Origin of the sequence: Ewingella americana ATCC 33852 (assembly GCF_000735345.1) — a bacterium.
GTDB classification, from domain to species: Bacteria; Pseudomonadota; Gammaproteobacteria; order Enterobacterales; family Enterobacteriaceae; genus Ewingella; species Ewingella americana.
This window is the reverse complement of record NZ_JMPJ01000064.1, coordinates 56423-171765: the sequence shown is the minus strand read 5'-3', so window position 1 is coordinate 171765 and position 115343 is coordinate 56423. Positions and strand designations below refer to the sequence as shown.

At 53.5% G+C, this 115343-nt stretch carries 107 protein-coding genes (2 of these 107 running past the window's edge); 66 read left to right on the top strand and 41 right to left on the bottom strand.

The annotated features are described in order from the left end of the window. Positions 1-118: the beginning of a uracil-DNA glycosylase gene (ung, locus tag GEAM_RS14135; RefSeq protein ID WP_034792568.1), read on the bottom strand. The gene continues 563 nt to the left of window position 1, outside the view; 118 of the gene's 681 nt are visible here — the first part of the coding sequence; the start codon lies at positions 116-118; its stop codon lies off the left edge, out of view. Between the two features lie 339 nt (positions 119-457). Here ung and grcA point away from each other — a divergent pair, with 339 nt between their 5' ends. Then, entirely contained in the window at positions 458-841 is a 384-nt protein-coding gene (grcA, locus tag GEAM_RS14130; protein ID WP_034792566.1) for an autonomous glycyl radical cofactor GrcA, read from the top strand. Positions 842-923: 82 nt separating this feature from the next. On the opposite strand, the gene srmB is transcribed toward grcA, so the two are convergent. Next, positions 924-2255 (bottom strand): ATP-dependent RNA helicase SrmB, encoded by a 1332-nt coding sequence (gene srmB, locus GEAM_RS14125; protein WP_034792563.1) that lies wholly within the window; start codon positions 2253-2255, stop codon positions 924-926. Positions 2256-2414: 159 nt separating this feature from the next. On the opposite strand from srmB, the gene trmN reads away from it, so the two are divergent. Next, positions 2415-3158, top strand: a complete 744-nt coding sequence (gene trmN, locus GEAM_RS14120; protein ID WP_419471246.1) for a tRNA(1)(Val) (adenine(37)-N(6))-methyltransferase TrmN — start codon at positions 2415-2417, stop codon at positions 3156-3158. A 45-nt stretch (positions 3159-3203) separates the two neighbouring features. Here the strand turns inward: trmN and nadB are convergent, their stop codons facing one another. Next, positions 3204-4805: an L-aspartate oxidase gene (gene nadB, locus GEAM_RS14115; RefSeq protein WP_172468443.1), complete on the bottom strand. Its 1602-nt coding sequence runs from the start codon at positions 4803-4805 to the stop codon at positions 3204-3206. 214 nt (positions 4806-5019) lie between these two features. On the opposite strand from nadB, the gene rpoE reads away from it, so the two are divergent. The 4 genes from rpoE to rseC are packed head-to-tail and all read left to right on the top strand — an operon-like array spanning position 5020 to position 7722. After that, entirely contained in the window at positions 5020-5595 is a 576-nt protein-coding gene (gene rpoE, locus GEAM_RS14110; RefSeq protein WP_034792729.1) for an RNA polymerase sigma factor RpoE, read from the top strand. A 29-nt stretch (positions 5596-5624) separates the two neighbouring features. After that, positions 5625-6275, top strand: a complete 651-nt coding sequence (rseA, locus tag GEAM_RS14105) for an anti-sigma-E factor RseA (protein ID WP_034792556.1) — start codon at positions 5625-5627, stop codon at positions 6273-6275. Further along, the gene (gene rseB, locus GEAM_RS14100) at positions 6275-7225 is read left to right on the top strand and encodes a sigma-E factor regulatory protein RseB (protein ID WP_034792555.1); all 951 of its coding nucleotides are present in this window, start codon (positions 6275-6277) and stop codon (positions 7223-7225) included. Before rseA ends, rseB begins: the two co-directional genes overlap by 1 nt. Positions 7226-7242: 17 nt before the next feature. Next, positions 7243-7722 carry a SoxR-reducing system protein RseC gene (rseC, locus tag GEAM_RS14095; protein ID WP_034792553.1) on the top strand — a complete coding sequence of 160 codons (480 nt, stop codon included), beginning with the start codon at positions 7243-7245 and terminating at the stop codon, positions 7720-7722. A gap of 96 nt (positions 7723-7818) precedes the next feature. Here rseC and GEAM_RS14090 read toward each other — a convergent pair whose 3' ends face one another. Further along, complete coding sequence (locus tag GEAM_RS14090) at positions 7819-8640, bottom strand: DUF308 domain-containing protein (RefSeq protein WP_034792552.1); 822 nt, start codon at positions 8638-8640, stop codon at positions 7819-7821. Positions 8641-9029: 389 nt separating this feature from the next. Between GEAM_RS14090 and lepA the strand changes: the two genes are divergently transcribed. The 7 genes from lepA (at position 9030) to acpS (ending at position 15622) form a co-directional block, all read left to right on the top strand. After that, a complete protein-coding gene (lepA, locus tag GEAM_RS14085; RefSeq protein WP_034792551.1) occupies positions 9030-10829 on the top strand; it encodes a translation elongation factor 4 in 1800 nt (599 codons plus the stop codon). A 26-nt stretch (positions 10830-10855) separates the two neighbouring features. Then, the gene (lepB, locus tag GEAM_RS14080; RefSeq protein ID WP_034792550.1) at positions 10856-11833 is read left to right on the top strand and encodes a signal peptidase I; all 978 of its coding nucleotides are present in this window, start codon (positions 10856-10858) and stop codon (positions 11831-11833) included. Between the two features lie 225 nt (positions 11834-12058). Beyond that, positions 12059-12739: a ribonuclease III gene (gene rnc / locus GEAM_RS14075; protein ID WP_034792549.1), complete on the top strand. Its 681-nt coding sequence runs from the start codon at positions 12059-12061 to the stop codon at positions 12737-12739. Further along, positions 12736-13641 (top strand): GTPase Era, encoded by a 906-nt coding sequence (gene era / locus GEAM_RS14070; RefSeq protein ID WP_034792547.1) that lies wholly within the window; start codon positions 12736-12738, stop codon positions 13639-13641. The genes rnc and era overlap by 4 nt, the downstream gene beginning before the upstream one ends. Positions 13642-13652: 11 nt before the next feature. Continuing rightward, positions 13653-14390, top strand: a complete 738-nt coding sequence (recO, locus tag GEAM_RS14065; RefSeq protein ID WP_034792545.1) for a DNA repair protein RecO — start codon at positions 13653-13655, stop codon at positions 14388-14390. 120 nt (positions 14391-14510) lie between these two features. Beyond that, complete coding sequence (gene pdxJ, locus GEAM_RS14060) at positions 14511-15242, top strand: pyridoxine 5'-phosphate synthase (RefSeq protein WP_034792542.1); 732 nt, start codon at positions 14511-14513, stop codon at positions 15240-15242. Further along, on the top strand, positions 15242-15622 hold the full coding sequence (gene acpS, locus GEAM_RS14055) for a holo-ACP synthase (RefSeq protein ID WP_034792539.1): 381 nt from the start codon (positions 15242-15244) through the stop codon (positions 15620-15622). The genes pdxJ and acpS overlap by 1 nt, the downstream gene beginning before the upstream one ends. A gap of 25 nt (positions 15623-15647) precedes the next feature. On the opposite strand, the gene GEAM_RS14050 is transcribed toward acpS, so the two are convergent. Next, positions 15648-15908: a YfhL family 4Fe-4S dicluster ferredoxin gene (locus GEAM_RS14050; protein ID WP_034792536.1), complete on the bottom strand. Its 261-nt coding sequence runs from the start codon at positions 15906-15908 to the stop codon at positions 15648-15650. Between the two features lie 100 nt (positions 15909-16008). Continuing rightward, positions 16009-16857 carry a MurR/RpiR family transcriptional regulator gene (locus tag GEAM_RS14045; RefSeq protein ID WP_034792533.1) on the bottom strand — a complete coding sequence of 283 codons (849 nt, stop codon included), beginning with the start codon at positions 16855-16857 and terminating at the stop codon, positions 16009-16011. Between the two features lie 139 nt (positions 16858-16996). Here GEAM_RS14045 and murQ point away from each other — a divergent pair, with 139 nt between their 5' ends. From murQ to tadA, 8 genes are all read left to right on the top strand, one after another. After that, positions 16997-17890 carry an N-acetylmuramic acid 6-phosphate etherase gene (gene murQ, locus GEAM_RS14040; protein ID WP_034792530.1) on the top strand — a complete coding sequence of 298 codons (894 nt, stop codon included), beginning with the start codon at positions 16997-16999 and terminating at the stop codon, positions 17888-17890. 38 nt (positions 17891-17928) lie between these two features. Continuing rightward, entirely contained in the window at positions 17929-19296 is a 1368-nt protein-coding gene (locus tag GEAM_RS14035; RefSeq protein ID WP_034792527.1) for a PTS transporter subunit EIIC, read from the top strand. Positions 19297-19300: 4 nt separating this feature from the next. Continuing rightward, positions 19301-19939 (top strand): phosphatidylglycerophosphatase C, encoded by a 639-nt coding sequence (yfhb, locus tag GEAM_RS14030; protein ID WP_034792525.1) that lies wholly within the window; start codon positions 19301-19303, stop codon positions 19937-19939. Positions 19940-20337: 398 nt separating this feature from the next. Next, the gene (locus GEAM_RS14025) at positions 20338-21375 is read left to right on the top strand and encodes a LacI family DNA-binding transcriptional regulator (RefSeq protein WP_034792523.1); all 1038 of its coding nucleotides are present in this window, start codon (positions 20338-20340) and stop codon (positions 21373-21375) included. A gap of 131 nt (positions 21376-21506) precedes the next feature. Further along, on the top strand, positions 21507-22814 hold the full coding sequence (locus GEAM_RS14020; RefSeq protein ID WP_034792521.1) for an MFS transporter: 1308 nt from the start codon (positions 21507-21509) through the stop codon (positions 22812-22814). Between the two features lie 39 nt (positions 22815-22853). Continuing rightward, a complete protein-coding gene (locus tag GEAM_RS14015; RefSeq protein WP_034792519.1) occupies positions 22854-23618 on the top strand; it encodes an SDR family NAD(P)-dependent oxidoreductase in 765 nt (254 codons plus the stop codon). Positions 23619-23669: 51 nt separating this feature from the next. Continuing rightward, positions 23670-24086, top strand: coding sequence for an RbsD/FucU domain-containing protein (locus GEAM_RS14010; protein WP_034792517.1), 417 nt, complete (start codon positions 23670-23672; stop codon positions 24084-24086). Between the two features lie 184 nt (positions 24087-24270). After that, positions 24271-24792, top strand: a complete 522-nt coding sequence (gene tadA / locus GEAM_RS14005) for a tRNA adenosine(34) deaminase TadA (protein WP_256594477.1) — start codon at positions 24271-24273, stop codon at positions 24790-24792. A 1-nt stretch (position 24793) separates the two neighbouring features. Here the strand turns inward: tadA and mltF are convergent, their stop codons facing one another. Then, on the bottom strand, positions 24794-26260 hold the full coding sequence (gene mltF, locus GEAM_RS14000; protein WP_034792513.1) for a membrane-bound lytic murein transglycosylase MltF: 1467 nt from the start codon (positions 26258-26260) through the stop codon (positions 24794-24796). Positions 26261-26536: 276 nt separating this feature from the next. On the opposite strand from mltF, the gene purL reads away from it, so the two are divergent. The 3 genes from purL to agp all read left to right on the top strand — a co-directional run bounded on the left by purL (position 26537) and on the right by agp (position 32866). Beyond that, positions 26537-30430, top strand: a complete 3894-nt coding sequence (gene purL / locus GEAM_RS13995; protein WP_172468502.1) for a phosphoribosylformylglycinamidine synthase — start codon at positions 26537-26539, stop codon at positions 30428-30430. A 376-nt stretch (positions 30431-30806) separates the two neighbouring features. Continuing rightward, on the top strand, positions 30807-31406 hold the full coding sequence (pagP, locus tag GEAM_RS13990) for a lipid IV(A) palmitoyltransferase PagP (protein ID WP_034792509.1): 600 nt from the start codon (positions 30807-30809) through the stop codon (positions 31404-31406). A 164-nt stretch (positions 31407-31570) separates the two neighbouring features. After that, on the top strand, positions 31571-32866 hold the full coding sequence (gene agp / locus GEAM_RS13985) for a bifunctional glucose-1-phosphatase/inositol phosphatase (RefSeq protein ID WP_034792726.1): 1296 nt from the start codon (positions 31571-31573) through the stop codon (positions 32864-32866). 106 nt (positions 32867-32972) lie between these two features. Here agp and GEAM_RS13980 read toward each other — a convergent pair whose 3' ends face one another. Continuing rightward, complete coding sequence (locus GEAM_RS13980) at positions 32973-33125, bottom strand: Hok/Gef family protein (protein ID WP_210435888.1); 153 nt, start codon at positions 33123-33125, stop codon at positions 32973-32975. Positions 33126-33439: 314 nt separating this feature from the next. Here GEAM_RS13980 and GEAM_RS13975 point away from each other — a divergent pair, with 314 nt between their 5' ends. Further along, on the top strand, positions 33440-34456 hold the full coding sequence (locus tag GEAM_RS13975; protein ID WP_034792505.1) for a fatty acid desaturase: 1017 nt from the start codon (positions 33440-33442) through the stop codon (positions 34454-34456). Positions 34457-34471: 15 nt separating this feature from the next. After that, the gene (locus GEAM_RS13970; protein WP_244956664.1) at positions 34472-35263 is read left to right on the top strand and encodes a phosphate/phosphite/phosphonate ABC transporter substrate-binding protein; all 792 of its coding nucleotides are present in this window, start codon (positions 34472-34474) and stop codon (positions 35261-35263) included. Positions 35264-35327: 64 nt separating this feature from the next. On the opposite strand, the gene sseA is transcribed toward GEAM_RS13970, so the two are convergent. The 3 genes from sseA to GEAM_RS13955 all read right to left on the bottom strand — a co-directional run bounded on the left by sseA (position 35328) and on the right by GEAM_RS13955 (position 37655). After that, complete coding sequence (gene sseA / locus GEAM_RS13965) at positions 35328-36173, bottom strand: 3-mercaptopyruvate sulfurtransferase (protein WP_034792503.1); 846 nt, start codon at positions 36171-36173, stop codon at positions 35328-35330. Positions 36174-36227: 54 nt separating this feature from the next. Continuing rightward, a complete protein-coding gene (locus tag GEAM_RS13960) occupies positions 36228-36782 on the bottom strand; it encodes a GNAT family N-acetyltransferase (protein ID WP_034792501.1) in 555 nt (184 codons plus the stop codon). An 84-nt stretch (positions 36783-36866) separates the two neighbouring features. Continuing rightward, positions 36867-37655, bottom strand: a complete 789-nt coding sequence (locus tag GEAM_RS13955; protein WP_034792499.1) for a helix-turn-helix transcriptional regulator — start codon at positions 37653-37655, stop codon at positions 36867-36869. 163 nt (positions 37656-37818) lie between these two features. On the opposite strand from GEAM_RS13955, the gene GEAM_RS13950 reads away from it, so the two are divergent. After that, complete coding sequence (locus GEAM_RS13950) at positions 37819-38589, top strand: class I SAM-dependent methyltransferase (protein WP_034792497.1); 771 nt, start codon at positions 37819-37821, stop codon at positions 38587-38589. 86 nt (positions 38590-38675) lie between these two features. Here GEAM_RS13950 and GEAM_RS13945 read toward each other — a convergent pair whose 3' ends face one another. After that, positions 38676-39596, bottom strand: a complete 921-nt coding sequence (locus GEAM_RS13945; protein WP_034792495.1) for a DUF808 domain-containing protein — start codon at positions 39594-39596, stop codon at positions 38676-38678. Between the two features lie 310 nt (positions 39597-39906). Here GEAM_RS13945 and GEAM_RS13940 point away from each other — a divergent pair, with 310 nt between their 5' ends. From GEAM_RS13940 to GEAM_RS13905, 8 genes are all read left to right on the top strand, one after another. Further along, complete coding sequence (locus tag GEAM_RS13940) at positions 39907-40182, top strand: YdgH/BhsA/McbA family protein (protein ID WP_034792493.1); 276 nt, start codon at positions 39907-39909, stop codon at positions 40180-40182. Positions 40183-40473: 291 nt separating this feature from the next. Beyond that, positions 40474-41052, top strand: coding sequence for a class I SAM-dependent methyltransferase (locus GEAM_RS13935; protein WP_034792492.1), 579 nt, complete (start codon positions 40474-40476; stop codon positions 41050-41052). A gap of 274 nt (positions 41053-41326) precedes the next feature. Beyond that, on the top strand, positions 41327-41851 hold the full coding sequence (aroL, locus tag GEAM_RS13930) for a shikimate kinase AroL (protein ID WP_034792489.1): 525 nt from the start codon (positions 41327-41329) through the stop codon (positions 41849-41851). 154 nt (positions 41852-42005) lie between these two features. Next, positions 42006-42197 carry a YaiA family protein gene (locus GEAM_RS13925; protein ID WP_034792488.1) on the top strand — a complete coding sequence of 64 codons (192 nt, stop codon included), beginning with the start codon at positions 42006-42008 and terminating at the stop codon, positions 42195-42197. A 232-nt stretch (positions 42198-42429) separates the two neighbouring features. Further along, positions 42430-43194: an IclR family transcriptional regulator gene (locus tag GEAM_RS13920; RefSeq protein WP_034792486.1), complete on the top strand. Its 765-nt coding sequence runs from the start codon at positions 42430-42432 to the stop codon at positions 43192-43194. Between the two features lie 159 nt (positions 43195-43353). Further along, positions 43354-44868, top strand: a complete 1515-nt coding sequence (locus tag GEAM_RS13915) for an OPT/YSL family transporter (protein ID WP_411267858.1) — start codon at positions 43354-43356, stop codon at positions 44866-44868. A gap of 210 nt (positions 44869-45078) precedes the next feature. Continuing rightward, entirely contained in the window at positions 45079-46008 is a 930-nt protein-coding gene (locus GEAM_RS13910; protein WP_034792482.1) for a DUF1177 domain-containing protein, read from the top strand. 5 nt (positions 46009-46013) lie between these two features. Further along, positions 46014-46691, top strand: coding sequence for an AroM family protein (locus GEAM_RS13905; RefSeq protein ID WP_034792481.1), 678 nt, complete (start codon positions 46014-46016; stop codon positions 46689-46691). 68 nt (positions 46692-46759) lie between these two features. Here GEAM_RS13905 and GEAM_RS13900 read toward each other — a convergent pair whose 3' ends face one another. After that, positions 46760-47653, bottom strand: a complete 894-nt coding sequence (locus GEAM_RS13900; RefSeq protein WP_034792480.1) for a LysR family transcriptional regulator — start codon at positions 47651-47653, stop codon at positions 46760-46762. A 201-nt stretch (positions 47654-47854) separates the two neighbouring features. On the opposite strand from GEAM_RS13900, the gene ppnP reads away from it, so the two are divergent. Continuing rightward, positions 47855-48148, top strand: a complete 294-nt coding sequence (gene ppnP, locus GEAM_RS13895; protein ID WP_034792479.1) for a pyrimidine/purine nucleoside phosphorylase — start codon at positions 47855-47857, stop codon at positions 48146-48148. Positions 48149-48220: 72 nt separating this feature from the next. On the opposite strand, the gene rdgC is transcribed toward ppnP, so the two are convergent. Further along, positions 48221-49135 carry a recombination-associated protein RdgC gene (gene rdgC / locus GEAM_RS13890; protein ID WP_034792478.1) on the bottom strand — a complete coding sequence of 305 codons (915 nt, stop codon included), beginning with the start codon at positions 49133-49135 and terminating at the stop codon, positions 48221-48223. A gap of 175 nt (positions 49136-49310) precedes the next feature. Between rdgC and mak the strand changes: the two genes are divergently transcribed. Then, positions 49311-50231 carry a fructokinase gene (gene mak / locus GEAM_RS13885; protein WP_034792477.1) on the top strand — a complete coding sequence of 307 codons (921 nt, stop codon included), beginning with the start codon at positions 49311-49313 and terminating at the stop codon, positions 50229-50231. A 253-nt stretch (positions 50232-50484) separates the two neighbouring features. Here the strand turns inward: mak and eat are convergent, their stop codons facing one another. Next, entirely contained in the window at positions 50485-51849 is a 1365-nt protein-coding gene (eat, locus tag GEAM_RS13880) for an ethanolamine permease (RefSeq protein ID WP_034792476.1), read from the bottom strand. Positions 51850-51880: 31 nt separating this feature from the next. Further along, positions 51881-53194 (bottom strand): aspartate aminotransferase family protein, encoded by a 1314-nt coding sequence (locus GEAM_RS13875; protein WP_051899525.1) that lies wholly within the window; start codon positions 53192-53194, stop codon positions 51881-51883. 263 nt (positions 53195-53457) lie between these two features. On the opposite strand from GEAM_RS13875, the gene GEAM_RS13870 reads away from it, so the two are divergent. Next, positions 53458-54468, top strand: a complete 1011-nt coding sequence (locus tag GEAM_RS13870; RefSeq protein ID WP_034792475.1) for a phosphotransferase enzyme family protein — start codon at positions 53458-53460, stop codon at positions 54466-54468. Positions 54469-54617: 149 nt separating this feature from the next. Beyond that, positions 54618-55742, top strand: coding sequence for an AraC-like transcriptional regulator QhpR (gene qhpR / locus GEAM_RS13865; RefSeq protein ID WP_084674125.1), 1125 nt, complete (start codon positions 54618-54620; stop codon positions 55740-55742). Here the strand turns inward: qhpR and GEAM_RS13860 are convergent. The 5 genes from GEAM_RS13860 to sbcD form a co-directional block, all read right to left on the bottom strand. After that, positions 55720-56541 (bottom strand): ABC transporter ATP-binding protein, encoded by an 822-nt coding sequence (locus GEAM_RS13860; RefSeq protein ID WP_034792474.1) that lies wholly within the window; start codon positions 56539-56541, stop codon positions 55720-55722. The genes qhpR and GEAM_RS13860 overlap by 23 nt on opposite strands. Further along, positions 56538-57302, bottom strand: a complete 765-nt coding sequence (locus GEAM_RS13855; protein WP_034792472.1) for an ABC transporter permease — start codon at positions 57300-57302, stop codon at positions 56538-56540. The genes GEAM_RS13860 and GEAM_RS13855 overlap by 4 nt, the downstream gene beginning before the upstream one ends. A gap of 15 nt (positions 57303-57317) precedes the next feature. Continuing rightward, the gene (locus GEAM_RS13850; RefSeq protein WP_034792470.1) at positions 57318-58340 is read right to left on the bottom strand and encodes an ABC transporter substrate-binding protein; all 1023 of its coding nucleotides are present in this window, start codon (positions 58338-58340) and stop codon (positions 57318-57320) included. A 231-nt stretch (positions 58341-58571) separates the two neighbouring features. Next, positions 58572-61820, bottom strand: a complete 3249-nt coding sequence (sbcC, locus tag GEAM_RS13845; protein WP_034792468.1) for an exonuclease subunit SbcC — start codon at positions 61818-61820, stop codon at positions 58572-58574. Next, the gene (sbcD, locus tag GEAM_RS13840) at positions 61817-63055 is read right to left on the bottom strand and encodes an exonuclease subunit SbcD (protein ID WP_034792466.1); all 1239 of its coding nucleotides are present in this window, start codon (positions 63053-63055) and stop codon (positions 61817-61819) included. The genes sbcC and sbcD overlap by 4 nt, the downstream gene beginning before the upstream one ends. 226 nt (positions 63056-63281) lie before the next feature. Between sbcD and phoB the strand changes: the two genes are divergently transcribed. The 4 genes from phoB (at position 63282) to proY (ending at position 68805) form a co-directional block, all read left to right on the top strand. Next, positions 63282-63971, top strand: a complete 690-nt coding sequence (gene phoB, locus GEAM_RS13835; protein ID WP_034792463.1) for a phosphate response regulator transcription factor PhoB — start codon at positions 63282-63284, stop codon at positions 63969-63971. Positions 63972-64086: 115 nt separating this feature from the next. Next, on the top strand, positions 64087-65412 hold the full coding sequence (gene phoR / locus GEAM_RS13830; protein WP_034792456.1) for a phosphate regulon sensor histidine kinase PhoR: 1326 nt from the start codon (positions 64087-64089) through the stop codon (positions 65410-65412). 521 nt (positions 65413-65933) lie between these two features. Next, positions 65934-67253, top strand: a complete 1320-nt coding sequence (brnQ, locus tag GEAM_RS13825; protein ID WP_034792453.1) for a branched-chain amino acid transport system II carrier protein — start codon at positions 65934-65936, stop codon at positions 67251-67253. 154 nt (positions 67254-67407) lie between these two features. Continuing rightward, complete coding sequence (gene proY, locus GEAM_RS13820; protein WP_051899524.1) at positions 67408-68805, top strand: proline-specific permease ProY; 1398 nt, start codon at positions 67408-67410, stop codon at positions 68803-68805. A gap of 197 nt (positions 68806-69002) precedes the next feature. On the opposite strand, the gene ggt is transcribed toward proY, so the two are convergent. From ggt to GEAM_RS13805, 3 genes are all read right to left on the bottom strand, one after another. Further along, positions 69003-70763 (bottom strand): gamma-glutamyltransferase, encoded by a 1761-nt coding sequence (gene ggt / locus GEAM_RS13815; RefSeq protein ID WP_034792451.1) that lies wholly within the window; start codon positions 70761-70763, stop codon positions 69003-69005. A gap of 319 nt (positions 70764-71082) precedes the next feature. After that, positions 71083-71685 (bottom strand): peroxiredoxin C, encoded by a 603-nt coding sequence (locus tag GEAM_RS13810; protein WP_034792450.1) that lies wholly within the window; start codon positions 71683-71685, stop codon positions 71083-71085. A 209-nt stretch (positions 71686-71894) separates the two neighbouring features. Continuing rightward, positions 71895-72476: an ACP phosphodiesterase gene (locus GEAM_RS13805; protein ID WP_034792448.1), complete on the bottom strand. Its 582-nt coding sequence runs from the start codon at positions 72474-72476 to the stop codon at positions 71895-71897. A gap of 135 nt (positions 72477-72611) precedes the next feature. Between GEAM_RS13805 and queA the strand changes: the two genes are divergently transcribed. The 5 genes from queA to secF all read left to right on the top strand — a co-directional run bounded on the left by queA (position 72612) and on the right by secF (position 78231). After that, entirely contained in the window at positions 72612-73682 is a 1071-nt protein-coding gene (gene queA / locus GEAM_RS13800; protein ID WP_034792445.1) for a tRNA preQ1(34) S-adenosylmethionine ribosyltransferase-isomerase QueA, read from the top strand. A gap of 100 nt (positions 73683-73782) precedes the next feature. Further along, positions 73783-74907, top strand: a complete 1125-nt coding sequence (tgt, locus tag GEAM_RS13795; RefSeq protein WP_034792442.1) for a tRNA guanosine(34) transglycosylase Tgt — start codon at positions 73783-73785, stop codon at positions 74905-74907. Between the two features lie 134 nt (positions 74908-75041). Continuing rightward, positions 75042-75374: a preprotein translocase subunit YajC gene (gene yajC / locus GEAM_RS13790; protein WP_034792440.1), complete on the top strand. Its 333-nt coding sequence runs from the start codon at positions 75042-75044 to the stop codon at positions 75372-75374. Positions 75375-75401: 27 nt separating this feature from the next. After that, positions 75402-77249, top strand: a complete 1848-nt coding sequence (gene secD / locus GEAM_RS13785; RefSeq protein ID WP_072009905.1) for a protein translocase subunit SecD — start codon at positions 75402-75404, stop codon at positions 77247-77249. Positions 77250-77319: 70 nt separating this feature from the next. Then, positions 77320-78231 (top strand): protein translocase subunit SecF, encoded by a 912-nt coding sequence (gene secF / locus GEAM_RS13780; protein WP_051899533.1) that lies wholly within the window; start codon positions 77320-77322, stop codon positions 78229-78231. Positions 78232-78298: 67 nt separating this feature from the next. On the opposite strand, the gene GEAM_RS13775 is transcribed toward secF, so the two are convergent. After that, on the bottom strand, positions 78299-78868 hold the full coding sequence (locus GEAM_RS13775; RefSeq protein ID WP_034792436.1) for a DUF3251 domain-containing protein: 570 nt from the start codon (positions 78866-78868) through the stop codon (positions 78299-78301). Between the two features lie 204 nt (positions 78869-79072). On the opposite strand from GEAM_RS13775, the gene nrdR reads away from it, so the two are divergent. From nrdR to pgpA, 6 genes are all read left to right on the top strand, one after another. Beyond that, entirely contained in the window at positions 79073-79522 is a 450-nt protein-coding gene (nrdR, locus tag GEAM_RS13770; protein ID WP_034792434.1) for a transcriptional regulator NrdR, read from the top strand. Positions 79523-79545: 23 nt separating this feature from the next. Next, positions 79546-80655, top strand: coding sequence for a bifunctional diaminohydroxyphosphoribosylaminopyrimidine deaminase/5-amino-6-(5-phosphoribosylamino)uracil reductase RibD (ribD, locus tag GEAM_RS13765; protein WP_128124620.1), 1110 nt, complete (start codon positions 79546-79548; stop codon positions 80653-80655). 203 nt (positions 80656-80858) lie between these two features. Then, entirely contained in the window at positions 80859-81329 is a 471-nt protein-coding gene (gene ribH, locus GEAM_RS13760; protein WP_034792430.1) for a 6,7-dimethyl-8-ribityllumazine synthase, read from the top strand. 20 nt (positions 81330-81349) lie between these two features. Further along, on the top strand, positions 81350-81763 hold the full coding sequence (gene nusB, locus GEAM_RS13755) for a transcription antitermination factor NusB (RefSeq protein WP_034792428.1): 414 nt from the start codon (positions 81350-81352) through the stop codon (positions 81761-81763). Positions 81764-82001: 238 nt separating this feature from the next. Then, positions 82002-82988, top strand: a complete 987-nt coding sequence (gene thiL, locus GEAM_RS13750; RefSeq protein ID WP_034792426.1) for a thiamine-phosphate kinase — start codon at positions 82002-82004, stop codon at positions 82986-82988. A gap of 62 nt (positions 82989-83050) precedes the next feature. After that, entirely contained in the window at positions 83051-83545 is a 495-nt protein-coding gene (gene pgpA / locus GEAM_RS13745) for a phosphatidylglycerophosphatase A (RefSeq protein ID WP_034792712.1), read from the top strand. 73 nt (positions 83546-83618) lie between these two features. Here pgpA and GEAM_RS13740 read toward each other — a convergent pair whose 3' ends face one another. The 4 genes from GEAM_RS13740 to xseB all read right to left on the bottom strand — a co-directional run bounded on the left by GEAM_RS13740 (position 83619) and on the right by xseB (position 87877). Further along, positions 83619-84593, bottom strand: a complete 975-nt coding sequence (locus tag GEAM_RS13740) for an aldo/keto reductase (RefSeq protein ID WP_034792424.1) — start codon at positions 84591-84593, stop codon at positions 83619-83621. A gap of 156 nt (positions 84594-84749) precedes the next feature. Beyond that, positions 84750-86612, bottom strand: coding sequence for a 1-deoxy-D-xylulose-5-phosphate synthase (gene dxs, locus GEAM_RS13735; protein ID WP_034792422.1), 1863 nt, complete (start codon positions 86610-86612; stop codon positions 84750-84752). An 86-nt stretch (positions 86613-86698) separates the two neighbouring features. Further along, positions 86699-87628 carry a (2E,6E)-farnesyl diphosphate synthase gene (ispA, locus tag GEAM_RS13730; protein ID WP_034792421.1) on the bottom strand — a complete coding sequence of 310 codons (930 nt, stop codon included), beginning with the start codon at positions 87626-87628 and terminating at the stop codon, positions 86699-86701. 6 nt (positions 87629-87634) lie between these two features. Beyond that, a complete protein-coding gene (xseB, locus tag GEAM_RS13725; protein ID WP_034792420.1) occupies positions 87635-87877 on the bottom strand; it encodes an exodeoxyribonuclease VII small subunit in 243 nt (80 codons plus the stop codon). 324 nt (positions 87878-88201) lie between these two features. Between xseB and thiI the strand changes: the two genes are divergently transcribed. Continuing rightward, a complete protein-coding gene (gene thiI, locus GEAM_RS13720) occupies positions 88202-89650 on the top strand; it encodes a tRNA uracil 4-sulfurtransferase ThiI (RefSeq protein ID WP_034792417.1) in 1449 nt (482 codons plus the stop codon). Between the two features lie 85 nt (positions 89651-89735). Here thiI and yajL read toward each other — a convergent pair whose 3' ends face one another. Then, positions 89736-90341, bottom strand: a complete 606-nt coding sequence (gene yajL, locus GEAM_RS13715; protein WP_034792414.1) for a protein deglycase YajL — start codon at positions 90339-90341, stop codon at positions 89736-89738. Next, positions 90301-91215: a 2-dehydropantoate 2-reductase gene (panE, locus tag GEAM_RS13710; RefSeq protein ID WP_034792412.1), complete on the bottom strand. Its 915-nt coding sequence runs from the start codon at positions 91213-91215 to the stop codon at positions 90301-90303. The genes yajL and panE overlap by 41 nt, the downstream gene beginning before the upstream one ends. A gap of 259 nt (positions 91216-91474) precedes the next feature. On the opposite strand from panE, the gene GEAM_RS13705 reads away from it, so the two are divergent. After that, positions 91475-91966 carry a YajQ family cyclic di-GMP-binding protein gene (locus GEAM_RS13705; protein ID WP_034792410.1) on the top strand — a complete coding sequence of 164 codons (492 nt, stop codon included), beginning with the start codon at positions 91475-91477 and terminating at the stop codon, positions 91964-91966. 63 nt (positions 91967-92029) lie between these two features. On the opposite strand, the gene GEAM_RS13700 is transcribed toward GEAM_RS13705, so the two are convergent. The 8 genes from GEAM_RS13700 to GEAM_RS13665 form a co-directional block, all read right to left on the bottom strand. Further along, positions 92030-93394, bottom strand: a complete 1365-nt coding sequence (locus tag GEAM_RS13700) for an MFS transporter (RefSeq protein ID WP_034792409.1) — start codon at positions 93392-93394, stop codon at positions 92030-92032. Positions 93395-93611: 217 nt separating this feature from the next. Continuing rightward, positions 93612-94499, bottom strand: a complete 888-nt coding sequence (gene cyoE / locus GEAM_RS13695; protein WP_034792408.1) for a heme o synthase — start codon at positions 94497-94499, stop codon at positions 93612-93614. Between the two features lie 18 nt (positions 94500-94517). Next, positions 94518-94850, bottom strand: coding sequence for a cytochrome o ubiquinol oxidase subunit IV (locus tag GEAM_RS13690; RefSeq protein WP_034792406.1), 333 nt, complete (start codon positions 94848-94850; stop codon positions 94518-94520). Next, complete coding sequence (locus GEAM_RS13685; RefSeq protein ID WP_034792403.1) at positions 94847-95464, bottom strand: cytochrome o ubiquinol oxidase subunit III; 618 nt, start codon at positions 95462-95464, stop codon at positions 94847-94849. The genes GEAM_RS13690 and GEAM_RS13685 overlap by 4 nt, the downstream gene beginning before the upstream one ends. Then, positions 95454-97445 (bottom strand): cytochrome o ubiquinol oxidase subunit I, encoded by a 1992-nt coding sequence (gene cyoB / locus GEAM_RS13680; RefSeq protein WP_034792400.1) that lies wholly within the window; start codon positions 97443-97445, stop codon positions 95454-95456. The genes GEAM_RS13685 and cyoB overlap by 11 nt, the downstream gene beginning before the upstream one ends. Before the next feature lie 3 nt (positions 97446-97448). Further along, positions 97449-98402, bottom strand: a complete 954-nt coding sequence (gene cyoA, locus GEAM_RS13675; protein ID WP_034792398.1) for a cytochrome o ubiquinol oxidase subunit II — start codon at positions 98400-98402, stop codon at positions 97449-97451. 538 nt (positions 98403-98940) lie between these two features. Continuing rightward, entirely contained in the window at positions 98941-100419 is a 1479-nt protein-coding gene (gene ampG / locus GEAM_RS13670; RefSeq protein WP_034792394.1) for a muropeptide MFS transporter AmpG, read from the bottom strand. A 130-nt stretch (positions 100420-100549) separates the two neighbouring features. After that, a complete protein-coding gene (locus tag GEAM_RS13665; RefSeq protein ID WP_034792392.1) occupies positions 100550-101128 on the bottom strand; it encodes a lipoprotein in 579 nt (192 codons plus the stop codon). 351 nt (positions 101129-101479) lie between these two features. Between GEAM_RS13665 and bolA the strand changes: the two genes are divergently transcribed. From bolA to GEAM_RS13620, 9 genes are all read left to right on the top strand, one after another. Beyond that, positions 101480-101794: a transcriptional regulator BolA gene (gene bolA / locus GEAM_RS13660; RefSeq protein ID WP_034792389.1), complete on the top strand. Its 315-nt coding sequence runs from the start codon at positions 101480-101482 to the stop codon at positions 101792-101794. A gap of 458 nt (positions 101795-102252) precedes the next feature. After that, positions 102253-103557, top strand: coding sequence for a trigger factor (gene tig, locus GEAM_RS13655; protein ID WP_034792387.1), 1305 nt, complete (start codon positions 102253-102255; stop codon positions 103555-103557). Positions 103558-104001: 444 nt separating this feature from the next. Then, positions 104002-104625: an ATP-dependent Clp endopeptidase proteolytic subunit ClpP gene (gene clpP / locus GEAM_RS13650; RefSeq protein ID WP_034792385.1), complete on the top strand. Its 624-nt coding sequence runs from the start codon at positions 104002-104004 to the stop codon at positions 104623-104625. A gap of 190 nt (positions 104626-104815) precedes the next feature. After that, a complete protein-coding gene (gene clpX / locus GEAM_RS13645) occupies positions 104816-106090 on the top strand; it encodes an ATP-dependent protease ATP-binding subunit ClpX (RefSeq protein WP_034792384.1) in 1275 nt (424 codons plus the stop codon). 192 nt (positions 106091-106282) lie between these two features. Continuing rightward, on the top strand, positions 106283-108637 hold the full coding sequence (lon, locus tag GEAM_RS13640; RefSeq protein ID WP_034792382.1) for an endopeptidase La: 2355 nt from the start codon (positions 106283-106285) through the stop codon (positions 108635-108637). 216 nt (positions 108638-108853) lie between these two features. Then, complete coding sequence (gene hupB, locus GEAM_RS13635; RefSeq protein ID WP_034792380.1) at positions 108854-109129, top strand: nucleoid-associated protein HU-beta; 276 nt, start codon at positions 108854-108856, stop codon at positions 109127-109129. Between the two features lie 168 nt (positions 109130-109297). Then, positions 109298-111178: a peptidylprolyl isomerase gene (ppiD, locus tag GEAM_RS13630; protein ID WP_034792377.1), complete on the top strand. Its 1881-nt coding sequence runs from the start codon at positions 109298-109300 to the stop codon at positions 111176-111178. 137 nt (positions 111179-111315) lie between these two features. Next, positions 111316-111702 (top strand): ComEA family DNA-binding protein, encoded by a 387-nt coding sequence (locus GEAM_RS13625; RefSeq protein WP_034792375.1) that lies wholly within the window; start codon positions 111316-111318, stop codon positions 111700-111702. 117 nt (positions 111703-111819) lie between these two features. Then, positions 111820-112221, top strand: coding sequence for a YbgC/FadM family acyl-CoA thioesterase (locus tag GEAM_RS13620; protein WP_034792373.1), 402 nt, complete (start codon positions 111820-111822; stop codon positions 112219-112221). Between the two features lie 66 nt (positions 112222-112287). Here the strand turns inward: GEAM_RS13620 and queC are convergent, their stop codons facing one another. Both queC and GEAM_RS13610 read right to left on the bottom strand, forming a co-directional pair. Further along, complete coding sequence (queC, locus tag GEAM_RS13615; RefSeq protein WP_034792371.1) at positions 112288-112986, bottom strand: 7-cyano-7-deazaguanine synthase QueC; 699 nt, start codon at positions 112984-112986, stop codon at positions 112288-112290. Positions 112987-113091: 105 nt separating this feature from the next. Next, positions 113092-114792, bottom strand: a complete 1701-nt coding sequence (locus GEAM_RS13610) for an SgrR family transcriptional regulator (protein ID WP_034792369.1) — start codon at positions 114790-114792, stop codon at positions 113092-113094. Between the two features lie 224 nt (positions 114793-115016). Between GEAM_RS13610 and cof the strand changes: the two genes are divergently transcribed. Next, positions 115017-115343, top strand: the start of a protein-coding gene (gene cof / locus GEAM_RS13605) for an HMP-PP phosphatase (RefSeq protein ID WP_034792367.1). The gene runs 495 nt beyond the window's last position; only the first 327 of its 822 coding nucleotides appear in the window; it begins with the start codon at positions 115017-115019; its stop codon lies off the right edge, out of view.

The following is a 115343-nucleotide window of genomic DNA, read 5'->3' as shown; positions in this document are numbered from 1 at the left end:
GAGGATAAATCGTTTTTCCCGCCGCGCGTTCGCTGGCGACATACTTCAGGGTATCTAGGAAGTAGGGTTGTTCTTTTTCGGCACCGATGACGTCATGCCATGTCAGGGTCGTGGACATTAACGCGCTCCTTTTCTTTGTAATTTCAATCGCGTTAGCTTACCTGCAAGCGGATTTGAGTGAAACCTTACCCTGTTAGCAAAACGCAAAGATTCGAGTTCGTCAGGCTCAATCAAATTTAATTGATATTTAACAATATTAATTGAAGGGAGGAGCTGGAAAAAATTGATATAAAACATAAATTTGCCGCAGGGCGCCTCACACCCCGAGGTTAAAGTTGATATTTATCAAGGAACGCGGGGTGTTCAACTGTTATACAGGTCATCAGGAGCAAGGTATTGCTGTCATTCCTTGGCGGCAGCTTGTTTACAGTATCGTAGCCATTAATGGAGGCAACACATGATCACCGGTATTCAAATCACTAAAGCCAATAATGAAGCACTGAAAAACTCTTTCTGGCTGCTCGACGACGAGAAAGCAGAAGCGCGCTGCGTATGTGCGAAAGCGGGCTATGAAGAAGATCAGATTGTCGCAATCAGCGAACTGGGCCAAATCGAGTATCGCGAAGTGCCGATGGAGTTCCAGCCAACGGTTCGCGTTGAGGGCGGTCAGCATCTTAACGTTAACGTGATGCGCCGTGAGACTCTGGAAGATGCCGTGAAGCACCCTGAGAAGTACCCACAGCTGACTATTCGGGTTTCAGGCTATGCGGTGCGTTTCAACTCACTGACGCCAGAACAGCAGCGCGACGTGATCACCCGTACTTTCACTGAAAGTCTGTAAGTTTGAGACGTTAAATTGCTGAGATAATAAAAAACCGCCTTAAGTGGCGGTTTTTTTTGGCTTTAGAGCAAGGTCAGAGTGCTTATTTCGCGCTGCCTTTGGTGTCAGCTTCAGCTTTCACGCGGCGTTTACCGACGTTTTTACTGTCGCGGTGGCGCACTTTCACTTTAACTTTTGATTTTGCCTGTGCTTCTTTCTGCTTCTCTTTACGCTTCGCCAGCACCTTCTTCGACGGCTTGCCGGTGGTTTTCTCACTTGGCGCTTTGGTCTTCGGACGCAGCTCATCAATCACGCGCGGCTTCAATGGCTCATTCAGGTAACGGCCAATTTTGCCCAGCAGCAGATGGTCATGCGCTTCAACGAAGGAGATTGCAGTCCCTTTGCGGCCCATACGGCCAGTACGGCCAATACGGTGCAGGTAGGTGTCTGCGGTCAGCGGCAGGTCGAAGTTGAACACGTGGCTGATGTCGTTGATATCCAGACCGCGCGCGGCGATATCGGTGGCAACCAGCACGTTAACGCGGTCTTCAACCATGCGTTTTACTGCTTCAGTACGTTTAACCTGAACCATTTCCCCTTCGAGATAGCAGGAGTTGATCCCTGCTTCACGCAGCCAGGCTACCAGCTCGTGCACGCGCTCGCGTTTACGCACGAAGATCACGGACTTGGTCACATCTTCTTGATTCAGAAGGTGGATCAGCATCTGGGTCTTGTGCGCGACGTCATCGGCGCGGTAGTACCACTGCAAAATCTTTTTGCGTTCGCGGCGAGAAGGATCGGCTTCGATCTCAACTGGCTCGGACAGAATGCGTTCTGCGAATTCGCGAATCGCTTCGCCTTCCAGCGTTGCGGAGAACAGCAACGTCTGTTTGCGCCAGCGCGCTTCGGCGGAAATGGTTTCGATATCTTGCGCGAAGCCCATGTCCAGCATGCGGTCAGCTTCGTCAAGGATCAGCGTTTCAATGGCGCGGCAGTCAAAGTTTTCTTCTTTGATGTATTGCAGCAAGCGGCCCGTGGTGGCGACCACGATGTCCTGATTTTCGCTGAACACTTCGGCGTGGTTCATGTACGCTACGCCGCCAGTGATAGTGGCGATGTCTAAATCAGTGTGCTTGGCGAGTTCGCGTGCCTGTTCAGCAACCTGCATCGCAAGTTCGCGGGTTGGCGTCAGAATAAGAATACGTGGCGGACCAGATTTCTTACGCGGGAAATCCAGCAAATGCTGCAATGCAGGCAGCAAGAACGCTGCTGTTTTGCCGGTGCCGGTAGGAGCCGAACCCAACACATCGCGTCCGTCCATCGCTGGCGGAATGGCCTCTGCCTGAATGACAGTCGGGCGGCTATAGCCTTTTTCGCTCAGGGCGTCTATTAGGCGTTCATCGAGTTCGAGTTCGGAAAAATTGGTTACAGTCATGGTCTACCTCTACTTGGGGCGCCGATTATAGACGTGTTAGGCGCGATCTTCACCTATTTAAGCGGCTAGCGTGGCTTTTCCTTGCCGAATGTTTCCCCTATGCTACGTCAGTTCTGGATATCAGGCCGTCTTGCTGATGGTTTAACGGTGAAAAATGTGGTGAAAGAAGTCAGTGCCAGTCAGCCAATGCGGCGTAATGGATTTACATTCAAACAGTTTTTTGTTGCACACGATCGCTGTGCAATGAAAGTCGGTACCGATGGCGTGCTGCTCGGGGCATGGGCGCCGGTGGCGGGGGCCACTCGCGTGCTGGACATCGGCTCAGGCAGTGGCCTTATCGCGCTGATGCTGGCGCAAAGAACCGATGACGCCGTCATGATTGACGCCGTGGAGCTGGATATTCCCGCAGCCGAACAGGCGGCCGAGAATTTCCAAGGTTCGCCGTGGGCGGCGAGACTTCAGGTTTTCGCGCAAGATATTCATGTCGTTGCCCAATCGCACCCGGCTCATTATGACCTGATCGTCAGCAATCCGCCTTATTTCGAGGCCGCCGTGGCCTGCCGCGATGAGGCGCGCAATACCGCCCGTTATACTGAAACCCTGACTCACGCCGCCTTGCTCGACTGTGCCGATAAGCTTTTGCAGCCCAATGGCAAGTTCTGCGTGGTGCTGCCTTATGACCTTGGATTGCAGCTCGAAGCCAAAGCGCAGCAAGCAGGGTGGTTCACATTCAGCCGCCTCGCCGTGCGCGATCGCCCCGGCAAGCCGCTCAATCGCCTGCTGTTAGTGCTCAGTAAACAACCTACCGAAGCTCGTCTTCAAGAGATGGATTTGCGTGAGCGCGAAGGGGTTTATAGCCCGGAGTTCCGCGCTTTAATCGCTGATTTCTATCTGAATTATTGAGTTAAGGGGCGACCAGTGCGATCCGTCGCACTGGTCGCCACTCTATTAAGGCTGAAGAATGGTTGGCTGAGGCTCGTCGAGCAGGTCAGGGTAGTCGAGTGTGAAGTGCAAACCACGGCTCTCTTTTCGCTTCATGGCGCTGCGAACGATCAGTTCTGCTACCTGAACCAAGTTACGAAGTTCCAGCAAGTTGTTGGAAATTCTAAAGTTGGCGTAATACTCATCAATCTCCTGCTGAAGCGTCATGATGCGGCGCAGCGCACGCTCGAGGCGTTTGGTGGTACGCACAATTCCCACGTAGTCCCACATAAACAGACGCAATTCGTGCCAGTTATGCTGAATAACCACCTGCTCATCCGAGTTATCAACTCGGCTCTCATCCCAAGGCGGTAACTGCTTGGCCAGCTTGGCATGAGGCAGGCGCTTGATAATGTCTTCCGCCGCCGACCAGCCGTAAACCACGCATTCGAGCAGGGAGTTTGACGCCAGACGATTCGCGCCGTGCAGGCCGGTATAGCTCACTTCGCCAATCGCATACAAGCCATCAAGGTCGGTGCGCCCGTGTTGGTCGACCATCACGCCGCCGCAGGTGTAGTGGGCAGCGGGAACAATCGGGATGGCTTCTTTCGTCAGATCAATACCCAGCGACAGCAGCTTTTCATAGATCATCGGGAAGTGCTGCATGATGAATTCCGGCGGGCGATGGCTGATGTCGAGATACATGCAGTCGGCGCCGAGGCGTTTCATCTCGTGGTCAATGGCGCGCGCCACCACGTCACGCGGCGCAAGTTCGCCACGCGAGTCGAAATCTGGCATGAAGCGGCTGCCGTCCGGGCGCTTGAGATAAGCCCCTTCGCCGCGCAGGGCTTCAGTTAGCAGGAAGTTTCTTGCCTGCGGGTGGTATAAGCAGGTCGGGTGGAACTGGTTGAATTCGAGGTTAGCGACCCGGCAGCCCGCGCGCCACGCCATCGCAATGCCATCACCCGAGGAGATATCTGGGTTGGTGGTGTATTGGTAGACTTTAGCTGCGCCGCCGGTGGCTAGGATCACGGCTTTCGCGCGGAAGGTTTCGACCTGTTCTTTTTGGCGATTCCATACATAAGCCCCGACCACGCGCTGAGTACCCGGCAAACCAATCTTGCTCGAAGTGATAAGATCGACCGCGTTATAGCGCTCTTTTACGCAAATATTCGGGTGATTTCTTGCTTTACCTACCAGCGTAGTCTCTACTTCTTTACCAGTAGCATCAGCACTATGCAGAATTCGGCGGTGGCTATGGCCGCCCTCGCGAGTGAGGTGATATCGCTCTTCGGAGCTGGCGTTGGTTTCGGTGTCAAACAGCACGCCTTGGTCTATCAGCCACTGCACGCAATGGCGCGCATTACCGGCGATAAATTCCACGGCTTCTTTGTCACATAAACCGGCACCGGCAATCAGCGTGTCATCTACGTGCGAGCTAATGCTGTCAGTTTCATCGAATACCGCCGCGATGCCACCTTGAGCATAAAAGGTTGAACCTTCGTTTAAAGGTCCCTTGCTAAGGACGGTGACGCTGCAATGGTCGGCAAGCCGTAAGGCTAATGACAGACCGGCAGCGCCGCTTCCGATGATCAAGACATCGCTGACAAATTCAGATGAAGGTTGCATAGCGTATGATGTTTGCAGAAGAAGAGTGAAATTCATGTTAGCCTAAACATCCTGGCAAAAGCCACGGACTTGAGACTTTAATAGAAAAAACAACAGCGATGTGGAACTTAACGTTTCATGTGAACTCCAAGCAGTACTTGCTCAGGAATATAATGATGATAGCTGGCAGTACTACTTTATGCGCGGAGATAGTTTTGGGGAGACTTTACCTCGGATGAGCGAGCAGTTAGCAGATCAGGTTCTGGTCGAGCGGGTCCAGAAGGGTGATCAGAAATCGTTCAATTTACTGGTAGTCCGTTACCAGCATAAAGTAGCGAGCCTTGTTTCCCGCTACGTACCACAAGGCGATGTGCCTGATGTGGTTCAAGAATCATTCATTAAAGCCTATCGCGCGTTAGAGTCATTCCGCGGCGACAGTGCTTTTTATACGTGGTTGTACCGTATCGCGGTCAACACGGCGAAGAATTATCTGGTGGCTCAGGGCCGCCGACCGCCTTCTAGCGATGTAGATGCAAATGATGCTGAAAACTTCGAAAGTGGCGGTGCATTAAAAGAAATTTCGAACCCTGAGAATTTGATGTTGTCAGAAGAGTTACGGCAGATAGTTTTCCGTACTATTGAAGCACTTCCTGAAGATCTCCGCATGGCGATCACCTTAAGGGAGTTAGATGGATTGAGCTACGAAGAAATAGCCGCCATCATGGACTGCCCCGTGGGTACGGTAAGATCCCGTATTTTCCGTGCCCGGGAAGCTATTGATAATAAAGTTCAACCGCTGATTCAGCGTTAACGATGGCGGACACTGGAAGGGTACTAGGCATGCAGAAAGAAAAGCTTTCCGCTCTAATGGATGGTGAAGCATTAGATTCCGAACTGCTGAATTCGCTGTCGGATGATAAAACGCTTCAACAAAGCTGGCAGAGTTATCATCTGATCCGCGACACCATGCGCGGTGATATGGGAAATGTCGTGCATCTTGATATTGCAGACCGTGTTGCTGCTGCGTTGGCGAATGAGCCAGCTAAGCTAGTTCCTGGTGCTGTGCGTGAATCGCAACCGCAGCCTCATTCATGGGAGAAAATGCCTTTCTGGCATAAAGTTCGTCCATGGGCGAGCCAACTGACGCAAGTTGGCGTGGCGGCGTGCGTTTCTCTGGCGGTCATCGCTGGCGTTCAATATTACAACCAGCCTGACGCTTCTGGTGCTTCTCCAGAAACGCCTGCATTCAACACCGTGCCTATCATTGGCAAAGCTTCTCCAGTTAGTTTTGGCGTGCCAACGAGTGAAAGCACTTCGTTAGATGGCAAGCAAAACGTGCAGGAACAGCGTAAACGCATTAATGCTCTTTTGCAGGATTATGAGCTGCAACGTAGATTGCATTCTGATCAGCTTCAGTTGGAAACTGCCACGCCACAACAGGCAGCGGTTCAAGTACCCGGAACTCAGTCTTTAGGAATGCAAACGCAGTAATGAAGCAAATTTGGTTTGCCGTTTGTTTACTGACCGGTAGCCTGTTAACTCCTGCAATCGCCTCGGCAGAACCTACTCCCGAGGCGTTATTGCAAGAGATGAGCAAGGCGAGCCAGTCACTAAATTATGAAATCGCCTTCATTAGCATCACGAAGCAGGGAATTGATTCCTATCGCTATCGTCATGCTATCTCCGATCATATCCCTCTCGCGCAGCTTGTCCTGATGGACGGCCCTCGACGCGAAATCGTCCAGCGTGGCAAAGAGATCAGTTACTTCGAGACCGGGCTTCAGCCTTTCACCCTCGACGGTGACCATATCGTTGATTCGCTGCCGACCGTGGTGTTCAGTGATTTTTCTCGCCTGGCGAAATACTACGATTTTATCCCCGTTGGCCGTGGGCGCGCTGTAGACCGTCTAAGCCAAGTGGTTCGCGTGGTGTCCCGTGATGGTACGCGCTTTAGCTATGTTATCTGGGTTGATGAAGATACCAAGCTGCCGCTGCGCGTCGATCTGCTGGATCGCGATGGTGAAACCTTAGAGCAGTTCCGCGTGATCTCCTTTGTAGACGATGATGAAGTCAAAGGGGCACTCACCGGGCTGGAAAAAGCGACCTTGCCGCCAGTTCTCTCTGTACCCGAAGGCGAAAAAGCCACCTTTACTTGGCAGCCGAAATGGTTACCTGACGGTGTGACTGAAGTTGCGCGTAGCCGCAGAAACTTGCCAAATGTCCCTGTCGCGGTAGAATCGCGCTTATATTCCGACGGGCTTTTCAGTTTCTCAGTTAACGTCAATGCCACCACCAGCGGCCCTTCAGAGCAGCTTGTCCGGCAGGGGCGTCGCACAGTGCAGACAGAAGTCCGTAACGCCAATGAAATTACGGTCGTAGGCGAATTGCCGCCTGCAACAGCGAAACGCATTGCTGATAGCATCGTGTTCGCGACACCCTAAAAGGTTAGGTACTTGATATGTTGAAAGAATGGGCCACAGTCGTTTCGTGGCAGGACGGTATCGCTAAGCTGCGTTGTGAGACGCAGGCGGGTTGTAGCAGCTGCCATTCACGTTCTGGCTGCGGTGCGCGCGTGCTCAACGAGCTAGGCCCGCAAACGGAACATAACCTTCAAGTACGCATTGCCGAACAGCTTCAGCCGGGTCAAAAAGTTGAGTTGGGTATCACCGAAGGTAACCTGCTGCGTTCCGCGCTGTTGGTTTACATGACACCTCTGCTCGGCGTGATCCTGGGCGGCGGGTTGTTGCAGTGGCTGACGCAAAGTGATCTTTACTCGGTGGTGGGCGCGGTGACTGGCGGCGTTGCGGGTTTCTTGGTGGCCCGAGCCTTAGCGACCAGCCTTGAGAAGCAGGCTGGGTATCAGCCGGTTATTTTGCAGATAGGCTTACCGCCAGATGCATTCCGCTTCCAGACGGACAACGCGCATATCGCGCCATAATCTCGGCTTGATTCGAAGCTAAAGAATAAAAAAATCGCTGCCCAAGGGCGGCGATTTTTGTTTCTAGCGTCATTGTCAGGCTTCAGCCGGTTCATGCTAATTGCGGATTGGGATCCGATTCTGGATCATATGTTCAATCAGCGCGATGAACAGGTCGGCATTGAACAGCGATGTATATAACACTGAGAAAAGAATGCGCCGGTTGCCGTCCATCAGGTGGATCATCTGGCTGTTCGAGCCGCCGCTGATATATTGAATTTCCTCAACGGGAATGCAAATTCCATCGTCCGAGGTGAGGAAACGCGCACTCAGCCGCAATTTCTTCTCATTTAACCCCATGAGATTATTAGCAAATAAATGGCGAAGGCCACATCTTGCCGCCGCGTGATAAGTGAAAACTACGCTGCCATCGTTAGCCAGAATATTTAACGCCTGCGGCCCTTTGGTCATCAACTGCTCATTCTTGATCACTTCAACCAGTCTTTCGGCATGGGCAATATTGGGCGTTATTTTGTGCCAATGAGGACTGTTGCCTTCGCGGAAAGCCATAGTGTTGAGTATTTTTCTGGAGTATTTCCCGGTCCTGAATCTATATATCTCAGTGATCCTTTCAAAGGGAATAAAACGGTTTTTGTGCTCCCGTTCATTAATCGCCAGAATTCCATTTTCATGCAGCTGATAGATTTGTTTCGGCTTAAGAATATGGCGGAAAATAAATAAAGCGATGCCTAACCCGATGCTGAAAATAGCGGTGAGGGTGATGACATACAAACCACCGTCGCTTGACCTTCCCAGAGCAAGCAGAAATACCACCTGGACCGCGCCGCCAACGATTAATAATGTGGCGAGAACCATGGTGATCCAGGAATTGACTCTGGCAAAGCCATGCTGACTTAGCAAACGCCCTTCATTGATCATGATGCTAACCTTAGTGACCGGATTGAAAAATAAAGCAAAAAAGTTAAAAAAGTGAAAAATAAAATGCTAATAAATTCTTTTATAACAGTTATTTAAAGGCTTTTCGGCTGGTGAGTATATGAGCATTTTCCTAAAGTCCCAGCGTCCCTGTGCCTATCAAAAAGGGCTGCCTGACTAAGTGCGCTAACTGCTTACAACTTATTGCATTTGCGGGGGGATTTACTGACAGGAATCAGTGCATAATCCAGAGTTCCGTGGCGGTGAGACTAGGTTTTCAGGCCCCTGACATGTAGAATGCTGCGACTCAGGCGAAAGACAGCCAACTTACAAACCGTCGCTGTGTTTTTATGGCGAATGATTCAGAAATACCAAGGTAGAAACTCTTTATAATGAAGAACATAAGAAACTTTTCCATCATCGCTCATATTGACCACGGTAAGTCGACGCTGTCCGATCGTATTATTCAAATCTGCGGTGGCCTGTCAGATCGTGAAATGGAAGCGCAAGTTCTTGACTCAATGGACCTGGAACGCGAGCGCGGGATCACCATCAAAGCGCAAAGCGTCACCCTCGATTACAAAGCTCAGGATGGCGAAACCTACCACCTGAACTTCATCGATACCCCAGGGCACGTTGACTTCTCCTACGAAGTATCCCGCTCCCTTGCTGCCTGTGAAGGCGCATTGCTGGTGGTGGATGCCGGGCAGGGCGTAGAAGCCCAGACGCTGGCGAACTGCTACACGGCGATGGAAATGGATCTGGAAGTGGTTCCGGTTCTGAACAAAATCGACCTGCCTGCGGCAGATCCTGAGCGCGCTGCTCAAGAGATCGAAGACATCGTGGGTATCGATGCCACCGACGCGGTGCGCTGCTCTGCGAAAACCGGCTTGGGTGTTCCAGACGTGCTGGAACGCTTAGTGCGTGATATTCCGCCGCCGGAAGGTGATCCAGAAGCTCCTCTTCAGGCGCTGATCATCGACTCATGGTTCGATAACTATCTGGGCGTTGTGTCCCTGATTCGAATCAAAAACGGTACCCTGAGAAAGGGTGACAAAATTAAAGTGATGAGTACCGGGCAGATTTATAACGCTGACCGTCTGGGTATTTTCACACCAAAACGTGTTGACCGTGACTCACTGGGTTGCGGGGAAGTTGGCTGGTTGGTTTGCGCCATTAAAGACATCCTCGGCGCGCCGGTAGGCGATACCTTGACTCTGTCACGTAATCCTGCGGATAAAGCCCTTCCAGGCTTTAAGAAGGTGAAACCACAGGTTTACGCAGGTCTGTTCCCGGTAAGCTCCGACGACTATGAAAACTTCCGCGACGCTTTAGGCAAACTTAGCCTGAATGACGCCTCACTGTTCTATGAGCCAGAAAGCTCTACCGCGCTGGGCTTCGGCTTCCGCTGTGGCTTCCTTGGCCTGCTGCACATGGAGATCATTCAAGAGCGTCTGGAGCGTGAATACGATCTGGACCTGATCACCACGGCGCCAACGGTAGTCTACGAAGTAGAAACCACCGGCGGCGAAGTGATTTATGTTGATAGCCCGTCAAAACTGCCGGCGCTGAACAACATTCAAGAACTGCGTGAGCCAATTGCTGAGTGTCACATGCTGATGCCGCAAGAGTATCTGGGCAGCGTGATCACCCTGTGTATTGAAAAGCGCGGCGTGCAGACCAACATGGTTTACCACGGTAACCAAGTTGCTCTGACCTATGAAATCCCGATGGCGGAAGTGGTTCTCGACTTCTTCGACCGTCTGAAATCAACCTCTCGCGGCTACGCTTCACTGGATTACAACTTTAAGCGTTTCCAGGCGTCTGACATGGTGCGTGTTGATGTTCTGATCAACGGCGACCGCGTGGATGCGCTGGCGCTGATCACCCACCGTGGTAACTCACAGTTCCGTGGTCGTCAGCTGGTTGAAAAGATGCAGGAACTTATCCCGCGTCAACAGTTCGATATTGCGATTCAGGCAGCGATTGGCGCACATATTATTGCGCGCTCTACTGTTAAACAGTTGCGTAAAAACGTCTTGGCTAAGTGCTACGGCGGTGACGTGAGCCGTAAGAAGAAACTGCTACAGAAACAGAAAGATGGTAAGAAGCGCATGAAACAAGTGGGTAACGTTGAGTTACCTCAGGAAGCATTCCTGGCGATTCTCCATGTTGGTAAAGACGGCAAATAAGCCCCCAATGAGTGGTAGGAGTATGCATGGCTAACATGTTTGCCTTGATTCTGGCGATTGCAACGCTGGTGTCGGGGATTATCTGGTGTCTTGATCGTTTCAAATTTGCCCCGGCTCGCCGGGCAAAGATTGCCGCTCTCAAGGTAGAAACTGCTGGCGCCGTCGATGAGAAGACGCTGAGCAAAGCCGCAAAACAGCCGGGCTGGGTGGAAACCTGCGCCTCTGTTTTCCCGGTGCTTCTGGTGGTATTTGTGGTGCGTTCATTTATCTATGAACCTTTCCAAATTCCGTCAGGTTCAATGATGCCAACGCTGTTAATCGGCGATTTCATCGTGGTTGAAAAATATGCCTATGGCCTGAAAGATCCTATCACTCAGACCAAACTGATCCCAACCGGCGAGCCAAAACGCGGTGATGTGGTGGTATTCAAATACCCATTAAATCCAAGTGTGGATTACATCAAACGTTTAGTGGGTTTGCCGGGCGATCGCGTGACTTATGATCCCTTCAGCAAGCAGGTGACCGTTCAGCCTGCTTGTAACAGTGGTCAGAATTGCAGCACCGCGCTGGCTGTGACTTATGATGAAGGTAAGGCGAGTGGTTTCGTCCAGACTTTCGGTCAGGCTAGCGGCAGTGAAGCCACCAGCGGCTTCTTTGAAATTCCTCCAACTGATAGCGTGCCACAAGACGGTATTCGCCTGTTAGCACGTCAGGAAACCTTGGGCAATGTGACCCATAATATTCTGACCGTGCCTGGCGCGCGTGACCAACTGGGTGCTTATTATCAGCAACCGGGCCAGCCTATGGGGACTTGGGTTGTTCCAGCCGGTCATTATTTCATGATGGGTGATAACCGCGACAATAGCGCCGACAGCCGTTATTGGGGCTTTGTACCAGAGAAAAATCTGGTGGGCCGTGCGTCGGGTATCTGGATGAGTTTTAAAAAGCAGGAAGGTGAGTGGCCAACAGGTGTTCGCCTGAGCCGCATCGGTGGAATTCATTAATTTGTTGCGGTCTATTTCCGCAGCAATATATTTCCACACGTTGTAGAATACACTTTCGAGCGATAAAAGTTGGCTCCCCGGTTTTTAAATTGGTCTTTAAATGACGAGATTTAAAAAGAATAGAGGGAGCCACTGCAAACGAAACAGCTTTGGATTGGCTTAAGGCGAAGCAGGCCTGTTCCGTATGCTGAAGTTTTTGACGCATTCTTGATCTATTGGTAACTCATGAATCCCATCGTAATAAACAGGCTACAGCGAAAGCTGGGCTACACTTTTCAACAGCAGGAGCTCTTATTGCAGGCACTGACTCACCGCAGCGCCAGCAGCAAACATAACGAGCGTTTAGAATTCCTGGGTGACTCAATCCTTAGTTTTGTTATCGCCAACGCTCTTTATCACCGTTTTCCTCGCGTTGATGAAGGCGATATGAGTCGCATGCGTGCCACTTTGGTTCGCGGAAATACATTGGCAGAAATGGCGCGTGAATTTGATCTCGGCGAGTGCTTGCGTTTAGGGCCGGGAGAATTGAAAAGTGGTGGTTTCCGCCGCGAGTCTATTCTCGCGGATACGGTGGAGGCACTCATCGGCGGCGTGTTCTTGGACAGTGATATCCAGAATGTCGAAAGATTGATTCTTGACTGGTACCGTAGTCGTCTTGACGAAATCAGTCCCGGTGATAAGCAGAAAGACCCAAAAACCCGTTTGCAGGAGTTTTTACAAGGTCGCCATCTGCCATTGCCTTCTTATCTGGTTGTGCAGGTTCGCGGTGAAGCACACGATCAGGAGTTTACCATCCACTGCCAGGTCAGTGGCTTGAGCCAGCCGGTTGTAGGAACCGGTTCAAGTCGCAGAAAAGCCGAGCAGGCGGCAGCGGAACAAGCGCTGATACAGCTGGAGCTTGAATGAGCGAAGAAAAAAATTACTGTGGTTTTGTTGCCATCGTAGGCCGGCCTAACGTCGGCAAATCGACGTTGTTGAATGAATTACTGGGGCAGAAGATCTCCATTACTTCACGCAAACCACAAACCACCCGTCACCGTATTATGGGTATCCATACTGAAGGCCCTTATCAGGCTATCTACGTTGACACCCCTGGGTTACACATTGAAGAAAAGCGGGCCATTAACCGCCTGATGAACCGTGCTGCCAGCAGCTCAATCGGTGATGTTGAATTGGTTATTTTCGTGGTTGAAGGCACCCACTGGACGCCGGATGACGAAATGGTAGTGAACAAGCTGCGTGACCTGAAGTCACCTGTCTTGCTGGCTATCAACAAAATCGACAACGTGACCGACAAGTCCAAGCTGCTGCCACACTTGCAGTTCCTCAGCGAGCAGATGAACTTCATCGACATCGTGCCAATGTCTGCCGAGAAAGGTATCAACGTTGATACCATCGCCAGCATTGTGCGTAAGCGTCTGCCGGAAGCGATTCATCACTTCCCTGAAGATTACATTACTGACCGTTCACAGCGCTTTATGGCGTCAGAAATCATCCGTGAAAAGCTGATGCGTTTCTTGGGTGAAGAGCTGCCTTACTCGGTAACCGTTGAAATTGAACGCTTTGTGACCAACGAGCGCGGCGGTTATGACATCAACGGCTTGATTTTAGTTGAGCGCGAAGGCCAGAAGAAAATGGTCATCGGCAACAAAGGCTCGAAAATCAAAACCATTGGTATCGAAGCGCGTCAGGACATGGAAGAGATGTTCGAAGCGAAAGTTCACCTTGAGCTGTGGGTCAAGGTTAAATCCGGTTGGGCAGATGACGAACGTGCGCTGCGCAGCTTGGGTTATGTAGACGACTTATAAGGTCCCCGCCTATGGAAGGCTGGCAACGCGCATTTGTTTTACATGGGCGACCTTACAGTGAAACCAGCCTGATGCTGGATCTCTTCACTGAAGGACAGGGGCGCGTGCGCATTCTGGCAAAGGGTGCGCGCGGACGTCGGTCAAACTTAAAAGGCTGCTTGCAGCCTTTTACACCTTTATTGGTTCGCTGGAGCGGCCGGGGAGAAGTCAAAACCCTGCGCAACGCTGAGCCAGTCTCCCTCGCACTCCCTCTCTCTGGCTTGATGCTCTACAGCGGCCTGTATGTTAATGAGCTGGTGGCCCGCGTCCTCGAGCAAGAAACTAACTATTCCTCGCTATTTTTCGACTACCTCAACTGCCTGCAAAATCTGGCGGGAGCCACCGGCTCTCCGGAACAGTCGCTGCGCCAGTTCGAGCTGGCTTTGCTGCATAACCTCGGCTATGGCGTTGATTTCCTGCACTGCGCCGGTAGCGGCGAGGAAGTGAGCGACACCATGACCTATCGCTATCGCGAAGAAAAAGGTTTTATTGCCAGTCTGGTGGTCGACAACCTGAGCTTCACCGGCCGCGACCTCAAGGCCTTGGCGAATCGCGAATTCCCAGACGTCGCCACACTGCGCGCCGCCAAACGATTTACCCGCATGGCGCTCAAGCCCTATCTTGGTGGTAAGCCGTTGAAAAGCCGCGAGCTATTCCGCCAGTTCTTAGTCAAAAAGCCCGCAACCACACCCGAAACGCCCGCCGAATAAATTGCCCGCTGGGGTACCCGACACGCCTGATACAGGTGTAAACTGCGCCAATTAGCGGGAAAACCGTCAGTATCAACCCGATCCTTTTGCGAACTCTTTAACCTATTTACTGGAGTTGTCATGGCTGAACTGCTGTTAGGCATTAATATCGACCACATCGCCACCCTGCGTAACGCGCGTGGCACGGCCTATCCTGATCCGGTTCAGGCCGCGTTTATTGCCGAGCAGGCGGGCGCTGACGGTATTACTGTGCATCTGCGTGAAGATCGCCGCCACATTACTGACCGCGATGTGCGTTTGCTGCGCCAGACTATCCAGACTCGCATGAATCTCGAGATGGCGGTGACCGATGAAATGATCGGCATTGCCTGCGAAACCCAGCCGCACTTCTGCTGCCTGGTGCCGGAAAAGCGCGAAGAAGTGACCACCGAAGGCGGTCTGGACGTTGCGGGCCAAATCGACAAAATGACCGTCGCCGTCTCCCGCCTGTCAGAAGCCGGGATTTTGGTTTCACTGTTTATTGATGCTGACTTCCGCCAAATCGACGCCGCGGTTGCCGTTGGCGCGCCTTATATCGAAATCCACACTGGCGCTTACGCTGATGCCAAAACCGATATCGAGCGCCTTGCCGAGCTGGAGCGCATCAAGAGAGGCGCGACCTACGCCGCCAGCAAAGGGCTGAAGGTGAATGCTGGTCACGGCCTGACCTACCACAACGTGCTGCCAATCGCCGCGCTGCCAGAGATGCACGAGCTGAATATCGGCCATGCCATCATCGGGCAGGCCGTGATTGACGGGCTGGCAAGCGCGGTGCGCGAGATGAAGCTCCTGATGCGGGAAGCACGCCGTTAATGGCTATTCTTGGACTGGGTACCGACATCGTCGAAATTACCCGTATTGAAGCCGTGGTAGAGCGCAGCGGCGATCGGCTGGCGAAACGGATACTGTGTGCCAATGAGTGGGCTCTGTATCAGAATCACCAGCAGCCGGTGCGCTTTCTCGCCAAACGTTTTGCGGTGAAAGAGGCAGCGGCCAAAGCGCTGGGCACCGGCATCCGTAACGGCTTGGCGTTTGAGCAGTTCGAAGTGGTAAACGACCCATTGGGCAAGCCGGGGCTGGTATTTCACGAGCGCGCGGCGGAAATGGCGTTAGAGCTGGGGGTTAAATCGGTGCACGTGACGCTAGCCGATGAGCGCCGCTATGCCTGCGCCACGGTGATTATCGAAAGCTAAAACAGTACGCTTCGCGCCGCCAGCCTTACAGCTGTGCGGCGTGATGCAGCAATACAAACTTGTCCCACAGCTGCTCATTGGTTTCAGTGTGCAGCGCATCCACAATGATGGTGTTATCGATAGGGCACACGCTTTGGCAGGTGGGTTTATCATAATGACCGACACACTCCGTGCAGCGATCGCTGTCGATCTGATAAATTTCATCACCCATTGAGATCGCTTGATTCGGGCACTCCGGCTCGCACATGTCGCAGTTAATGCATTTGTGTGTGATAAGCAGGGCCATGATCTCTCTCGCGTCAGTAATAATGAAGTCGCGCAGTATAGCAGATTTGACCTGCCCGAGAGCCTGCCGAAAAGACAATCGCGCTGTGGAATGATCCCGATCAAACCAGCTTCTTCACCAACTCCTCGCTGTGCTTAATCCGCCCCGGCGCTCTCTCGCTATCTTGCTGAATTAACGCCATAAATAAGATATCCGTCAGGGAATACTGCGCGGTGGTCGAGGAGATAGCCGCGCCGCGCGTCGCCGGGAGTTCTGCCACGGTGTACAGGCAGTGGGAAGCCTGCTGTTGCAGCGTATTGGGCGAAAAGCCCGTGAGGGCCAGCACCTGCGCGCCACTCTTGCGGGCGACATCTGCCGCCAAATTAATCTCCCGCCGCTCGCCGCTGAAAGAGATAGCCAGCAATAAATCGTCTTTCGACAGCGCTTGAACCGTCGCCAGCAGCACATGTGTATCCGGCTCGGCGATGGCCGTCAGTCCAATTTTCAACAGCTTATACGCCAAGTCTTTCGCCACCAGCCCCGACGCACCAATGCCGGTGAGCACGATTTTACGCGCATGGGTAAGCATCGATAATGCCTGCTGGAGGCGCTGTTCGTTGTTGATATCCAGCGTGGCACGCAGCGCGGCGTACTTTTCCGCCAGCAGCTTTTCGCCGACGGTTTGAAGGCTGTCGGTGCTGATAATCTGATTATGTACCGTGACCGCCACTTCATTTTGCGGCGAGGAGAGAGCTTCACTGAGCGCCAGCTTGAGTGCCGGAAAGCCTTTGTAACCTAGCTTCTGGGCGAATTTCACCACCCCGGACTGGCTGACTCCCGCCATCTCCGCCAGCTTCTGCGAGCTAAGGTGCCGCGCCTTCTCCGGCTGTTGCAGCAAGAAGTCGGCCAGCTTGCGGTCATTCTGCGCCAACGTGGGGTAGAGCTGACGAATTCGGATCATACTGCTCATTGTCGGACCTTCCCTTAGCACCTACGCACATCACGAATTGAACATTATCTTATCTAAGGTAGCAAAATTCCCTCGCCTTTAAGAATAAAATATTCAAATATGAATTAATATTTTGAATTAAAAATTCAGGAGTCAGCCAATGAACCTAGGATCGCTCGTTTCAGAAAGCCGCAATCCGGCCACCATGAACCTTGATGAAATGACCACTTTGGAGATGGTCGCCACCTTCAATCACGAAGACAGCAAAGTGCCGGAAGCCATCCGCGCCGTGCTGCCAGAGGTCGCTCAGGCCGTGGATATGGCCGCCGCTTCCTTTAAGGCCGGAGGTCGTTTGATTTACCTCGGCGCGGGCACCAGCGGGCGTCTCGGCGTGCTCGACGCCTCCGAGTGCCCGCCGACCTTTGGCGTGCCTCATGGCTTAGTCGTTGGGCTGATTGCCGGTGGGCCGGGGGCATTGCTCAAAGCCGTAGAAGGAGCGGAGGATAGCGAAGAGCTGGGCGTCACCGACCTGAAAAACCTGCAAATCACCCCGGCGGACACCATCGTGGGGCTGGCAGCTTCCGGGCGCACCCCTTATGTCATCGGCGCGCTGCGCTACGCGAGAGAGCTGGGCTGCGCCACGGTAGCTATCTCCTGCAACCCGGATTCGCCAATTGCTCATGAGGCGCAGGTGGCGATTTCTCCGGTAGTCGGCCCCGAGGCGCTGACTGGCTCGACCCGTTTGAAATCCGGCACCGCGCAGAAGCTGGTGCTGAATATGATTTCAACCGGCGCGATGGTGAAAAACGGCAAGGTTTATCAAAACCTGATGGTTGATGTGAAGGCCACCAACGTCAAGCTGGTGGACCGGGCCTGCCGCATTGTGGTGGAAGCCACGGGTGCCGCGCGGTCCGATGCCGAAGCTGCGCTCTCGCAAACCGACTTCGAAGTGAAACCGGCGATTCTGATGATTTTGGCAAATATCAGTGCTCAAGAAGCCATTCAGCGGCTGACGGCGCACCACGGATTCCTGCGCGCGGCGCTCGCGGGTTAAGGCTTTCAGGCTGATGGGGGAAGGGTATGGCGACGGCAATGGACAAAACGCAGCTGCTGGCAACGCAAATCCTGCAACGGGTGGGTGGCGAGAGCAATATCAGTAAACTCGAAAACTGCATGACGCGAGTTCGAGTTGAAGTGCACGACGAGCAGCTGCTTGATTTGAAAGGTATTCAGACGCTCGACGGCGTTAAGGGCTATATCAAGCAAGGCGAGCAGCATCAGTTTGTGGTCGGCCCAGGCGCGGCGGCGAAGGTGGTGGATGCCATGCGCGAGCTGCTCTCAGGCGCGCCAGCCCCGGCGGCCTCGCAGGACCTGATTGCCCGAAATAAGGCCGATGCCAAGTCGAAATACTCTGCGCCTATGAGCGGCGCTTTGCGCCAACTCGCCAACGTTTTCATTCCTCTTATCCCGGCGTTTATTGCCTCCGGCCTGATCATGGGCATTATCAATTTGCTCAAGCGGCCGGACATTGCTGGCTCTCTGGCGCTGGATTACCCCAATATTCTCGGGCTGCTGGGGATCTTCGGCGGGGCGATTTTCGCCATCATGAACATTCTGGTCGGGGTTAACGCGGCGAGAGTGTTTGGTGGCTCACAGGCCATGGGCGGCGTGATGGCGGGCATTCTCTCAAGCCCGGCGTTGGCGCAAATTACCCTGTTTGGCGAAGCGCTCCAGCCGGGGCGCGGCGGGGTGATCGCGGTACTCTTCGTGGTCGCGCTGATGTGCTGGCTGGAAAAGCGGCTGCGCCAATGGTTGCCGGAGTCGGTCGAGCTGATCCTCAACCCGCTGATCACCACTCTCATCACCGCCACGCTGGCGATTGTTATTCTTCAGCCGCTGGGCGGGGTTATCTCCGATGCCATCGCCCACGGGGTGAATCTGGCAATCGACAAAGGCGGCTTGGTGGTGGGGGCCATTCTCGCTGGAACATTCCTGCCGTTGGTGCTTTCCGGCTTGCATCAGGGATTGGTGCCGATCCACGTGGAGCTGATTCAGGCCCACGGCTCCAATCCTCTGCTGCCGATTTTAGCCATGGCAGGCGTCGGACAAGTGGGCGCGGCCATCGCCGTTTACATGAAAACGCGCAATGCCCGGCTGAAAAAAGTGATTAAAGGTGCTCTACCTGTCGGTATTTTGGGCATCGGTGAGCCGCTGATTTTCGGCGTGACTCTGCCCCTTGGCCGACCTTTTATTGGCGCATGTTTGGGCGGAGCGGTCGGTGGTGCGCTAATCTGTTATTGGAAAGTGGCGACGGTGATCACTTTTGGTATCTCAGGTTTGCCTCTGGCCCTGACCATTGTGTCGGGAAAAGTGATGTTGTACCTCGCTGGGATATTGATTACCGTATTAGCCGGATTTATTTTCACCTGGATGATGGGGTTCAACGATCCCGAGGAGTAACGCATTGGGAGCGAAGGCGGATCGGCGAGTAGTATTTTTTGATTTGGATGGCACGCTGCACCAGCAGGACATGTTTGGCTCATTTATGCGCTTCCTGCTGTGGCGGATGCCGCAAAACCTGTTGTTAGTGGTGCCGCTGTTACCTGTCGTGGGTTTAGGCATGCTGATCCACGGCCGCGCCGCGCGCTGGCCGATGAGCCTGCTACTGTGGTCAATCACCTTCGGGCACAGCGAGTCGCACCTGAAGGACCTCGAACTGCGCTTCGTGAACTGGTTCCGCCAGAAAGTGGTGGCGTTCCCGGTGGTTCAGCGGCGGTTGCGCGAATACATTGAGAAGCACGATGCCGAAGTGTGGTTAATCACCGGCTCACCCGAAAACTTGGTGCAGCAGGTGTATAACGCTTCTCCTTTCTTGCCGCGCATCCGTTTAGTCGGTAGCCGCATGGCGCGAGGCAAGGGCGGTTGGCTTCTGCCACTGCGTTGTTTGGGCGAAGAGAAGGTGGTGCAGCTCGAGCAACGCATCGGCTCTCCGCTGAAGCTCTACAGTGGCTACAGCGACAGTAAACAGGACAACCCGCTGCTGTTCTTCTGCGAGCATCGCTTCAGAGTCAGCAAGCAGGGCGAGCTTCAGCAGCTCGAATAGTGGTGTGACATATCGGGCCGGTTAATCCGGCCCGATGCTTTTCCTTCCTCAAAAATCCTGCCTATATCTTCTCTAGATAGATTTTTTATCCGTATGACCATGCCATGCTGGAAGATTATTAAATAATGTAAAAATTAACACGAGAAATATGATTATAAAAAAACTTAACTCCTGAAGAATAAAACTCAATTGATAAATAATGATTTTAGATAACTGAACTTACCTTTACCTTCTATTGATTATGTTTAGTAAACACGCCTTCTTTTATATGACTATTTTCACAAAAGCATGACGTAAATATAAACAAACCTTTATCACCACTTGCTTGAGAATTTTTAGGACTATAGATTGTTAACAACGGTCAGGGTATTGCAAGTAACGGTTGAGGTATTAATCAGATGGCGAATATTAGAGATGTTGCTCGTCTAGCTGGGGTTTCAATTAGCAGCGTTTCCAACGTCCTGAATAATCGGCTCAATCAGGTAAGTTCTGAAACCCTTCAGCGTATTGAACACGCTATGTCTCAATTGAATTATCGCTCAGAGAGAAAGGCCGTTGCAGCAATCAATAATGACCAGACAAGAATTATGGGTTTGTTGGTGCCCTCGATTGTTAACCCTAGCTTTTCGGCATTAGCCCACGAGGTTGATCTCGCGGCACGGGCATATCGCTATAGAGTTTTACTCAGTAATTCTTATCGTCAGGAGCGTGAAGAGGCTTTATTTGTTGAGGATATGTTCTCACATGGCGTGCGCGGCATCATTGTTGCGGCCAGCGACATTCGCAAAACGCATTTTGTTCGGGCGGCCGAAAAAGGAATGTTTATTGTGAGCTACGACAGCCAGTTCTCAGACAACATGGCCAGCGAATCTCAGATAGACAGCGTATCAATGGACAACATTGCAGCCGGCCAGCTTGCGACACAGCATCTGATAGAACGCGGATGCCAGAATATCGTTTTTGCCACGGAATCTACCCTGACCATTGGCCGTAACCAGAAGATTGAGGGCTTTCTAACTGCACTTCGACAGCACTCAATGCAGCACCGAGTCATAGAATGCAAGGCCAGCAGTGAATATGGTGATACTGAGATGTACGAGCTGGGGTTAGCAATGGCGCGGGATATTCTCACTCTAACTCCCCGCCCCGATGGCATTGTTGCCATCAATGATGCACTAGGCATTGGCCTAATAATGGGGTTCCGGGCCGCTGGCGTGAATGTTCCTGAAAGCATTTCAGTCGTGGGTATCGATAATATTTCTATTTCCTCCTTTATCGAGCCAGGGCTCACTTCTGTCATGCCGCCGTTGGCCGAAATGGCCAATATTATGGTAGAGCGGCTTGTTAGTCGTATCAATAATGAAATACCCGAGTCCAAAGAGTTGCTCTTATCTCCAACCTTAGTTGAGAGAGGATCTGTTATAAGTAATAAATAATGTAGAGGTGTCATGAGGAAATAATTTCTTCTAAGACTTATTTTTTTATCTTTTGTTATACACCTAATCCAGGTGCTCTATTTTTATCTGAAAATCTTATCATTCCGATTAACTACATTGGATAAGTTTCTATGAAACAAAGAACGCCACAAGAAATTGAAAATAGCGCCATTAGGAAACTCACGTTACATATTGTTCCTTTAATGATTTTGCTGTATTTCTTGGCATTTCTTGACCGTAATAATATGGCCTACGCGGCTATGGCGCTGGAAGACAGTCTTGGATTAACGGCTTCGGCTTTTGGATTTGCTTCAGGGATATTCTTTATTGGGTATTTTATATTTGAAATTCCGAGTAATGCGGGAACGGTGAAGTTTGGTCCGCGTATTTGGTTTTCGAGAATACTCATATCATGGGGAATATTTGCCACTCTACTCGGCTTTGTTCGAACGCCGACCGAACTCTATATTTGTCGTTTCATGTTAGGTGTCTGCGAGGCCGGTTTTTTCCCGTCTGTTATCTATTACTTTACGGTGTTTTTCCCTGAAAAATACCGCACCAAGATCCTGGGTATGTTTATTATTGTCCAGCCGCTCTCTAATGCAATTGGATCGCCAATCTCAGGGTTTATTCTGAATATTGAAAATGGATGGTTTGGCTTTGAGCCATGGCAATTGTTGTTTATCCTTGAAGGACTACCACCGGTGATTATCGGCTTGCTGCTTCCCTTCATAATAAAGAACTCGCCTAAAGAGGTGGGATATTTAGATGTAGAAGAAAAAAGCTGGCTAATGAACAGTACACATCGTTCAAAATCAGGCTCTAAAATTAAACTGGCTGATTTTATAAACGGTGTGAAGAATAAAAAATACTTGCTTTACGCCATGCTGAATTTTGGCATGGTCTGTGGGATTTATGGCTTCGGTATGTGGCTGCCTTCTATTTTGACTTCAATCTCTGGGGATAACATTTTTAAAGTCAGTTTGCTGGCACTGATCCCTTATGGACTGGCGGCATTGCTTATTTATCCTTGGAGTTTATTGGCAAGTAAGACAAAGAAACTCGCCATATTTAGCGGGATCAGCATGATAGTCGGCGCAATCGGCCTAGTGGGGGCGATGGTTTTCTTTAAATATAACTTATTCGTCTCACTCTCTTTTTTATGTGTCGCGTCTATTGGTATTTACACTGCCGTGCCGTCGTTCATCTCTATGCCAGCCAATATTTCAAATGGTGCGGCGGCAGCGGCCGGATTAGCCGTAGTTAATTGCATCGGTAATATAGGTGGATTCGTCGCGCCATACACTGTGGGCGTGCTGACCGATCTCACTCATAGCAGCGCGTCAGGATTATTATTTATGGCGTCGTGCCTATTAATAACCGGACTGACTTGCATCTTTTATTGCGCTAGGCAGCGCGAAGGCGTCATCAATTCATAACCTTTCTTATAAATGAAATAGAGAGTAGAGGAATCATATATGGGCAGTTTGACTGGCAAGAGAGTTTTAATTACAGGTGCTGAACAAGGTATTGGTTGGGCAACGGCAGAAATGTTAATTAAAGCAGGATGCGATATTTACTGTCATTACCATAGTGACGAAAGCGGGCCTAAGGCATTGGTTGCGCTGGCAGATTCTCTCGGACAGAAAGCGGGCTATATGTATGGCGATTTAACCTCACTGGAGGAGACAAGTCGCTATGTCACAACGGGGGCAGAATTCCTCGGCGGCGTGGATATTTTGATTAACAACGTCGGCGGCATTGTGGGTAGAAAGTGGCTGGGGGAGATAGAGCATCAGTTTTGGCAAAAAGTTATCGATGTCAATTTGACCACCATGCTGAATGTCACTCAGTCCGCGCTGCCATTTTTACGGGAGGCGGCTGAGGGCGCCAGCATTATCAATCTCGCCTCATTGGCTGGCCGCGCTGGCGGGCACTCAGGCTCGTTGGTTTACTCCACAACCAAAGGGGCGGTGCTGACTTGGACACGCTCTCTGGCGGCTGAGTTGGGTGAGCAGGGTATCCGGGTGAATGCCGTCGCCCCCGGGTTAATTCTGGGAACGCGTTTCCATAATCGACACACCACAAAAGAATCGGCTGAAGAGACAATTAAGGCAATTCCATTGGGTAGAGCAGGGACGCCGGAAGATGTGGCGCGGGCAATCACATTCTTGGCCGCAGAGTATGACGGCTTTATCACGGGCACCACTATAGATGTTAATGGCGGAATTTATCGCATGTAAGTCATTCGCAGACAGTTCGCCACCACTGTCTGCCTTTGCTGAGAGAGAGCCATGATTAAGTTCGACGTTATCCACCCAGAGTTGCTCTGCGCGCTGGCGAAATGTGGCCATAAGAGCCAACTTCTAATCGCAGATAGCAATTATGCCCATGTAACCAATGCCCCGAAGGAGGCAAAAATCATTTATTTGAATTTGTCCCCGGGGTTACTCGGTGCCACGAGCATTCTCGAGAAAGTCCTGACCTGTATAAATGTAGAGAAAGCCGTTCTTATGGCATCACCCTCCGATTTCATCAATACCATTGAAGCCGAATATCGGCAGTTGTTGCCAGAACACTGCCTCATTGAACATCTCGAGCGTGAGTGTTTTTATGCGGCGGTTAAATCTGAGCAAACGTTATTGGTGATTGCCAGCGGTGAGCAGCGCCGCTTTGCCAACCTTCTCCTGACGGTAGCGCCAGTTTTGTGATCAGAAACGCCGCTAATGGCCGTATTTGCTGTGTCTGATGAGATGCTTGAGGCGCGGGCTAGTCGCTCATTTATCCGGCTGAGGACTTCTCCTCGCTATTAATATTTATCCGATCTCCTTATGGGTTAGGTAGAATTAGTGAGTACGCTATAATAGCGGCCGGATAAAAGTTGTAGAGGTGAGAGTGACTGAGCAATTCAGCGATGAAGATTGGATGCGCTACGCGTTGAATCTGGCCCTTAAGGCGCAGGATGAAGGAGAAGTGCCGGTGGGTGCCGTGTTGGTGCTGGACAATCAGGTGATTGGCGAAGGCTGGAACCGTTCGATTGGTCACCATGACCCCACGGCGCACGCCGAGATCATGGCGCTGAGAGAGGGCGGGCAGAAGGTGCAGAACTATCGCCTGCTTGACGCCACGCTGTATGTAACGCTGGAGCCCTGCGTGATGTGCGCCGGGGCGATGATCCACAGCCGCATTCGTCGCGTGGTTTATGGCGCGACTGACCTTAAAACCGGCGCAGCGGGCTCACTTTTAGACGTGCTGGGGCATCCGGGCATGAATCATCAGGTCAAAATCGAGTCGGGCGTGTTGGCCGACGAGTGTTCAGCCATGCTCAGCGCATTCTTCCGCTGGCGTCGCAGCCAGCATAAGGCGTTGAAACAGGCCGAGCGCGCCGCCAAAGCCGACGCCGCCGACCCGAGTTAACTCAGGGCGCGGCGGCCAGCACCTCTGTAGCTTCAACCGCCGGGTAACCGGCACCCAGTTGAGCCTGCAACGCCGCCTGCTGCGCCTGTTTTTTCTCTTTCTCCATCAAATATCCCACCAGACTTATCTCGTAACGGCGGATATTCTCAACATAATTATAAGCTTGGGTACCCCGCGCATAGCCGTAGGTGGTGCGGGAGAAATATCGCTTCTGGTTGAGCATCGGCAAGCGCTGTTTAACGTCCAGCCAGCTATCCGGATTACCTTTCTGATCCGCCGTCAGCTTGCGGGCGTCAAGCATATGCCCATATCCCATGTTGTAGGCCGCCAGCGCAAACCAAATCCGTTCATCCTGCGGGATGCTGGTGGGCATCTTGTCCATCAGGCGTGACAGATAGAGTGCGCCGCCCTGAATGCTCTGTTCGGCGTCGGTTCGGTCATCGACGTCCAGCCCCGAGGCCGTGGCGCGGGTCAGCATCATCATACCGCGAACCCCGGTCGGCGATTTGGCCTGCGGATCCCAATGCGACTCTTGGTAAGAGATGGCCGCCAGCAGTCGCCAGTCAATGTTACCGGCGTATTTCTCAAACAGCGGCTGCAGCGCGGGCAGGGTGGTGTCTATGGCTTTGAGGAAGGTGCGGGTATCGACATAGTCAAACTCCCCAACGTGGCCGAGATACTTCTCTTCCAACTTCTCCAGCGTGCCGTCTTCCGAGATTTGGCTGAAGAAATCCAGCATGGCGGCGTACAGGCTGTCGTCATCGGTTTTCTTACTGAAATACCACGTCACTGGCTCATCGGCGGTGGCGTTAAAAGCCACGGCAAGGCGCGGGTAGACGCGCTGCATCAGCGCCACGGTAACCGAGTCGCCCATGGTGTAATCGAGTTTGCCGTCGGCCACCTGTTGCAGCAGATCGCGCGGCGACAGCTTGTCAGTCTCGGTCCAAGTCAGGTCCGGGAACTTTTTCTGTGCGTTTTGCAGGGTGGTGACGTGGGCGGTGCCTGAGGAAACGGTCAACGAGCCTTTCACGTCAGCGAAAGTTTTTGGGCGTGCGGAACCCTGGCGATACAACAACTGTTGTGATACCGAATAGTATTCAGGCCCGGTGCGATAAGCATTCAGACGCTCGACATTGTAGATAAGCCCGGAGGCAATCAGGTCGGCCCGATTGCTGTCCAGATCATTGAACATGGTGTTGACGTTATTGTGCGGCGACATGACAAGTGTCACCCCAAGATAGTCAGCAAAGCGTTTTGCCAGTTCGTAGTCGAATCCGAGGTTTCCGTCTGGGCTGTTAAAAAAAGTCTGCGGGGAATTTAGCGTCGTAACGCGCAGCTCTCCACGAGACTTTATCTGTTCTAGTTGGTCACCTTCGCCACGATGCCATGGCACCGTCGGCCATAAAGCCAACGCCAGTAGCAACGCTGCGATACCCACTAGAAAGTAATTTAATTTTATGCGCGTCAAATAGTTATCTCTCTGCGGCGCTATTATTTTTGTGAGCTTATGCTCTCTACTTACTATGGTTATATTCCCAGTGCCGACGCATTTTGCTCAACAAAGCGACAGCCTGCAACTTTATTCACAATACCCATGCTTAAGATGTGTGTTAGCGAATATATCAATATTCCCTACGCAAACGGTTTCGTCACGCTTCGGCTTTCTTTATAATAGCCCGCGTTTTCCCCCTGTTGCGCCCAATGAAGCACTACGGTCAGTTGCTTCGAAGACGAGAGATCTGTGATTATGGAAATACTGCGTGGTTCGCCCGCTTTGTCGGCTTTTCGTATTAATAAGTTATTGTCCCGCTGTCAGGATGCCCATCTCCCAGTCAGTGATATCTACGCCGAATATGTACACTTTGCTGACGTCAGCGCACCGCTGAATTCGGACGAACAAACCAAATTACAACGCCTCCTCAAGTACGGTCCTTCTCTCGCTGAACATGCTCCTGCTGGCCGCCTGATGCTGGTCACGCCGCGTCCGGGCACGATTTCTCCTTGGTCTTCGAAAGCCACCGACATTGCGCACAACTGCGGTTTGTCTCAAGTACTGCGCCTTGAGCGCGGTCTGGCGTTCTACGTGCAAGCGCCGAGCCTGACTGATGCCCAGTGGCGTCAACTGGGTGCTCTGCTGCATGACCGTATGATGGAAACCCTGTTTGACCGTTTTGAAGATGCCGAAGCGTTGTTCGCTCAGCATCAGCCTGCTCCGGTGCAGTCCGTGGATATCCTTGGCGAAGGCCGTTCTGCCTTAGAAGCGGCAAACACCAAACTGGGTTTGGCGCTGGCGCAGGACGAAATTGACTATCTGATGAACGCTTTCGCGTCGTTGGGGCGCAACCCGACTGACATCGAGCTGTACATGTTTGCGCAGGCTAACTCCGAGCACTGCCGCCACAAGATCTTCAACGCAGACTGGGTGATCGACGGTCAAGAACAGCCTAAGTCGCTGTTCAAAATGATTAAAAACACTTTCGAACACACGCCAGATCACGTGCTGTCGGCTTATAAAGACAACGCCGCCGTGATGGAAGGTTCGCAAGTAGGGCGCTTCTACGCCAACGACAAAGACGGCCTGTATGATTTCCATCAGGAACAGGCGCATATCCTGATGAAGGTGGAAACCCACAACCACCCAACGGCTATCTCTCCTTGGCCGGGCGCGGCAACCGGCTCCGGCGGCGAGATCCGCGACGAAGGCGCAACGGGTCGCGGTGCGAAACCAAAAGCCGGTCTGGTTGGCTTCTCGGTGTCTAACTTGCGTATTCCGGGCTTTGAACAGCCGTGGGAAGAGAACTTCGGCAAGCCAGATCGCATCGTTACCGCACTGGATATCATGACCGATGGCCCACTGGGCGGCGCGGCCTTCAACAACGAGTTTGGTCGTCCGGCGCTGCTGGGCTACTTCCGTACTTATGAAGAGAACGTTAACAGCCACAACGGCCCTGAGCTGCGCGGTTACCATAAGCCCATTATGCTGGCGGGCGGCATCGGCAACATCCGTGCTGACCACGTGCAAAAAGGCGAAATCACCGTCGGCGCCAAGCTGATTGTGCTGGGCGGCCCGGCGATGAATATCGGTCTGGGCGGCGGCGCGGCCTCTTCTATGGCTTCTGGCCAGTCTGACGCGGATCTTGATTTTGCTTCCGTGCAGCGTGACAACCCCGAGATGGAACGCCGCTGTCAGGAAGTGATCGACCGCTGCTGGCAGCTGGGCGAAGCTAACCCGATTCTGTTCATCCACGACGTCGGCGCGGGTGGTTTATCTAACGCCATGCCTGAGCTGGTAAGCGACGGCAATCGCGGTGGCCGCTTCCAACTGCGCGATATTCTGAATGACGAGCCGGGCATGAGCCCGCTGGAAGTCTGGTGTAACGAATCCCAAGAGCGCTACGTGCTGGCCGTCTCTCCGGCCCAGCTCGAGCAGTTCGACGCAATCTGTAAGCGCGAGCGTGCACCTTACGCGGTGATTGGTGAAGCGACCGAAGAGATGCACTTGTCTCTGGAAGACAGCCACTTCGACAATCAGCCAATCGACATGCCGCTGGACGTGCTGTTAGGCAAAACGCCGAAAATGACCCGCGATGTCACCACCTTGAAAGCTAAGGGTGACAGCCTGGATGCGGAAAACATTCAGTTGGCAGAAGCCGTCAAGCGCGTGATGCATTTACCGGCCGTGGCGGAAAAAACCTTCCTTATTACCATCGGCGACCGTACGGTGACCGGCATGGTGGCTCGCGACCAGATGGTTGGCCCATGGCAGATCCCGGTTGCTGACTGCGCGGTCACTACCGCCAGCCTCGACAGCTACCACGGCGAAGCCATGTCGCTAGGCGAGCGTGCGCCAATCGCGCTGCTGGACTTCGCAGCTTCAGGCCGCATGGCCGTCGGCGAAGCGCTGACCAACCTTGCCGCAGTCGAAATCGGCAATCTGAAACGCGTTAAGCTTTCTGCTAACTGGATGTCCGCAGCCGGTCATCCGGGCGAAGACGCTGGCCTGTACGCGGCGGTTAAAGCCGTCGGCGAAGAGCTGTGTCCGGCGCTGGGGATCACTATCCCGGTCGGCAAAGACTCTATGTCGATGAAAACCCGCTGGCAGGAAGGCAACGAGCAGCGCGAGATGACTTCTCCACTGTCTCTGGTTATCACCGCGTTTGCTCGCGTCGAGGACGTGCGCAGCACGGTCACTCCGCAATTGCGCACTGATAAGGGCGACACTGCGCTGCTGCTGGTCGATTTGGGCCTTGGGCATAACGCACTGGGCGCTACCGCGCTGGCACAGGTTTATCGCCAACTGGGTGACAAGCCTGCCGATGTGCGCAGCGCTGAACAGCTTGGCGGCTTCTTCAACGCCATGCAGGCGCTGGTCGCTGAGCGCAAACTTCTGGCTTACCACGACCGTTCTGACGGCGGCCTGCTGGTGACGCTGGCCGAGATGGCCTTCGCGGGCCACTGCGGGCTGAATGTTGATATCGCAGCTTTAGGTAAAGACGCGCTGGCAGCGCTGTTCAACGAAGAGCTTGGCGCCGTGATACAGGTACGTGCTGAAGACCGCGCGGCTGTTGAAGCGACTTTGGCGAAATTCGGCCTTGGCGACTGTTCTCACTATCTGGGCAGCGTCGAGCAGGGCGATCGTTTCGTTATCACTCAGGGCGACAAGCCGGTTTACAGCGAAAGCCGCACCACCCTGCGTACTTGGTGGGCGGAAACCACGTGGCAAATGCAACGCCTGCGCGATAACCCAGAGTGCGCCGACCAAGAGCATGAAGCCAAGACGCATGACCGCGATCCGGGCCTGAACGTGAAGCTTAGCTTCGCACCAGACGAAGACGTGGCAGCACCTTACATTGCTAAGGGCGCGCGTCCGAAAGTGGCGGTGCTGCGCGAGCAGGGCGTTAACTCACAGGTTGAGATGGCGGCGGCGTTCCACCGTGCTGGTTTTGACTCGATCGACGTCCACATGAGCGATCTGCTCAGCGGACGCCGTGATCTGCAAGAGTTCCACGCGCTGGTGGCCTGCGGCGGCTTCTCTTACGGCGACGTGCTGGGCGCTGGCGAAGGCTGGGCGAAGTCGGTGCTGTTTAATGACCGCGTGCGTGAAGAGTTCGAGGACTTCTTCCATCGTCCGCAGACCTTGGCGCTCGGCGTGTGTAACGGCTGCCAGATGATGTCGAACCTGAAAGAGCTGATCCCGGGGGCTGAACACTGGCCGCGCTTCGTGCGTAACCTGTCAGATCGCTTCGAGGCTCGTTTCAGCTTAGTGGAGGTGACTGCTAGCCCATCCATGTTCATGCAGGGCATGGCGGGTTCACGTATGCCAATTGCCGTTTCCCACGGTGAAGGCCATGTTGAAGTGCGCGACGCTGTGCATCTGTCTCAGCTTGAGCATGCGAATCTGGTCGCGCTGCGCTTCGTGGACAATAACGGTCAGGTTACCGAAAACTACCCGGCTAACCCGAACGGTTCACCAAACGGTATCACCGCAGTCACTAACTTGTCGGGCCGCGTGACAGTGATGATGCCGCACCCTGAGCGCGTGTTCCGCACTGTGAGCAACTCTTGGCACCCAGAAGAGTGGGGCGAGGATAGCCCGTGGATGCGCATGTTCCGCAATGCGCGTAAACAGCTGGGCTAATGTTTAGCTGAGATGACATTGAGCTGAAATGAAAAACCGGAGTGCTTCTGCCTCCGGTTTTTTTGTGATCCATAAAGGTATTAGCGTAAAAACAGAGCACTAGCGCATAAGAATTCATCCATAATATTAATCATGGTTTATTAATTACTGTTTCTTCAGCCTATAATTCTTTAATTGATAAGTTAATTTTTACTGTTTTCTATAAGGAATGTCTGGATCTATTCTTATTAAATCTTAGGATTCTTCTTAATGTTTTCCTTGGTTTTTAGATTGTTAACTTCTGGAATATTTTCTTACAAAACGATAAGTCGGTGTTTAAACCCTATTTAACCATCAGTTGCTAATATGCTCTTTAGAAAAAGGAGTATTAAGTTAAATGGTTATTTCAAAAAAAATTACATCGTGGATAGTCATATTATCCTGCATTTTACCTGTGACCGTTTTTGCTGGCGCTGAGCCGGCAGCACAGGCTACATCACCAGAACGACCTGGCTTTATGGGCTGGTGGGACTCATGGACCAATGACGTCTCAACCACTTGGAATGACTCGCCAAACAAAGATCTCTATCTGCCGGTTATTACTTGGCACAACCGTCTTACTTATGACAAAGAGAAAACGGATAAATATAACGAGCGCCCTTGGGGCGGGGGTTATGGTATTTCTCGTTATGATGAGAACGGCGACTGGCACGGCATCTATTTAATGGCCTTCAAAGATTCCCATAATAAATGGGAGCCGATAGGCGGTTATGGGTATGAGAAAATATGGCAACCGGCGCAAGATAAAAACTTCCGCTTAGGCTTGGGTTATACCGCTGCGGTGACGGCGCGTGATGATTACTCTTATATTCCCATACCGATTGTGTTGCCTTTAGCTTCGGTGGGGTACGATAAGTTAACCTTCCAAGCGACCTATATTCCGGGGACTTACAACAACGGCAACGTCTTCTTTGCTTGGCTGCGTTATCAGTTCTAACAAGGCTGTAATAAAAGTGTCACATTAACTGATTGATGTGACCTTGATCCCTCTATGCTGTGATGTATTCCCCTATGCTGCAAATTCACCGCTGGAACCAATCTAAGTAAAAGATTGGGCCACGGTGGATGTCTATTGCCAAGGAAATCACAGAGGATCAACCATTGAAAAAATCTCACCGCGTATTAGCTCTAACCGCATTAGCCTGCCTATTGCCGATGTCCACTCCCTCTTTTGCAGCCGATATGTCATTGGAGTTGCAGCAAGTATTGATCATGAGCCGTCATGGTATTCGCGCTCCCTTGGTCAACTATGGTGATGTTCTGGCTGAATCCACGACTCACACTTGGCCTAAATGGCAAACTGAAGGTGGCCTGCTAACGCCAAAAGGTGGGCAGGTCGAAGAGCATATGGGGCATTATTTCCGCGCGTGGCTGGCTAAGACGCAGCTGGTCCCGGCAGCGCAATGCCCAACGGCGGGGCAAGTATTCTCCTATGCCAACAGCCTGCCGCGCACCATCGATACCGCAAAACACTTTATCAGCGGTGCTTTTCCGGGGTGCGACTTGAGCGTGGTCAACCGGGTTGAAATCGGCAAAATGGATCCAGTATTCAACCCAATCATCACCGCCGAGGTGAATGACAAATTTAAAACTGATGCGCTGAATTCGGTGAATCAGCATGCGGGTGAAGGTGGAATTGACGGTTTGAATCAGCGCCTTAAACCAAATTACCAGCTGCTGCAAAACATCATGGATTACCAGAATTCCAAGGTGTGTAAGCAAGATAAGCAGTGTGATTTGGCTTCTCAGCCTTCGAGCGTTGTGCTGACTCAGGGCAAAGAGCCGGGGATCACCGGGCCACTGCGCATGGCAACCGGCGCGGCCGATGCCTTTATGTTGCAATACTATGAAGGTTTCCCAATGAAGGACGTGGCGTGGGGGAAAATTAAAACCTCAGAGCAGTGGACTCAGTTGGAAACCATCAAAAACATGTACCACGAAACGCTATTTGGCTCACCGGCAATTGCCGCCAATGCGGCCAAACCGCTGTTAACTTTCATCGCTGGGGCTTTAAATAAAGACCAAGCAAAGTCAGAAGATCAGCAGTCGGCGCAGAAAGCCAAGCTGGCTCTGCTGGTAGGGCATGATTCCAACATTGCTTCATTATTGGCAGCGCTGAAAACCAAGGATTACACCTTGCCGGGCCAATACGAGCGCACGCCGATCAGCGGAGCCGTGGTGTTCCAACGCTGGCATGACAAGAAAACGGACAAAGATCTGATGAAGATTGAGTACGTTTATCCGACTGCCAAGCAGATTCGCAACAATACGCCGCTGAGCCTGAAAAACCCTCCGCAGCGTGTGACCCTGCAAATTGAGGGCTGTGAAACCGACAAGCAAGGCTTCTGCCCGATGGACACCTTTACTCAGGTGTTGCAAAAGGATCTGCAAGGCTAATTTCGACGGTCTGCCCACCATTTGGCTGGCAGAGTCGAGAAGGGTGCTCAGAGATCGATGCACAACAACCAAGAGGCGGGGCACTGCGCCCCGCCCTTGGGTTGCCTTACCCGTTGGATTCGTAAGCCAGAGTGGCTGCAACCTCCGTCTCTCCTTGTTTGATTCGTATTTCACACAGTGAATTACGGGTTAACCCCGTAAACGCAATGAGCGTTATGCAGAAAACAATCAGACTGATTAAGAACAGTTTTTGTAGCATCTCGGTCTCCGCTTCCTTGCCTTTCGGCGGGTAAGAGGCTACCTTTATGTTGTCTGGCATAAGAGTGGCCTCGGGTTGATTTACTCAATTCGGGGCTTTTCTCTTTCTGAACCTTACAACATCGGTTTGACTGCTGCTCAGAACGGAAAGATCCTGAGCACCCGCGCGAAGTGTATCAACCTCAACCTATCCCACAAGTGTTTATTTACTATTCAGCTTTAGCAATTTATTTGCTAATCAAAGCGTTATTAGTCGCTTAACTAACCTTTTCCGCTACCTGATAATTGCCACATCTTCACTTCAGGCGCGCCGTTATGTCTTCGACTTCTCACTATCTACATGCTCGTCAACGAGCCGATATTCATCAGCTTTCACAGGCGTGGTGGTGGCGGTTGGAAATGCCGACGTGGATACTGATGGTGACGGTCTACAGCGGGTGGTTCGCCGTGGTTTATTTCTGGCAAACGCTGGGTGCGTGGGTAGCAACACCTTTGCTGGTGCTGTTTACTACTTGGTATATGTCGTTACAGCATGAGTTGATCCACGGCCATCCGACTCGCAAAGCCTGGCTGAACCAGCTGTTTGGCAGCTTGCCATTGGCAGTCTGGTATCCGTACGGTTTGTACCGCGACTCCCATTTGCATCACCATCGCAACGATCACCTGACTCTGCCGGAAGACGATCCTGAAGGTTACTATTTTACCCGCGCGCGCTGGGAGAGATTCCCCGCGTGGTTTGTTGCCGTGATTAAGCTGCGCAATACCTTGCCGGGAAGAATGATTGTCGGCCCGCTGCTGGATATTTACGCCACGCTTTCCGGCGCGCTGTTTGCTCTGTTTAAAGGCGAGATAAAAACTATCGCCATGTGGGTGATCCATATCGCCATGCTGGCGGTTCTGTTGTACTGGATGAGTCTTCGCGGCTTGTCGCCAGTTTATTTCGTCATTGCCGTCAGTTACCCAGCGCTGAGTCTGACCAAGCTGCGCTCCTTCTTTGAGCATCGCGCCCATGAAGCACCAGAGGCCCGTTCCACGCTGAATGAGGCGGGTTTCGGCTGGCGTTTGTTGTTCCTCAATCTCAATTACCATCTGGTGCATCATGACTTACCCGGCCTGCCTTGGTATGCCTTGCGTAAGGTGTATCTGGCTGAAAGAGAAGCCTACATTCAGCGCAGCGAAGGCTTTTTGGTGGAAGGCTATTCTCAGTGGCTAAATGAGCACGCGGTGAAGCCGGTTCATGTTGAAATTCACCCTCTGGCACCGGGTCAGCCGGATGCGCCTAAGGTGTTCAGCGGCTATGATTATCAGCAACAGGCCCGTCAGGAATATTGAATTTAGGAGTATCGCATGCTGGTTTCATTGCCGATGTACGGCGTAGAGCTCAACGACGTCGAGCAATTTTGGCAGGCGCTTCGCAACAAGTTAGCGGCGTCCGGTTTGGACTCGCTTCCCCCAACACTCGAGTGGCCGCAGCCGCTTCTCGGGCACTGGCAGCAAGTTGATTTGCTACTCAGCCAAACCTGTGGTTTTCCATTGGTTGAATTCTTGCCGCAGGTCCAACTGGTCGGCACTTTCAACTACAGCGCGCCGGGCTGCAATGGACCTTATTATCGCAGTTTCTTGGTGGTCCGCGCTGAAGATAGCCATGCCACTTTGGCTGATTTTCGCGGCCGCACTGTGGCTTTCAACAGCACGGATTCTCAGTCGGGATTCAACAGTCTGCGTGCTTTGATTGCGCCACTGGCTGAGAATGGAAAGTTCTTTGGCGACAAGCTGGAAACCGGCGGTCACCGCTACTCTCTCGCCGCCGTCCAACAGGGGCTTGCCGACATCGCAGCCATAGATTGCGTGACGCTAGATCTGTTGCGCCGCTATGTTCCGCAAGAGGTTGAAGGCTTGAGCATTATTGGCGAAACCGCACCGGCACCGGGCTTGCCGTTGATCACTTCCGCAGCGACTTCGCCAGAATTACTGACAACTTTGCGGCAGGCGGTGGCTCAAACCATTGCCGACCCTGATAATCAGGCGCTGTGCGAAAAGCTGCTTATCAATGGTTTTACCGTACTGCCGCGCGAGGAGTATCAGGTGATTCATCAGATGAAAGATGCCGCCTTGCAGCTAGGCGTGAGCCAGTTCTAAGCCTCTCCAAATATAAAAAACCGGACCTCAGAGTCCGGTTTTTTATTGCAACCAAAACCACGGTTTAGTGAGTTTCGATGGGGTAATCTTCGTCGATACTGCCCCATTCGGCCCACGAGCCGTCGTAAAGCATCACCTCTTTCACGCCGAGTGAGTCCAGCCCAAACGCCAACGCCGCGGCGGTTACGCCAGAGCCGCAGCTGGTGATAACCGGTTTATTCAGGTCAACGCCCAGACGTTCGAAGGTGGCTTTCAACTCTTGTGGCGACTTCAAATGGCCGTTTTGCGTCAGTTCGGTGAACGGCACGCTCAGGCTGCCGGGGATATGGCCGCCGTGCAGGCCCGGACGAGGTTCCGGCTGTTCCGCTTTGAAGCGGCCCAGTGAGCGCGCGTCGATGATTTGCACCTTGCCCAGCGAGTCCAGAACTTGCTGAGAGTTAACCACTACCGGGCGAATCAGTTTGGCGTTAAAGGTGCTCGGTACGCGAGCAATTTCGCCACTTTGGGTTGGGCGGCCTTCGGCTTTCCACGCGTTAAAACCACCATCTAGCACGCGAACGGTTTTCGCGCCGAAGCTGGTTAACATCCACCAAACGCGAGGGGCGGAGAACAGGTCACCTTCGTCATAAAGGATGATGGTTTGGGTGTCGGCGACGCCTAAACGGCTCATCGACGCGGCAAATTCTTCCGCGGTCGGCATCATGTGCGGCAGGCCGGTAGTGCAATCAGAAATGCTGTCGACTTCGACATAAATCGCCCCCGGAATATGCGATTCAAGATACTTGCCGTGGAAATCAATCGGCGGCGTGATGCCCGGTTTCGATTTACTACAGTCGATGATCACCACGTCCGGCGCATTGAGGTTTTTCGCCAGCCATTCGGTTGAAACAGTATGTGCAGAAGAACTCATTTTGATGCCTTATCCTAGTTATTCGCAGGGAGGTTTTTAAATTTTTGAGGTTAATCAGTCGACCAGATCGCTGGGTATTAATGAATACATCCAAGCGTTTCGCGGCTGGCCGTGGAAGTAAAGGCGGTTGCGATGTAAGCCTTCAGAGACTGCGCCAAGCTTTTCAGCCACTCGGCGGCTACGCAAGTTCCCCTCCATGGCGACGATCTCCACGCGGGTAAGCCCTAACTCATTAAATGCGAAATGTGCCGCGGCTTTGGCGGCGATAGTTGCCAAAGATTTACCAGTAAAGCCGCTGCGGATCCAGTAGCCAACATTGCCAAATTTGTAATCAGTATTGATGCGATTCACACTCACCGCGCCGACTATCTTCCCACTGTCGCGTTCAAAGATGCAGAAGTTATACTCCACGCCGCGAAGCTGTTTTTCTGCGCATTCGACCAAGTATTTGCGGCTATCTTTGAGTGCGTAATGCTCGGTGCACCAACCTTCCCACGCACCAATTTCTTTAACAGAATCGCTGATAGCGTCGAAATGAAGCTGAGCTTCAAGTTCAGTGGCAACGCGGATCTCAATATTGTCATCCTGATAAATTTGGCGAATTTGCATTGATGACTCCTGTCAGGGCGTTAATAAAGGGGATCGTTTAGACCAATTCAGCCTCACATATCTCTGATAAACCGTCAATTGGGCTTAGTGCTGTTCGATAAGCATCACCAGCTTAAATTCGGCATGGCCCGCTGGAAAGAAGGTCTGCTGGCGATAAACCACTTCGCCCTGAGTCGGATGCTGGAAGCGGCGTTCACCGCCTTCGCGGCCCAGCACGTCCTGCTGGGTCCACCACTTGTCGAAAATGTCGCTCTCCTCGCGCAGGGCCATAACCCCTTGGCGAATATCATCCGAATGGGCGTAGTGGGCGCTTTCGGCGCGAAATTCGGCCACCACGCGCTTGGCGCGCTGCGACCAGTTGACTACCAGCGTGCAGGCCAGTGGATTGAGAAACATAAAGCGCAGCAGGTTCGGTTGCGGATCGACCCCCAACCAGCCAGCGAAAAGCTGCTCGGCCTGCGGGTTCCAGCTCAGCACGTTCCATGCGCTATCCAATAAATATCCGGGGCAGTTGAGCTGATGTACCGATTCACGAATAGGCGCATCCGGGGTGTTATCCGTGATTTTGGCCTGCGGATCTTTCACCTCGGCGAGGCTAAAGAGATATTCGCGCGCGGCGATCTCCAGCCGCAGCGCCTGCGCTAGTCGATCAAGCGTCGCGGCAGAAATCGACACATCCCGGCCTTGCTCGATCCACGTGTACCAAGTGGTGCTGATGCCGCTGATTTGCGCCAGCTCTTCGCGGCGCAAACCGCTGGTCCGGCGGCGCGTCGAGCTGGGCAGCCCGACATCCTGCGGCGAAGTACGCTCGCGCTGTGCGCGTAAAAATGCGCCTAATGCCTTCGGGCCATTCAGAGGATCGTTGTTATTCATCGCCGTCGCTACTCAGAGTAAACCCTCAGACAGGGTGTTATTAATACTAGTATAAATGCTCATATTGTACCCGTATAAAACAATACCTATAGTGTTTCTACGGCCATTTTGGTCAAGTCCAGAAAACCGACAAAACAACAATAACGGCAGGCAGGAGCACACAATGGAAAGCAAAAACAGTCACAGTCAGACGGTCGATAAGCAGTTCGGCTCACAGGCGCAGGATTACTTAACCAGCATTGTCCACTCTCAAGGTGCTGATTTACAACGTTTAGGCCAGCTGCTGCAATCACACCCGGACGCCCGAGTTATCGACTTAGGCTGTGGAGCAGGGCATGCCAGCTTCGTTGCGGCGAAGGCGGTGAAAGAAGTGGTTGCCTATGATCTGTCAGCGCAAATGTTGGAAGTGGTCAGTCAGGCGGCGAAGGACAAAGGCTTAGCCAATATCAGCGTTGAGCGTGGCGTGGCGGAGTCTCTGCCGTTTGCCGACGGCAGCGCCGACATTATTATCAGCCGTTACTCTGCCCACCATTGGCACGACGTCGGTCAGGCACTGCGCGAAGTGCGCCGCGTGTTGAAGCCGGGCGGTATCATGATCATGATGGATCTGGCTTCGACCGGCCAGCCGGTTAAAGACATCTTTTTGCAGACCATTGAAAAACTGCGCGACACCTCGCACGTTCACAACTATGCGCCGGGTGAGTGGCTGACGCTGTTTAGCGAAGCCGGTTTGTTAGTCCAAGAGTTAACCTCTGGGCGCTCGCAGTTAGAGTTTAAAAGCTGGGTCGAGAGAATGCGCACCCCAGAGCACTTCGTGGTGGCGATTCGTGAGTTGCAGAAGGCGATGTCAGACGAAGTGATTCAACACTTTGAGATCCAAGAGGACGGCACCTTTACCGTGGATTTGGCCTTTATCATTGCGAAGAAAAGCTAGCGGTTAGGCAAGTGTCTGTAAGCTATATAAAGAAGAGGGGCCGCGAGATACACCGCGGCCCCTCTTCTTAACCTTTCTTAAAAATCTTAGCCTTTCTTAAAGATCTTCTGGCCGAGGGCGACGACGCCCAGCACGGCGGCACCGACAATCAGGCCGACAGCCAAATCAGTCGCGCCAGTGATTAGCGTACTGACAAAGCCCTGATGCCCGTGATTGAGCACTTCAACCAGACTGTGCATGAAGGGCAACCCGTGGCTGATGATGCTGCCACCGACCAAGAACATGGCGATGGTGCCGACTACGGACAGGGTTTTCATCAGCAGCGGCGCGGCGTTAACCACCATGCCGCCGAACGCGCGCACGCCTTTCATCAGGCTGCTTTCACCGCGCAGCTTGCTGAGATACAAACCGGCGTCATCGATTTTCACAATCAGTCCAACCAAGCCGTAAACGCCCAGCGTCATGGCGATAGCAATCAGCACCATCACGGTCACCTGACTCATAAACGGCGCGGCAGCCACCGTTCCCAGCGAAATGACAATAATTTCGGCTGAGAGGATAAAGTCAGTGCGCACGGCACCTTTAATCTTCTCTTTTTCTACCTTGGCAATATCAGCCTCGGATTTAACCTCGCGCGAGGTATCCGCTTTTTGGTGCTTATCTTCTTTGCCGTGCAACAGCTTGTGCGCCACCTTTTCGAAACCTTCATAACAAAGGTATGCACCGCCAATCATCAACAATGGCGTAATAGCCCATGAGGCAAATGCACTGATTAACAGCGCCAGTGGCACTAAAATTGCCTTATTAATCAATGAACCTTTTGCAACTGACCAGACAATGGGTAGCTCCCGGTCAGCTTTAACGCCGCTGACTTGCTGAGCGTTAAGTGCCAAGTCATCGCCCAACACGCTGGCGGTTTTCTTGGCGGCCACTTTGCTCATCGCGGCAACGTCGTCAAGGATTGAAGCAATGTCATCGATCAATGCCAGAAGGCTGGTTCCAGCCATATACGAACTCCCTTCTCAAATAAGTAAAAAGAATCATAACAGTGATTGCCATCGGGCGTCGATTTGTGCGAATCTGCTTCTCGGGTTGTAAATATCCGTCATCAAACTCCATCAAAAATCCTTAATTAGCTGCACCTTCCTGACACTGAAATTTTTGCTTTCACTCTCTCCTCATTTTCGTCACAAAGATTAACCATCTTTACGGCGCATTACGTCATCTTGCATTGGCTGGCGGATAATTAATTCAACGGAAATCATCCGCAAAATTAATTAACCGAATTTAGAACAGCAAACAGCAAAGGTGTGCATCATGAAAATCTTACCTATTATTGCAGCAGCCATCATCACTACCGCTTCTTTCTCTGCTCTGGCAGCGACTCAAATAACCTCAGCTCAGGCTGACAGCGGTAATTACCAATCATTGGGTGTGGTTTCTATCAACCAAATGAGCGGGGCACCGGGCAGTATTAAAGATCAACTGAATGCCGAAGCTGCCGATAAAGGCGCGAGCCACTACCGCGTCATCGGTGTTAGCACCCCAGGCGACTCAAGCCTTGAACGCGCAAGCGTAGAGCTTTACCGCTAAGCATTACTCATAAGAAGGTGCCGGGCCATCCGGTAATTTCTAACAGTAAACAGCTTCAAAAAGGCCGACTACACAAGTAGCCGGCTTTTTTATTTTGTATTTCTTACTGTTTATTTTATTAATCTTTCTTACAAAGTAATCAAAAGGAATAAGCCAAAGGTCTACTTAAAAGAGAATGTTCTTATTCCGCTTTATAAACCCCGCCGGATTTGAAAACTAAATGCAGGAATTAATTATTTCTTAAGAATTTTTCTTTCTGATAGAGGTCTACTTTCCCAGGGGTTATAAAACATGTTAAATGCGACAAAACTGACTATCAGAAACACCCGGGTATCGCTGCAAAATCAATTTTTTTATCTACAGAATTTTATCTCTTCGCCACGAACGATGGGGACACTCATGCCGTCCTCGCCTTGGCTGTGTCGCTCGATGCTTAGCCAAATTGACTGGGCGAAGTCTTTGAAGATTGCTGAGCTTGGCTCGGCCGACGGCGTGTTGACCAAACGCATCCTGAGCAACATGCGGGCCGATGCTCATCTTCAGGCGTTTGAGATCCAACCCAGCTTTGTACACAAACTTAACCTGATTGACGATCCGCGCTTGCAGGTGATGGCTCATTCGGCGGAGTTTTTGGAAGGCGATTTCGACGCCATCTTCTCCTGCCTGCCGCTATTGTCTATGCCAACGCGCATCAGCATGAAGATATTGCAACAGGCCCAGCAGCGCCTTAAAGCCAACAACGGCGTGATGGTTCAGTTTCAATACAGTCATTTATCCGAAAAAATGCTCTCTCGGTACTTCACCTGGCAGAAGATCCGCGTAGTGAAAAATTTCCCGCCCGCGCTGGTTTACGTGTGTAAGCCGCGTTAAATCGGGAGATATCCCTAGGCAATATGGTTGCTCTCCGCAAATATTGCGCCATCATTATTTATGAGTATCATGCCCACTGCGCAGGCGATGAACGCCCGCAGTCGGGCTAATCAAAAGACCGCACGTCTTCTAAGCTTCACCAACGGGTGATAAAAACCTGTTGATGAGGCTTTTTTGTTGTACTATCTCGCGAGTACAATTTGGCGGTTTTGACACTCATCAGACTATTCATCCTTTGGATGGAAGAAGCTCCGGGGCTTAAAGGACAGCAGTAATGACTCAACCCATTTTCATGATAGGCGCACGCGGCGCAGGTAAAACCACGGTAGGCAGCGCGCTGGCGCAGGCGTTGGGCTTTAAATTTGTGGATACCGATAGCTATCTGCTGCAAACCTCCAAACTCAGCGTGGCTGAAATTGTTGAGCGCGAAGGCTGGGAAGGCTTCCGCCGTCGTGAAACTCAGGCGCTTGAAAGCACCAGCGCTCCCCAGACCGTGGTGGCAACCGGCGGTGGGATTGTGTTGGCGGCGGAAAACCGCGCCTTTATGCGCCGTACCGGTACCGTCATTTATCTGCGCTCTCCGGCGGCAACGTTAGCTCAGCGCCTTGAAGAGTCACCTCTGGAAGACCAGCGCCCTACGCTGACCGGCAAACCTATCACCGAAGAGATGCTGCAAGTGCTGAACGAGCGTGAAAACCTCTATCAGGAAGCCGCGCACATCGTGATTGACGGCACCCAAGACCCGGCGAGCATTGTCGACGCCATTCTGGATGCACTGGCCGCGCCGGTGGCTCGCTAGTCACCAGCGCTTTCAGTCATTGATACTTAACGGGCCTGCTGGCCCGTTTTGCTTTTCAGAGGCTTCCGACTCAGGCTTTCTCAGCTCGCGCGGTGGAGTGTCTATACTTAACTCACTGCAAGTTAATGCATTCACTCAAGTCCAAGGAGTTTTTATGCCGAGCCAGCCTCCCTATCCTCGTAAAGCTTACATTGTGCCGGTTGAAAAGGGCGAGCCGGGCAAAACGGTCACATGGTACGAGCTGCGCGCCGACCATCCGAAACCCAATACCTTGATCAGCGAACACGAAACCGAACAAGAAGCTTTAGATTCCAAACGTCGCTATGAAGATGAAGACATCAGTTAAGGCCGCCCCGGTCACAATTGATGCAATATTCTGACAATTAAATTCAATGCGGCTTAATGTGCTGAAAAGCCGCGTTGAATTGTCTGAAAAGGCTTCTGCCTATCCCCTGTGAAGCATATTTAAACAACCTTATTTAACTTACAAAAAAGAAACATCTTGACCCTGTTCCTTATCGGATTTAATTTTTACTCAATCTTACAGGAACTGGGTTCCACATAACGGAACTGCAAGCATGACCACATTAGAAAACGCTTCTGCGGTATTAAAATTATTCTCCCAACAAGGAAGCCGACAGGGCCATCCCGGTCTGTCGTTCAGTGATGTGGTCGAGCACCTGAAATTGCCAAAAAGCACGGCGTCGCGCTTATTAATGACGATGGAAGGGCAGGGATTATTAGAACGCGATCCTGATAGCCGTTTATATCGCATTGGCAAATTACTGCTGTCGGTTGCCAGCCACTATTTATCGGCACCTTTGGTCGATGCCGCTTCGCCTTATATGGCGCAGCTCGGGCAATCCACGCAGTGTACGGGTTATATTTCGATGCTGTCGGGGCGCGATATTATGGTTATGCGCATGTTCCCCGGCAGAACCTATTTACAAGTGGTGACACCGGCGGGGAGTTTACTGCCAGCTCATGAAACTGCCATTGGTCGCGCAATTTTGGCGCGCCACAGTATTGATGATGTCATTCAACGATTTGGCACTGATTATCGTGTTAATTCGATCAATTCTCCGCAAACTTTAGAGGCATTATTAGCCCGCCTTGCGGAGATACGGGAAAACGGCGTGTCTCATGCATGCAACGAAACTCTGCAAGGTATCAGTACATTAGCCACCAGTATTAGCAATAAGCACCGCAATGAGATGGTGGGACTGTGTTTATCGTTTCCTTCGCCACAAGAGGGTCATGATATTCCTGCCGGAATCAAAGAGGGGCTGCTGGCCGTCACTCAGCAATTAGCTGAAAAATTGGGTGATGAGTATTGGCAATAGACTGATACCTCACCGCGACTTTTTGCCATTTAAGAACTGTGGATCTTAATAGCGAAAATAACGCGTTTATTTGCACCAATCTCAGGGGCAGTTATGGCACAACATGAGCTTCAAAATAATAAGCAGAATCCACTCAGGGATGTTGGCACATTAATTGTGATGGTATTGCTCTCTTTATTGGGAGCCATCATCGGCGTGCAGTTGATAACCACATTGGGCGTGACGCCTAACACGTCAATTATTGGCGCGTTATTTGCCATGCTGTTGGCGCGCATTCCGATGCAAGCCTTTCAACGTTATCGTTCTATTCACACACAAAACTTAGCGCAGACGGTTATCTCTTCCGCCACCTTTGGTGCCGCGAACAGCCTGCTGATGCCGATTGCTATCCCTTACGTTATGGGACAGCCGCAGCTTATTTTACCGATGTTTATCGGCGTGTCCGTTGCCATGTTGCTGGACGCTTACCTGCTCTACCGTCTGTTCGACACCAAGGTGTTCCCGGCCAGCAATGCATGGCCACCTGGGGTTGCCGCCGCAGAAGCTATCAAGGCGGGTGACAAAGGTGGGCGCCAAGCTTGGCTGCTGGTGGCTGGCGTGATTGTCGGCCTTGGCGGCGCGATGCTGAAGATCCCGATGGCTGCCTTCGGTACGGCATTTATCGGCAATATCTGGGCCTTGAGCATGTTTGGTATCGGCCTGCTGATCCGCGCTTATGCGCAGCCTTTGGCGGGTATGGACCTCAACGCGATGTACATCCCACACGGCATGATGGTGGGCGCGGGGCTGGTTTCATTGATTCAAGTGGTGCAGGTGGTGCGGGCGAAAAATGCCGAAGCCAAAGCCAGCTTCACGCAGCCAACTACCGAAGTGCGTAAAGCACTGGGCTTGGGCGCTTTTGGTTACATTGCCATTGCCGCACTGTTGGCGCTGGCGGGCGGTCTGTACAGCGAGATGTCACTCGGCATGCTGATTGCCTTCATCGTCTACGCCGCCTTTGCTGCCTTCTTCCATGAGTTGATTGTCGGCATCGCCGCCATGCACTCGGGCTGGTTCCCGGCCTTTGCCGTGGCGCTGATCACGCTGATTGTCGGTATCTTGATTGGCTTCCCGCCGCTGGCGCTCTGCGTGCTGACCGGCTTTACTGCCGCCACTGGCCCGGCCTTCGCCGACATGGGCTTTGACCTGAAAGCAGGCTTTATCCTGCGCGGCTACGGGAAAGATTTACAGGCTGAACTGCTCGGGCGTCGCATCCAGCTGTTCGCCGCACTGATTGCTTTTGTGATTGCCATTCCGGTGGTCTGGTATGCCCACATCGGCTACTTCGCGCAGGATTTAGTTCCGCCAGTAGCCCGCGTCTACGCCAAGACAATTCAGGCGGGCGCGCAGCCGGGTATCGCATACAGCTTAATGATTTGGGCCATTCCGGGCGCGTTAATTCAGCTTATCGGCGGGCCTAAGCGCCAGCTCGGTGTGCTGCTGGCGACCGGTTTGCTGATTAACAGCGTTATGGCTGGATGGGCGGTTATCACCGGTATCGTGCTGCGTATCATCATCATCCGTATTTGGGGTGAGAAGGGTCGCACGCCGATGGAGATTCTGGCGGCAGGCTTTATTGCCGGTGATGCCCTGTACAGCTTCTTTAACTCGATTTTCAGCTCTAAGGCTAAATAATACTCCAACCCTTTCGAGTCCGGTCAGCGTACCGGCTGGCTCGAGAGACGACGAGAATACTGCACCAACACCAGGGCTCACGAAGCCAAACGTAAAAACAGACCGATTCATTCTTTCATCTCATAGTGAAAAGAAATGAACGGCTATCGCGGCAGTTTTGGCATGTGCGCTCTCGCAGCGTCTGTCGCGAAGTACCAAGAGGAAAGCACCATGAGTTTGCAACAGACATTAACGGTGTTCGAACTGATCGATAACGCGTACGTCAGCGGTCAGGATGTGGTGGATTTGTTCGCTGGATATTCTGGCGTAACGGCGACCACGCACCGCGCTGATGGCCCGAAAGGCGGCACTGATTTTGTTAAAATCACGCTGCCGGGTAGCGACGGTAAAATCAGCGGCGGCAGTGCGCCAACGCTCGGGATTATCGGTCGCTTAGGCGGCATCGGTGCGCGTCCGACGCGCATTGGCGTGGTGTCTGACGCCGATGGCGCTATCGCGGCGATCAGCGCGGCTCTTAAGCTGGCTGAAATGCAGCGTAAAGGTGATGTGCTGGCTGGTGATGTTATCGTCACTACCCATATCTGCCCGAATGCGCCGACTCGACCTCATGATCCTGTGGATTTCATGGACTCGCCAATCGACGACGTCACCATGAATGACAACGAAGTGGTAGCGGGCGTGGACGCTATTTTGTCCATTGATACCACCAAAGGTAACCGAATCATAAACCATAAAGGTTTTGCGATTTCTCCAACGGTTAAAGAGGGTTATATTCTGCGCGTATCCGAAGATTTACTGCGCATTATGGAAATGACCAGCGGCAAACCGGCGGTAACTTTCCCAATAACCACTCAGGACATCACGCCTTATGGCAATGGTGTTCACCACCTGAACAGCATTCTGCAACCTTCAACGGCGACTGACGTGCCGGTGGTGGGTGTGGCAATTACCGCTGAATCAGTGGTTCCGGGTTGTGGAACAGGCGCAAGCCATGAAGTCGATATCGCACTGACGGCGAAATTTGCCGTTGAAGTCGCTAAAGAGTTTGGTCGTGGCACCTGTCAGTTCTTTGATGCCGACGAATATCAACTGTTGTTGTCGCTGTACGGAAGCTTGCGCCACCTGCAAAGCCGGAACTAAGCATTATGATGACTTCCTTTGCGACGCTGACTATCGGTCAGGCTCCACGCAGCGACATTATGCCGCTGTTGATGGAATATCTTCCTGAAGAGTCTGTGACCCACGTCGGCCTGCTCGACGGACTCACTTCTGAACAAATCGAGCAGCGTTTCTCCCCTGAAGAGGGTGAACCGCTGCTGGTTTCTCGTCTATTAGACGGCACGCAGGTGACTCTCGGATCGTGGCACGTTGAGCGCGGGTTGCAAGAAAAAGTGAACTGGCTGGAAGAGCTGGGCTGCGAAACCATTTTGCTGCTCTGCACCGGCGAGTTTCACGGGCTTAAAGCCCAAACTGCCATGCTGCTTGAGCCGGACCGTATTATTCCGCCGCTGGTAGGCGCGATTGTCGGCACGCATCAGGTGGGCATCGTGGTGCCGGTTGAAGAGCAAATTGAGGAGCAGGCAAACAAGTGGCGCAAGCTGTCGAAAAAGCCTTGTTTCGCCGTCGCCAGCCCTTATCTGGCTGATGAAGCCAAGCTGACAGAAGCCGCGCTGGCCCTTGAAGAGCAGGGTGCGCAGGTGGTGGTGCTGGACTGTATTGGCTATCACCGCCATCACGGCGACTTGTTGCAAAGCAAGCTGGGTATTCCGGTTCTGCTGTCAAACGTGCTGGTTGCCAAGCTGGCTGCCGAGCTTATCGTCTGAGTTACACCCAATCTGAATGCGAAAAAGGCCTGATTTACAGGCCTTTTTTATGCGTGAATTTCAGTGGTTCAGCCGCGAAAGTGCTCCAGCACAAACTCCACCCATACCCGCACTCTCGGCGGTAAATCCGCCGAACTGTAATAGAGCCACAGCGGCACGCCGGGCTGCCAATGGCTTTCCAGCACCGGCACCAGCTCGCCGCTTTGCACATGCGGGTTCACATACCAGTCTGCCAGACAGACAATGCCTAAATCGGCCAGCGCGGCGTTAATCAGCAAATCGGGACGCGAGGCGACAATCCGCCCCTGTAGCTCACTGGTCTGGAAAGGCTCGGCCAGCGGCCACTTCACTATCTGATTATTGCCCGGATTGCGATGCAACAGGCATTGATGATGAGCCAAATCACTTGGCGCAGCAGGCGTACCAAACTGCCGCAAATAGCCCGGAGAAGCAGCCAGAATATTGCGCATTGGGCTGAGCTGGCGGGCTATCAGGCGGCTATCCGGGTCGACGCGATTGCCAATTCCCACGTCAAAACCTTCGGCCACTAAATTCACCACCCGCGCCTCCAAAGAGAGGTCGAGATTGATTTGCGGATAGCGTTTGAGGAATTCCGGCAGCAGCGGCATCAGCATCAACTGGCCGAACCCGGGGATCACGCTAACCCGCACGCTGCCTGAAGGCTGACCGTCGCGGCTGGTGGCGTTCTCAAGCGTCGAAGCGAGGGCTTGCCACAGTGGCTGGATCTCCGCCAGCAGGGCTTTGCCTTCATCGGTCAGCACCACGCTGTGGGTGTTGCGGGCGAATAGCCTCAGCCCAAGCTTTTCTTCCAGCACGCGGATGTTTTTGCTGATGGCGGCAGGCGTCACGCCGGACTGGCGCGCGGCGGCCGAAAAGTTCTCACTCTGCGCCGCGCTAATAAAAGCGGGCAGTAAACGATGGAGTTCCAGCGGCAAAGACATGCGGATGACCTATCAATCGGTGGCGGAAAGGGGCAGATTCACAACTGTCCAGAATGGCACTGCGCCCCGGTGAAATCAAATCCCTTTCCTGCGTTTGCGGCACACCTCGGGACTCCTCCATAAACCAACAATAATCAGTGACAGCGGGCCTTTTCTGCCCCTAATATGGAGACTCTTAAAATTATCGCGAAGGGCCAATCTATGTTGAAAAATAATGAGTATTTTGCAGGGAAGGTTAAGTCGATTGGTTTTGACAGCGACAGTGCCGGCTGTGCAGCAAGCGTCGGCGTGATGGAAAAGGGCGAATACACCTTCAGCACCGACAAGCCTGAAGAGATGACCGTCCTGCTCGGCTCCCTGAAAGTGTTAATGCCGGGTTCCCCTGACTGGCAGGTCTTCGAGCCAGGCGAAAAATTCTATGTCCCAGGCCACAGCGAGTTCAACCTGCAAGTGGTTGAGTCAACGGCTTACCTGTGCAAATACCTGAATAAATAACGTCTGACCGCCAACCGGCAGATAGAAAAAAGGACGCAAATCGCGTCCTTTGTTTTTAGCTTGGCGCGAGAATTAACGCTGCGCTTCGCCGCCCAGTGCTTCCACCAGATTCTGAATCAACGCGGCCAGTTCGCCGGTCATCAGGATGAAATCGGCATCAAAGCGCTGCGCGAAGTCGTCGCGGTCAATGTCGTCATTCTGCTCGCGGATAACATCGCTGAACTTCAGGCGCTTGATGCTGCCGTCGTCAGCCAGCACCACGGCGATGCGCTCCTGCCAGTCAACCGCCAGCTTAGTCACCAGCTTGCCATTTTCGATATGGGTGGCAATCTCATCACTGACCAAAGCCTGCTTCTTACAGCGGATCACGCCGCCTTCTTCCAGAATCGCCTTCAGCTCGGCTTCGTCTTGCAGCGTGAAGCCAGCAGGCGTCTCGCCTGAGCGAACCCACTCGGTCAGCGTCAGCTCAATCGGGCTTTCCATGGTCAACGGCACCACCGGCAGCGAGCCGAGGCTCTTACGCAGCAGGGCCAGCATATCTTCCGCTTTCTTGGCGCTGGCGGCGTCAACCATGATCAGGCCGTTGACGGTATCAATCCACATAAAGGTCTGGCTGAAACGGCTGAAGGCGCGCGGCATCAGGCTGTGCAGCACTTCATCTTTCAGCGAATCTTTTTCGGTTTTCTTCAGTTTGCGATGCTGCTCGCTTTCGATCTGTTCGATCTTGGCCTGAAGCTCTTGCTTGATCACCGGAGAGGGCAGGATCTTCTGCTCCTGACGGGCGCAAAGCAGGATCTGGCCATTGTGCGAATGGGTCAGCGCGTCGCCGCCGTGTGAACCCATAGGAGACACCCAGCCGGTCTTCGCCATGTCCTGACTGCCGCAAGGCGTAAAGGTAAACTGGCTTAACTGCTTTTCCATCTCGTCGGCAGACAAAGAGACTTCACGGCTCAAACGGTAGACCAACAAATTTTTAAACCATAACATGATGTTATCCCTGTCCGTGCGTACCCGTGGTACGCTGATTTATCGAATGCAGGGCGGCATGATACCCAATTGAGCGGCGGTCGTCGTTAGGAAATCTTCTCGCAGACTGGTCGCTGGGCTCTACACTGATTAACCTGAACACCAGAAATCGCAGACAAAACCAAGTGAGGCACCCGTGCGTATTGGCATTGACTTAGGTGGAACAAAAATCGAAGTGATCGCGCTGTCCAACGAAGGCCGCGAGCTGTTTCGCAAGCGCGTAGATACGCCGCGAAATGATTATGAAAAGACCCTAAAAGCCATCGAAGGGCTGGTGCTGGACGCCGAAAAAGCCACCGGTCAGCGCGGCAGCGTCGGGCTGGGCATTCCCGGCACGCTGTCGCCCTTCACGGGCAAAGTGAAAAATGCCAACTCGGTGTGGCTTAACGGCCAGCAGCTCGACGAAGACCTCGCCACACTGCTCGAGCGCGAAGTGCGCATCGCCAATGACGCCAACTGTCTGGCAGTCTCCGAAGCCACCGATGGCTCGGGCGCGGGCAAAAAAGCGGTCTTCGCGGTGATCATCGGCACCGGCTGTGGCTCCGGCATTGCGCTCAGTGGCGAAGTCCATGCCGGAGGCAACGGCAACGCCGGAGAGTGGGGCCATAACCCGCTGCCTTGGCCGGACGAAGACGAAATTCGTTTCTCACAGGAAGTGCCGTGTTACTGCGGGAAATCAGGCTGTGTCGAAACCTTCTGCTCAGGCACCGGTTTTGAAGAGGACTATTTCCGCCTCTCAACCCAGCGCCTGAAAGGGCCGGAGATCATCAAATTAGCCGATGAAGGCGACGCCGTGGCCGAACTGGCGCTGGGCCGCTATGAGCGCCGACTGGCAAAAGCTTTGGCAAACGTGGTCAACATCCTCGACCCGGACGTGATTGTCCTCGGCGGCGGCATGAGCAACGTCGACCGTCTCTACCAGACCGTGCCTTTACTGCTCAAACAGTGGGTATTTGGCGGCGAGTGCGAAACGCCAATCCTCAAAGCCACCCACGGCGACTCCAGCGGCGTGCGCGGTGCCGCGTGGCTGTGGCCGCAGGAACGTATGCCACTCTAATCCTTCTTACTTACCCACCCCAAAAAGAAAAGGGTCTGCCATTCCCCCAGCAGACCCTTTCTTCTCACCCAATAGCTATAACCCCACCCCAAAATCGCCCTTAACCGTCCAGTGAAGTCCGATATCAGGGAAACTAAGGGGATGAGGTTCCCGCAGGGACGCCTCACCCCTTAGTAAGCCCGTCAGTCTCGATCAACTATCCATCACCAATCGACCGCAAACCTCAAGAAGCCAAAAGCAGACCCACTTCTTTTCACTCCCCCTCTAACATCAGATCTTTTGGCGCGCTGGTGCGCTGCACCTTGGTGGCCGCGAAATAGAGATAACCCACCGCCATAAACAGCACGAACACCCCGGCAATCACCAAATTGAACCACAGCATCGCCAGCAGACAGACCACTGCCAGCACTAGCGCAATGGCCGGAACCAGCGGATAGCCCGGCGCGCGGAAGCTGCGTGCCATCTCTGGGGCAATCTTGCGCAGGCGGAACAGGCTCAGCATGCTCATGATATACATCACAATCGCGCCAAACACCGCCATGGTGATCATCGCCGCCGTCAACGACATGCCCTGAAGATTAATCAGCCCGTCGCTGAAAATCGCCGCGATACCAATCACGCCGCCGAGCAAAATTGCCCGGTGTGGCGTCTGAAAACGTGACAGTTTTGCCAGCCCGGAAGGTAAATATCCGGCGCGAGCCAGCGCGAAAAACTGCCTCGAATAGCCCAAAATAATGCCGTGGAAACTGGCAACCAGCCCGAACAGGCCAATCCACACCAGCATGTGCATCCAGCCGGAGTGCTCGCCAACCACCATCTTCATCGCCTGCGGCAGAGGATCATTAATATTAGAAAGCTTGCTCCAGTCGCCCGCGCCACCGGCCATCACCATCACGCCAATCGCCAGTACCACCAGCGTTAAAATTCCGCTGATATAGGCTTTGGGAATGGTGCGTTTTGGGTCTTTGGCTTCCTCGGCGGCCATTGCCGCGCCTTCGATGGCCAAAAAGAACCAGATAGCGAAGGGAATGGCGGCGAAAATGCCGGAAAACGCCGGTAAGCCGAAATGCTCGCCACCCGCCCAGCCGTTGAGCACAAAATTACTCACGCTAAAGCCCGGCGCGACCACGCCCATAAACACCAGCAGCTCCAGCACCGCCAGCACGGTAACTACTAGCTCGAACATCGCGGCCAGCTTCACGCCGAGAATATTCAGCGCCATAAACACAATATAGGCACCAAAGGCCGCCACTTTAGGATTGAGGTCGGGAAACTGCACGTTGAGGTAAGCGCCGATAGCCAAGGCAATGGCCGGGGGCGCAAACACGAACTCAATCAGCGTGGCCATCCCGGCAATTAACCCGCCGGTTTCCCCAAAGGCGCGGCGACTGTAGGCGAAAGGCCCACCGGCGTGAGGAATGGCAGTGGTCAGCTCGGTAAAACTAAAAATAAAGCAGGTGTACATGGTGGCGACCAGCAGCGTGGTCACCAGAAAGCCCAGCGTACCGGCCACGCCCCAGCCATAGCTCCAGCCAAAATACTCACCGGAAATCACCAGCCCCACGGCAATCGCCCACAAGTGTACCGTGCCCAGCGTCGGTTTAAGTTGTGTTGTCATTGTGCTCTCCTGAAACCAGTTAAAGGGATATTCAGAACATTTTGCTCAGGACATTCTCCAGCGCGCCGACCAGAATCTCTGCGTGTTCGGCGGTAAACACCAAAGGTGGACGAATCTTGAGGATGTTGGCGTGCGGCCCGGACGCGCCAATCAGCACGCCTTCTTCACGCAGGGCGTTGACCACCGCCAGCGCGGTCACCGAGTCCGGCGCGCCGTCAGCCGTGACGAAATCCACGCTGACAAACAGACCCGCGCCGCGCACGCTGCCAATGGCTGGGAAACGCTGGGCCAGCGCGCTGATGCCGTCGAGAATGGCTTTGCCCGCGCGGCCCACGCTCGGGATCAGGTTCTCCTGCTCAATTACTTCCAACACGGCGAGGCCGACGGCGGAAGAGACCGTGTTGCCGCCAAAGGTGTTGAAATAGCTCGATTCACTGCCGAAACGCTGCAAAATATGCGGCTGAATGGTGATGCCCGCCATCGGATGACCATTGCCCATCGGCTTGCCGAGGGAGACGATATCCGGCAGCACGCCGTGGCGCTGGAAGCCCCACATGGTTTCTCCCGAACGGCCATAGCCCGGCTGCACTTCGTCGGCGATGTACAGCGCCCCGGCGTCGTGGATCACCTCAATCGCCTCTTTCAAGAACCCGGCCGGGTCAAAGAAGCCGCCGTCGCTGGTAAAGAAGGTGTCAATCATCAGCGCTGCCGGTTTTATGCCGTGACGGTGCATATCGGCCAGCGCCGCGCGGATGTCATTGGCGAAGCGTTTGCCCACTTCCGCCGGATTGGCCGGGTTATGGATAGGTGCTGGGATCACCCGCGCATCGCCATTCACCTTGACGTAAGGCCCCATCGACGCCGACAGCCCGGCAATGGCTTTGGTCATGCCGTGGTAACTGAACTCGGTCACAATCACCCCGGTGCCACCGGTAAAGTCCTCGGCGATGCGCAGGGCCAAATCGTTGGACTCGCTGCCGGTGCAGGTGAACATCACCTGACTCAGCTCGGCGGGCATGGTGCCGACCAGCTTTTCGGCGAAATTCAGCACATTTTCATGCAGATAACGTGTATGAGTGTTGAGGGTTGAAGCCTGACGCACCAAGGCTTCCAGCACGTGCGGGTGGCAGTGGCCGACCGACGGCACATTGTTGTACACGTCGAGATAGCGGCGGCCTTCGGCGTCATACACCCACACCCCTTCGCCGCGCACCAGATGCACCGGATTCTTGTAGAACAGCTGGTAGGCCGGGCCGAGTAAACGGCGGCGGCGCTCAATCATCGCCAAATTCTCAGCCGGAATATTGCTGCTGGCTGCGGCGTCAAAGGCATTGGTTTTCAACATGATAATTTCTCCTGACAGGCGATGAAGTTCTCGATACCGGAGGTTCCGGTGATGAAGGTGTTTTGATAATGCGCTGGTCACTACGGCAAAACTTGACTGTGGAATGGCGATTCGCGCGCCCTGAGGTCAAGTTTCCGCCTCGTGGGGGGTGAGGGGCGTCTACGGTCAACATTTACTATTGCCGGGTCAAGCAGCAAACGCCGCGGACTCTCATTCTGAAGGCAGATTCATTTGATTGATTGCCACCTGCCGGAGTGAACACTATGAATGCTAAACAGTCCGATACGCTTGATGCCGCCAGCCTGACCCAGTTAGCTCGCGAGGCGCTGCTGCGCTATCCCGCCGCTTTTCACGGGGAGTTATCTCTTTTGTGCCGCTCGGAAAACGCCACTTTCTTGGTGCGTGGCGACAGCGGCCAGCGTTTTGCCTTACGCATTCATCGCGGGGATTACCACCATCGTGACGAGATAGAGAGCGAGTTGGCGTGGCTGGATGCCTTGCGTCATACCGGCATCATGGTGCCGGAGGCGATTGTGGCGCTCGACGGCCAGCGGGTGCAGACCCTGCCGGTAAGCGACGGCGAAAGCCGCAATGTCACCTTCTTCCACTGGATTGAGGGCGAGATGCCGACCACCGAGGTTGACCCGCGCGCCTTTGCCCAACTGGGAGAGGTGACGGCGCGCCTGCACCAACACAGCCGGAGCTGGGCCAAGCCCGAAGGGTTCCGACGCATCGTCTGGGATCACGACACCATGGTCGGGCTGCAGAGTCATTGGGGGCGCTGGCAGGACGCGCCGGGGCTGCGCGAAGAGGATTTCCCGCTGATAGAAGAGACCATCGAGCACATTCATCAGGTGCTGCAAGACTATGGCAAAAGCAGCGAACGTTACGGGCTTATCCACGCCGATCTGCGCCTCACCAACCTGCTGCTGCATGAGGGCGAAACCCGAGTAATTGACTTCGACGACTGCGGCATGGGCTGGTATATGCATGACGCGGCGGCGGCGATTAGCTTTGTCGAGCACCACCCGCGCGCCTCCGAGTGGGTCGAGCACTGGCTGCGCGGCTATCAGCGCGTCTGCCCGCTGAGTGAGGCAGATCTGGCGGTGATCCCCACGATGATCGTCCAGCGGCGGATCCAACTGTTGGCTTGGCGCGGATCGCACGCCACCACCGAAATGGCGCAAAGTCTAGGGGATGATTGGGAAGCCGAAAGCCTGCGTTTGTGCCGCGATTATCTCGCGCGCCTGCCGCAACATCAGGCTCGGGCGTGAAGCAGGCTGCACGTTTTCTGTGCGCCGCACGGGCTTAGTCCTATCCCTGCGGCGCTAACCCTCTGTCCTGACTGCATTTGTTCTTCCCGCCGGGCTGGTACGAAACTTGCAGAACTTCCTGACCTGTTTGCCTTATGGAGTGGAAGCGCATGCACACTGAACCTTTACTTCAACCACTAACCGGCTTCACGCCGGGTTTGAACGGTGCGCTCAGCGCGCTGGGGCAGCACGAGGCTGGCAATCGCGGCGTTCTGGCCGCGGCGGCATCGGGGCTTAGCGAATTTATTCTGTCGAAAGGGGCGGATGTCGATCGGGTTTTGGGGCTGTGCCGCATTAATCCTGAACTGCTGCAACAGCCGACGCTGAGTCTTGGCCTGCCGAACTACTGTCAGGTGCTGGAAGAGGCGGCGGTGCAGTCGGGCTGCGATAACTTCGGTTTGCACTACGGCAAGCAGTTCAAACCCCAGTCATTGGGGCTGATTGGCTACATTGGCCTCTGTTCTTCTACGGTGGAAGCCGCGATTCAAAACGTGGTCAATGCCTTCCCTTTTCATCAGCACAACACCCTGACCCGGCTGGTGGACAAAGGCGATCACTACCGTTTTGATTATCAGGTGCGCCACGGCAGCATTCTGTGTAAACGGCAGGACGCCGAGCTGACGCTGGGGATGATCCTCAATCTGTTGCGCCACGGGTTAGGCAAAAGCTGGGCGCCGCGCGAAGTGCATTTTGAGCATCCGCGCCCGCACCAGTGGCACGAACACTGCAAAATTTTCGACGCGCCGGTCTACTTCGACCAGCCTTACAACTCATTGCTGATCGCCAAACGCGATTTGCAGCGCGCCATGCCGGAGCGCGACCAAACCCTGCTGCTGGTGATGCAAGACGCCATTCGCCGACTGAACGCCGATGCGCCTTCGCAGCAGTCAATCGTCGACAGCGCCCGTTCGCGAGTGCGTCAGGCACTGCTGCGCGGCGAGCCGGTATTGGATGAAGTGGCAGACAAACTGGGCCTGTCGGCCAGCTCCTTACAGCGCCGCCTGCGCGAGCAGAACCTGAGCTTTACTCAGCTGGTGGACAAGGTGCGCTGCGAGCTGGCGACCCACTATTTACAGCAACAGCAGTTGCCGATTTCGGAAATGGCGCTGCTGCTCGGCTACTCCGAAGTCAGCGCCTTCTCACGAGCATTTCGCCGCTGGTTTGGCGTCAGCCCGCGCCAGTGGCGGCAGGCTGGGGCCAGTGAGGAATCAGCTACAGCGCCATCTCGCGTTTAAACACTTCCAGCGTATGGGCTTTGACGCGAATAAATTCGGCATGGCTCATGATCTCGGCATCGCGCGGGCGAGGCAGGTCGAAAGGCACGATTTCCGCGATGCGAGTGGGCCTGCGGGTCAGCAGCAGGATCTCATCGGCCAGAAATACCGCGTCCTCCAGGTCGTGAGACACAATCACCATCGTCACGCCGGTCGCCATCTGCACTTCCTGCAACTTGTCGCGGATAAACAGCGTCATTTCGAAATCCAGCGCTGAGAAAGGCTCGTCGAGGAACATCACCTCCGGGCGCGTCGCCAAAGCGCGCATGATGCAAACCGTCTGCTGCTGGCCGCCGGAAAGCTCATATGGGTAGCGTTTGAGGTCAAAACGAATATCAAACATCGCCACCAGTTCGGCCACTCGGGCCTCCACTTCGGCCCTGTTCATGCCGTGGCGCACCAGCGGGTAGGCGATATTGGCCCACGAACTCATCCACGGGAACAGCGCGTCGCGGTAGTTCTGGAACACATAGCCAATGGTGGTTTGCGCCAGCGTTTTGCCGTCGAACAGCACTTCCCCCTGATCCAGCGGGATCAGCCCAGCCACCATGTTCATCAGCGTCGACTTGCCACAGCCGTTGGGGCCGAAGATTGAGACAATTTTTCCGCGAGGCAGATCCAAATTAAAGTCGGTATACAGCGGCTGACCGGCAAAAGATTTCGACAAGCCGCGAATAGTCACGTGGGTATCGGGGCGAGAAGGGTACTGCGGCAGCTGCGGCCCCTTGTAGTCATCGCGAAGTGAGAGAGGTTGCGTCATGCTTTGCTACTCCAGTGAACGATACGTTTTTCCACCAGCAGGAAGGCCAGATTCAACAGATAGCCGATGGCGCCGGTGATCAAGATTGAGGCATACATGTCTTTGATATTGAACACTTGCTGGGCGTCAATGATGCGATGACCCAGGCCAGTCTCCGCGCCGATAAACATCTCGGCGACAATCACAATCACCAGCGCAATCGACACGCCGGTGCGCAGGCCGACAAAGGTTTGCGCCAGACTCTCCATCAGCATGATGTCTTTGAAAATGTGCCAGCGCGAAATCCCCATCACCTTGGCGGCCATCAGCCGAGTCTTCTTGGCATTCATCACCCCATAGGCGCTGTTGAACAGGATAACCAGCACCGCCGCGAAGGCCGCGATGGCGATTTTGTTGGCGTCGGTAATGCCAAAGATCAGCATAAACAGCGGGATAAGCGCCGAAGAGGGCGTGGAGCGGAAGAAGTCGATGAGGAATTCCAGACTGCGGTAGACCTTTTCACTGCTGCCTAAAATCACCCCCAGCGGCACGCCAATCACCGCCGCGAAGGCGAATGACATCAGGGTGCGATAGAGCGTCGCGCCGATGTCGGTGCGCATGCTGGCGTCGGAAAACGACTGGAACATATAGCTCAGCGTCTCCACCGGCGAGGGCAGCAGCACCGGATTGAGCCATTTCGCGCTGACAGCTAACTGCCAAAACAGAAACAGCAGAATCGGGCCGATGAGCGGCAATAATTTCGTAGACCAGCGTGAAGTCATGGCGTTTCTCCCTGTTTAACCTTGGTAAATCAGCGATGCCACGTCCACCGGCTTGCTGAAGATCTTGCGTTCAGTAAACACGTCATAGAATTTCTGGAACCACTTCAGGTTGTCGCCGTTGAGCTGTGGATACATGACGAAGCCCGGCAGCGGCACTTCGCTGACCAGCGCAGGCTCGATGCTGGTATACCCGGCGATGTTGGCGCGGGCCTTGTCAGGGTTGGCTTGGATGAACTCCACGGCTTGGGCATAGGCGGCGATAAACTTCTTCGCCGCGTCCGGGCTGCTTTTAATGAAGGCGGTATTCAGCGCCGCCGCGCCGCCAAACCATGGGGCGTCGGCATCGCCCAGCACATATTTCGAGATAACCCCGGTTTCCAGCGTGCGCGACAGGTGTTTCATGCGTCCGACGGTGCCGGTAGGTTCAAGGGTGTAAACGCCGTCAATTTGCCCCGCCGCCAGCGCGGGCGCGTGCTGGCCGACCGGCAGCTCAATCACCGATGGATTGCTGAAGCCGTTTTTCTCCAGAATAATTTTTGCCATGGTGACGTTCTGAATCCCCGGCCCGCAGGCGATTTTCTTGCCTTTCAGGTCAGCAATTGACGTGGCTTTGCTGTCGAGTGGCACTAAGAATTCGTCCAACACCAGCGTGCGATTCGACGGGTTTGAACAGATGATTTTGAACAAATCCGGCTGGGTTATCGCGCCAAGCCCCAGCGCGCCGGTGGCCGTGCCGTTGGCGCAGCCGTGAATGCGGCCGGTGAGCATGCCTTCGATAATCTGCTGGGCGCTGGCGAACTTCACCCCTTTGACATTCAGCCCGGCCTGTTTGAAAAAGCCCTGTTCCAGCGCGACATAAAACGGCAGGCCGCCAACAATCGGCCAGTAGCCGATGCGGATTTCATCGTCATCGGCAGCAAAGGCGCTGGCGGGCACCATGCCGCCGAGGGTCATGGCACCGCCGGTGATCGCCAGCCATTTCATCAGTTGGCGGCGGCGTGGATTGACGAGGGATGACTCAGGTTTGCTGTTTTTCATCGGCTGGCCTCTTGCGGGTTAAGGAGGGGTTGCAGCTTGTACCGCAACTTGTATACATAACCCTAAGCACAGGCCGTGCCATGTTGGTGAAAAGCAGAAAAGTCAGCGTTTTCAGCAGACTAAAAATGCGGGAGTGCACTGCGCTGGTGCGCAAGAAGAGAAAAGCTGAGTTATAGATGTGCAAATGGCTAGCGGTTGGCTAGCCATTTTGAGGTGAAGAACGGGCTGGAATCAGACTTTAAACTGGCTGCTTAGACGGCTGACGCCCAGACCATTGACCTTGGTGACTTTGATTTGCACCGGAATGCGGTCTTTCATGGCCTCTACGTGGCTGATCACGCCGATGGTTTTACCCGAGGCGTTTAGGCTGTCGAGGGCATCCAGCGCGGTGTCCAGCGTGTCGGCGTCGAGGGTGCCGAAGCCTTCATCAAGGAACAGTGAGTCAATGCGGGTCTTGTCACTCACCAGATCGGAGAGCGCCAGCGCCAGTGCCAGACTGACCAAGAAGCTCTCGCCGCCTGAGAGGGTGCGGGTGTCACGCACCGCGTCGGCCTGCCAAGTATCTACCACTTGCAACTCCAGCGCGTCGCTGGTTTTGCGCTGCAACAGGTAGCGGCCGTGCAGCTTTTCCAACTGCTTGTTCGCCAGATACACCAGATGATCCAATGTCAGACCTTGGGCGAATTTGCGGAATTTCGCGCCGTCGCTGGAGCCAATCAGCGAGTTCAAATAGCCCCAGTCGTCGCACAGCTGCTGCGACTGAGCAATTTGCGCGATCAGGTTTTGCTGCCCCTCACGGCGCGTGACGTCGGTGGTCAGCTGGTTGCGGATCTCCCCCTGACGCTGCTGCAAGGCTTTCAACTGCTGGGCCAATTGCTCGAGGTGTTCGGCCAGCGGCGCGGTGTCGCTGTCGGTTTCGCTCAGGGTTTCTGGCCGCTGTTGGCGTTGCTGCTCGAGAGTGAGATTGGCCTGTTCCAGCAGGGCGCGATGCTCGGCCAGTTTCTGCTGAAGCTGCTCTTTGCGCTGCTGCAACTGCTGGCGCAGGGCGTCGTCGAGCAGGGCGAGGCTGACCGCCTGCTCGTCGGCGAAATCACTGGCGCTCAGTGCCTGCTGCCACGCGCTTTCGGCCTGCTGCAACCGCTCGGTCAACTGCTGCTGAGAGGCGGTTGCGCTGGCGACCTGCCCGGCTAGCCTGTCGCGCAGTTCCTGCGATTTTTGCAACTGCTCGCTAGCGGCCTGCAAGGCATTTTCACTGGCTTGCAGCTGGGCGCGCAGTTGTTCGCGTACCTGAGAAATCTGCTGTTCGCCGAACAGCGCAACCCGCTGCTGGCGGAGCTTTTGCAAGCTTTCGCCATCTTGAGCGACCTGCTGCTGAAGCTTTTCCAACTGCTGCTGTTGCTGAGTATGGTTGCTCTGCATCAGCGTGAAGCGTTCAGTTAATAACGCGGCCTGCTGCTGGGCTTTAAGCTGCTCATTCTGCGCCGCCGTCAGGGCATCTTTCGCCTGCTGTAGCGCTCGTGCCTGCTGCTCATGCTGGCTGCTAAGTTGCTGACACTGCTGCTCTTCTTGGTCGCGTTCTACCAGCCATTGTTCCAGCTGCGCCGCGTCTTGTAATTCAAAGCTGAGATTGAGCGGGGCAGTCAGCTGCTGCCAGTTTTCGAGATAGGCTTTTTGCTGGTTTTGGTCCCGCACCAGCTGGTTTTGCAGCCGCGCCTGCTGCTCTTTCAGGCTCTCGGTTTTGGCCCGCAGCTCGGTGCCTTGCGTGTGCAGCGCCTCAGTTTTGGCGCGCATTTCCGCCACGCGTCGCTCGGTTTCAGACGGCTTAACTGACTGATATTGCTCAATGGCCGGGTGTTCGGTCGAGCCACACAGTGGGCAAGCTTCACCAGTTTGCAGACGCGAACGCTCGGCCTCCAGACTGACAATCAGCTTCTCCTGCTCGAGCAGTTTTTCGACGTCAGTCTGATGGGCTTTGTGCTGCTTAAACTCTTGGCGGATCTGCTCCAGCTGTTTCTCGGCCGCGGCCAATTCAGCCTGACGCTGGGTAAACTCTTGGCTCTGTTGCTCAACCCGCTGGCTGATTTGCGGATACTGCTGGGAGAGGGAAAACAGCTGTTGGCGCACCGGGCGCAGGCGAGTCAGCTCCGACTGGCGCTGTTGCAATGCCGCCAGCGGATGGCGTTGTTCCAGCTCGGCCAGCTGCTTTTGCTGGCTGCCCAATGCGGCGGCGAGAGTGGTCTGCTGGGCTTGATGCTGCTGACTCTGCTGCTCCAGCTTCAGGCGATCTGCGCTCAGTTGTTCTAAGGTTGCCGTCAGCTCTGTCGCTTGCTTTTGGGTGTCGGATAAAGCCTGTTGGCTGTCTGCCTGCGTTTTATCTAGCTGGGCAATCTGGTTGTCCAGCGGCTGCACCTGCTCGTCAATCAGCTTCTGCTGCTGCTCTTGGGTTTGAACCTGCTGCTGGCGAGCCGCGCGAGCCTGCTCAACGGCCTGCGCCAGAGGAGCCATCTGTTGAAGCTGATTGGCCTGCTGCTCGCCCAGTTCTTTGAGGTGCTGGCTGAGTGCCAGATTGTCTTGACGCAGACGGTTGCGGTCATTGAGCAGGGGGCGAAGTTTCTCCGCCGGTTCGCTCTGCGCCAGTTGCAGTAACTGCGGCGCGGCCTGCGCGGCTTCCTGCTCGCTGGCCTGAAGCAGTTGCTGATATTGCTGCTGCTTGAGCTGCGCCTGCTGCCACTGTTGCAGCCAGTTGAGGTCGCGCTGCTGCGCCTGAGACTGCTGGCTAACTTGTTGTTCTTGCTGGTTTACCTCGGCCAGTTGGCTTTCCAAAAGCTGGCGCTGCTCTTCGCTCAGCAGCTCAATGCCCGCCATGCGCTGGTGTAAACCTTCGAGCTGGTTTTTCGCCTGCTTGTGCTGCTCGAAAACCTGCTCGGACAATCGACCATAAATCTCGGTGCCGGTCAGCTCTTCCAGCAGCTCGGCGCGGTCATTGGCGTCGGCGTTGAGGAAGGCGGCAAACTGGCCCTGCGACAGCATCATCGACTTGGTGAAACGGCCAAAATCCAGCCCGGTGAGCTGGGCGATGGCGTCAAGCTTGTCGCGCACTTTGTCGGCCAGAATTTTGCCATCTTCCAGCAGCGCCAGTTCCACCTTCGGCGCTTGCAGGTTGCCGTCCGGTGAGTTTTTGGCCCGGCGCTGGCTCCAGAAGGCGCGGTAGCCGACACCCTTAACTTCAAACTCCACCTCGGCCAGTGATTCTGCGGTGTGGCGAGTCATTAGCTCGTTTTGGGTTGGCGACACGTTGAGACGCGGCGTCTGGTGGTAAAGCGCCAGACAGATGGCGTCGAGCAGGGTGGTTTTCCCCGCGCCGGTCGGGCCGGTAATGGCAAATAGCCCGTTGCTGGCAAAAGGCTCGGCGGTGAAATCGATTTTCCACTCGCCTTCCAGCGAATTCAGGTTTTTAAGCCGCAGGCTGAGAATTTTCATTGTGCGCGGTCCTCCGCTGACTCGCCGCTTTGTACTTGTTCTACGATTTGCGCGAACAGGGTGCGCATTCTGCTTTGGCGGCTTTCATCAACTTCGGTTTCCAAGGCCAGACGGCGTTCGAAAACCTCGCTGACGCTCAGCTCGCTCAAGGTCTCTTTTTCCTGCTGCGAAATACTGTTCAGCCGCTGCTCTTTGCTGCGGCGCAGCAGCACCACTTCCACCGGCAGGTCGGCGGTGAGGGCCTGAATGCGGCGTTGAATGTCGCTCAGGTAGTCCTGCGTGGCGACCTCGATATCCAGCCACACCGGCTTGTCGCGGGCGGCGTCGGTAAACTGTTTCAACTGCTGTTCGATTTCCGCCAAGGAGCCTTTGATCATCTGCATCGGCTGGAATTGCGGGATCTCCAGCGTGTCGATGCTGTTCAACTGGTCGCCGGTGAAATCCAATAAATAGACGCTTTTCACCTTGCTCAGCTCGTCAAAGCTCAGGGCAATCGGCGAGCCGCTGTAGCGAATATGCTCGGTTTTCGCCACGCACTGGGCGCGGTGAATGTGGCCAAGGGCGACATAATCCACCGGCGGGAAAGCCTGCGCCGGGAAGGCGTCGAGGGTGCCGATATAAATGTCGCGCACTGAGTCTGAAGTGCTGACGCCGACGGTGGTCAGGTGGCCGGTGGCAATAATGGGCAGAGGCAGGCCCAGTTTCTGGCGTTCGGCCTGCGCCGCCTGATACAGCGCGTCATAGTGCGCGGCGATGGCTTCTTGCAGCGCCAGCTGTTTATCACTACCTGACTGCCCGGCCTGACTGGCAATCAGGTCGCGCGGGCGCAGGAAGGGAATGGCGCACAGCACCGCGCCCGGCGTGCCATCGCGATGATTTAAGGTCAGAACCTGCTGGGATAAGTCTTCGCCCACGGTGGCAATCACGCGGGTATTCAGGCAGGAGAGCAGCTCACGGGATTCATTTAGCGTGGCGACCGAGTCATGGTTACCCGCCAGCACGATAAGCTGGCAGCCGGTACTTTGCAGCTCGACCACAAAACGGTTATACAGCTCGCGGGCATAGCTCGGCGGCGAGCCGGTATCAAAGATGTCACCTGCCACAATCACGGCGTCAACCTGATGGCACTCCACCTGTTCTATCAACCAGCGCAAAAACGCCTGATGCTCGGCGGCACGGCTTTTGGTGAAGAAATACTGGCCTAAGTGCCAGTCTGAAGTGTGGATCAGGCGCATGAAACTCCCGTTGTTGGTGTGATGCAACAGTTTGCCGCAAAGTATAAACGTCAGGCTGGGGGCTGTCCTCGCTAAATCAGGCGGATTTCAACGACATGACGCATTAATGAAGGCTTAGCTACACTTAGTTTGGCTGCTGAGCGATTTTCATAAAAATGTCACAAAACTGACGCATAATCCCCTCCGCAATCAAACAATGATCGCTAACCTTTTGGCAGGACCTACGATGGCTAGACGTATTTTAGTGGTTGAAGATGAAGCTCCGATCCGTGAAATGGTGTGCTTTGTACTGGAACAAAACGGCTATCAGGCAGTGGAAGCAGAAGATTTCGACTCGGCAGTTGCCCGGTTGATTGAGCCATTCCCAGAGCTTATTTTGCTCGACTGGATGTTACCGGGCGGTTCCGGAATTCAGTTTATCAAACATCTCAAACGCGAAGCGCTAACGCGTGAAATCCCGGTCATGATGCTCACCGCCCGTGGCGAAGAGGAAGACCGAGTTCGCGGCCTGGAAGTGGGCGCGGACGACTACATCACCAAGCCTTTCTCCCCGAAAGAGCTGGTGGCGCGTATTAAAGCCGTGATGCGTCGAATTTCCCCGATGGCGGTGGAAGAAGTGATCGACATGCAGGGGCTGAGCCTCGACCCATCCTCTCATCGCGTCATGGCGAACGAGCAGGCGCTGGACATGGGGCCGACAGAATTCAAATTGCTGCACTTCTTTATGACCCATTCCGAGCGCGTTTACAGCCGCGAGCAGTTGCTGAATAACGTTTGGGGCACTAACGTATATGTTGAAGATCGCACGGTAGACGTTCATATTCGTCGCTTGCGTAAAGCGTTAGAAACCAGCGGACATGACAGAATGATTCAAACGGTACGTGGAACGGGCTACCGGTTCTCTACGCGTTACTGAGTCATTTATACCCTTGATAATTCAGGTTGTCGGTGCGCAAGGCCGCGCTCGGTAACCGGATTAGATTGGGTATAGTATGTAGGGGCCTTTTGGCTCGCCGCAGCGGAGAATCTGTGTGTTAGAACGTCTGTCCTGGAAGCGTCTGGCGGGAGAACTGTTTCTGTTCTGCCTGCCAGCATTAATTATCGGTATTTTCTTCGGCCATTATGGATGGCTGCTGTTTGCGTCGCTTTTGGCGGCGCTGGGCTGGAACTATTACAACCAGCTTAAACTCTCTCACTGGCTGTGGCTCGATCGCAGCATCACCCCGCCGAATGGCCGCTGGAGCTGGGAACCGCTGTTTTATGGGTTGAACCAGATGCAAATGCGTAACCGTCGGCGTCGGCGTGAATTAGGTCAACTCATCAAACGTTTTCGCAGCGGAGCCGAGTCTCTGCCCGATGCCGTGGTGCTGGCGACCGAAGAAGGCAATATTTTCTGGTGTAACGGCTTGGCTCAGGAACTGCTGGGCTTCCGCTGGCCGGAAGATAACGGGCAGCATCTGTTCAACTTACTGCGTTATCCCGAGTTTCGCAGTTGGATTCAAAACCGCGAATTTAACCGCGCGCTGAATTTACAGCTCAACAATGAACACTACGTTGAGTTCCGCGTGATGCCTTATTCCGAAGGTCAGCTGCTGATGGTGGCGCGTGATGTCACCCAAATGCGTCAATTGGAAGGGGCGCGTCGCAACTTCTTTGCTAACGTCAGCCACGAGCTGCGCACGCCGCTAACCGTGTTGCAGGGCTATCTGGAAATGATGGAAGACGCCAAGCTGGAAGAGCCTTTCCGCAGTAAGGCGCTGGACACCATGCAGGAGCAAACGCGACGCATGGACGGGCTGGTGAAACAGCTGCTGACGCTGTCTCGCATCGAAGCGGCCACCAATATCGATCTCAATGAGAAGGTGGATATGCCGCTGATGATGAGCATGCTGGAGCGCGAGGTGCAGACCTTGAGCAGCGGCCGCCACGAGATTGTGTTCCGCATCAACGATAAGTTGCAGGTGTTTGGCAATGAAGATCAGCTGCGCAGCGCGGTATCGAATTTGGTGTATAACTCGGTGAACCACACGCCAGCCGGAACACGCATTGAAGTCAGCTGGCAGCAAACGCCGCTGGGAGCACAGTTTCAGGTCAGTGATAACGGGCCGGGCATTGAGCCGCAGCACTTGCCACGCCTGACGGAACGCTTCTATCGCGTCGATAAGGCGCGTTCAAGGCAGACCGGCGGCAGCGGATTGGGGCTGGCGATTGTTAAGCACGCACTCAGCCACCACAACTCCAAGCTGGATATCATGAGCGAAGTGGGCGTCGGAACGCGGTTTATGTTTACCCTGCCACAGCGTCTGGTGGTGCCAGCCAACAAAGCCACGCCTAGCCGAGTGAAAGATTCTAAGTAACTGGCTTCGGCGCAAATGTTAAAAAATCAAAGCTGCTCATTGGGCAGCTTTTTTCTTTTCAACCAGCAGCTTAGCTCGCGCTAACACACGCCATTTTTACCCCGAATTAACACCTTATAAATGTGCGGGAAACGGCCGATTCTTGGAGGTTTCGCGCACTTTTATCAGCAATAGTCTGTATCTTGTGCTTAATTTGATTGATAATCATACATATCATGTTTTGCATATCTCTAGTGGCTTAGTGATATGCACTGCTTTTTGGTAAAAGTCTGGTCTAAGGCTCTGCTTTTTGGATCTCGGCTTGCCTTTTTACGACATAAACGTTTACCTTAGCGCCCGCTGTCGCTGAACTATTCCTGAATTACAACATTTTCATCTGCATATCATCAGGCGTTTTAGGCTTCTTTCTCTCCTCGAAATGGCATTGTCAGGCGGTTATCTCGCTCATTGACGTTATAACGAAAGAACAGGCGTCAGCATCGGTCACTTTATTCATTTGAACAGGCAACACGACACCAATCATGAGTACTCGTTTATCAAGCAAAGATATTTTGGCGTTGGGCTTTATGACCTTCGCCTTATTCGTCGGTGCCGGGAATATCATCTTCCCGCCGATGGTCGGTTTACAGGCCGGTCCCGCAGTCTGGTGGGCGGCGGCAGGGTTTATGATAACCGCCGTGGGCCTACCGGTCATGACCGTGATTGCACTGGCTCGTGTTGGTGGTGGTGTTGACGCGCTGAGCTCGCCGATTGGCCGCGCCGCGGGCATCTTGCTGGCGACGGTTTGCTATCTGGCCGTTGGGCCGCTGTTCGCCACGCCGCGTACTGCAACCGTCTCCTTTGAAGTCGGGATCGCGCCATTAACTGGCGACGGCCCGCTGCCGCTGTTCATCTATAGCGTCGTCTACTTCGCGCTGGTGATTGGCATCTCCCTCTATCCGGGCCGCCTGCTGGACACCGTGGGCCACTTCCTCGCGCCGCTGAAAATGGTCGCGCTGGGCGTGTTAGGTCTGGCCGCCGTGCTGTGGCCAGCCGGGCAGAGCATGCCTGCTGCCGAAGCCTATCAGCACGTGCCTTTCTCCAGCGGTTTCGTCAATGGTTACCTGACGATGGATACGCTGGGCGCGATGGTGTTTGGTATTGTCATTGTTAACGCGGCGCGCTCTCGCGGCGTGTCTGACGCTAAGTTGCTGACTCGCTACACTATTTTGGCGGGCCTGATTGCCGGTGTCGGCCTGATGCTGGTCTACCTCAGCCTGTTCAAGCTGGGCGAAAACAGCGCCTCTCTGGTGCCTGACGCCACTAACGGCGCGGTTATCCTGCACGCTTATGTCGAACACACCTTCGGCGGCGTGGGTAGCTTCTTCCTCGGCGCGTTGATTTTCATCGCCTGTATGGTGACGGCGGTAGGCCTGACCTGTGCCTGCGCGGAATTCTTCGCCCAGTATCTGCCTCTCTCTTATCGCTCACTGGTGTTCATCCTCGGCCTGTTCTCAATGCTGGTGTCGAACTTGGGTCTGAGCCATTTGATTCAGATTTCTATCCCGGTGCTGACCGCGATTTACCCGCCTTGTATTGTGCTGGTGGTGTTGAGCTTCACCCTGCGCTGGTGGAATAGCACCACGCGCATCGTGGCACCTGTGATGGTGGTTAGCCTGCTGTTCGGACTGGTCGATGGCATCAAAGCTTCGGCTCTGGCTGACATCATGCCAGCTTGGACCGCGAATCTGCCGCTGGCGGCGCAGGGTCTGGCATGGTTGCCACCTTCGCTGGTGATGCTGGTTCTGGCTGGGATTTACGACAAAATTAGCGGACCGCGCAGCGTGACGGCTCACCAGTAAATGACATTGGTGGTTCACTGGCGTCACGTTTCAGTCATATAATTGCGTTTGAAGAATGTTTCGCCAATTAGGCCACGGAAAACCCTTCCGTGGCTTTTTCATTGGTTTGAGTCCCTCATCAGCCTTGATGAACAAAGGAATTGGATAAATTCACATGCAGCAATCAGTTGAGAAAGAGCCGCCAGCGACCAAGTTAAAGCGCGGCCTGACCACCCGACACATTCGCTTTATGGCGCTCGGTTCGGCCATCGGTACCGGCCTGTTTTACGGTTCGGCGGACGCGATTAAGTTAGCCGGGCCAAGCGTGTTGCTGGCCTATCTGGTCGGCGGCATCGTGGCGTTTATCATCATGCGCGCGCTGGGTGAGATGTCGGTTAACAACCCGCAGAGTGGCTCGTTTTCGCGCTACGCGCAGGATTACCTCGGGCCGATGGCGGGTTACATCACCGGCTGGACTTACTGCTTCGAGATCCTGATTGTCGCCATTGCCGACGTCACCGCCTTCGGCATCTATATGGGCGTCTGGTTCCCCGAGGTGCCGCACTGGATTTGGGTGCTGAGCGTGGTGCTTATCATCGGCGGCATCAACCTGATGAGCGTCAGAGTCTTCGGCGAGCTGGAGTTCTGGTTCTCCTTCTTCAAAGTGCTGACCATCATCATCATGATTGTGGCGGGCTTCGGTATCATTATTTGGGGTATCGGCAACGGCGGGCAGCCGACCGGTATTCACAACTTGTGGAGCAACGGCGGCTTCTTCAGTCAGGGGATTATGGGCACCATTCTCTCGCTCCAACTGGTGATGTTTGCCTACGGCGGGATTGAGATTATTGGTATCACCGCCGGAGAAGCTGAAGATCCGAAGAAGTCGATTCCGAAAGCCATTAACTCCGTGCCGTGGCGCATTCTGGTGTTCTACGTGGGCACGCTGTTCGTGATTATGTCTATCTTCCCGTGGAATCAGGTCGGGACTCAGGGCAGCCCGTTCGTGCTGACCTTCCAGCACATGGGTATCACCATTGCTGCGGGCATTCTGAATTTCGTGGTGATCACCGCGTCGCTTTCGGCGATTAACAGCGACGTGTTTGGCGTTGGCCGTATGTTGCACGGCATGGCGGGTCAGGGCCACGCGCCGAAGATGTTCAGCAAGGTGTCGCGTCGCGGCATTCCTTGGGTCACGGTGTTGGTAATGATGGCGGCGCTGCTGGTGGCGGTGTATCTCAACTACATCATGCCGGAAAACGTCTTCTTGGTTATCGCCTCGCTGGCAACCTTCGCTACCGTTTGGGTGTGGATTATGATTTTGTTCTCGCAAATCGCCTTCCGCCGCAAACTGAGCAAACAACAGGTGAGCGAGCTGGAATTCCCACTGCGCGGCGGAGTGTTTACCTCGGCCATCGCTATCGTCTTCTTGTTCTTTATCATCGGCTTAATTGGCTACTTCCCAACCACGCGCGTGTCTCTCTACGCCGGGCTAGTGTGGGTCGCCGTGCTGCTGATCGGTTACGCCTTTAAACGCCGCAACGACCGCAAGAAGCTGGCTGCACAAAGCTAAGCAAGTACTTACATCAGTTAAAAGAAAAGCCCCGCGCTCACATGAGCTCGGGGCTTTTTCATATTTATTTTTAACCAAAATCATTCGCGCTGTATCAAGGCGGCAACTGCACGAATCCTCAGGAGCTTACATCAGTAAGTGACTGGGGTGAGGGCAGGCAGCCAACGCCAAGACAGCACGAAGGATGAAGGTTAAGGTTAATAGCCGATGGCCGCGCCAGCCGGTCGACGCACATCATTCGCGCCATACAGATAGCCTTCGCGCACTTTGCCCGACACCGCCGAGTCATTGCCCGAGTTAGCTGGTGTTACGCCCACCGCGCCCGGCAAGCCGACCATGATCAGCTCTGCCGCGCCCCACGGGGTCTGCTCAACCATCTTGTAGCCCATCTTGGCCAGAATATTCAGGCTGTCGACTGAAACGCCGCGCTGCTCGTAATAGACCTCATCCGGCAGCCACTGGTGGTGAATACGCGGCGCGTCGACGGCTTCCTGCGGAGGCATGCCGTAGTCAATCACGTTGAGGGCAGTTTGCAGGGTGATCGTGATGATGCGTGAACCACCCGGCGAACCCAGAACCATGAAGATCATGCCGTCCTTAGTCACTAAGCTCGGGCTCATGGAAGATAGTGGGCGCTTACCGGGGGCGATGGAGTTGCGCGTGCCCTGCACCAAACCGTAGAGGTTTTTCTCACCTACTTTGACCGTGAAGTCGTCCATTTCGTCATTCAGGAAGAAGCCGGTACCCGGCGCGATCACCACGGAACCAAAGCGGCCGTTGACGGTGTAAGTGGTGGAAACCGCGTTACCCATGCTGTCGACAATCGAGTAGTGCGTGGTTTCTGGCTTCTCGTGTGGCTCCATGCCGGGCTGAACTTGTTCAGAAGGCGTGGCTTTATCTGCTTGAATCTTCTTGCGAATCTCTTCAGCGTAGCTTTTGCTCACCAGACGATCGATAGGGTTCTTGATGAACTCTGGGTCGCCGAGATAGGTGTTGCGGTCCATGTAGGCGTGGCGCATGGCCTCGGTCATGTAGTGAATGGACGCCGCGGAGTTAAAGCCCATGCTCTTCAGGTCATAGCCTTCGAGGATGTTGAGGATTTCGCACATGGTCACGCCGCCGGAGCTTGGTGGCGGTGCTGAGACAAACTTGTAGCCGCGATAGCTACAGGTGATAGGGGCCGTCTCGGTGACTTTGTAGTTGGCGAAGTCGGCGGCGGTCAGGATGCCTCCGCCTTTGTTAGACGCAGCTTCGACCGCAGCCGGGATTTTGCCTTTGTAGAAAGCGTCGGTGCCGTGTTTAGAGATGGATTCCAGCGTGTTGGCTAAGTCGGTTTGCACCAGTTTGTCGCCCGGTTGCAGGGCAGTGCCATCTTTGCGCAGGAAAATGCGCGCGGCCTCTGGGTCTTCTTTGAAGCGTTTTACCGTGGTGTCGAGGATATCGGTGTCGGCGCGGGTAAGGACAAAGCCTTCACGGGCCAATTTAATCGCCGGAGCCATAACTTGCTCGCGGGTCAGCTTGCCATATTCGCGCTGGGCAGTGTCCATGCCGAGCACGGTGCCCGGAACGCCGGAGGCGAGGTAACCATACAGGCTGGCGTCTTTTTTCACTTTGCCATCGGCGTCCAGATACATGTTGGCACTGGCGGCGGCTGGGGCGGTTTCACGGAAGTTGATAAAGGTGTCTTTGCCGTCGGCAAGATGCACCGTCATGAAGCCACCGCCGCCGATGTTGCCGCAGCATGGGTTAACCACCGCCTGAGCGTAGCCAACGGCCACGGCGGCATCGATGGCGTTTCCGCCCATCTTGAGAATGTCGACACCCACCTGAGAGGCCAGATATTGCGAGGTGACCACCATGCCGTTTTTGGCTTCTACTGCGGGGTTAGACGCCGCGTGAAGTGAGCCGCTGACCAGCAATGCCATTATGGTTAACGGCTTTTTCCATTTAAGTAACATATAAACTCCTGTTTGATACCCTGTCAGTGCAGAACCTTCAGGTTCTTGTGTGATAACGCTTTTTTTCTATACAACGTTCATTCTTGCCGGAGGAAACCATGCAAGGTGCAGGCCAATTTATCGCTAAGCACGGCAGGCAAAAATGAGACGTATTTAGGTTAGATGGAATAGGGCTGAACGCGCAGAGTTTTATGAAATAAATGTGAAGGCGGTGATGACTATTCGGGAAAAAATGAGGGAAAAAATCCAAAAAAAAACGGCCAGCTGGGCTGACCGTTATCGCTTTGTGATTTTTTAAAGCCCTGAGGCTAAAGAAAAATTACAGGTTTGAAGCGTTTTCTGACAGGTATTTAGCTACGCCGTCTGGAGAAGCGCCCATACCTTGTTTGCCTTTTTCCCACTGAGCTGGGCACACTTCGCCGTGCTCTTCGTGGAATTGCAGTGCGTCAACCATACGCAGCATTTCGTCGATGTTACGGCCCAGTGGCAGGTCGTTAACAACCTGGTGGCGAACCACGCCTTCTTTGTCGATCAGGAAGGAACCACGCAGTGCAACGCCCGCTTCTGGGTGTTCGATACCGTAGGCTTTCTGAACTTCACGTTTGATGTCAGCAACCATCGCGTATTTAACTTCGCCGATGCCGCCTTTCTCAACAGGGGTTTTACGCCATGCGTTGTGAACGAACTCAGAGTCGAAAGAAACACCAACAACTTCAACGCCACGCTTCTGGAATTCTTCGTAACGGTGATCGAAAGCGATCAGCTCAGAAGGACATACGAAAGTGAAGTCCATTGGCCAGAAGAACAGAACAGTTGGTTTGCCCGCAGTGTGTTTTTTGAAGTTGAAGTTATCAACAACTTCACCGCTACCAAGTACAGCTGCTGCTGTGAAATCTGGGGCCGGACGAGTTACCAGGACCATAAGTACTCCTATTGGTGAGGTAAAAGAATTAGGGGTGTATAAATCGACAGCCAGTATAGAGGCTGGGGGGAAGCGAATAAACCCCATCAGACCAATCAATCAGATAGTATTCGACTATCAGTCTGTGGAGTAAGTCGCAATTCTGATTATGAATAACCGGCTGATTTGCAGAGAATTGTGTCGCGATTCACGATTATTTTCTGCTTAAGTCAAATTTCCTGCTGTCTGGCTTGCAGCATCATCTGCGGATAAAACTGCCAAAAAAGTTGTTCCAGCGCGTCATAATTCAATTCGAGGTCGTGATATGACCCAGCCAGCGCGCTGAGTTTCGGGCGGCGGGCGGCCATATTCGACAAGGCATTGCCGATATTGGGCAGTGCGGCATAGCTCTGCATCCAGCGATCTGACCACAAATAGCGATTCAGATTGATAAAGCGCTCCGGCATTCCATCCAGCTGTGGCTCAATCTCTTGGCGGCAAGCCTCGATAAACTCTTCCAGTTCAATGTCCGGCGAGAGGGTGGCCCAGTGGCGGCAGAGGAAGTGGTCCCACACCATGTCCAGCGTGATAGGCGCAACGCGGCGGAAATCATCGCGGAAATAGCTGCGGGCGATTTTCACTTCCGGCAGGGTGTCGGTCATGACGTCGACCCGCCGATGCATGCGAATGCCGCTGACGATCTCAGTGGAAAATAGCGAGTCAGGATTGCCACGGACGAAGTCGGCCAGCAGGTTTCCGAGTAGCGAACTGTTGGCGAGTGAGGCCAGGTGGAGATGAGCTAAAAAATTCATCCGCATAGTATAATGCAAGAAACATGATCAATGACATGTCAGGATATGCCTTTCTTGGGGGAGAAGCTTGCAGCAAAAGGCCCGTACCACTAGACTAAGCCGCCTGTTTTTGTCCGTTAACTGAAGTGAAAAGCCATGCGCGTTGCCGATTTTTCTTTTGAACTCCCCGAGTCCCTGATTGCCCGCTATCCGCAGACCCAGCGCAGCGGCTGCCGTTTGTTGTCGCTGGACGGGCCAAGCGGCGAACTGACGCACGGCATTTTCACCGACCTGCTCGACAAGCTCGACGCCGGTGATCTGCTGGTCTTCAACAATACCCGCGTGATCCCCGCCCGCGTCTTTGGCCGCAAGGTCAGCGGCGGCAAGATTGAAGTGCTGGTGGAGCGCGTGCTTGATTCCAAACGCATTTTAGCCCACGTGCGTGCTTCAAAGTCGCCGAAACCGGGCGCAGAACTGCTGTTAGGCGATAACGAAAATATCAAAGCCACCATGGTGGCGCGTCACGATACGCTGTTCGAGCTGGAATTTAATGAAGATCGCGATGTCTTCACTCTGCTGGAAGAGATCGGCCACATGCCGTTGCCTCCTTATATAGACCGCCCGGACGAAGACGCCGACCGCGAGCTGTATCAGACGGTTTACAGCGAGCGCCTTGGCGCAGTGGCAGCACCAACTGCTGGCCTGCACTTCGACCAGCCGCTAATGGACGCCTTGAAAGAGAAGGGCGTGGAGTTTGCTTTTGTGACGCTGCACGTCGGCGCGGGCACCTTCCAGCCCGTGCGCGTGGACACCATTGAAGACCACGTGATGCACGCCGAATACGCCGAAGTGCCGCAAGAAGTGGTTGATGCGGTATTGGCCTGTAAAGCTCGCGGAAAGCGCGTGATTGCGGTGGGAACCACCTCAGTACGCTCACTGGAGAGCGCCGCCAAGGCGGCAGAGGACGCGCTGATTGCGCCATTCTTCGGCGATACCAAGATCTTTATCTATCCGGGCTACCACTATCAGGTGATTGACGCGCTGGTGACCAATTTCCACCTGCCGGAATCCACGCTGATCATGCTGGTTTCAGCGTTTGCCGGATATAAAAACACCATGAATGCTTACCACCAGGCGGTGGCTGAGCAGTACCGGTTCTTTAGTTATGGTGATGCAATGTTCATCAACCGTAACCCGCTGGCTCCGCAAGAAGCGGTCGGCCAGTAACCATTGGCCCGGACGCATTCGATGCTTTCGGGCTTTCTTTTTCTGCGGATAACTCTGCGGAGTAACCCCATCAGACTGTTTCTCTGATGCTGGAGGCACTGTGAAGTACGAATTAAGCACTACTGATGGCCGCGCACGTCGCGGACGTCTGGTTTTCGAACGTGGCGTGGTTGAAACCCCGGCCTTTATGCCCGTGGGCACTTACGGCACGGTAAAAGGCATGACGCCGGAAGAAGTGAAAGACACTGGCGCGCAGATCCTGCTCGGCAACACTTTCCATCTCTGGCTGCGCCCGGGTCAGGAAATCATGAAGTTGCATGGCGACCTGCATGACTTTATGAACTGGCACGGCCCAATCCTGACTGACTCCGGCGGTTTCCAGGTGTTCAGCTTGGGCGCGATGCGTAAGATCAAAGAAGAGGGGGTGCACTTCCGTAACCCGATTAACGGCGATCCGGTGTTCCTCAGCCCTGAAAAGTCGATGGAGATCCAAAACGATCTCGGTTCCGACATCGTGATGATCTTTGACGAATGTACGCCGTACCCGGCGGATTGGGACTATGCCAAGCGTTCAATGGAGATGTCTCTGCGCTGGGCGAAACGCAGCCGCGATCGTCACAACGAATTGAATAATAAGAATGCTTTGTTCGGCATTATTCAAGGTAGCGTTTACGAAGATTTACGAGATGTATCATTAAAAGGGCTGGTAGAGATTGGCTTTGATGGTTACGCTGTGGGCGGCTTGGCGGTAGGTGAGCCGAAAGAAGACATGCACCGCATTCTTGAGCATGTTTGTCCGCAGATCCCGGAAGATAAACCGCGTTATCTGATGGGCGTCGGTAAACCAGAAGATTTGGTCGAAGGCGTACGTCGTGGCGTCGATATGTTTGACTGCGTAATGCCTACGCGTAATGCGCGTAACGGTCATCTGTTCGTCACTGACGGCATCGTGAAAATCCGTAATGCCAAGCATAAAGATGATACCTCGACCCTCGATGAGCATTGCGATTGTTACACCTGTCGCAATTACAGCCGTGCCTACTTGCATCATCTCGACCGTTGCAACGAAATACTGGGTGCGCGCCTGAATACCATCCACAATCTGCGCTATTACCAGCGTCTGATGGCGGGTTTACGCCAGGCTATCGAAGAGGGTAAATTAGAGCTGTTTGTAAAAGACTTCTACGAGCGTAAAGGGAAAGAGGTTCCACCTCTTAATTTTTGAGCCTGAAGTGTTAACGACCCGTTCTATTTAATGATTTACCGGCGTCGCTCTTTTGGCGGCGCTTTTAAATGAGTCGCTTAAACAGAAACAGACGATTTAACGTTATGTTTCATAACAACAATGAGGGAATTTAAATGAGTCTTTTCATTTCCGATGCAGTCGCAGCTACCGGCGCACCGTCACAGGGAAGTCCTTACTCTCTGGTCATCATGCTGGTCGTTTTTGGTCTGATTTTCTATTTCATGATCCTGCGCCCGCAACAGAAACGCTCTAAAGAACACAAAAAACTGATGGACTCCATCGGTAAAGGTGACGAAGTGATGACCACCGGTGGTCTGATCGGTCGCGTAAGCAAAGTTGCTGAAACTGGCTTCATTGTTATCGCGCTGAACGACACTACTGAAGTGATGATCAAGCGTGACTTCGTGGCTGCCGTTCTGCCGAAAGGTACGATGAAGGCTCTTTAATTTTCGATTTTCCCGAAGGGAACTGCCGTGTTAAACCGTTATCCTTTGTGGAAGTATCTGATGCTGATCGCTGTGATCATCGTCGGTTTGCTATACGCACTTCCCAACCTTTATGGTGAGGATCCGGCTGTTCAAATTACTGGCGCTCGGGGCTCCGACGCCAGTGTTGCAACGCTGGACCAAGTCAAAAACGTATTAGATCAAGACAAAATTCCAAGCAAATCTATTGCACTGGAAAATGGTCAAATCCTTGCCCGCTTTAAAGACACTGATGTACAGCTGCGCGCTCGCGAAGCCCTCACCAGCGCCCTGGGCGACAAATTTGTTATTGCTCTTAACCTCGCGCCAGCAACGCCGCGCTGGTTGAGCGTAATGGGCGCTGAGCCAATGAAGCTCGGTCTTGACCTGCGTGGTGGTGTTCACTTCCTGATGGAAGTTGACATGGATACCGCGCTGAGCAAGCTGCAAGAGCAGACCATGGACAGCATGCGCAGTGATCTGCGCGAGAAAAATATTCCTTACGCCACGGTCCGTAAACTCGACAACTATGGTGTCGAAGTGCGTTTCCGTGATGCCGCAACTCGCGACAGCGCCGTTAGCTATCTTTCCCCGCGTCACCGTGATTTAGTCATCACCGCCAGTGGCGACAATGCCGCGCGCGTCGTTATGACTGATGATCGCCTGAGCGAAGCCCGTGAATACGCCGTTCAGCAAAACATCAACATTTTGCGTAACCGTGTAAACCAACTGGGTGTGGCTGAGCCGCTGGTACAGCGTCAAGGTTCAGACCGAATCGTGGTTGAGCTGCCAGGGATTCAGGACACTGCCCGCGCCAAAGAAATTTTGGGTGCGACGGCAACGCTGGAATTCCGTCTGGTTAACACCAACGTTGATGCAACTGCCGCAGCTTCTGGCCGCGTGCCGGGCGACAGTGAAGTGAAAAATACTCGTGATGGGCGTCCGGTTGTCTTGTACAAGCGCGTGATCCTGACCGGTGACCACATCACTGACTCCACGTCTAGCATGGACGAGTACAACCAGCCGCAGGTTAACATCTCCCTCGACAGCGCAGGCGGCAACGCAATGTCTAACTTCACCAAGGACAATATCGGTAAGCCGATGGCGACCCTGTTTGTGGAGTACAAAGACAGCGGCAAGAAAGATGCTAACGGTCGTTCGATTCTGGCTAAGCAAGAAGAAGTTATCAACGTCGCGACTATCCAGTCACGTCTGGGTAACAGCTTCCGCATTACCGGTGTTAACGATCCGAATGAAGCTCGCCAGCTCTCTCTGCTGCTGCGTGCGGGTGCGCTGATTGCGCCAATTCAGATTGTCGAAGAACGTACCATTGGTCCAACTTTGGGTATGCAGAACATTACTCAGGGTCTGGAAGCCTGCTTGTGGGGTCTGGTCGCGTCAATTCTGTTTATGGTGGTTTGGTATCGTAAGTTTGGTGTGATTGCGACAACCGCGCTGGTAGCTAACTTGGTTCTGATTGTTGGGATCATGTCTCTGCTGCCGGGAGCAACGCTGACCATGCCGGGTATTGCCGGTATCGTACTGACCCTTGCGGTTGCGGTTGATGCCAACGTACTGATTAACGAACGTATTAAGGAAGAGCTGAAGAACGGGCGTTCCGTTCAGCAGGCGATTCATGAAGGCTATAAAGGCGCGTTCTCCAGTATCGTTGATGCCAACATTACTACCCTGATCACGGCGATTATTCTTTATGCGGTGGGTACCGGTTCGATAAAAGGCTTTGCTATCACCACGGCTATCGGTGTTGCAACCTCGATGTTTACATCAATCGTCGGAACCCGTGCCATCGTCAACCTGCTTTACGGCGGCAAACGCATTAAAAAGCTGTCTATCTGAGGAGTGCGTTGTGGCACAGCAACAATATACTGTTGAACAACTGAACTACGGCCGTAAAGTCATCGACTTTATGCGCTGGGACAACTTGGCCTTCGCCATTTCTGGTCTGTTGTTGATCGTTTCTATCGCGATCATCGGTGTTCGCGGGTTTAACTGGGGTCTGGACTTTACCGGCGGTACGGTAATTGAGATCAGCCTCGACCAACCCGCTAACCTTGATGACATGCGTGCATCAATGGAGAAAGCCGGGTTCACCGACCCTGTGGTCCAGAACTTTGGTAGCAGCCGTGACATTATTGTCCGTCTGCCGCCAACGTCAGGCACTGCGGGTCAGGAACTGGGTAACAAAGTCATCGGGCTTATCAACGCCGACATCGACAAAAATGCGTCAGTAAAACGTATTGAGTTCGTGGGTCCAAGTGTTGGTAGCGATCTGGCTCAGGCCGGTGCGATGGCGCTGTTGATTGCGCTGATCTGTATCCTGATTTACGTCGGTTTCCGCTTCGAGTGGCGACTGGCGTTGGGTGCGGTTATCGCGTTGGCGCACGACGTCATCATCACCATGGGCGTATTGTCTCTGTTCAGAATCGAGGTTGACCTGACCATCATCGCTTCCCTGATGTCGGTTATTGGTTACTCTCTGAATGACTCCATCGTGGTTTCGGACCGTATTCGTGAGAACTTCCGCAAGATCCGTCGCGGTACATCTTACGAAATCATGAACGTGTCCCTGACCCAGACCCTGAGCCGTACCATCATGACCTCAGCCACCACGCTGATGGTTGTTCTGATGCTCTACATCTTTGGCGGCGCGTTGCTGGAAGGCTTCTCACTGACCATGTTGATCGGTGTATCAATCGGTACGGTTTCATCTATCTATGTGGCATCAGCGTTAGCGCTGAAACTTGGCATGAAACGCGAACACATGTTGCAGCAGAAAGTCGAGAAAGAGGGCGCAGATCAGCCTTCGATCCTGCCTTAATCTGTTCAGCATTAGCCATGAAAAAGCCTCGCAATTGCGAGGCTTTTTTTATGCTTTGATAAAGCGGTTATTGGGCTGCGGCGGGCTGTTGAACTGCTGGCACCGGGCCAAGAATGTTATGCAGGCGAATAAAACCTAAGGTTTCGACGCGAATATTCTGGAAGTTCACGTCGATAACCTGCTCCGCGCTCGGCAGAAGGGTCGGCACGCTGGCGATATTTTGCGTTTGCATATCCACAGTTAAAGGTTTGCCAGTGACCGGGTCGAGCTGTCCCCAGTCCAGCGAGGCGGTGAATGGCGGCAGTGGCTGCCCCGACACGCTTTTGATCCGCAACAGCCCTTGAACACCGCTGGCATCTGGAGAAACATTGGTCAGGGTTACGCTTAACTCACCAATATCACTCTTCACCACCGCCGCGCTTTTCGCCGCAGGCAGGATATACAGACCATCTGTTGACTGGCGGTTGAGCAGGGTTTGCTGCTCCAGCGCGCTGGCTAAATCGGTCAGACGCTGTAATTTTTGGTTTAACTGGCCGACTTCTGACCGCAGTTCTGTCACTTGGGGGTCTTGTTGGGCACAACCTGATAAAGCCAGCAGGGCTGTAACGGCTAAAGTTGCGCGAAAATGCACTGTCATGTCGGTGAGTTCCTTTTCTTGTGCTCTGAGAGCGAGTTGCTCAGAGCCTGTAAAATCATAGGGTGAAGGGGGAAACGTGCGGCTCCTCCCGCTCAAACAAGGGGTTAAGTTTAACCTGATGTGCACCAAAGTAGCGACAGCCTTTGTTGTCGCGCCACTTCGCGCTAAACTAATCACCCATCAAGACCGCCATCAGGAACTGCTATGCATTGCCCATTTTGTGCTGCTGTTGATACGAAAGTCATCGATTCCCGCCTGGTTGGCGATGGATCGCAAGTTCGCCGCCGTCGCCAGTGTCTGGTTTGCCACGAACGCTTTACTACTTTTGAAGTGGCCGAGCTGGTGATGCCCCGCGTGATTAAAAGCAATGACGTTCGCGAACCCTTCAATGAAGACAAACTGCGTCGCGGTTTCTTGAAGGCGTTGGAAAAACGCCCTGTCAGCTCCGATGACGTTGAAATGGCCATCAGCCACATTAAGTCACAATTGCGAGCTACGGGAGAGCGCGAAATTCCTGCCAAAATGATTGGCAATCTGGTTATGGATGCACTTAAAAAACTGGATAAAGTCGCCTACATTCGCTTTGCTTCGGTATATCGCAGCTTTGAGGATATCCGCGAGTTCGGCGAAGAGATTGCTCGTCTTCAGGATTAAGGATAGTTATGTCCACAGAATCATTGCATGCAGATGAAAAATATATGGCTCGCGCCTTTGAACTGGCGCGACTCGGCCGCTTCACCACCACGCCAAACCCGAATGTTGGCTGCGTTATCGTCCGTGATGGCGAAATCGTGGGCGAGGGGTATCACATTAAGGCCGGTGGGCCACACGCCGAAGTTCACGCGCTGCGCATGGCGGGTGAGAAGGCCAAAGGCGCCACGGCTTATGTCACTCTTGAGCCTTGCAGCCACCACGGCCGCACGCCTCCTTGCGCCGACGCCCTGATTGCCGCCGGTGTCGCACGCGTGGTTGCTTCAATGCAAGACCCTAACCCGGAAGTCGCCGGGCGTGGGCTATACCGTTTGCAACAGACTGGCATCGAAGTCAGCCATGGGTTGATGCACAGCGAAGCCGAAGCCATTAACCTCGGCTTCTTAAAGCGTATGCGTACCGGTTTCCCATATGTGCAGCTAAAAATGGCGGCGTCGCTGGATGGCCGCACGGCGATGGAGTCCGGCGAAAGCCAGTGGATCACCTCCGCCGCCGCGCGTGCCGATGTGCAGCGCTTCCGCGCGCAAAGCTCGGCGATTCTTAGCTCCAGCGCCACGGTGCTGGCAGATGACCCATCACTGAACGTTCGCTGGGACGAGCTGGATAGCGACACTCAGCGCATTTATCCGCAGGAGTCTTTGCGCCAGCCGCTGCGCATTGTTATCGACAGCCAAAACCGCGTGACGCAGCAGCACAAGCTGGTCAATCAGCCGGGCGATACTTGGCTGGCCCGCCTTGCCGCCGATGAGCAATCTTGGCCTGAATCCACCGAGCAGTGGGTGGTTCCGGGGCGAGACAACCGCGTTGATTTAGTGCTGCTAATGATGCAACTGGCCAAGCGCCAGATAAACAGCGTTTGGGTGGAAGCCGGGGCAGAGCTTGCCGGGGCGCTATTGCAGGCCGGTCTGGTGGATGAGCTGATTGTCTACATGGCACCAAAATTACTGGGTGAAAACGGACGTGCACTTTGTGTGCTCCCCGGCTTGCAAAGCCTGTCCGATGCGCCACAATTCACCCTCAGCGATGTGCGTCAGGTAGGCGCGGATTTGCGTCTGCGCCTGAAACCTCAGTACTAAGCAGCACGGGTGAGTGCCGCGAAAACATCGCCAAAACTCTTCGGCAGGTAAGCTTCGGCTTATCTGCTACGCCTTTTGACGGAATGTGTTTATAAATCGCATGTCCAGACAAGGTAATAATATGATAGAATCCGCCCCCCTGCGGCTGGGCTGGGCCGGGGCTGTCAAAAGCTGAACTCTTGAACCCATTTAAAGGAAAACCTATGAACGTTATCGAAGGTGCTGTAGCCACGCCGAACGCGCGCGTAGCAATCGCTATTGCCCGTTTCAACAATTTCATCAACGACAGCCTGCTGTCTGGCGCAGTTGATGCCTTGAAACGCATTGGTCAGGTTAGCGATGACAACATCACCGTAGTTTGGGTTCCAGGCGCTTATGAGCTGCCACTGGCAACTCGTGCTCTGGCGAACAGCGGCAAATATGACGCCGTTATCGCACTGGGTACCGTCATCCGTGGGGGCACTGCCCATTTCGAATTCGTGGCTGGCGAATGTAGCTCTGGTTTAGCCAGCGTTGCGCTGAACAGCGAGATCCCAGTTTCGTTCGGCGTGCTGACTACCGAAAGTATTGAGCAAGCTATTGAACGCGCAGGGACAAAAGCCGGTAACAAAGGTGCTGAAGCAGCCCTGACCGCGCTTGAAATGATTAATGTTATCAAGGCTATTAAGGCCTGAATCTAGTTAAGGGGAAATCCGTGAAACCTGCTGCTCGTCGCCGCGCCCGTGAATGTGCCGTACAGGCGCTTTACTCTTGGCAGTTGTCGAAAAACGACATTGCCGATGTTGAATTAGAATTCCTGACCGAGCAGGATGTCAAAGACGTCGACATTACCTATTTCCGCGAATTGCTGACCGGTGTTGCTACCAGTGCAGAGAAGCTCGATGCGCTGATGGCTCCATACCTGTCTCGCCAGCTCGACGAATTGGGTCAGGTGGAAAGAGCAATCCTGCGTCTGGCTCTGTTTGAACTGAGCAAGCGTCAGGACGTCCCTTACAAAGTGGCGATTAACGAAGCGATCGAACTGGCGAAAACCTTCGGCGCTGAAGACAGCCACAAATTTGTTAACGGCGTACTGGATAAAGCGGGCCCGCACATCCGTAAAAAGTAACAGTACTGCGCGTTCACAAGTCACAACAATAAATGCATGTTGGTCATACAGCCTTTAATTTGGTTGAAGATTATGTGAAGTAACATCGCTTACCATGGCGTTGACCAACCTGTTGAGGCCGGATATCCGGCCTTAGTCATTTTTCTCCCTCATCATTCAGGTTGCAGGCGCGGGTTCCCACCTTCCGCAGCGAGGCAACAGCACGAGTGACGTGGGTGACTCAATTTGGAATTTTACTATGGCATGCGGCGAATTTGATTTAATAGCTCGCTACTTTAACCGGTACAGAACGGCCCGCCGGGATGTCCAGTTAGGCATTGGCGACGACTGTGCTCTGCTGACTGTCGCTGAAAAGCAGCTATTAGCAGTAAGTACCGATACCCTGGTAGAAGGCATTCATTTCCTCAAAACAATCGATCCGGCCGATCTTGGCTATAAAGCGCTGGCCGTTAACCTCAGTGATTTAGCCGCCATGGGCGCCGATCCCGCGTGGGTTTCGCTGGCCTTAACCTTGCCTGAAGTGAACACCGAGTGGCTGGAAGCCTTCAGCGATAGCCTGTTTGAGCAGCTCAATTATTACGGCATGCAGTTGATTGGCGGCGACACCACCCGTGGCCCGCTCAGCATGACGCTGACCATTCAGGGGCTGATCCCTGTCGACCGCGCCTTAACCCGCGGCGGTGCCAGCGTCGGTGACTGGATCTTCGTTACCGGCTCGCTGGGTGACAGCGCGGCTGGCTTGGCCCTGTTGCTAGACCAGCTGACCGTCGATAACGCCGAGCATCGCGACACTCTGCTGCAGCGCCATCTGCGCCCGACGCCGCGTATCTTGCAGGGGCAGGCGCTGCGTGGCTTAGCCACCTCGGCCATTGATATCTCCGACGGCTTGATTTCAGACCTCAAACACGTGCTGACCGCCAGCGGCTGTGGCGCGCGTATCGACTTAGACGCGCTGCCGCTGTCAGAAGCCTTGCTGGGCAGCGTGGAGGGCGATCAGGCGCTGAAATGGGCGCTGACCGGCGGCGAAGACTATGAGCTTTGCTTCACCGTTCCCGAAATTAACCGTGGCGCGCTGGACGTGGCTCTCAGCCATCTGGGCGTTGATTTTACCTGTGTCGGCCAGATGGCTCCGCTGTCGGAAGGCATCACCTTCTTGCGTTCAGGCGAGCCGGTGGAACTTGATTGGCAAGGGTTTGATCACTTTTCAGCAGGAGTTGTTGTGTGACCGTTAGCCATAAAAAGCGACCTGAGAACTACAAAGGTAAAACCGGCGACCATAAACGAGATATGGCCGCTGCGAAGAAGCGCCTGAACCTGCGCAACCCGTGGCACTTGCTGGCTACCGGCTTTGGCAGCGGGCTTTTCCCTTACGGGCCGGGCACTGCCGGTTCGATTGCCGCGATCCCTTTCTGGATCCTGCTGACCTACCTGCCGTGGCAGCTTTACTCGCTGGTGGTAATGTTCAGCATCTGTATCGGGGTTTACCTCTGCCGCCAAACGGCCAGAGACATGCAGGTTCACGACCATGGCAGCATCGTTTGGGATGAGTTTGTCGGCATGTGGATCACCCTGATGGCGCTGCCGGTCAATGATTGGCAGTGGGTCGTCGGCGGTTTCGTGGTGTTCCGCATTCTGGATATCTGGAAGCCGTGGCCAATCCGCTGGTTCGACCGCAATGTCCACGGCGGCATGGGCATCATGATTGATGACGTGATCGCCGGGATTTTTGCCGCAGGGATTATCTATCTGATTGGGCACCACTGGCCGATTGGCCTGTTTTAAGCCGATTTAAGATGTGAAAAGGCGCTGAGCTTATGGCTTCAGCGCCTTTTTTTATGCTTTTAGCTGAGCGCGATTATTTATAACCCGTCGCCTCATGCGGCTGATAGGCCATCTCCAGCTCGGCAATCTCCTCTATCGATAGCTTCACTTGCAGCGCCGCAATGGCGTCTTCAAGGTGCGCAGGGCGCGAGGCTCCGATGATAGGCGCAGTGACGGCGGGCTTCGCCAGCAGCCACGCCAAGGCTATTTGCGCGCGCGGCACGCCGTGGTCCTGAGCCACTTTCTCCAGACGTTCGGCAATCTTGGCGTCGGCGGCCTCGGTGGCGTCATACAGCCTTTGGCCGACCTCGTCGGAAACCGAACGCGCGGTGGTTTCACCCCAAGGCCGCGTCAGCCTGCCTCGCGCCAGCGGGCTCCACGGCAGCACGGCGATATTCTCCTGCACGCAGAGCGGATGCATGTCGTTCTCCTCTTCGCGCTGGATCAGGTTGTACTGGTCCTGCATTGAGACAAACGACGCCCAGCCGTTTTTCGCCGACACCTCCAGCGCCAGCTTGAACTGCCGGGCATGCATGGAGGAGGCGCCGATATAACGCGCCTTGCCTGATTTCACCACGTCATTCAGCGCGTCCAGCGTCTCTTCGATTGGCGTTTCATAGTCCCAACGATGGATTTGCAGCAGGTCCACGTGATCCATACCCAAGCGTCGTAGGCTGTCATCAATGGATTGCAGAATTGAGGCGCGCGACAGGCCCGGCTTGAGGCCGGTGACGGCGTTATAGACCTTGGTGGCGACTACTACGTCTTCGCGCCGGGCGAACTCTTTCAGCGCGCGGCCAATAATTTCTTCGCTACTGCCATCGGAGTAGTTGTTGGAGGTATCGAAGAAATTAATCCCGGCGTCCAGCGCCTGCTTGATGATAGGGCGGCTACTCTCCTCGGGGAGAGTCCAGGCATGGGAACCGCGGTCAGGCTCGCCAAAGGTCATACAGCCCAAACACAGGCGTGACACCTTAAGATCGGTTTTTCCTAGTGTAATGCGTTGCATCATTCCTCCTGCTTGTTGTTTTTATTCAAGAACAACCTGTGCAGATTCATAGCACGCTATAAGTGTAGTTCAGGCAGGGCGGAGAGCAGGATAACGGCGGGAGTAAGTGTGAAATTCCCCTCTTTAACAGCGTAAAGAGGGGAGGTGAGGCGGCGGTTAAGCCAGCCAGAGGTTGATTTGGCGTTCGATGCCTTCGGCGTCCAGACCAATGTCGCGGCGGACTTCGTCCTGCGTGCCTTGGGAGACAAAGTGGTCCGGCAAACCAATATTCAGCACTGGCACCATCAGGCGTTTGGACATCAGCAGCTCATTCACGCCGCTACCCGCGCCACCCATGATGGCGTTCTCTTCCAGCGTCACCAGCACTTCATGGCTGGCGGCCAGTTCGAGCACCAGAGCTTCATCAAGAGGTTTGACGAAACGCATGTCGACCAGCGTCGCATTGAGCTTTTCGGCTACGGCGTTGGCTTCTGGCAGCAGGGTACCGAAGTTTAAGATAGCCATCTTCTCGCCTTCGCGACGCACAATGCCTTTACCGATTGGCAGGGAAGCCAGCGGCGTACACTCCGCGCCGGTCCCATTGCCGCGCGGGTAACGCACCGCCACCGGACCCTCTTGATAGTGGTAGCCGGTGTGCAGCATCTGGCGACATTCGTTCTCATCGCTCGGGGTCATAATGACCATGTTCGGGATGCAGCGCAGGAAGGAGAGGTCAAACGCACCCTGATGGGTCTGGCCGTCGGCACCGACGATACCGCCACGGTCGATGGCGAACAGTACCGGCAGATTTTGGATCGCCACGTCGTGGATCACCTGATCGTAGGCGCGTTGCAAGAAGGTCGAGTAGATGGCGACGATTGGCTTGTAGCCGCCGATAGCCAATCCGGCGGCAAAGGTCACCGCGTGCTGCTCGGCAATCGCCACGTCGAAATACTGCTGTGGATATTCTTTGGAGAAGCGCACCATACCGGAGCCTTCGCGCATCGCCGGGGTGACCGCCATTAGCTTGCTGTCTTTGGCGGCGGTTTCACACAGCCAGTCGCCAAATACTTTGGAGTAAGTCGGCAAACCTTCTTTGCTTTTCGGCAGCGTGCCCAACAGCGGATCAAACTTCGGCACGGCGTGCCAGCTGATCGGATCCTTCTCGGCTGGCTCGTAGCCTTTGCCTTTCTTGGTCATGATGTGCAGCAGCTGCGGGCCTTTCAGCTCGCGCATGTTTTTCAGCGTCTGCACCAGCGCCAGCACGTCGTGACCGTCGACCGGGCCGATATAGTTAAAGCCCAGCTCTTCGAACAGGGTGCCCGGCACCATCATGCCTTTCAGGTGCTCTTCCGTGCGGCGCACCAGCTCTTTAATCGGAGGAATGCCGGACAGCACCTTCTTGCCGCCTTCGCGCAGGCGCGAGTAAAGCTTGCCGGAGAGCAGCTGTGCCAGATGGTTATTCAGCGCGCCGACGTTCTCGGAAATCGACATTTCATTGTCATTGAGCACCACCAGCATGTCTGACTTAATGTCACCCGCGTGGTTCATTGCTTCAAATGCCATACCGGCGGTGATCGCGCCATCGCCAATCACGCAGATGGTGCGGCGACCTTTGCCTTCGCGCTCGGCGGCGACGGCCATGCCTAAACCAGCACTGATTGAGGTGGAGGAGTGGCCCACGGACAGGGTGTCAAACTCACTCTCACCGCGCCACGGGAAAGGATGCAGGCCATCTTTTTGGCGAATGGTCGAAATTCTGTCGCGGCGACCCGTCAGGATTTTGTGCGGGTAGGCCTGATGGCCGACGTCCCACACCAGACTGTCGAATGGCGTGTTATAGACGTAGTGCATCGCGACGGTCAGTTCAACCGCGCCCAGACCGGACGCAAAATGCCCGCTGGACTGGCTGACGCTGGCCAATAGGTATTGGCGAAGTTCGTCGCAGAGCTTTGGCAAGCTCTCTTTAGGAAGCGAACGGAGTTCTTCGGGATTCTCCGCCAGCGCCAAGGTCGGGTATTTGGCTAATTCAAGACTCATGAGTTGCTCATAGTAAGTTCAACGGCATATAGGCTGCCTCGCGGACGTTGCTGCTTCCCTGTCGCAACGCCCATGGCCCGGCTATATCAATTATCGCGTTCAATCACGAAGCGGGCTAATGCGTGCAGCGGTGCCGTGTTGTAAGAAAGTGCGGCCAGCTGTTCTAATGCCGAGACCGCTTCTTGGTAGAGGTCTTTGGCTTTCGCTTGTGCGCCATCCAGTCCCAGCAGTGCGGGATAGGTGCTTTTACCGAGTTGCTGATCGGCTCCCTGACGTTTGCCGAGTTTTTCGGTGTCGCCAATCACATCCAGAATGTCGTCCTGAACCTGAAACGCCAGGCCAATAGCTTGTGCGTAAATATCCAGTTGCGGGAGTGCCGCGCGGCCTTTTTCACCGGCTGCTAACGCCCCCATGCGAACGGCGGCGCGGATCAGTGCGCCGGTTTTGTGGCGATGGATCTGCTCTAAGGCTTGCAGATCGATCTGTTGACCTTCTGCCGCCAAATCCAGTGCCTGACCTCCACACATGCCCGCGATACCACTGGCAGCCGCCAGTTCGGACATCATGGAGAGGCGGTCTTGCAGGCGAACTTCGCCCATTGGGCCGTCGGCCAGAATAGTGAAAGCCAGCGTTTGCAGAGCATCACCGGCCAGAATAGCGTTCGCCTCGCCAAATTTAATGTGGCAAGTCGGTTGGCCGCGACGCAGGTCGTCATCATCCATGGCGGGTAAATCGTCATGGATCAGCGAGTAGGCGTGGATGCATTCAATCGAGGCCGCCGGGGCGTCCAGCGAGTCCGAATGCAGACCAAACAGCTGACCTGTAGCATAGACCAAATAAGGACGCAGGCGTTTTCCGCCCAGCAAAGCCCCGTGGCGCATGGCTTGAGCCAGCGGCATTTCGGCAAAAGGTTGCGCGTCAATATAGGTGGTCAGCGCCTGATCGACACGTTTTTGCACCGCGCGGAGCTGACTGCTGAAGTCGATGCCTTCGGCTTGTTGTTCAATATCAGCCATGACAGATCACTCAGCTTCCGGGGTAAAAGGTGTCAGCGGGGCGTCATTGTCGCTATCAAGCAGGATTTGTACGCGCTGCTCGGCCTGTTGCAATTTCTGCTGTCCCTGACGGGCCAATTGCACGCCGGTTTCGAACTCATTCAGCGCGTCTTCCAGCGGCAATTCGCCAGATTCGAGGCGAGAGACAATCTGTTCCAGTTCGGCCAGAGCAGTTTCAAAGTTGGCGGGTGCTACAGCTTTTTTCGGCATAATTCTCTTTCAAACTCGTTGGTCAGATAGGTAGGGCAACAATGTGACGCTGCAATGTAAGTCATAGCCCTTGCGGGATTCCGTCTCGACGTCATACCCGATGTGTGGTTTTGTGCGCAGAGTCCCTATTTAAAGTGGTATACTTTGCGCCGCTGAATCTTGTGAAACAAAAAGTATTGTTAAGCTAAAGCTATTCAACGCTGAAAAGCCAACAGGCTCTATTACTCGTTAGTGTTAGTCGGCGTTGGGCTTAACAATAATAGGCGCTTTAAGCCTGATCCAGCCACTCATTCCCTGTTTTCTCACTGCTAACAAAAGACTGCTATGAAGTTTATCATTAAATTGTTCCCAGAAATCACCATCAAGAGTCAATCTGTGCGTTTGCGCTTCATTAAGATCCTCGCAAGCAGCATTCGCAACATCATTAAACCTCAGGATGAGTCATTGGCAGTGGTCCGCCACTGGGATCATATCGAAGTTCGTAGTAAAGACGAAAGTAAACACGACTTGATTATCGAATTGCTGTGTCGCATTCCCGGCATTCGTCACGTCGAAGAAGTGGAAGACCGTCCTTACACCGATATGCACAATATCTTCGAGCAGGCGCTGGAAGCTTATGGTCCTGAAGTTGAAGGCAAAACCTTCTGCGTGCGCGTGAAGCGCCGTGGCAAGCACAGCTTCAGCTCCGGCGACGTCGAGCGCTATGTTGGCGGTGGTTTGAATCAACACGTTGAATCTGCACGGGTTAATCTGACTAACCCGCAGGTGACAGTGAAGTTGGAAATCAACGATGACCAGCTGGTGCTGATCAAGAGCCGTCACGAAGGTCTGGGCGGCTACCCGATTGGTACGCAGGAAGACGTGCTGTCGCTGATCTCCGGCGGGTTTGACTCCGGCGTGTCGAGCTACATGTTGATGCGTCGCGGCTGCCGCGTGCATTACTGCTTCTTCAACCTCGGCGGCTCAGCGCATGAAATCGGCGTCAAGCAGGTGGCTTACTACCTGTGGAACCGTTTTGGTAGCTCCCACAAAGTGCGTTTCATCGCGATCGACTTCGAACCAGTGGTGGGCGAAATTCTTGAGAAGGTTGAAGACGGCCAGATGGGCGTGGTGCTAAAACGCATGATGGTGCGCGCTGCCTCGCAAATCGCCGAGCGTTACGGCGTTCAGGCGCTGGTCACCGGCGAGGCACTGGGTCAGGTTTCCAGCCAAACGCTGACTAACCTGCGTCTCATCGACAATGCCACTGACACGCTGATCCTGCGCCCGCTTATCTCTCACGATAAAGAGCACATTATTAATTTGGCCCGCCAGATTGGTACGGAAGACTTTGCGAAAACCATGCCGGAATATTGCGGCGTGATCTCCAAAAGCCCGACCGTGAAAGCCGTGAAAGAGAAAATCGAAGCCGAAGAGCAGATGTTCGACTTCTCGATTCTCGACAAAGTGGTCAGCGAAGCGCAGAACCAAGATATCCGTCAGATTGCTGAACAAGCCGCGCAGGAAGTGAAAGAAGTTGAAACCGTGGCGGAGTTAGTAAGCACTGACATTCTTCTGGATATCCGTGCGCCAGACGAAGCGGAAGAGAAGCCGCTGGAGCTGGACAATATCGAAATCAAAGCCGTGCCTTTCTACAAGCTCAGCACCCAGTTTGCCGAGTTGGATCAGAGCAAGACTTACTTGCTGTACTGCGAGCGCGGCGTGATGAGCCGCCTTCAGGCGCTGTATCTGCACGAGCAGGGCTACACCAACGTTAAAGTTTACCGCCCATAAGTTTTACGGCGCGCTAAAAAACAAAACCCGGCAATGCCGGGTTTTTTTATGGTTTTTTCAACGCAACCAGAAAGAGAGTGAGCGGTTACTCACGTGCGCCTTCATCAGTGAAATTATATATCCCCGGCGACATCACTAACTGAGCGGCAATCTCCGCCGCTTTGGCTCGGTCGAACAGCAGTTCGATCAGTTTCAGGGTGAACTCCATCGAGCTGCCCGGCCCTTGGCTGGTGAGCAAATTAACCCGTGGGTCATGCATCACCCGGCGATCGGACCATTTGTTGGCGGCGATTTTATCTTTCAGCCCCGGAAAACCGGTGATATTGGCGATGGGGAATAAGTCGTGATATTCCAGCACCAGCGCAGGCGCGGCGCAGATAGCGGCGACAACTTTCCCCGCGAAGTGCATCTGGCGAACGGTTTCCACCAGCAGCGGGCTGTCGCGGAAGCACTCGGCTCCTTTCACTCCGCCCGGCAGAACAATGGCGTCAAAGTCGTTATCGGCAACGTCCACCAGTGCGGCATCGGCCAGCAGCCTAACCCCGCGCGAACAGGTGATTTCCAGCGCGCCATCGCCCGCTACGCTAGCCGTGGTGACCTTGGCACCGGCTCTTACCAGCAGGTCGATGGCCGTAACGGCCTCAATTTCCTCACTCCCAGGAGCCAGGCAGACCAGAACCGAAACGCTCATAGCCATTTTCCTTTCTTTTAACGGTATCGAATAAGCGACTGTTCACCGGCAGAGTCAGCCCGTGCTTGCGCCCGCGACGAATAACATAACCGGTAATATAGTCGATTTCTGTGTGACGCTGGGTGCGGATGTCCTGCAACATCGACGAGTGGTTGGCGGCCGTGGTGTCGATCACCTGATATACATAGCTCAGCAGGGAGTCGGCGTGCGTCTGGTAGCCTTCAATCGCCATCACTTCGGCCACTTCAGAGCAGATCTGCTCGATTTCGCTGCCGAAGCCCAGCAAATCCCCATTGGTACAATTATGCACCGCGGTCAGTGGGTTAATCACACAGTTCACCGCCAGCTTGTTCCACAGGGAAGGGTAGATGTTGTTATGCCAAGCCACGTCGGGCAGGGCGTCGTGCAGCACGTCGGCGATATGGCTGGAAGCCGCGCCGCGCGCAGAAACCGGGCCGATATGAGTTATCCCAGCCGCAACGTGCAGAATGGCATTGCCCTCGTGGCGCGCGGCGTGGGTGGTCGCCCCTTGCAGGATGGACAGACGGCTGGCGGGCAATTCGTCGATGGTGCCCATGCCGTTATGCAGCAGCAGCAGGGTGCAATTGTCGTTGAGCATCGGCATCAGCGCGCTCACCGCGCCGGAGACTTGCCAAGCTTTTAGCGTCACCAACAGCAGTTCGCTTTCGGCCAAATGCTGCGGGTCATTGGTCGGGAGGTTACGGTTGAACGCCACGCCTTCCGGCGATATCACGTTAACGGCAACAAAAGGCTGTGGAATACGCACCCAACCTTGTACGTCGTGGCCTTGCTGGTAGAGAGCTGAAAGCCATAGTTGGCCCAATGCACCGCAGCCAAGAACTGTAATTTTCATTATGCCTCCTGAGCAATCAGATCAAACATACTCAGTAAATCGAATTTAATGTTTCTAATTTGTTATTAATTTGTATTTTTTAGTATAGCATTCTGTGCTGTGTGTCACATATTTTCGCGCGTCGGCCTCATCTTAACCCTCATCCTGATAAAAACCGACGGCTTATTTTTGGCTTCAATGAGCGAAGGCGGTATTATGCACGCCATCATAAGACTTATCATCATAACGACATGGGTTAAAGCCCCAGGGAGAAGCGATTATGCCGTCATTCGACATTGTTTCTGAAATCGACATGCAGGAAGTGCTCAACGCGGTCGACAACGCCAGCCGTGAACTGCAAACCCGTTGGGATTTCCGCAACATTCCTGCTAGCTTCGAGCTGAATGAGAAAAACGAAACCATCAAAGTCGCCAGCGAATCTGATTTTCAGGTGAACCAACTGGTTGATATTCTTCGTGAAAAGCTGGCAAAGCGCGGTATTGAAGGCGCGGCGCTGGAGATCCCTGAGAAGATGGATCACAGCGGCAAGACCTACAGCGTAGAAGCTAAACTGCACTCAGGGATTGAATCTGCGGTTGCTAAGAAGATTGTTAAGCTGATTAAAGACAGCAAAATCAAGGTGCAGACTCAGGTTCAGGGCGATGAAATCCGCGTGACGGGTAAAGCGCGTGATGACCTGCAAGCCGTGATGGCGCTGGTGCGTAAAGGTGATTTGGGCCAGCCTTTCCAGTTTAAGAACTTCCGCGACTGATTGCCCTGCGGGAAACAAAAAGGACGCCCTGTGAGCGTCCTTTTTTATTATATTATCAAAGTATTAGGCAACGGCGACCAATTGCTCTAGCGCTTTGCGGTTGGTCTGTTTTGTGTCGACTTTGACATAAGCACTCAGCTCTTCCGGCACCACAATCGCTTCGGCAACGCCCGGCTGGGCTTTGATGCGTGCTTCAAGGGCCGAGTCTTTCACCGCCAATTCAGACAGCGTAATGCGCAGGCTGCTGACGTAAGGCGGTTCGCTCATGGTGGCGCTGACAATCAGCCACACCACGGCAATGGCGGCGCAAACCAAGAAGACTGCGCCAGCGCCGCCCGCTCCGTAAACATAACCCCCCAAACTGCCGCCGATGGCCACGCCAATAAACTGGCTGGTGGAGTAAACGCCCATCGCCGTGCCTTTATAGCCCGCCGGAGACTCTTTGCTGATAAGCGAAGGCAGAATGGCTTCCATCACGTTGAAAGCTAAGAAGAACAGTTGGATACCGGCAATCACTACCCACAGGCGCAGACCGGCGTACCACAGCACCAGCTCAGCCAGCAGCAGCACCGCCACGCAGCCCATGAAAACTTGCTTCATGTGACGCTTAGATTCGGCATAGATGATGACCGGAATGACCGCCACGAAGGAGACAAGCATAGTCACCAGATAGACGCGCCAGTGCTCGCTCGGCGGGAAGCCCGCGTGCTCCATCACTTGTGGCAGCACCACGAAGCTCGACATCAGCAGAATGTGCAGACAGAGAATGCCAAAGTTAAGCTTCAACAGTTTCTTGTTCGCCAACACCTTACCAAAGCTGCCTTTTACCATGCTCGATTCACGGTTAAGGATGTGGGTCGCCGGAGCCGGGACCACCAACAGCGTGATAACAATGGCAATAATCGTCAGCAGGGCAATAGCCCAGAACAGCGCGTGCAGGCCCCACGCATGGGTAATGATTGGGCCGAGCACCATGGCGATAGCAAAGGTGATACCAAAGCTGATGCCGATAAAGGCCATCGCCTTGGTGCGGTTCTGCTCGCGCGTTAAGTCAGACAGCAGCGCCATCACGGCGGCGGCAATCGCGCCGGAGCCTTGCATCGCGCGGCCAATGATCACGCCCCAGATTGAATCTGTTGACGCGGCAACCACGCTACCGATACAGAAGATGATCAGCCCAAAGACGATCAGCGGCTTGCGCCCAACGCGGTCGGAGAGCAAGCCAAAAGGAATTTGGAAGACGGCCTGTGCCAGTCCATAGATACCGATAGCAATGCCGATAAGTGTTTCACTGGCACCCGCGAGCGCCATGCCGTAAGTGGTCAGGACCGGTAGCACCATAAACATGCCGAGCATGCGTAAAGAGAAAACTATCCCTAGTCCCCACGTCGCCCGGCTTTCCTGCGGGGTCATTTGGTTATCGTTCATTACTACCTCAAGACTAAAACCTGCGACATTGTAATGTCTTTAACTTGTGCCGGTAAATTGCTGGATGTTTAGCAGATATTACCGCCGCCAGTGGGCCAGAAGCACAACGTTATGAAAATTCTGACTGGATAAAGCAGGGGAGGGCTCAAAAAAATGACCAGTATCGCTACTGGCCATTGTTGTGCTGTATATCGCTAAAGAACTCAGCGCGTCATGCTTACCAGACGTAGGTTAACAAGTTGTTCGGCGAAGCGGCGTTGAAGTCGATAGACATCATGACGCTCAGCGAAGTGATCGCGATAATCGAGAAGACAAAGAGCTTTCTTGCCCAGACGATGTCGTTTTCAGTTTTGTAACCTTTCAGGGCCATGCCCAACCACCAGACGCTTACCGCGGCAGCCACAATCAGGTATTTATAACCCGCGTAGCCGCTCAGGGTCAGCATCAAAGTCGCCACCATAAAAGCAATGATGTAGACGGTGATGTGGTGCTTCGCCACTGAAATGCCTTTCACTACCGGCAGAACCGGAATGTTAGCGGCCTGATAATCTTTAAAGCGGAAGATGGCAATCGCGTACGAGTGCGGCATCTGCCACAGGCTGAAGATCAGCAACAGGATCAGCGCGCCCATATCGAACTGACCGGAAACGGCACAGTAACCAATAACCGGAGGCGCTGCTCCTGACAAGCTGCCGATCAGCGTGCCATATACCGATTTGCGTTTCATATACAGGCTATAAACCCCGACATAAACCACAAAGCCCATCACTGCCAGCCACATCGCCAGCGGATTGGCACCGATATACAGCAACGCAAAGCCCGCAATACCCAAAATGGTCGCGTAAACCAAGGTTGTTTTCGGCGGAATCAGGCCCTTAACCAGGACCCGGTTCTTCGTTCTTTCCATAATCTTGTCGATGTCGCGGTCGATAAAGTTGTTGAAAACACAACCCGATGCGACAACCAACGAGACGCCCACTAAGGTGGCGAGAAAGAGAGGGAAGTCGATGCTGCCTTTGGCAGCAAGGAGGAATCCCCCGACGACAGAAATTAAATTACCGAAAATAATTCCTGGTTTCGTTACTTGCAGGTATTGCTTAATCATCACGTGCAGCTCGGCTCTTTAACTGACCATCATATTGAGGTTGAGGTTATACATAATCCACAGTGAGCCCACAACGACGATAAAGATAATCACAGCGGTGAACAGAAATGCCACCAGGTTCCAGCGTGCTTCCGATGCAGTACTTAAGTGCAGGAAGTAAACCAGATGTACAACGATCTGGATAATCGCAGATGCGACCACCGTGCCAATGATAAGCGAATGTGAAGCTGTATCGCTCATTACCATGGCAAACGGGATAACCGTCAGAATAACTGACAGGATGAAGCCAATCAGGTATGACTTCACGCTGCCGTGGCTTGCGCCGCCATGGGAAGTGGCAGAATGACTCATGCTAATACCCCCATCAGATAAACAACGGTGAATACGCAGATCCATACCACGTCCAGGAAGTGCCAGAACAAGCTCAGGCACATCAGACGGGTTTGGTTAACTGCGGTCAGGCCGCGACGGCTAACCTGTACCATCATGGTGATGATCCAGATCAGGCCACAAGTTACGTGCAGGCCGTGGGTTGCTACCAGCGCGAAGAACGCTGACAAGAAACCACTGCGATCCGGACCGTAGCCTTCTTTAATCAGGTGATGGAATTCATAGAGTTCCATCGCGATGAAGCCAAGACCAAACAGGAAGGTCAGGAACAACCAGCTGTTAACAGCTTTTACGCTGCCTTTAGTCATGCCCAGCATCGCCATGCCGTAAGTAATACTACTGAACAGCAGGAAGAAGGTTTCTACCAGTACGAATGGCAGTTCAAAAATATCTTTACCAGACGGGCCGCCAGCGGTCCCGTGCACCAGTACTGCGTAAGTTGCGAACAAGCTCGCGAACAGTACGCAGTCGCTCATCAGGTAGATCCAGAAGCCGAAGACTTTGGTTTCACCTGCGTCGTGGTGCCCATGCTCTGCATGGGCTGCGTCGTGGTTAGTCAGGGTATCAGTTGCCATGTTTCAAGCCTGCTTTGCTGATTTGTTCAAAATGTTGGCTTTCAATACGTTCGATTTCATCAACCGGCACGTAGTAATCAACATCTTCATCGAAGCTTTTCACAATCCAGGTCACTACCAGGGCGATGAAGCTTACCAGCGCCAACCACCAGATATCCCAGATTAATGCAAAACCGCTTACCAGGCTGAGCATCGCAATGATGAAGCCTGCGCCGCTGTTACGTGGCATATGAATTTTTTCATATTTCGCTGGTTTAACATAAGCTTCGCCTTTCTCTTTCATGTCCCAGAACGCATCGCGGTCGTGTACCTGAGGTACTACTGCGAAGTTATAGAACGGAGGAGGAGAAGAGGTTGCCCACTCCAGAGTACGTGCGCCCCACGGGTCACCCGTCAGGTCACGGTTCTGGTCGCGGTCACGAACACTCACAACGATCATGATCAGTTGGCAAAGAATACCGATTGCAATCAATGCTGCACCACAAGCTGCCACTACCAGTAATGGGTGGAACTCAGGGTCGATATTCTGGCTAACGCGGCGAGTCATACCCATGAAGCCCAGTGCATAGAGCGGCATGAAGGCGACGAAGAAGCCGATGATCCAGAACCAGAATGAACGCACACCCCATTTCTCATTCAGCGTGAAGCCGAAGGATTTAGGGAACCAGTAAGTCAGGCCAGCGAAGCAACCGAATACCACACCACCGATAATCACGTTATGGAAGTGAGCAATCAGGAACAAGCTGTTGTGCAGCACGAAGTCTGCGCCCGGAACAGCCAACAGAACGCCGGTCATACCACCCACAGAGAAGGTGATGATGAAGCCGATGGTCCACAGCATCGCAGCGTTAAGCTGGATACGGCCTTGGTACATGGTGAACAGCCAGTTGAAGATTTTTACCCCTGTTGGGATAGAAATAATCATCGTCATGATACCGAAGAAGGCATTGACGTTGGCGCCTGAACCCATGGTGAAGAAGTGGTGCAGCCAAACAACGAACGACAACACGGTGATGGCGATGGTTGCCCATACCAGTGAGGTGTAGCCGAACAGACGTTTTTTGGAGAAGGTCGCAGTAACTTCTGAGAACACACCAAATACTGGCAGAACCAAGATATACACTTCCGGATGGCCCCAGGCCCAAATCAGGTTGATGTACATCATCATGTTGCCGCCCATATCATTGGTGAAGAAATGGGTGCCCAGATAGCGATCCAGGGTCAGCAACGCAACGGTTACGGTCAGAATTGGGAACGACACGATGATCAAGACGTTGGTACACAACGCAGCCCAGGTAAATACCGGCATTTTCATCAGCGGCATACCAGGCGCACGCATCTTGAGGATGGTGGCGAAGAAGTTAACACCGGTCAGCAAGGTACCAATACCGGATATCTGAAGACTCCATATCCAATAATCGACCCCGACACCCGGACTGTACTCCTTACCTGACAACGGCGGATAGGCCAACCAACCAGTCTGCGCGAACTCACCAACCCCCAGAGAGATGTTGATCAGTACAACGGCAGCGGCGGTGAACCAGAAGCTGATGTTGTTCAGGAACGGGAATGCAACGTCACGAGCACCGATTTGCAGCGGCACAACCACGTTCATCAGACCGATAACGAAAGGCATCGCCATGAAGAAGATCATGATCACGCCGTGCGCAGTAAAGATTTGGTCGTAGTGATGAGGCGGTAGGAAGCCCGGTTCTCCCGCAGAGGCGAGGACTTGCTGGCTACGCATCATGATCGCATCGGCAAAGCCACGCAACAGCATGACGAAGGCCAGAATGATGTACATGATACCTAATTTTTTGTGGTCAACGGAGGTGATCCATTCGTTCCACAAATACTTCCATTTGCCGAAATAGGTGATACCGGCCAGAACGGCCAAGCCACCAATAATTATCGCGGCAACGGTGACCACGATAATCGGTTCATGATACGGGATCGCATCAAGTGTTAATTTTCCCAACATCGTTTATTCCTCGGCTCCGGCTGCGTGAGCATGATCGCCCATGTCCATGCCTTTCATGTCAGTGCCAGCTGGCATTGGCATCGTCTGGCCTTTGTGCATGTTCATATCACCCATGAATTTGCCAATAATTTCTTTGAACAATTCAGGTTTGACGCTTGCGAAGTATTCAACCGGGTTGTCGATACTTTGCGCTGCCAGTTTGTTGAAGTCGTCAGTGGTTGCCAGTTGGTTTGGCGCGCTCTTCACTTTCGCTACCCATGCGTCAAAGTCTTCACGCGTAGGAGTTGCAATAGTGTTGAACTTCATGCCAGAGAAACCGCGGCCACTGAAGTTTGACGAGATGCCTTTATAGGTACCAGCTTCGTTTGCAATCAAGTGCAACTGAGTCTGCATACCCGCCATCGCGTAAATCTGTCCGCCTAACTGAGGAATAAAGAACGAGTTCATTACAGAGTCAGAAGTGACTTTGAACTGAACCGGAACATCTTTAGGGATAACCAATTCGTTAACAGTTGCGATGCCTTGTTCTGGATAAATGAACAACCATTTCCAGTCCAAAGAAACCACTTCAACTGTCAGGGTCTTTTGGTCAGATACGATAGGCTTGAACGGGTCAAGTTCGTGAGTGGTTTTCCAAGTTATCGTTGCCAGAATGGCAATGATGATAATTGGAACCGTCCATACCACGGCTTCGATTTTGTTGGAATGGGACCAGTTCGGGCTGTACTTAGCGTTTGTATTAGAAGCGCGATACTTCCATGCAAATGCAAAGGCCATGATAATAACTGGTATAACCACGATCAGCATTAATCCGATTGCGGTCAGTATCAGCGTTCTCTGCTCGAGTCCAATTGCTCCTTTGGGATCCATCAATGCCGTATTGCAACCACTTAACATTAAAGCAGATGCAAATAAGGACAACATCCCAATACTTTTATTGTATTTCTTAAGTCTCATCTAACGACCTCAATAAATCAGGGCTCTATTGTCGCTCCATGTGTGCGGGCATTTTACGGGAAGGTTGCAGTACTGTAAACACGCTTAAGGAAGTGTCAGCGGGCCACTGCCACTTTATGTTAACGAAGTCACACATGTCACGGAGAGTGACAATTTCTCAATGTCAACAATATGTTGCGTGGGGTTCTCTCACTATGGTGAGTAAAAACAAGGTATAGCAGTAACACCTAATATTTAATGCGAAGTGTAATGTTCTTGGTAAGTTTAATTAATGTTAACGCAATGTATAAATACGGTGAATTTAAAAATAAAAAGCAGGTAAAAAAAAAGTGTATTTGAAAGATGCTGTAACTTATTAAATATATTTTATTGAACGAAGTTTATCTCAGCGCAGGGAAATGTTGCTTAATTTAGGCTGGGTTTTGAGCAGGAAATTATCGCCGAAAAGCCGCGCCAGCCTTGATACGCCTGCGTTTTGCACAGACATATCAGGCCAGAATTCTAGCAGTGGGACAAGGGAGAACTGTCTTAAACTCGGCTAGGCCCGACGCAGGTGACGCAGAGCCATAAAGTCGAGCACGCTGCCCAGCGCGATGCCCAAAAGGCAAATCACGGCCCCGGCTTCGATCAGTTTTTGCGGCAGCGAAGTGAAGGCGGTCCACTCCAGCGAGTTGGTGATCAGCAGCACCAGCCAGACAGCTAACAGTAAGCAGCCTAACATCAGGATGCGCAGCGCCAGCCGGTAGCTGTTGGCAAACAGTGTGCGAGGCAGAAACTCATCGGTATTCTGCGTGTGTTCAAGGGTTTGGCGGCAAATCGCCAGCAGTAGCAGCCCCGGCACGGCGGCGGCGATAGAGAACAGATAGAACAGCGGCCAGCCGTGAGCCTCGACAAACCAACCGGCAATTGGCCCGACGTACACCCGGCCCACAGCGGAGAGCGCCGAAAGCAGGGCAAACTGGGTGGCGGAAAACGATTTGTTGCACAGCGTCATTAACAGTGCGACGAAGGCCGCAGTTCCCATCCCTCCGCACAGGTTCTCGAAGAAGATTGCCGCACCCATGGAATAGATGTGCTTGTCCGTGACCGCCAGAATCCAGTATCCGGCGTTGGAAACGGCCTGCAAAATGCCAAAAATCATTAATGCGCGGAACAGGTTGAGGCGCTGCATCACCATCCCGCCATACAGCGCGCCGAAAATCGTCGCCAACAGGCCAAGGGTTTTATTCACCAGCCCGACTTCACCCGCGTCAAACCCCACGCCGCGAATCAAGAAAGTGGTGCTCAGGCTGCCCGCGAAGGCGTCGCCCATCTTGTACATCACGATCAGCAGTAAAATCAGCCATGCATTGTTACGGCTGAAAAAGTCCTTAAGGGGAGCCACAACCGCGATTTCTATGGTGCGCGGCGCGGGCTCGGAGACATCAGGCTCCGGCGCCATAATGGTGGCCACCACGCCAATCAGCATCAGCCCGGCCATCAGCCAGTACATATGTTGCCAGCCGAGGTAGCGGTCGGCTATCCACAGCGCCAGCCCGCCGGAAACCAGCATTGCTAGGCGATAGCCCAAGACAGAGACAGCGGCACCGCTGCCACGCTCGGCGGCCGGCAGAAGATCGGTCTTATAGGCATCAAAAACAATGTCTTGCGAAGCAGAAGCAAAGGCGATCAGCACCGCCAACGCCGCCAGCCAGAACAGCTCTTTCGCCGGATCGAGATAACCCATGGCAAAAATCGAGGCGACGAGCAGCAATTGGGTGAGGATCAACCATCCGCGACGACGGCCGAAGAAAGAGGGGGTGTAGCGGTCCATCATCGGCGACCAGAGGAACTTGAAAACGTAGGCTTGGCCGACCAGAGAGAAGATCCCAATGGTTTTTAAATCGACATTCTCGACGGTCATCCAGGCTTGCAGCGTGCCCGAGGTCAATGCAAGAGGTAAGCCGGATGCAAACCCGAGCAGCAGTAATATCAGCGTGTTGCGCTGTGTGAAGATTTTGAAGTACTGGCTTACCATTAAAATGTGTTCCCGCAGACCGATAGAGTTGAGGCGCAGGGGAATGATAAATGAAGGCGGGAAATAATGGTAAAAACAATTCTGCCCGACAGTGCCGGGCAGAAGAGGGGATCAGCTAAGCCAGTTAAGATTAACGGGCGTTAGCTTTGATGAAGTCACTAATGCTGGTGTCTTGAGCCATGTCGTTGATGACATCGCCCAGCGTGCTGTTAACCGCATTGGTGATTTTGTCGTTGGTCGCAGTAAGCGCGCCCTGAACGTTGTAAGTCGAACGGTAGTTTTTAACTTGTTTGTTACCGTTTTTCGCCGTGGCGATGATGGAGATATCCGCTTTGGTCGTAATGTTGTAGCGCAGGTTGCCTTCTTGCACGTCAGCAAACAAGTTGTTCACCACAACTTGCAGGTCAACGGCGCCGTCAGCACCAATCATGTAACCGCGCGCGGTCATCTGCTTCTCCAGCGACTCTTGCAGCAGGAAGCGCAGGTCACGAGAAGGGGTCAGAGAAACCAACTGGCCGTCACGGTTCACTTTAGCCAGCGCCTGATCCTGACGTTGGTCAGCACCGTTAATGCTGATAGTGATGCCCTGAAGGGTAGGATCCTGCGTTGGCAGGGTGATTTTTGGCGAAATATTTAAGGTGTTGGTGCTGGTAGCGCAACCTGCAAGCATGAACAATGCTAATACAGGGAAAATGATTTTTTTCAACATGTTAGGTTCTCAATTAATGCATCTGATACCAGATGTAAAATGGGATCGGTTACTGAATGTAGTCACATCATAACATCGCCATTTTAGGGTGTAAGCCCTGACTGGTGGTTAAAGCGACATTTGATTAAATTTAAAGCAAACTGACTTATTGATATGTAATGGTTTCGCCTAAAATGCAGATTAATGGCTAAATACCACTAGGTAAGACAAACCGATTGCCTTTTTTATCAATCGCAGCAGAAATTTTGTTTCTGTAACATACTAATAAATCGCAAAGCCGCCTATCCTTAATAGTGTGACAGATGGTCAAGTAAGGATGCAGTTCCCTGCTAACGGCGTAAGGAGATTGCTATGATTCGCGAGCAAATAGAAGCAAAATTAGTTGCAGCATTTGAACCTGCGTATCTGGAAGTAACTGATGAGAGTTATCGTCACAATGTCCCAGCCGGTTCAGAAAGCCATTTCAAAGTAGTGGTGGTGTCCGACAAATTTGTCGGTGAGCGCTTCCTTTCACGTCACAGAGCGATTTATGGCGTACTTTCAGAGGAGCTCGCGGGGAGTGTTCATGCCTTGGCATTACACACTTACACGCAAAAAGAGTGGGAAGGGTTACAGGACACTGTACTGGCTTCGCCTGCTTGTCGAGGTGCAGGAACCTTAGCCTAAACGCGAAGGAGCTTGCTCCCAAAAATCATAAAATTCCCTTCTAGGGTACGGTATCACTGGAACTTTCTCCATAAGATGCGGTATTAGTAGGGGCAAATTCTGAAACGGCCTGCGGGCCGTTTCTGTTTTAACCGAGAAGAATAAGTGGCAGGCAGGCGACAGGGTTGTTTAAGCCTTTGCATCGACTACGTTTTCCGAGGGATCGACCGCAATGCGAGTTTTCCTCCCACGCAGTAGATTACCGTCCTCGACTCGCCGTCTATGCGCCGCTATAATGTCGCGTCTTATTTTTCCGGAATGGTTTCGGGACGCTTTCGAATACAGGGCTACGTTCTTAATCAGGACTGTCCCGGTTCTTAGAAGTCGTTTTCAAGGTAAGTTCGTTCTTTTCCACGCTTCTCATCTTGAGAACGACTTCTGGAGTTGACCGAGCACTGTAATTTTTTTGAGGTAACAAGATGCAAGTTTCTGTTGAAACCACTCAAGGCCTTGGGCGCCGTGTAACTATTACTGTTCCTGCTGACAGCATTGAAAAAGCAGTGAGCAGCGAACTGGTCAACGTATCGAAAAAAGTACGTATTGACGGCTTCCGTAAAGGCAAAGTACCAAAACACATCATCGAGCAGCGTTACGGTGCTTCCGTTCGTCAGGACGTTCTGGGTGATCTGATGCAGCGCAACTTCGTTGACGCGATCATCAAAGAGAAAATCAATCCAGCTGGCGCACCTAACTATATTCCGGGTGAGTACAAACTGGGCGAAGACTTCAACTACAGCGTTGAATTCGAAGTGTACCCAGAAGTTGAGCTGAAAGATCTGGAAAACATCGAAGTTGAGAAGCCAGTTGTTGAAGTTAACGACGCTGATGTTGACACCATGCTGGAAACTCTGCGCAAGCAACAAGCTGACTGGAAAGAAACTGACGCTGCCGTTACTGCTGAAGACCGCGTAACTGTTGATTTCTCAGGTTCTATCGACGGTGAAGATTTCGAAGGCGGCAAAGCCTCTGATTTCGTACTGGCTATGGGCCAGGGCCGCATGATCCCAGGCTTCGAAGAAGGTCTGGTTGGTCACAAAGCAGGTGAAGAATTCGTCATCGACGTAAACTTCCCAGAAGATTACCACGCTGAAAACCTGAAAGGTAAAGCGGCTAAGTTCGCGATCACCCTGAAGAAAGTTGAAGAGCGTGAGCTGCCAGAACTGACTCCAGAGTTCATCAAACGTTTCGGCGTGGCTGATGGTTCTGTTGAAGGCCTGCGTGCTGAAGTGCGTAAAAACATGGAACGCGAGCTGAAAGGTGCTGTTCGTAACCGCATCAAAACTCAGGCAATCGACGGTCTGGTTAACGCTAACGAAATCGACGTTCCAGCTGCACTGATCGACGGTGAAGTTGACGTTCTGCGTCGTCAGGCTGCACAACGTTTCGGCGGCAACGAAAAACAAGCGCTGGAATTACCGCGTGAGTTGTTCGAAGAGCAAGCTAAACGTCGCGTAGTTGTAGGTCTGCTGTTGGGTGAAGTGATCAGCCAGCACGAACTGAAAGCTGACGAAGATCGCGTTAAAGCGCTGATCGAAGAGATGGCTTCTGCTTACGAAGATCCGTCTGAAGTTGTTGAGTTCTACAGCAAAAACAAAGAGCTGATGAACAACATGCGTAACGTCGCGCTGGAAGAACAAGCGGTCGAAACTCTGTTGGCTAAAGCTAAAGTGACTGAAAAAGCCACTACCTTTACTGAGCTGATGAACCAGACTCAACCTGCATAATTGATTTGCCGGTGATTGAGCTGTTTGCCGAGAGGTTAACGGCTCTACATAAAAGCCCGCGGTTTTTACTGCGGGCTTTTTTATGCTCTACGGATGACATTTTTCTTTTTTGCTGTTGTTTTTGCACTATATTTATCAACGTAAGCAAAGAGAGTAGGCCGGCAAGTGAGTAGCAGAGGCCACTTTTATAGACTCTGCTATTGTTAAGCCAATCGATGAAAAATGCGCAGCCAGAGAAAGAAATCTCGCCGCGGGCTTGAAAAGGGGCGTTCGTTCCCCCAATTGTTAAATACAAACCAGGTAGCTTTGCTGCTAAATTCAGACTGATAACAACCGTCAGCCGTGTTAACGGCGACTTGGCCGCTTGAGCGTAGTCATCAATGCCTATCTCAAGTAGAATCGGTTTTAACTAGCGCCAAAAGAGAATTCTATTAGGAGACGGTTATGTCATACAGTGGTGAACGAGATCAATTTGCACCGAACATGGCTCTGGTACCCATGGTTGTTGAGCAGACTTCACGGGGTGAGCGTTCTTACGACATCTACTCCCGTCTGCTGAAGGAACGTATTATCTTCCTGACAGGCCAGGTTGAAGACCATATGGCTAACCTGATTGTGGCTCAGATGCTGTTCCTGGAAGCTGAAAGTTCAGAGAAAGACATTTTCCTGTACATTAACTCTCCGGGCGGCGTGATCACTGCGGGTATGTCTATCTATGACACCATGCAGTTCATCAAACCGGATGTCAGCACCATTTGTATGGGCCAGGCCTGTTCAATGGGTGCATTCCTGTTGACTGCGGGTGCTAAGGGCAAGCGTTTCTGCTTACCAAACTCGCGTGTCATGATTCACCAGCCGCTGGGCGGCTATCAGGGGCAAGCAACGGATATCGAAATCCATGCTAAAGAGATCCTGAAAGTGAAAGGTCGTATGAATGAGCTGATGGCGAAACATACGGGCAAAACTCTTGAAGAAATAGAGCGTGACACTGAGCGCGACCGTTTCTTGTCTGCTGAAGAATCTGTAGAGTACGGTTTAGTTGACTCCGTATTTACCCATCGCGTCTGACGACTTATTTCTGCCGGACTGATGGTCTATAGTTAAGTCATGCTGTGGCGCGTAGGAGCAGTGCTGGTTGCTGCGAATACGCGTCAATTCGTCTTTGACGGAACTGACATTGGTCAACGATATGGCAGCAGTTTAAAATAGTCGTGCCGCAGTCACCCTGCGAAACAGATATTAAAGAAGAGGTTTACTGATGACAGATAAGCGCAAAGACGGTTCAGGAAAGCTGCTGTACTGCTCTTTTTGCGGCAAAAGCCAGCATGAAGTTCGCAAGCTGATTGCCGGGCCGTCAGTGTATATCTGCGATGAATGTGTCGATCTGTGCAATGACATTATTCGCGAAGAGATTAAAGAAGTTGCTCCGCATCGCGAACGCAGCGCACTGCCAACGCCACATGAAATTCGCCAACACCTCGATGATTATGTCATCGGGCAAGAGCCTGCGAAAAAGGTTCTGGCCGTTGCGGTTTACAACCACTACAAGCGCTTGCGTAACGGTGATACCAACAACGGTATCGAACTGGGCAAGAGCAACATTTTGCTGATCGGTCCAACGGGTAGCGGTAAAACCCTGTTGGCTGAGACTCTGGCTCGTTTCCTCGACGTTCCATTCACCATGGCAGATGCCACCACCTTGACCGAAGCCGGTTACGTGGGTGAAGACGTTGAAAACATTATCCAGAAACTGCTACAGAAATGTGATTACGACGTACAGAAAGCGCAACGTGGTATCGTGTATATCGATGAAATCGACAAGATTTCCCGCAAGTCTGACAACCCATCTATCACCCGTGATGTTTCAGGTGAAGGTGTTCAGCAGGCGCTGTTGAAACTGATTGAAGGTACCGTTGCTGCTGTGCCTCCTCAGGGCGGTCGTAAGCATCCGCAACAAGAGTTCTTGCAGGTTGATACCTCAAAAATTCTGTTCATCTGTGGTGGTGCTTTTGCTGGCTTAGATAAAGTCATTGGTCAACGCATTAACACCGGTACAGGTATCGGTTTCGGTGCAGAGATCAAAGGCAAAGCTGAGAAAGCGACAGAAGGTCAATTGCTGGCTCAGGCTGAACCAGAAGATCTGATCAAATTCGGTCTGATCCCTGAGTTCATTGGTCGTTTGCCAGTGGTTGCGACTCTGAGCGAACTGAGCGAAGACGCGCTGATTCAGATCCTTAAAGAGCCGAAAAATGCCCTGACTAAGCAGTATCAGGCGTTGTTCAATCTGGAAGGTGTCGAGCTTGAGTTCCGCGACGAAGCGCTGGTCGCCATCGCGAAGAAAGCGATGATCCGCAAAACCGGTGCTCGTGGTCTGCGCTCCATCGTTGAAGGGGCACTTTTGGACACTATGTACGACTTGCCATCCCTCGACAGCGTCGACAAAGTGGTAATCGATGAATCCGTCATCGCGGGCCAATCTGAGCCGTTGATGATTTATGGCAAACCCGAGGCGCAGCAAGCATCTGGCGAATAATTCACCAGTTGTTCCAGAGGGTTAGTTAATAAATGGGGGATTTTGTCCCCCATTTTTTTTTACTCGCATTCTTGTCGTTGAATGTCAGATATTCATCCCCATATACTCCAATAACGACTTGCTGAAACCCGTCTGACTCGTGTTTCACGAGATTTCCTTAACCTGGCGGAAGCTAAACTAAGAGAGAGCTCTATGAACCCTGAGCGTTCCGAACGCATTGAAATCCCCGTATTGCCTTTGCGCGATGTGGTGGTTTATCCGCACATGGTGATCCCGTTGTTTGTTGGCAGGGAAAAATCGATTCGGTGCCTTGAAGCCGCGATGGATCACGACAAAAAAATCATGCTGGTGGCGCAGAAAGAAGCCTCTACCGATGAGCCGGGCGTTAATGATCTCTTCTCTGTAGGCACGGTTGCCTCCATATTACAGATGCTGAAACTGCCCGACGGTACCGTGAAGGTGCTGGTTGAAGGTTTACAGCGTGCGCGTATCACCACGTTGTCTGACAACGGTGAGCATTTTGCCGCACAGGCTGAATATCTCGACTCTCCGGCCGTGGACGAGCGTGAACAAGAAGTTCTGGTTCGCACCGCCATTAATCAGTTTGAAGGCTACATCAAACTGAATAAAAAAATTCCGCCGGAAGTTCTGACGTCACTTAACAGCATTGAAGATGCAGCCCGTCTGGCTGACACCATCGCTGCACATATGCCATTGAAACTCAGCGACAAACAGTCCGTTCTGGAAATGTTTGATATTACTGAGCGTCTGGAATATCTGATGGCGATGATGGAATCGGAGATCGACTTGTTACAAGTTGAGAAACGCATCCGTAACCGTGTCAAAAAGCAGATGGAAAAGAGCCAGCGTGAGTACTATCTGAATGAGCAAATGAAAGCCATTCAGAAAGAGTTGGGTGAGATGGACGACGCACCTGACGAGCACGAGGCGCTGAAACGCAAAATCGAAGCGGCGAAAATGCCGAAAGAAGCGCGTGAAAAAACCGAAGCTGAGCTGCAAAAGCTGAAAATGATGTCCCCGATGTCTGCCGAAGCCACCGTGGTTCGCGGCTACATCGACTGGATGCTTCAGGTGCCGTGGAATTCACGCAGCAAAGTTAAAAAAGACCTGCGTAAAGCTCAAGAAGTTCTGGATACGGACCACTTTGGCCTCGAACGCGTCAAAGACCGTATCCTTGAATATCTTGCGGTGCAAACGCGCGTCAGCAAAATCAAAGGGCCAATCCTCTGTCTGGTTGGGCCTCCGGGCGTGGGTAAAACCTCTCTGGGTCAGTCCATTGCGCGTGCAACGGGCCGTGAGTATGTGCGTATGGCGCTGGGCGGCGTACGTGACGAAGCCGAAATCCGCGGCCACCGTCGAACTTACATCGGTTCTATGCCGGGTAAATTGATCCAGAAGATGGCGAAAGTTGGTGTTAAAAACCCACTGTTCCTGCTGGATGAAATCGACAAAATGTCTTCCGACATGCGTGGCGATCCGTCGTCAGCTCTGTTGGAAGTGCTTGATCCAGAACAGAACGTGGCCTTTAACGATCACTATCTGGAAGTCGATTACGACCTGTCAGACGTGATGTTCGTGGCAACCTCTAACTCAATGAACATTCCAGCGCCGCTGTTGGACCGTATGGAAGTGATTCGTCTCTCCGGTTATACCGAAGATGAAAAGCTGAACATCGCCAAACAGCACCTGCTGCCGAAGCAAATTGAGCGTAACGCCCTGAAGAAAACCGAGCTGACAGTGGATGACAGCGCGATCATTGGCATTATCCGTTTCTACACCCGCGAAGCCGGTGTGCGTAGTCTGGAACGCGAATTGTCCAAGCTGTGTCGCAAAGCGGTTAAACAGCTGCTGCTGGATAAGTCCCTGAAACACATCGAAATCAACGGCGATAACCTGAAAGATTTCCTTGGCGTTCAGAAAGTGGATTACGGCCGCGCAGATACCGAAAACCGCGTGGGTCAGGTGACTGGCTTGGCGTGGACCGAAGTGGGCGGCGAGCTGCTGACCATCGAAACGGCCTGCGTACCGGGTAAAGGCAAATTGACCTATACCGGCTCACTCGGCGAAGTGATGCAAGAGTCGATTCAGGCTGCACTAACCGTGGTTCGTGCTCGCGCGGACAAACTGGGCATCAATGCTGACTTCTACGAAAAACGTGATATTCACGTCCACGTACCAGAAGGCGCGACGCCGAAAGATGGCCCGAGTGCCGGTATCGCCATGTGTACCGCGTTGGTTTCTTGCCTGACAGGTAACCCGGTTCGCGCCGACGTTGCTATGACTGGCGAAATAACTTTACGTGGTCAGGTTCTGCCAATCGGCGGCCTGAAAGAGAAGCTGTTGGCTGCTCACCGCGGTGGTATCAAAGTGGTGCTGATCCCTGATGACAACAAACGCGATCTGGAAGAGATCCCAGCCAACGTTTTAGGTGATTTGGAGATCCATCCGGTTAAGCGCATTGACGACGTTTTGAATCTTGCTCTGCAAAATCCAGCGTTCGGCGCACTTCCGGTAGCGGCAAAATAGTGATCACGACCATCACAGTTCAATAAAACTCAGGCTGGCAGGTGAAATCCCACTTGCCAGCCTTTTTTTGTGTCGTTAAGTTAGTCAGTTGTCAGTGCGTTTAAGACTGGTTTCGGTTGCTTGCATAGCCCTGACAAGCTTGATATAAAAGCTTCGCTGTCATATTCGCAGGGAAAATGCGACGTGACGATAGAATTTCAAGAGGGGATGAATAGAGTGAATAAGTCACAATTGATCGACAAAATTGCCGCCGGTGCTGATATTTCTAAAGCGGCTGCTGGACGTGTATTAGATGCAGTACTGGGATCGGTAACTGAAACTCTGAAATCAGGGGAAGAAGTTGCACTGGTTGGCTTTGGTACGTTCTCTGTACGTGAGCGTTCTGCGCGTACCGGCCGTAACCCACAGACTGGTAAAGAAATCAGCATTGCTGCGGCAAAAGTGCCTGGTTTCCGTGCTGGTAAAGCGTTGAAAGACGCAGTTAACGGTTAATTACCTGCAGGTCAGGCGTCAAACCTGCGTGACAAAAGCGAGCATGGTGCTTTTACTCTCAGGTCTGGTTGTTAAACAATAACCTGACGTCACCGGGCTGGTAAGGTAAGATACAAGGCGCATCGAATTCGATGCGCTTTTTTTATTACAGCGGAGTGTTGCCACACTATGATGGACAATTTACGCGCGGCCGCCAATCACGTCGTGCTCAAAATCATTCTGGCCCTGATTATTCTGTCCTTTATTTTGACAGGGGTGGGCAACTACCTGATCGGCGGTTCAGGCGACTATGCAGCGAAAGTGAATGGTCAGGAGATCGGACGTGCTCAGTTGGAAGAAGCTGTGCAAAACCAGCGTAGCCGACTGCAACAACAGCTTGGAGATCAATTCTCTGCGCTGGCTGGCAGCGAAGGTTATATGCAACAACTGCGTCAAGAGTCCCTGAATAACCTGATTGACGTCACTTTGCTGGATCAGTATTCCAAGAAGCTAGGCATCACCGTTAGCGATCAACAGATCAAAGACGCGATTCTGGCGACCCCACAATTCCAAACCGACGGCCATTTCGACAACGCCAAGTATCTGCAAAGTATCCAGGGTATGGGTTACAGCGCGGACAACTTCGCCAAATTGATGAAACAGCAGTTGGTTAGCCAGCAGTTAGCTCAGGCATTTGGTACTTCAGATTTCGTTCTGCCATCTGAAACCAGCGCCATGTCAGACTTGTTGCTGCAAGAGCGTGATGTTCGCACTGCGACGCTGGATACCGCAGCCCTTGCTGCCAAACAGCAGGTTAGCGACAGCGAAGCGCAAGCGTTCTACGACCAGAACAAAAACAACTTCGTTTCTCCTGAAGAAGTCAAAGTCAGCTACATCGAAATGGATGCTGCTGCTTTACAAGGGAAAACCACGGTTACCGACGCGGATATCAGTGCTTACTACGATCAGCATAAGAGCGAGTTTGGTCAGCCGGAGCGCCGTCGTTACAGCGTTATCGTGTTGAAAAACCAAGCTGACGCCGATGCGGTTGCCGCTGAACTGAAAAATGGCGCTGACTTTGCCCAGTTGGCTAAAACCAAATCTATCGATACCTTGAGCGGTAAGCAGGGCGGGTTGATGGACTGGGTTGAGCCTGAAACCACGCTGCCAGAGTTCAAAAGCGCTAACTTGACCACCAAAGGTCAGGTGTCTGGCGTGATTAAATCTGACAGTGGTTTCTTCATTCTGCGTCTGGAAGACATTCAACCAGAGCAGATCAAGCCGCTGGCACAGGTTCACGACAGCATCGTTGATAAGCTGAAACAAGATAAAGCCACTGACGCTTACTACGCGTTGCAGCAGAAAGTCAGCGAAGCCGCTAACAACGACAACGAATCTTTAGCTTCTGCTGAAGAAGCCGCTGGCGTTAAAGCGACTCACACTGACTGGTTCACGCAGCAATCTATCCCTGCGGGCATCAACTTCAAACCTGTCGTTCAGGCAATCTTTGATGGTGGCCTGATTGGTCAAGACGGTACGCCGGGCAGCAACTCTGACATCATCACCGTGGATGGCGATCGCGCCTTCGTGGTACGTGTTGATGCTCACAAAGCGGAAGGCGTTAAACCTTTTGCTGAAGTGAAAGAGCAGGTTGTGACCATGGTGAAGCGCCAGAAAGCTGAAGATCAGGCGCGCGTTGACGGTGAGAAGCTGTTGACGGCTCTGAAAGCAGGCAAGGGTGATGAAGCTCTGAAAGCCGCTGGTTTGAGCTTCGGTGACGTGCAGAAGGTTCAGCGTTCACAACAGCCATCTGCTTTCGAGCAGAATGTCTATGCGCTGCCTCATCCGCAAAAAGACCAGCCGGTTTACGGTTTGTCTCAGGATGACCAAGGCAACAGCGTACTGGTTCAGCTGACTGCGGTTAATCCAGGCAAGCTGCCTGACAATGAAACCACACGTTTCGAGCAAGAGCTGCAGCAATCTTCTTCCAACGTAACCTTCGATGCTCTGCTGTCGAACCTGCGTCAGGAAGCAAAAATTAAGCTGGGTTCTGCTGCACAAGTCCAGTAAACCTCGCAGCGTTATGCAACGTGTTGCAACAAACAAAGGCCGCTTTCGCGGCCTTTTCCACATTTTGAATCTGCCAATTGTTGCCTGATTAAACTTGCTGCACTCTGTCCGTGCTGAAAACACATGGAGGATACAGCATGAAAAAATTGGGTATTACATCTCTGTCACTGGCCTTAGCCCTTGGCCTTTCCACTCTGCCGGTCATGTTACAGGCAGCCCCGGCGGCCACCAGTAAGGTGGCGACGACGGCAACTACCGCGACTCAAACACCTGCTAGCAAGCTTGATGCGGCTCAGGCCAAGAAGGAGAAGGCCAGCACCGCTGACGACAGCACGGTGAGTATCAACACGGCTTCTGCAGAGGATTTCGCCCGCGTGATGAACGGCGTCGGCGTGAAGAAGGGGCAGGCTATTGTCAGCTACCGAGAGGAGCTTGGGCAGTTCACCGAGGTCGAACAGTTGCAGGAAGTGCCGGGGATTGGTGCCGCGCTGTTTGAGCGCAACAGGGACCGATTGAAATTGTGACGAAAGTCGCGGCGCTGACCTGTTAACGGTTGGTGCCGTTTTCTTCTGCTAATCTCATAAGACATCTGACCAGTTGTCAGGGTTTAACGATTATTTTGTCGGAGTCGGAAAGCAATTATGCATACTTTTATTACCGTTCGTGGTTTTCATATTGATGTTTATCAGCACGTTAACAATGCCCGCTATCTGGAATTCTTAGAGACGGCGCGCTGGGAGTGGCTGGATAACAAAAGCGGATTTAAGTGGATGAGCGAGAATAACATCGCCTTCATCGTCGTGAACATCAACATTAACTACCGCAAACCCGCCACGCTGGGCAACGTGCTGCGTATCGACAGCAGCCTCCAGCAGCTCAACACCCGCAGCGGCGTGCTCGAGCAAGTGGTGACCCACGATGGCGATATCGTCGCTGACGCCACGCTGACCTTCGTCTGCATTGATCTGCGCACCCAGAAGGCAATGACGCTGGAAGGCGAGCTGTTGGAAAGGTTGCGCGAGTTGGAGCTGAAAGAGGAGTAGGCGCGAGGTTAAGAAAGGCGCGAACGGCCGGGCTATAGCGCTAGCCCGGCTAAGTACAGGGGCAGGTTACTTCAGCCCGGTTTTCTGCTTCAGGCTAGCCATAACGCCGACCTTGTCTTGCTGATACTGTTGCAGGCCATTGGCGCGCAGGTTACAGGCGGCACACTCACCGCAGCCATCGCCTGCAATCCCGTTGTAGCAAGTCAGGGTGTGATGGCGAATCAGATCCAGCTGCTGGTAATAATCGGCCAGCGCCCACGTTTCGGCTTTGTTCAGCCACATCAGCGGCGTGTCGAAACGAATATCACGCGCAATGCCCAATGAAACGGCGTGTTTCAGGGCTTTGACGAACTCGTCGCGACAGTCCGGGTAGCCGGAGAAGTCGGTTTCACACACGCCGGTGATCACCGCTTCAGCCTGCACCTGATACGCATAAATAGCCGCCAGCGTGAGGAACAGAATATTGCGACCCGGCACAAAGGTGCTCGGCAAGCCGTTTTCTTCGGTTTCACCCAATGCCGGAACCGGAATGTTGTCGCGGGTCAGGCTGCTGACCGCCAGCTCATTGAGCAAACCAACGTCCAGAACCTTATGAGCCTTAGCGCCCAGCTCTACCGACAGCTTCTGAGCAATGTCGATCTCAGCGCGATGTCGTTGACCATAATCGAAGGTAATACAATGTACTTCGTCGTATTGCGTCAAAGCCTGAATCAGGCAGGTTGTTGAATCCTGACCGCCGCTGAAAACCACTACTGCTCTTTTCATGTTTTTATCCATTTGTACTTGAATGCATTGCCGCCGATCCCGGCAAATTTATGGGGCTCATGTTACTTTTCTTTGAGATAGCTGAACAGCCTCAATCATAGACTCTTAGGAGAGCGGCGGGGGGATCCACGCCTGACAAAAATCAAACCAGCCCCACGCGGTGAGCTGCACGCCGTTGACGCGCGGCGGCGCGCTGACCTGATACTGATAATTAAACAGCGGGGTAATGCTGCCGCGCTTCATCAGATGGTAAAAATGGTCGCGCAGCTCCTCGGCTCGCTTGTCCGCCAGCGGGAGCTGTTGAATGGTCTTGAGGCGCTGTGCCTGCTGCGCTAAATCTTCATCACTCAAAATGCCCGACCACAGCATGTCTTGGCGCAGCCAGTTCTCCAGCGTGGCCTCCGGCGCTTCGCCGATCAGGCGATCGCCCAGTATCAGGTCGACCTGATTGATTCCGCTCTCGTCGTCCCACACGCGGCCCTGATGATAAACGATCTCCAGTTGGCAGTTCTCGGCGAGCAGTGCCAATTGTAGCGCCTGTGCAACAAACTCCAGCTCGACCGGCGGGTGGAACAGCAATCTCAGCGTCTTCGGCAATACCACGCCATCGGCCTGATGCTCGGGGATCGGCCATTCGGGCAGCATCTCCCGACTGGGTTTCACCAAGTCGTGATCAATCGGCAGATGATTCAACAGGCCAGAGCGCTGAATAATCATCACCACCTTTTGCGCCTGCTCGGGGGTTAAATGTTGGCGTCGCAGGTTGGCGGCGATATAGCAAAAGCCCAGACTGGTGCTGCGTTTTACCGGTTTAACATCCGCTAGCTCGTCCTGCTCTCCGAGCATGATGCGCACCGGGTGCTGGCAACTGACATTATCGCGCTGCGCGAACAGTTGCGGGGTTATCCAGAACTCAATGGCGGCGAGGAAAGGGCGCTGTAAGTGGTAGTAGGCGTGCTGCTCAAGGCGCACCAGCTCGGAGGCAAAGCTTGCCAGACGGAAAGGCCCCGCGCCGCAGAAGGCATCGTCGGGGTGAGACAGCAAACAGCTCAGATCCGCCAGACGGTGCGCTAGCCAGTAGTCCGGCACCTCGAGATCAAATTGCAGGCAGAGCGCATGAGGCAGCTTTATCTCCGCCACGGCGGCAAAGGCGTGCTTGCTGCGCGGCGAATGGCGCAGGCGCTCAAACTGCTGGCGAAGCTGTTCGGCATGAATCGGCTCGCCGTTGTGCCAATACAGCTGGCTGCGCAGGAAGAAATGCCACGTTTTGCCGTTATTACTGATTTGCCAATGGTGCGCCAAATCAGGCTGGGGCAGAGGATTGCCCGTCGTGAAGCGAGTTAGCCCGGCGTGCATGGTATGGGCCAAGTGCTGCTCGGCGCGGCCGGTCAGGGTTTGCGGGTCCAGCGGCTGCATGCTGCGATAATAAGGAATGCGCAGTGTAGGGGCGTCGGCCTGCCACTGGCCGCCAAGATGGGGGGCGAGCAAGGCGTTTAAGTGATTCGGATCGACTTCGCTAAATTGCAGCGCTGCCGAGTGTTCCCCATTTTTCAGCAGCTGCTGTAAGTAATTTCCCCGTAAACTTTCTGGTGTATACAGGCACTGTAGCTCGGCGCGTTTGCCGCGCCCGGCCTGCGAATGCCAGTTTATCCAGCCTGCGTGCTGAAACTGCGACAGCAAGGTGCGGGTGTGGCGTTCGCTACAGCAGAAGACTTCCGCCAGCTCACTGACATTTACCGTCGCAGGCTGGCTGCCCACGCTGGCGTACAGCCGCTGAAACTGATTAAGACGGTTTTGCAAACGCATTTCACACCCACTTCCACTGAAGAGAAACCCGAAGCTGGAGCATAACCCAGCGGCTGGCGGGGAACATGGAGCAAAGTCACGGAGTGTGAGCTAAATCAGGAACACTATTTTTAAACTGTTCACTATTACTTCCGCAAATCGAGTTGCATACTCGTTTTGCTAACTTTCTACACCACGGCAGCTGAAATTGTTCATCCTGCCCGGTGGGATAATCGCGAGGTGTTATGTTTCGTTTGGCTGCATTTGATATGGACGGCACGCTGTTAATGCCTGATCACCGTTTAGGTGAAAAGACACTGGCCACGCTGGCTCAGCTGGCTGAAAAGCCAATGACGCTGACTTTTGCAACCGGGCGTCACTACCTTGAGATGAAAGACATTCTGGCGAATCTGGGGCTGGAAGGCTATCTCATCACTGGCAACGGCACGCGCATCCACAATCTGCACGGCGATCGCCTGTACGCCAGCGATTTACCCGACGACTGCGCTGAAGAGCTGCTGAGAACCCAATGGGATACCCCGGCCAGTCGCCACGTTTTCCGCGATGAAGGC

Coding starts and splice junctions, on each gene's coding strand:
- grcA (WP_034792566.1), top strand. CDS start 458: ATGATCACCGGTATTCAAATCACTAAAGCCAATAATGAAGCACTGAAA.
- srmB (WP_034792563.1), bottom strand. CDS start 2,255: ATGACTGTAACCAATTTTTCCGAACTCGAACTCGATGAACGCCTAATA.
- nadB (WP_172468443.1), bottom strand. CDS start 4,805: ATGCAACCTTCATCTGAATTTGTCAGCGATGTCTTGATCATCGGAAGC.
- rpoE (WP_034792729.1), top strand. CDS start 5,020: ATGAGCGAGCAGTTAGCAGATCAGGTTCTGGTCGAGCGGGTCCAGAAG.
- rseA (WP_034792556.1), top strand. CDS start 5,625: ATGCAGAAAGAAAAGCTTTCCGCTCTAATGGATGGTGAAGCATTAGAT.
- rseB (WP_034792555.1), top strand. CDS start 6,275: ATGAAGCAAATTTGGTTTGCCGTTTGTTTACTGACCGGTAGCCTGTTA.
- rseC (WP_034792553.1), top strand. CDS start 7,243: ATGTTGAAAGAATGGGCCACAGTCGTTTCGTGGCAGGACGGTATCGCT.
- GEAM_RS14090 (WP_034792552.1), bottom strand. CDS start 8,640: ATGATCAATGAAGGGCGTTTGCTAAGTCAGCATGGCTTTGCCAGAGTC.
- lepA (WP_034792551.1), top strand. CDS start 9,030: ATGAAGAACATAAGAAACTTTTCCATCATCGCTCATATTGACCACGGT.
- lepB (WP_034792550.1), top strand. CDS start 10,856: ATGGCTAACATGTTTGCCTTGATTCTGGCGATTGCAACGCTGGTGTCG.
- rnc (WP_034792549.1), top strand. CDS start 12,059: ATGAATCCCATCGTAATAAACAGGCTACAGCGAAAGCTGGGCTACACT.
- era (WP_034792547.1), top strand. CDS start 12,736: ATGAGCGAAGAAAAAAATTACTGTGGTTTTGTTGCCATCGTAGGCCGG.
- recO (WP_034792545.1), top strand. CDS start 13,653: ATGGAAGGCTGGCAACGCGCATTTGTTTTACATGGGCGACCTTACAGT.
- pdxJ (WP_034792542.1), top strand. CDS start 14,511: ATGGCTGAACTGCTGTTAGGCATTAATATCGACCACATCGCCACCCTG.
- acpS (WP_034792539.1), top strand. CDS start 15,242: ATGGCTATTCTTGGACTGGGTACCGACATCGTCGAAATTACCCGTATT.
- GEAM_RS14050 (WP_034792536.1), bottom strand. CDS start 15,908: ATGGCCCTGCTTATCACACACAAATGCATTAACTGCGACATGTGCGAG.
- GEAM_RS14045 (WP_034792533.1), bottom strand. CDS start 16,857: ATGAGCAGTATGATCCGAATTCGTCAGCTCTACCCCACGTTGGCGCAG.
- murQ (WP_034792530.1), top strand. CDS start 16,997: ATGAACCTAGGATCGCTCGTTTCAGAAAGCCGCAATCCGGCCACCATG.
- GEAM_RS14035 (WP_034792527.1), top strand. CDS start 17,929: ATGGACAAAACGCAGCTGCTGGCAACGCAAATCCTGCAACGGGTGGGT.
- GEAM_RS14025 (WP_034792523.1), top strand. CDS start 20,338: ATGGCGAATATTAGAGATGTTGCTCGTCTAGCTGGGGTTTCAATTAGC.
- GEAM_RS14020 (WP_034792521.1), top strand. CDS start 21,507: ATGAAACAAAGAACGCCACAAGAAATTGAAAATAGCGCCATTAGGAAA.
- GEAM_RS14015 (WP_034792519.1), top strand. CDS start 22,854: ATGGGCAGTTTGACTGGCAAGAGAGTTTTAATTACAGGTGCTGAACAA.
- GEAM_RS14010 (WP_034792517.1), top strand. CDS start 23,670: ATGATTAAGTTCGACGTTATCCACCCAGAGTTGCTCTGCGCGCTGGCG.
- pagP (WP_034792509.1), top strand. CDS start 30,807: ATGGTTATTTCAAAAAAAATTACATCGTGGATAGTCATATTATCCTGC.
- GEAM_RS13980 (WP_210435888.1), bottom strand. CDS start 33,125: ATGCTACAAAAACTGTTCTTAATCAGTCTGATTGTTTTCTGCATAACG.
- GEAM_RS13975 (WP_034792505.1), top strand. CDS start 33,440: ATGTCTTCGACTTCTCACTATCTACATGCTCGTCAACGAGCCGATATT.
- GEAM_RS13970 (WP_244956664.1), top strand. CDS start 34,472: ATGCTGGTTTCATTGCCGATGTACGGCGTAGAGCTCAACGACGTCGAG.
- sseA (WP_034792503.1), bottom strand. CDS start 36,173: ATGAGTTCTTCTGCACATACTGTTTCAACCGAATGGCTGGCGAAAAAC.
- GEAM_RS13960 (WP_034792501.1), bottom strand. CDS start 36,782: ATGCAAATTCGCCAAATTTATCAGGATGACAATATTGAGATCCGCGTT.
- GEAM_RS13955 (WP_034792499.1), bottom strand. CDS start 37,655: ATGAATAACAACGATCCTCTGAATGGCCCGAAGGCATTAGGCGCATTT.
- GEAM_RS13950 (WP_034792497.1), top strand. CDS start 37,819: ATGGAAAGCAAAAACAGTCACAGTCAGACGGTCGATAAGCAGTTCGGC.
- GEAM_RS13945 (WP_034792495.1), bottom strand. CDS start 39,596: ATGGCTGGAACCAGCCTTCTGGCATTGATCGATGACATTGCTTCAATC.
- GEAM_RS13940 (WP_034792493.1), top strand. CDS start 39,907: ATGAAAATCTTACCTATTATTGCAGCAGCCATCATCACTACCGCTTCT.
- GEAM_RS13935 (WP_034792492.1), top strand. CDS start 40,474: ATGTTAAATGCGACAAAACTGACTATCAGAAACACCCGGGTATCGCTG.
- aroL (WP_034792489.1), top strand. CDS start 41,327: ATGACTCAACCCATTTTCATGATAGGCGCACGCGGCGCAGGTAAAACC.
- GEAM_RS13925 (WP_034792488.1), top strand. CDS start 42,006: ATGCCGAGCCAGCCTCCCTATCCTCGTAAAGCTTACATTGTGCCGGTT.
- GEAM_RS13920 (WP_034792486.1), top strand. CDS start 42,430: ATGACCACATTAGAAAACGCTTCTGCGGTATTAAAATTATTCTCCCAA.
- GEAM_RS13915 (WP_411267858.1), top strand. CDS start 43,354: ATGGTATTGCTCTCTTTATTGGGAGCCATCATCGGCGTGCAGTTGATA.
- GEAM_RS13910 (WP_034792482.1), top strand. CDS start 45,079: ATGAGTTTGCAACAGACATTAACGGTGTTCGAACTGATCGATAACGCG.
- GEAM_RS13905 (WP_034792481.1), top strand. CDS start 46,014: ATGATGACTTCCTTTGCGACGCTGACTATCGGTCAGGCTCCACGCAGC.
- GEAM_RS13900 (WP_034792480.1), bottom strand. CDS start 47,653: ATGTCTTTGCCGCTGGAACTCCATCGTTTACTGCCCGCTTTTATTAGC.
- ppnP (WP_034792479.1), top strand. CDS start 47,855: ATGTTGAAAAATAATGAGTATTTTGCAGGGAAGGTTAAGTCGATTGGT.
- rdgC (WP_034792478.1), bottom strand. CDS start 49,135: ATGTTATGGTTTAAAAATTTGTTGGTCTACCGTTTGAGCCGTGAAGTC.
- eat (WP_034792476.1), bottom strand. CDS start 51,849: ATGACAACACAACTTAAACCGACGCTGGGCACGGTACACTTGTGGGCG.
- GEAM_RS13875 (WP_051899525.1), bottom strand. CDS start 53,194: ATGTTGAAAACCAATGCCTTTGACGCCGCAGCCAGCAGCAATATTCCG.
- GEAM_RS13870 (WP_034792475.1), top strand. CDS start 53,458: ATGAATGCTAAACAGTCCGATACGCTTGATGCCGCCAGCCTGACCCAG.
- qhpR (WP_084674125.1), top strand. CDS start 54,618: ATGCACACTGAACCTTTACTTCAACCACTAACCGGCTTCACGCCGGGT.
- GEAM_RS13860 (WP_034792474.1), bottom strand. CDS start 56,541: ATGACGCAACCTCTCTCACTTCGCGATGACTACAAGGGGCCGCAGCTG.
- GEAM_RS13855 (WP_034792472.1), bottom strand. CDS start 57,302: ATGACTTCACGCTGGTCTACGAAATTATTGCCGCTCATCGGCCCGATT.
- GEAM_RS13850 (WP_034792470.1), bottom strand. CDS start 58,340: ATGAAAAACAGCAAACCTGAGTCATCCCTCGTCAATCCACGCCGCCGC.
- sbcC (WP_034792468.1), bottom strand. CDS start 61,820: ATGAAAATTCTCAGCCTGCGGCTTAAAAACCTGAATTCGCTGGAAGGC.
- sbcD (WP_034792466.1), bottom strand. CDS start 63,055: ATGCGCCTGATCCACACTTCAGACTGGCACTTAGGCCAGTATTTCTTC.
- phoB (WP_034792463.1), top strand. CDS start 63,282: ATGGCTAGACGTATTTTAGTGGTTGAAGATGAAGCTCCGATCCGTGAA.
- brnQ (WP_034792453.1), top strand. CDS start 65,934: ATGAGTACTCGTTTATCAAGCAAAGATATTTTGGCGTTGGGCTTTATG.
- proY (WP_051899524.1), top strand. CDS start 67,408: ATGCAGCAATCAGTTGAGAAAGAGCCGCCAGCGACCAAGTTAAAGCGC.
- ggt (WP_034792451.1), bottom strand. CDS start 70,763: ATGTTACTTAAATGGAAAAAGCCGTTAACCATAATGGCATTGCTGGTC.
- GEAM_RS13810 (WP_034792450.1), bottom strand. CDS start 71,685: ATGGTCCTGGTAACTCGTCCGGCCCCAGATTTCACAGCAGCAGCTGTA.
- GEAM_RS13805 (WP_034792448.1), bottom strand. CDS start 72,476: ATGAATTTTTTAGCTCATCTCCACCTGGCCTCACTCGCCAACAGTTCG.
- queA (WP_034792445.1), top strand. CDS start 72,612: ATGCGCGTTGCCGATTTTTCTTTTGAACTCCCCGAGTCCCTGATTGCC.
- yajC (WP_034792440.1), top strand. CDS start 75,042: ATGAGTCTTTTCATTTCCGATGCAGTCGCAGCTACCGGCGCACCGTCA.
- secF (WP_051899533.1), top strand. CDS start 77,320: ATGCGCTGGGACAACTTGGCCTTCGCCATTTCTGGTCTGTTGTTGATC.
- GEAM_RS13775 (WP_034792436.1), bottom strand. CDS start 78,868: ATGACAGTGCATTTTCGCGCAACTTTAGCCGTTACAGCCCTGCTGGCT.
- nrdR (WP_034792434.1), top strand. CDS start 79,073: ATGCATTGCCCATTTTGTGCTGCTGTTGATACGAAAGTCATCGATTCC.
- ribH (WP_034792430.1), top strand. CDS start 80,859: ATGAACGTTATCGAAGGTGCTGTAGCCACGCCGAACGCGCGCGTAGCA.
- thiL (WP_034792426.1), top strand. CDS start 82,002: ATGGCATGCGGCGAATTTGATTTAATAGCTCGCTACTTTAACCGGTAC.
- pgpA (WP_034792712.1), top strand. CDS start 83,051: ATGGCCGCTGCGAAGAAGCGCCTGAACCTGCGCAACCCGTGGCACTTG.
- GEAM_RS13740 (WP_034792424.1), bottom strand. CDS start 84,593: ATGCAACGCATTACACTAGGAAAAACCGATCTTAAGGTGTCACGCCTG.
- dxs (WP_034792422.1), bottom strand. CDS start 86,612: ATGAGTCTTGAATTAGCCAAATACCCGACCTTGGCGCTGGCGGAGAAT.
- ispA (WP_034792421.1), bottom strand. CDS start 87,628: ATGGCTGATATTGAACAACAAGCCGAAGGCATCGACTTCAGCAGTCAG.
- xseB (WP_034792420.1), bottom strand. CDS start 87,877: ATGCCGAAAAAAGCTGTAGCACCCGCCAACTTTGAAACTGCTCTGGCC.
- thiI (WP_034792417.1), top strand. CDS start 88,202: ATGAAGTTTATCATTAAATTGTTCCCAGAAATCACCATCAAGAGTCAA.
- yajL (WP_034792414.1), bottom strand. CDS start 90,341: ATGAGCGTTTCGGTTCTGGTCTGCCTGGCTCCTGGGAGTGAGGAAATT.
- panE (WP_034792412.1), bottom strand. CDS start 91,215: ATGAAAATTACAGTTCTTGGCTGCGGTGCATTGGGCCAACTATGGCTT.
- GEAM_RS13705 (WP_034792410.1), top strand. CDS start 91,475: ATGCCGTCATTCGACATTGTTTCTGAAATCGACATGCAGGAAGTGCTC.
- GEAM_RS13700 (WP_034792409.1), bottom strand. CDS start 93,394: ATGAACGATAACCAAATGACCCCGCAGGAAAGCCGGGCGACGTGGGGA.
- cyoE (WP_034792408.1), bottom strand. CDS start 94,499: ATGATTAAGCAATACCTGCAAGTAACGAAACCAGGAATTATTTTCGGT.
- GEAM_RS13690 (WP_034792406.1), bottom strand. CDS start 94,850: ATGAGTCATTCTGCCACTTCCCATGGCGGCGCAAGCCACGGCAGCGTG.
- GEAM_RS13685 (WP_034792403.1), bottom strand. CDS start 95,464: ATGGCAACTGATACCCTGACTAACCACGACGCAGCCCATGCAGAGCAT.
- cyoB (WP_034792400.1), bottom strand. CDS start 97,445: ATGTTGGGAAAATTAACACTTGATGCGATCCCGTATCATGAACCGATT.
- cyoA (WP_034792398.1), bottom strand. CDS start 98,402: ATGAGACTTAAGAAATACAATAAAAGTATTGGGATGTTGTCCTTATTT.
- ampG (WP_034792394.1), bottom strand. CDS start 100,419: ATGGTAAGCCAGTACTTCAAAATCTTCACACAGCGCAACACGCTGATA.
- GEAM_RS13665 (WP_034792392.1), bottom strand. CDS start 101,128: ATGTTGAAAAAAATCATTTTCCCTGTATTAGCATTGTTCATGCTTGCA.
- bolA (WP_034792389.1), top strand. CDS start 101,480: ATGATTCGCGAGCAAATAGAAGCAAAATTAGTTGCAGCATTTGAACCT.
- tig (WP_034792387.1), top strand. CDS start 102,253: ATGCAAGTTTCTGTTGAAACCACTCAAGGCCTTGGGCGCCGTGTAACT.
- clpP (WP_034792385.1), top strand. CDS start 104,002: ATGTCATACAGTGGTGAACGAGATCAATTTGCACCGAACATGGCTCTG.
- clpX (WP_034792384.1), top strand. CDS start 104,816: ATGACAGATAAGCGCAAAGACGGTTCAGGAAAGCTGCTGTACTGCTCT.
- lon (WP_034792382.1), top strand. CDS start 106,283: ATGAACCCTGAGCGTTCCGAACGCATTGAAATCCCCGTATTGCCTTTG.
- ppiD (WP_034792377.1), top strand. CDS start 109,298: ATGATGGACAATTTACGCGCGGCCGCCAATCACGTCGTGCTCAAAATC.
- GEAM_RS13625 (WP_034792375.1), top strand. CDS start 111,316: ATGAAAAAATTGGGTATTACATCTCTGTCACTGGCCTTAGCCCTTGGC.
- GEAM_RS13620 (WP_034792373.1), top strand. CDS start 111,820: ATGCATACTTTTATTACCGTTCGTGGTTTTCATATTGATGTTTATCAG.
- queC (WP_034792371.1), bottom strand. CDS start 112,986: ATGAAAAGAGCAGTAGTGGTTTTCAGCGGCGGTCAGGATTCAACAACC.
- GEAM_RS13610 (WP_034792369.1), bottom strand. CDS start 114,792: ATGCGTTTGCAAAACCGTCTTAATCAGTTTCAGCGGCTGTACGCCAGC.